The 110,752-nt window shown below is 69.3% G+C and carries 114 protein-coding genes and 4 pseudogenes (1 of these 118 cut by a window edge); 66 read left to right on the top strand and 52 right to left on the bottom strand.

From position 1 onward, the window contains the following. Window positions 1-1,129: the 5' portion of an FAD-dependent oxidoreductase gene (locus ACFPZ3_RS27785; protein ID WP_379517180.1), read on the bottom strand. It extends 230 nt beyond the left edge of the window; the window shows 1,129 of its 1,359 coding nt (coding positions 1-1,129); it begins with the start codon at window positions 1,127-1,129; its stop codon lies off the left edge, out of view. A 16-nt stretch (window positions 1,130-1,145) separates the two neighbouring features. Then, entirely contained in the window at window positions 1,146-2,474 is a 1,329-nt protein-coding gene (locus ACFPZ3_RS27780) for an MFS transporter (RefSeq protein WP_379517179.1), read from the bottom strand. A 236-nt stretch (window positions 2,475-2,710) separates the two neighbouring features. Here ACFPZ3_RS27780 and ACFPZ3_RS27775 point away from each other — a divergent pair, with 236 nt between their 5' ends. Next, entirely contained in the window at window positions 2,711-3,607 is an 897-nt protein-coding gene (locus ACFPZ3_RS27775; RefSeq protein ID WP_379517178.1) for a dihydrodipicolinate synthase family protein, read from the top strand. Between the two features lie 26 nt (window positions 3,608-3,633). Here the strand turns inward: ACFPZ3_RS27775 and ACFPZ3_RS27770 are convergent, their stop codons facing one another. The 3 genes from ACFPZ3_RS27770 to ACFPZ3_RS27760 all read right to left on the bottom strand — a co-directional run bounded on the left by ACFPZ3_RS27770 (window position 3,634) and on the right by ACFPZ3_RS27760 (window position 6,352). After that, entirely contained in the window at window positions 3,634-4,653 is a 1,020-nt protein-coding gene (locus tag ACFPZ3_RS27770) for a LacI family DNA-binding transcriptional regulator (protein WP_379517177.1), read from the bottom strand. A gap of 89 nt (window positions 4,654-4,742) precedes the next feature. Next, window positions 4,743-5,435: a GntR family transcriptional regulator gene (locus tag ACFPZ3_RS27765; RefSeq protein ID WP_379517176.1), complete on the bottom strand. Its 693-nt coding sequence runs from the start codon at window positions 5,433-5,435 to the stop codon at window positions 4,743-4,745. A gap of 29 nt (window positions 5,436-5,464) precedes the next feature. Continuing rightward, window positions 5,465-6,352 (bottom strand): dihydrodipicolinate synthase family protein, encoded by an 888-nt coding sequence (locus ACFPZ3_RS27760; protein WP_379517175.1) that lies wholly within the window; start codon window positions 6,350-6,352, stop codon window positions 5,465-5,467. A gap of 101 nt (window positions 6,353-6,453) precedes the next feature. On the opposite strand from ACFPZ3_RS27760, the gene ACFPZ3_RS27755 reads away from it, so the two are divergent. The 3 genes from ACFPZ3_RS27755 to ACFPZ3_RS27745 are packed head-to-tail and all read left to right on the top strand — an operon-like array spanning window position 6,454 to window position 9,503. Beyond that, on the top strand, window positions 6,454-7,791 hold the full coding sequence (locus ACFPZ3_RS27755; RefSeq protein WP_379517174.1) for an MFS transporter: 1,338 nt from the start codon (window positions 6,454-6,456) through the stop codon (window positions 7,789-7,791). A gap of 57 nt (window positions 7,792-7,848) precedes the next feature. Continuing rightward, window positions 7,849-8,877: a dihydroxyacetone kinase subunit DhaK gene (locus ACFPZ3_RS27750; RefSeq protein ID WP_379517173.1), complete on the top strand. Its 1,029-nt coding sequence runs from the start codon at window positions 7,849-7,851 to the stop codon at window positions 8,875-8,877. Then, a complete protein-coding gene (locus ACFPZ3_RS27745) occupies window positions 8,877-9,503 on the top strand; it encodes a DAK2 domain-containing protein (protein WP_379517172.1) in 627 nt (208 codons plus the stop codon). Before ACFPZ3_RS27750 ends, ACFPZ3_RS27745 begins: the two co-directional genes overlap by 1 nt. Window positions 9,504-9,811: 308 nt before the next feature. On the opposite strand, the gene ACFPZ3_RS27740 is transcribed toward ACFPZ3_RS27745, so the two are convergent. The 10 genes from ACFPZ3_RS27740 to ACFPZ3_RS27695 form a co-directional block, all read right to left on the bottom strand. Further along, complete coding sequence (locus ACFPZ3_RS27740) at window positions 9,812-9,973, bottom strand: mycothiol transferase (RefSeq protein ID WP_379517475.1); 162 nt, start codon at window positions 9,971-9,973, stop codon at window positions 9,812-9,814. Between the two features lie 238 nt (window positions 9,974-10,211). Continuing rightward, complete coding sequence (locus ACFPZ3_RS27735; RefSeq protein ID WP_379517171.1) at window positions 10,212-11,762, bottom strand: AMP-binding protein; 1,551 nt, start codon at window positions 11,760-11,762, stop codon at window positions 10,212-10,214. A 49-nt stretch (window positions 11,763-11,811) separates the two neighbouring features. Then, a complete protein-coding gene (locus ACFPZ3_RS27730; protein ID WP_379517170.1) occupies window positions 11,812-13,719 on the bottom strand; it encodes a flavin-containing monooxygenase in 1,908 nt (635 codons plus the stop codon). After that, on the bottom strand, window positions 13,716-14,696 hold the full coding sequence (locus ACFPZ3_RS27725; RefSeq protein ID WP_379517169.1) for an alpha/beta hydrolase: 981 nt from the start codon (window positions 14,694-14,696) through the stop codon (window positions 13,716-13,718). Before ACFPZ3_RS27725 ends, ACFPZ3_RS27730 begins: the two co-directional genes overlap by 4 nt. 84 nt (window positions 14,697-14,780) lie before the next feature. Continuing rightward, on the bottom strand, window positions 14,781-15,821 hold the full coding sequence (locus tag ACFPZ3_RS27720; protein ID WP_379517168.1) for an NAD(P)-dependent alcohol dehydrogenase: 1,041 nt from the start codon (window positions 15,819-15,821) through the stop codon (window positions 14,781-14,783). A 17-nt stretch (window positions 15,822-15,838) separates the two neighbouring features. After that, entirely contained in the window at window positions 15,839-16,603 is a 765-nt protein-coding gene (locus tag ACFPZ3_RS27715) for an SDR family NAD(P)-dependent oxidoreductase (RefSeq protein WP_379517167.1), read from the bottom strand. A 43-nt stretch (window positions 16,604-16,646) separates the two neighbouring features. Further along, a complete protein-coding gene (locus tag ACFPZ3_RS27710; protein WP_379517166.1) occupies window positions 16,647-17,969 on the bottom strand; it encodes an MFS transporter in 1,323 nt (440 codons plus the stop codon). Window positions 17,970-18,116: 147 nt separating this feature from the next. Further along, the gene (locus ACFPZ3_RS27705; protein ID WP_379517165.1) at window positions 18,117-18,761 is read right to left on the bottom strand and encodes a TetR/AcrR family transcriptional regulator; all 645 of its coding nucleotides are present in this window, start codon (window positions 18,759-18,761) and stop codon (window positions 18,117-18,119) included. A gap of 119 nt (window positions 18,762-18,880) precedes the next feature. Beyond that, window positions 18,881-19,111, bottom strand: a complete 231-nt coding sequence (locus ACFPZ3_RS27700; protein ID WP_379517164.1) for an alpha/beta fold hydrolase — start codon at window positions 19,109-19,111, stop codon at window positions 18,881-18,883. Between the two features lie 234 nt (window positions 19,112-19,345). Further along, window positions 19,346-19,960, bottom strand: a complete 615-nt coding sequence (locus ACFPZ3_RS27695) for a TetR/AcrR family transcriptional regulator (RefSeq protein WP_379517163.1) — start codon at window positions 19,958-19,960, stop codon at window positions 19,346-19,348. A 165-nt stretch (window positions 19,961-20,125) separates the two neighbouring features. Here ACFPZ3_RS27695 and ACFPZ3_RS27690 point away from each other — a divergent pair, with 165 nt between their 5' ends. The 4 genes from ACFPZ3_RS27690 to ACFPZ3_RS27675 all read left to right on the top strand — a co-directional run bounded on the left by ACFPZ3_RS27690 (window position 20,126) and on the right by ACFPZ3_RS27675 (window position 23,301). After that, a complete protein-coding gene (locus ACFPZ3_RS27690; RefSeq protein ID WP_379517162.1) occupies window positions 20,126-20,980 on the top strand; it encodes an SDR family NAD(P)-dependent oxidoreductase in 855 nt (284 codons plus the stop codon). Window positions 20,981-21,100: 120 nt separating this feature from the next. Next, window positions 21,101-21,454 carry a DoxX family protein gene (locus ACFPZ3_RS27685; protein ID WP_379517161.1) on the top strand — a complete coding sequence of 118 codons (354 nt, stop codon included), beginning with the start codon at window positions 21,101-21,103 and terminating at the stop codon, window positions 21,452-21,454. A 285-nt stretch (window positions 21,455-21,739) separates the two neighbouring features. Continuing rightward, complete coding sequence (locus ACFPZ3_RS27680) at window positions 21,740-22,309, top strand: TetR/AcrR family transcriptional regulator (RefSeq protein ID WP_379517160.1); 570 nt, start codon at window positions 21,740-21,742, stop codon at window positions 22,307-22,309. Window positions 22,310-22,380: 71 nt separating this feature from the next. After that, window positions 22,381-23,301: an SDR family NAD(P)-dependent oxidoreductase gene (locus ACFPZ3_RS27675; RefSeq protein WP_379517159.1), complete on the top strand. Its 921-nt coding sequence runs from the start codon at window positions 22,381-22,383 to the stop codon at window positions 23,299-23,301. 160 nt (window positions 23,302-23,461) lie between these two features. On the opposite strand, the gene ACFPZ3_RS27670 is transcribed toward ACFPZ3_RS27675, so the two are convergent. Beyond that, on the bottom strand, window positions 23,462-23,794 hold the full coding sequence (locus ACFPZ3_RS27670) for an ArsR/SmtB family transcription factor (RefSeq protein WP_379517158.1): 333 nt from the start codon (window positions 23,792-23,794) through the stop codon (window positions 23,462-23,464). A 103-nt stretch (window positions 23,795-23,897) separates the two neighbouring features. Here ACFPZ3_RS27670 and ACFPZ3_RS27665 point away from each other — a divergent pair, with 103 nt between their 5' ends. Continuing rightward, complete coding sequence (locus ACFPZ3_RS27665) at window positions 23,898-24,632, top strand: SDR family oxidoreductase (protein ID WP_379517157.1); 735 nt, start codon at window positions 23,898-23,900, stop codon at window positions 24,630-24,632. Window positions 24,633-24,718: 86 nt separating this feature from the next. On the opposite strand, the gene ACFPZ3_RS27660 is transcribed toward ACFPZ3_RS27665, so the two are convergent. Next, the gene (locus ACFPZ3_RS27660; protein ID WP_379517156.1) at window positions 24,719-25,177 is read right to left on the bottom strand and encodes a MarR family winged helix-turn-helix transcriptional regulator; all 459 of its coding nucleotides are present in this window, start codon (window positions 25,175-25,177) and stop codon (window positions 24,719-24,721) included. A 109-nt stretch (window positions 25,178-25,286) separates the two neighbouring features. Between ACFPZ3_RS27660 and ACFPZ3_RS27655 the strand changes: the two genes are divergently transcribed. From ACFPZ3_RS27655 to ACFPZ3_RS27625, 7 genes are all read left to right on the top strand, one after another. Continuing rightward, window positions 25,287-25,739, top strand: a complete 453-nt coding sequence (locus ACFPZ3_RS27655; RefSeq protein ID WP_379517155.1) for a MarR family winged helix-turn-helix transcriptional regulator — start codon at window positions 25,287-25,289, stop codon at window positions 25,737-25,739. A 233-nt stretch (window positions 25,740-25,972) separates the two neighbouring features. Beyond that, entirely contained in the window at window positions 25,973-27,481 is a 1,509-nt protein-coding gene (locus tag ACFPZ3_RS27650) for an MFS transporter (protein ID WP_379517474.1), read from the top strand. 25 nt (window positions 27,482-27,506) lie between these two features. Next, the gene (locus tag ACFPZ3_RS27645) at window positions 27,507-28,943 is read left to right on the top strand and encodes an FAD-binding oxidoreductase (RefSeq protein WP_379517154.1); all 1,437 of its coding nucleotides are present in this window, start codon (window positions 27,507-27,509) and stop codon (window positions 28,941-28,943) included. A 26-nt stretch (window positions 28,944-28,969) separates the two neighbouring features. Continuing rightward, window positions 28,970-29,701 (top strand): maleylpyruvate isomerase family mycothiol-dependent enzyme, encoded by a 732-nt coding sequence (locus ACFPZ3_RS27640; RefSeq protein WP_379517153.1) that lies wholly within the window; start codon window positions 28,970-28,972, stop codon window positions 29,699-29,701. Between the two features lie 239 nt (window positions 29,702-29,940). Then, window positions 29,941-30,801 (top strand): SDR family NAD(P)-dependent oxidoreductase, encoded by an 861-nt coding sequence (locus ACFPZ3_RS27635; protein WP_379517152.1) that lies wholly within the window; start codon window positions 29,941-29,943, stop codon window positions 30,799-30,801. Between the two features lie 10 nt (window positions 30,802-30,811). Next, window positions 30,812-31,357, top strand: coding sequence for a MerR family transcriptional regulator (locus tag ACFPZ3_RS27630; protein ID WP_379517151.1), 546 nt, complete (start codon window positions 30,812-30,814; stop codon window positions 31,355-31,357). Continuing rightward, window positions 31,354-31,509, top strand: coding sequence for an alpha/beta fold hydrolase (locus ACFPZ3_RS27625; RefSeq protein ID WP_379517150.1), 156 nt, complete (start codon window positions 31,354-31,356; stop codon window positions 31,507-31,509). The genes ACFPZ3_RS27630 and ACFPZ3_RS27625 overlap by 4 nt, the downstream gene beginning before the upstream one ends. Window positions 31,510-31,666: 157 nt before the next feature. Here the strand turns inward: ACFPZ3_RS27625 and ACFPZ3_RS27620 are convergent, their stop codons facing one another. After that, window positions 31,667-32,380: a cysteine hydrolase family protein gene (locus ACFPZ3_RS27620; protein ID WP_379517149.1), complete on the bottom strand. Its 714-nt coding sequence runs from the start codon at window positions 32,378-32,380 to the stop codon at window positions 31,667-31,669. A 68-nt stretch (window positions 32,381-32,448) separates the two neighbouring features. Between ACFPZ3_RS27620 and ACFPZ3_RS27615 the strand changes: the two genes are divergently transcribed. After that, window positions 32,449-32,973 (top strand): PadR family transcriptional regulator, encoded by a 525-nt coding sequence (locus ACFPZ3_RS27615; RefSeq protein ID WP_379517148.1) that lies wholly within the window; start codon window positions 32,449-32,451, stop codon window positions 32,971-32,973. A gap of 55 nt (window positions 32,974-33,028) precedes the next feature. Continuing rightward, window positions 33,029-33,664 carry a nucleoside deaminase gene (locus tag ACFPZ3_RS27610; protein WP_379517147.1) on the top strand — a complete coding sequence of 212 codons (636 nt, stop codon included), beginning with the start codon at window positions 33,029-33,031 and terminating at the stop codon, window positions 33,662-33,664. 494 nt (window positions 33,665-34,158) lie between these two features. On the opposite strand, the gene ACFPZ3_RS27605 is transcribed toward ACFPZ3_RS27610, so the two are convergent. From ACFPZ3_RS27605 to ACFPZ3_RS27585, 5 genes are all read right to left on the bottom strand, one after another. Continuing rightward, a complete protein-coding gene (locus ACFPZ3_RS27605) occupies window positions 34,159-34,803 on the bottom strand; it encodes an HAD family hydrolase (protein WP_379517146.1) in 645 nt (214 codons plus the stop codon). Between the two features lie 41 nt (window positions 34,804-34,844). After that, window positions 34,845-35,570, bottom strand: coding sequence for a glycerophosphodiester phosphodiesterase (locus ACFPZ3_RS27600; protein ID WP_379517145.1), 726 nt, complete (start codon window positions 35,568-35,570; stop codon window positions 34,845-34,847). 85 nt (window positions 35,571-35,655) lie between these two features. Continuing rightward, window positions 35,656-36,993, bottom strand: a complete 1,338-nt coding sequence (locus tag ACFPZ3_RS27595; RefSeq protein ID WP_379517144.1) for an ABC transporter substrate-binding protein — start codon at window positions 36,991-36,993, stop codon at window positions 35,656-35,658. 43 nt (window positions 36,994-37,036) lie between these two features. Beyond that, window positions 37,037-37,912, bottom strand: a complete 876-nt coding sequence (locus ACFPZ3_RS27590; RefSeq protein WP_379517143.1) for a carbohydrate ABC transporter permease — start codon at window positions 37,910-37,912, stop codon at window positions 37,037-37,039. Further along, a complete protein-coding gene (locus ACFPZ3_RS27585; protein WP_379517142.1) occupies window positions 37,912-38,892 on the bottom strand; it encodes a carbohydrate ABC transporter permease in 981 nt (326 codons plus the stop codon). Before ACFPZ3_RS27585 ends, ACFPZ3_RS27590 begins: the two co-directional genes overlap by 1 nt. Window positions 38,893-39,029: 137 nt before the next feature. On the opposite strand from ACFPZ3_RS27585, the gene ACFPZ3_RS27580 reads away from it, so the two are divergent. Beyond that, window positions 39,030-39,809, top strand: coding sequence for a DeoR/GlpR family DNA-binding transcription regulator (locus ACFPZ3_RS27580; RefSeq protein WP_379517141.1), 780 nt, complete (start codon window positions 39,030-39,032; stop codon window positions 39,807-39,809). A gap of 31 nt (window positions 39,810-39,840) precedes the next feature. Here the strand turns inward: ACFPZ3_RS27580 and ACFPZ3_RS27575 are convergent, their stop codons facing one another. Further along, window positions 39,841-40,323 (bottom strand): MarR family winged helix-turn-helix transcriptional regulator, encoded by a 483-nt coding sequence (locus ACFPZ3_RS27575; RefSeq protein ID WP_379517140.1) that lies wholly within the window; start codon window positions 40,321-40,323, stop codon window positions 39,841-39,843. 52 nt (window positions 40,324-40,375) lie between these two features. Between ACFPZ3_RS27575 and ACFPZ3_RS27570 the strand changes: the two genes are divergently transcribed. Then, the gene (locus tag ACFPZ3_RS27570) at window positions 40,376-40,966 is read left to right on the top strand and encodes a TIGR03086 family metal-binding protein (RefSeq protein ID WP_379517139.1); all 591 of its coding nucleotides are present in this window, start codon (window positions 40,376-40,378) and stop codon (window positions 40,964-40,966) included. A gap of 157 nt (window positions 40,967-41,123) precedes the next feature. Here ACFPZ3_RS27570 and ACFPZ3_RS27565 read toward each other — a convergent pair whose 3' ends face one another. After that, the gene (locus tag ACFPZ3_RS27565; protein ID WP_379517138.1) at window positions 41,124-42,110 is read right to left on the bottom strand and encodes an aldo/keto reductase; all 987 of its coding nucleotides are present in this window, start codon (window positions 42,108-42,110) and stop codon (window positions 41,124-41,126) included. Between the two features lie 344 nt (window positions 42,111-42,454). Between ACFPZ3_RS27565 and ACFPZ3_RS27560 the strand changes: the two genes are divergently transcribed. Next, window positions 42,455-42,616: a hypothetical protein gene (locus ACFPZ3_RS27560; RefSeq protein ID WP_379517137.1), complete on the top strand. Its 162-nt coding sequence runs from the start codon at window positions 42,455-42,457 to the stop codon at window positions 42,614-42,616. Here ACFPZ3_RS27560 and ACFPZ3_RS27555 read toward each other — a convergent pair. Beyond that, window positions 42,613-44,349 carry a tetratricopeptide repeat protein gene (locus ACFPZ3_RS27555; RefSeq protein WP_379517136.1) on the bottom strand — a complete coding sequence of 579 codons (1,737 nt, stop codon included), beginning with the start codon at window positions 44,347-44,349 and terminating at the stop codon, window positions 42,613-42,615. The genes ACFPZ3_RS27560 and ACFPZ3_RS27555 overlap by 4 nt on opposite strands. Before the next feature lie 73 nt (window positions 44,350-44,422). Here ACFPZ3_RS27555 and ACFPZ3_RS27550 point away from each other — a divergent pair, with 73 nt between their 5' ends. From ACFPZ3_RS27550 to ACFPZ3_RS27540, 3 genes are all read left to right on the top strand, one after another. Next, window positions 44,423-45,616: a serine hydrolase domain-containing protein gene (locus ACFPZ3_RS27550; RefSeq protein ID WP_379517135.1), complete on the top strand. Its 1,194-nt coding sequence runs from the start codon at window positions 44,423-44,425 to the stop codon at window positions 45,614-45,616. Window positions 45,617-45,618: 2 nt separating this feature from the next. Continuing rightward, window positions 45,619-46,761, top strand: a complete 1,143-nt coding sequence (locus ACFPZ3_RS27545) for a serine hydrolase domain-containing protein (RefSeq protein WP_379517134.1) — start codon at window positions 45,619-45,621, stop codon at window positions 46,759-46,761. A 155-nt stretch (window positions 46,762-46,916) separates the two neighbouring features. Then, the gene (locus ACFPZ3_RS27540; protein WP_379517133.1) at window positions 46,917-47,555 is read left to right on the top strand and encodes a TetR/AcrR family transcriptional regulator; all 639 of its coding nucleotides are present in this window, start codon (window positions 46,917-46,919) and stop codon (window positions 47,553-47,555) included. A gap of 22 nt (window positions 47,556-47,577) precedes the next feature. Here ACFPZ3_RS27540 and ACFPZ3_RS27535 read toward each other — a convergent pair whose 3' ends face one another. Continuing rightward, entirely contained in the window at window positions 47,578-48,033 is a 456-nt protein-coding gene (locus tag ACFPZ3_RS27535; RefSeq protein WP_379517132.1) for a MarR family winged helix-turn-helix transcriptional regulator, read from the bottom strand. Window positions 48,034-48,189: 156 nt separating this feature from the next. On the opposite strand from ACFPZ3_RS27535, the gene ACFPZ3_RS27530 reads away from it, so the two are divergent. The 5 genes from ACFPZ3_RS27530 (at window position 48,190) to ACFPZ3_RS27510 (ending at window position 52,504) form a co-directional block, all read left to right on the top strand. Beyond that, complete coding sequence (locus ACFPZ3_RS27530) at window positions 48,190-49,410, top strand: MFS transporter (protein WP_379517131.1); 1,221 nt, start codon at window positions 48,190-48,192, stop codon at window positions 49,408-49,410. 169 nt (window positions 49,411-49,579) lie between these two features. Further along, window positions 49,580-50,404, top strand: a complete 825-nt coding sequence (locus ACFPZ3_RS27525) for an aldo/keto reductase (RefSeq protein ID WP_379517130.1) — start codon at window positions 49,580-49,582, stop codon at window positions 50,402-50,404. A gap of 328 nt (window positions 50,405-50,732) precedes the next feature. After that, window positions 50,733-51,746, top strand: coding sequence for an aldo/keto reductase (locus tag ACFPZ3_RS27520; protein ID WP_379517129.1), 1,014 nt, complete (start codon window positions 50,733-50,735; stop codon window positions 51,744-51,746). 54 nt (window positions 51,747-51,800) lie between these two features. Next, the gene (locus ACFPZ3_RS27515; protein WP_379517128.1) at window positions 51,801-52,226 is read left to right on the top strand and encodes an SRPBCC family protein; all 426 of its coding nucleotides are present in this window, start codon (window positions 51,801-51,803) and stop codon (window positions 52,224-52,226) included. Window positions 52,227-52,339: 113 nt separating this feature from the next. Beyond that, entirely contained in the window at window positions 52,340-52,504 is a 165-nt protein-coding gene (locus tag ACFPZ3_RS27510) for a hypothetical protein (protein ID WP_379517127.1), read from the top strand. A 286-nt stretch (window positions 52,505-52,790) separates the two neighbouring features. Here the strand turns inward: ACFPZ3_RS27510 and ACFPZ3_RS27505 are convergent, their stop codons facing one another. After that, complete coding sequence (locus ACFPZ3_RS27505; RefSeq protein ID WP_379517126.1) at window positions 52,791-53,597, bottom strand: TIGR03619 family F420-dependent LLM class oxidoreductase; 807 nt, start codon at window positions 53,595-53,597, stop codon at window positions 52,791-52,793. 492 nt (window positions 53,598-54,089) lie between these two features. On the opposite strand from ACFPZ3_RS27505, the gene ACFPZ3_RS27500 reads away from it, so the two are divergent. Beyond that, window positions 54,090-54,587, top strand: a complete 498-nt coding sequence (locus tag ACFPZ3_RS27500; protein ID WP_379517125.1) for a tyrosine-type recombinase/integrase — start codon at window positions 54,090-54,092, stop codon at window positions 54,585-54,587. A gap of 291 nt (window positions 54,588-54,878) precedes the next feature. Here ACFPZ3_RS27500 and ACFPZ3_RS27495 read toward each other — a convergent pair whose 3' ends face one another. Both ACFPZ3_RS27495 and ACFPZ3_RS27490 read right to left on the bottom strand, forming a co-directional pair. Beyond that, window positions 54,879-55,148: a hypothetical protein gene (locus tag ACFPZ3_RS27495; RefSeq protein ID WP_379517124.1), complete on the bottom strand. Its 270-nt coding sequence runs from the start codon at window positions 55,146-55,148 to the stop codon at window positions 54,879-54,881. A 249-nt stretch (window positions 55,149-55,397) separates the two neighbouring features. Continuing rightward, window positions 55,398-55,553 (bottom strand): hypothetical protein, encoded by a 156-nt coding sequence (locus tag ACFPZ3_RS27490; RefSeq protein ID WP_379517123.1) that lies wholly within the window; start codon window positions 55,551-55,553, stop codon window positions 55,398-55,400. Between the two features lie 797 nt (window positions 55,554-56,350). Here ACFPZ3_RS27490 and ACFPZ3_RS27485 point away from each other — a divergent pair. Further along, the gene (locus tag ACFPZ3_RS27485) at window positions 56,351-56,494 is read left to right on the top strand and encodes a hypothetical protein (protein WP_379517122.1); all 144 of its coding nucleotides are present in this window, start codon (window positions 56,351-56,353) and stop codon (window positions 56,492-56,494) included. A 29-nt stretch (window positions 56,495-56,523) separates the two neighbouring features. On the opposite strand, the gene ACFPZ3_RS27480 is transcribed toward ACFPZ3_RS27485, so the two are convergent. Then, a complete protein-coding gene (locus tag ACFPZ3_RS27480; RefSeq protein WP_379517121.1) occupies window positions 56,524-56,886 on the bottom strand; it encodes a hypothetical protein in 363 nt (120 codons plus the stop codon). A gap of 72 nt (window positions 56,887-56,958) precedes the next feature. On the opposite strand from ACFPZ3_RS27480, the gene ACFPZ3_RS27475 reads away from it, so the two are divergent. Further along, window positions 56,959-57,177 carry a hypothetical protein gene (locus ACFPZ3_RS27475; RefSeq protein ID WP_379517120.1) on the top strand — a complete coding sequence of 73 codons (219 nt, stop codon included), beginning with the start codon at window positions 56,959-56,961 and terminating at the stop codon, window positions 57,175-57,177. Window positions 57,178-57,557: 380 nt separating this feature from the next. Continuing rightward, window positions 57,558-58,349 carry a maleylpyruvate isomerase N-terminal domain-containing protein gene (locus ACFPZ3_RS27470; protein WP_379517473.1) on the top strand — a complete coding sequence of 264 codons (792 nt, stop codon included), beginning with the start codon at window positions 57,558-57,560 and terminating at the stop codon, window positions 58,347-58,349. A 173-nt stretch (window positions 58,350-58,522) separates the two neighbouring features. Here ACFPZ3_RS27470 and ACFPZ3_RS27465 read toward each other — a convergent pair whose 3' ends face one another. The 4 genes from ACFPZ3_RS27465 to ACFPZ3_RS27450 all read right to left on the bottom strand — a co-directional run bounded on the left by ACFPZ3_RS27465 (window position 58,523) and on the right by ACFPZ3_RS27450 (window position 62,963). Beyond that, complete coding sequence (locus ACFPZ3_RS27465) at window positions 58,523-58,897, bottom strand: Tn3 family transposase (protein ID WP_379517119.1); 375 nt, start codon at window positions 58,895-58,897, stop codon at window positions 58,523-58,525. A gap of 470 nt (window positions 58,898-59,367) precedes the next feature. After that, a complete protein-coding gene (locus ACFPZ3_RS27460; RefSeq protein WP_379517118.1) occupies window positions 59,368-60,621 on the bottom strand; it encodes an MFS transporter in 1,254 nt (417 codons plus the stop codon). A gap of 510 nt (window positions 60,622-61,131) precedes the next feature. Continuing rightward, a complete protein-coding gene (locus tag ACFPZ3_RS27455; RefSeq protein ID WP_379517117.1) occupies window positions 61,132-62,136 on the bottom strand; it encodes a LacI family DNA-binding transcriptional regulator in 1,005 nt (334 codons plus the stop codon). 47 nt (window positions 62,137-62,183) lie between these two features. Next, the gene (locus tag ACFPZ3_RS27450) at window positions 62,184-62,963 is read right to left on the bottom strand and encodes a sugar phosphate isomerase/epimerase family protein (protein ID WP_379517116.1); all 780 of its coding nucleotides are present in this window, start codon (window positions 62,961-62,963) and stop codon (window positions 62,184-62,186) included. Window positions 62,964-63,156: 193 nt separating this feature from the next. Here ACFPZ3_RS27450 and ACFPZ3_RS27445 point away from each other — a divergent pair, with 193 nt between their 5' ends. Genes ACFPZ3_RS27445 through ACFPZ3_RS27405 form a run of 9 tightly spaced genes read left to right on the top strand, consistent with a single transcriptional unit; the run spans window position 63,157 to window position 71,928 of the window. Then, window positions 63,157-64,602: an ABC transporter substrate-binding protein gene (locus tag ACFPZ3_RS27445; protein WP_379517115.1), complete on the top strand. Its 1,446-nt coding sequence runs from the start codon at window positions 63,157-63,159 to the stop codon at window positions 64,600-64,602. Window positions 64,603-64,605: 3 nt separating this feature from the next. Then, entirely contained in the window at window positions 64,606-65,589 is a 984-nt protein-coding gene (locus ACFPZ3_RS27440) for a carbohydrate ABC transporter permease (RefSeq protein ID WP_379517114.1), read from the top strand. Continuing rightward, window positions 65,589-66,410 (top strand): carbohydrate ABC transporter permease, encoded by an 822-nt coding sequence (locus ACFPZ3_RS27435; RefSeq protein ID WP_379517113.1) that lies wholly within the window; start codon window positions 65,589-65,591, stop codon window positions 66,408-66,410. Before ACFPZ3_RS27440 ends, ACFPZ3_RS27435 begins: the two co-directional genes overlap by 1 nt. A gap of 3 nt (window positions 66,411-66,413) precedes the next feature. After that, the gene (locus ACFPZ3_RS27430) at window positions 66,414-66,605 is read left to right on the top strand and encodes a hypothetical protein (RefSeq protein ID WP_379517112.1); all 192 of its coding nucleotides are present in this window, start codon (window positions 66,414-66,416) and stop codon (window positions 66,603-66,605) included. Beyond that, window positions 66,599-67,705 (top strand): hypothetical protein, encoded by a 1,107-nt coding sequence (locus tag ACFPZ3_RS27425; protein ID WP_379517111.1) that lies wholly within the window; start codon window positions 66,599-66,601, stop codon window positions 67,703-67,705. The genes ACFPZ3_RS27430 and ACFPZ3_RS27425 overlap by 7 nt, the downstream gene beginning before the upstream one ends. Next, window positions 67,702-68,673 carry a hydroxyacid dehydrogenase gene (locus tag ACFPZ3_RS27420; RefSeq protein WP_379517110.1) on the top strand — a complete coding sequence of 324 codons (972 nt, stop codon included), beginning with the start codon at window positions 67,702-67,704 and terminating at the stop codon, window positions 68,671-68,673. The genes ACFPZ3_RS27425 and ACFPZ3_RS27420 overlap by 4 nt, the downstream gene beginning before the upstream one ends. Then, complete coding sequence (locus ACFPZ3_RS27415; RefSeq protein ID WP_379517109.1) at window positions 68,670-69,638, top strand: D-2-hydroxyacid dehydrogenase; 969 nt, start codon at window positions 68,670-68,672, stop codon at window positions 69,636-69,638. Before ACFPZ3_RS27420 ends, ACFPZ3_RS27415 begins: the two co-directional genes overlap by 4 nt. An 11-nt stretch (window positions 69,639-69,649) precedes the next feature. Beyond that, window positions 69,650-70,795 (top strand): mandelate racemase/muconate lactonizing enzyme family protein, encoded by a 1,146-nt coding sequence (locus tag ACFPZ3_RS27410; RefSeq protein WP_379517108.1) that lies wholly within the window; start codon window positions 69,650-69,652, stop codon window positions 70,793-70,795. 11 nt (window positions 70,796-70,806) lie between these two features. Beyond that, entirely contained in the window at window positions 70,807-71,928 is a 1,122-nt protein-coding gene (locus tag ACFPZ3_RS27405; RefSeq protein WP_379517107.1) for a polysaccharide lyase family 7 protein, read from the top strand. Between the two features lie 177 nt (window positions 71,929-72,105). Here ACFPZ3_RS27405 and ACFPZ3_RS27400 read toward each other — a convergent pair whose 3' ends face one another. Together ACFPZ3_RS27400 and ACFPZ3_RS27395 are read right to left on the bottom strand one after the other, a co-directional pair. Then, on the bottom strand, window positions 72,106-73,161 hold the full coding sequence (locus tag ACFPZ3_RS27400; protein WP_379517106.1) for a sensor histidine kinase: 1,056 nt from the start codon (window positions 73,159-73,161) through the stop codon (window positions 72,106-72,108). Then, window positions 73,133-73,798: a response regulator transcription factor gene (locus ACFPZ3_RS27395; RefSeq protein WP_379517105.1), complete on the bottom strand. Its 666-nt coding sequence runs from the start codon at window positions 73,796-73,798 to the stop codon at window positions 73,133-73,135. Before ACFPZ3_RS27395 ends, ACFPZ3_RS27400 begins: the two co-directional genes overlap by 29 nt. Window positions 73,799-74,045: 247 nt before the next feature. On the opposite strand from ACFPZ3_RS27395, the gene ACFPZ3_RS27390 reads away from it, so the two are divergent. The 9 genes from ACFPZ3_RS27390 to ACFPZ3_RS27350 all read left to right on the top strand — a co-directional run bounded on the left by ACFPZ3_RS27390 (window position 74,046) and on the right by ACFPZ3_RS27350 (window position 87,143). Then, window positions 74,046-79,187, top strand: coding sequence for an IPT/TIG domain-containing protein (locus tag ACFPZ3_RS27390; RefSeq protein WP_379517104.1), 5,142 nt, complete (start codon window positions 74,046-74,048; stop codon window positions 79,185-79,187). 6 nt (window positions 79,188-79,193) lie between these two features. Further along, window positions 79,194-80,429 (top strand): multicopper oxidase domain-containing protein, encoded by a 1,236-nt coding sequence (locus tag ACFPZ3_RS27385; RefSeq protein WP_379517103.1) that lies wholly within the window; start codon window positions 79,194-79,196, stop codon window positions 80,427-80,429. Window positions 80,430-80,445: 16 nt separating this feature from the next. Next, window positions 80,446-81,687, top strand: a complete 1,242-nt coding sequence (locus tag ACFPZ3_RS27380) for a multicopper oxidase domain-containing protein (protein ID WP_379517102.1) — start codon at window positions 80,446-80,448, stop codon at window positions 81,685-81,687. Further along, window positions 81,687-82,691: a multicopper oxidase domain-containing protein gene (locus ACFPZ3_RS27375; RefSeq protein WP_379517101.1), complete on the top strand. Its 1,005-nt coding sequence runs from the start codon at window positions 81,687-81,689 to the stop codon at window positions 82,689-82,691. The genes ACFPZ3_RS27380 and ACFPZ3_RS27375 overlap by 1 nt, the downstream gene beginning before the upstream one ends. Then, window positions 82,691-83,119, top strand: coding sequence for a hypothetical protein (locus tag ACFPZ3_RS27370; protein WP_379517100.1), 429 nt, complete (start codon window positions 82,691-82,693; stop codon window positions 83,117-83,119). The genes ACFPZ3_RS27375 and ACFPZ3_RS27370 overlap by 1 nt, the downstream gene beginning before the upstream one ends. Continuing rightward, window positions 83,103-84,989 carry a copper resistance CopC family protein gene (locus ACFPZ3_RS27365; RefSeq protein ID WP_379517099.1) on the top strand — a complete coding sequence of 629 codons (1,887 nt, stop codon included), beginning with the start codon at window positions 83,103-83,105 and terminating at the stop codon, window positions 84,987-84,989. Before ACFPZ3_RS27370 ends, ACFPZ3_RS27365 begins: the two co-directional genes overlap by 17 nt. Beyond that, window positions 84,925-86,199 carry a S8 family serine peptidase gene (locus tag ACFPZ3_RS27360; protein WP_379517098.1) on the top strand — a complete coding sequence of 425 codons (1,275 nt, stop codon included), beginning with the start codon at window positions 84,925-84,927 and terminating at the stop codon, window positions 86,197-86,199. Before ACFPZ3_RS27365 ends, ACFPZ3_RS27360 begins: the two co-directional genes overlap by 65 nt. A 204-nt stretch (window positions 86,200-86,403) precedes the next feature. Then, window positions 86,404-86,694 (top strand): enoyl-CoA hydratase-related protein, encoded by a 291-nt coding sequence (locus ACFPZ3_RS27355; protein WP_379517097.1) that lies wholly within the window; start codon window positions 86,404-86,406, stop codon window positions 86,692-86,694. Further along, on the top strand, window positions 86,649-87,143 hold the full coding sequence (locus ACFPZ3_RS27350; protein ID WP_379517096.1) for an enoyl-CoA hydratase/isomerase family protein: 495 nt from the start codon (window positions 86,649-86,651) through the stop codon (window positions 87,141-87,143). The genes ACFPZ3_RS27355 and ACFPZ3_RS27350 overlap by 46 nt, the downstream gene beginning before the upstream one ends. A gap of 196 nt (window positions 87,144-87,339) precedes the next feature. On the opposite strand, the gene ACFPZ3_RS27345 is transcribed toward ACFPZ3_RS27350, so the two are convergent. Next, window positions 87,340-87,954, bottom strand: a complete 615-nt coding sequence (locus tag ACFPZ3_RS27345) for a TetR/AcrR family transcriptional regulator (protein ID WP_379517095.1) — start codon at window positions 87,952-87,954, stop codon at window positions 87,340-87,342. A 243-nt stretch (window positions 87,955-88,197) separates the two neighbouring features. On the opposite strand from ACFPZ3_RS27345, the gene ACFPZ3_RS27340 reads away from it, so the two are divergent. From ACFPZ3_RS27340 to ACFPZ3_RS27310, 7 genes are read left to right on the top strand one after another with little or no spacing between them, the layout of a single operon-like run. Further along, window positions 88,198-89,244 (top strand): extracellular solute-binding protein, encoded by a 1,047-nt coding sequence (locus ACFPZ3_RS27340; RefSeq protein ID WP_379517094.1) that lies wholly within the window; start codon window positions 88,198-88,200, stop codon window positions 89,242-89,244. After that, a complete protein-coding gene (locus tag ACFPZ3_RS27335) occupies window positions 89,241-90,095 on the top strand; it encodes an ABC transporter permease (RefSeq protein ID WP_379517093.1) in 855 nt (284 codons plus the stop codon). The genes ACFPZ3_RS27340 and ACFPZ3_RS27335 overlap by 4 nt, the downstream gene beginning before the upstream one ends. After that, window positions 90,092-90,946, top strand: a complete 855-nt coding sequence (locus ACFPZ3_RS27330) for an ABC transporter permease (protein WP_379517092.1) — start codon at window positions 90,092-90,094, stop codon at window positions 90,944-90,946. Before ACFPZ3_RS27335 ends, ACFPZ3_RS27330 begins: the two co-directional genes overlap by 4 nt. Further along, window positions 90,943-92,100 (top strand): ABC transporter ATP-binding protein, encoded by a 1,158-nt coding sequence (locus ACFPZ3_RS27325; protein ID WP_379517091.1) that lies wholly within the window; start codon window positions 90,943-90,945, stop codon window positions 92,098-92,100. Before ACFPZ3_RS27330 ends, ACFPZ3_RS27325 begins: the two co-directional genes overlap by 4 nt. Next, window positions 92,097-93,356, top strand: coding sequence for a metal-dependent hydrolase family protein (locus tag ACFPZ3_RS27320; protein ID WP_379517090.1), 1,260 nt, complete (start codon window positions 92,097-92,099; stop codon window positions 93,354-93,356). The genes ACFPZ3_RS27325 and ACFPZ3_RS27320 overlap by 4 nt, the downstream gene beginning before the upstream one ends. 8 nt (window positions 93,357-93,364) lie before the next feature. Further along, entirely contained in the window at window positions 93,365-94,582 is a 1,218-nt protein-coding gene (locus ACFPZ3_RS27315) for a metal-dependent hydrolase family protein (protein ID WP_379517089.1), read from the top strand. Next, complete coding sequence (locus ACFPZ3_RS27310) at window positions 94,572-95,954, top strand: NAD(P)/FAD-dependent oxidoreductase (protein WP_379517088.1); 1,383 nt, start codon at window positions 94,572-94,574, stop codon at window positions 95,952-95,954. The genes ACFPZ3_RS27315 and ACFPZ3_RS27310 overlap by 11 nt, the downstream gene beginning before the upstream one ends. Before the next feature lie 142 nt (window positions 95,955-96,096). Here the strand turns inward: ACFPZ3_RS27310 and ACFPZ3_RS27305 are convergent, their stop codons facing one another. Next, window positions 96,097-96,402: a zinc-binding dehydrogenase gene (locus ACFPZ3_RS27305; protein ID WP_379517087.1), complete on the bottom strand. Its 306-nt coding sequence runs from the start codon at window positions 96,400-96,402 to the stop codon at window positions 96,097-96,099. Further along, entirely contained in the window at window positions 96,329-96,991 is a 663-nt protein-coding gene (locus ACFPZ3_RS27300) for an alcohol dehydrogenase catalytic domain-containing protein (protein ID WP_379517086.1), read from the bottom strand. The genes ACFPZ3_RS27305 and ACFPZ3_RS27300 overlap by 74 nt, the downstream gene beginning before the upstream one ends. 19 nt (window positions 96,992-97,010) lie before the next feature. Between ACFPZ3_RS27300 and ACFPZ3_RS27295 the strand changes: the two genes are divergently transcribed. Beyond that, complete coding sequence (locus tag ACFPZ3_RS27295; RefSeq protein WP_379517085.1) at window positions 97,011-97,547, top strand: TetR/AcrR family transcriptional regulator; 537 nt, start codon at window positions 97,011-97,013, stop codon at window positions 97,545-97,547. Window positions 97,548-97,600: 53 nt separating this feature from the next. Here ACFPZ3_RS27295 and ACFPZ3_RS27290 read toward each other — a convergent pair. After that, window positions 97,601-98,035, bottom strand: a pseudogene (locus tag ACFPZ3_RS27290) (RNA-guided endonuclease InsQ/TnpB family protein); the annotation flags it as partial. Window positions 98,036-98,133: 98 nt separating this feature from the next. On the opposite strand from ACFPZ3_RS27290, the gene ACFPZ3_RS27285 reads away from it, so the two are divergent. The 3 genes and pseudogenes from ACFPZ3_RS27285 to ACFPZ3_RS27275 all read left to right on the top strand — a co-directional run bounded on the left by ACFPZ3_RS27285 (window position 98,134) and on the right by ACFPZ3_RS27275 (window position 99,588). Continuing rightward, window positions 98,134-98,991 (top strand): metalloregulator ArsR/SmtB family transcription factor, encoded by an 858-nt coding sequence (locus ACFPZ3_RS27285; protein ID WP_379517084.1) that lies wholly within the window; start codon window positions 98,134-98,136, stop codon window positions 98,989-98,991. Further along, window positions 98,988-99,275: pseudogene (locus ACFPZ3_RS27280) on the top strand (dihydrofolate reductase family protein); the annotation flags it as partial. The gene ACFPZ3_RS27285 and the pseudogene ACFPZ3_RS27280, both read left to right, overlap by 4 nt. Window positions 99,276-99,369: 94 nt before the next feature. Next, entirely contained in the window at window positions 99,370-99,588 is a 219-nt protein-coding gene (locus ACFPZ3_RS27275; RefSeq protein ID WP_379517083.1) for a dihydrofolate reductase family protein, read from the top strand. On the opposite strand, the gene ACFPZ3_RS27270 is transcribed toward ACFPZ3_RS27275, so the two are convergent. The 4 genes from ACFPZ3_RS27270 to ACFPZ3_RS27255 form a co-directional block, all read right to left on the bottom strand. Then, window positions 99,527-100,129 (bottom strand): hypothetical protein, encoded by a 603-nt coding sequence (locus ACFPZ3_RS27270; RefSeq protein ID WP_379517082.1) that lies wholly within the window; start codon window positions 100,127-100,129, stop codon window positions 99,527-99,529. The two genes, ACFPZ3_RS27275 and ACFPZ3_RS27270, sit on opposite strands and share 62 nt — an antisense overlap. A 513-nt stretch (window positions 100,130-100,642) precedes the next feature. Next, the gene (locus ACFPZ3_RS27265) at window positions 100,643-101,080 is read right to left on the bottom strand and encodes a hypothetical protein (protein WP_379517081.1); all 438 of its coding nucleotides are present in this window, start codon (window positions 101,078-101,080) and stop codon (window positions 100,643-100,645) included. A gap of 290 nt (window positions 101,081-101,370) precedes the next feature. Further along, window positions 101,371-102,540, bottom strand: coding sequence for a zinc-dependent alcohol dehydrogenase (locus tag ACFPZ3_RS27260; protein ID WP_379517080.1), 1,170 nt, complete (start codon window positions 102,538-102,540; stop codon window positions 101,371-101,373). Further along, window positions 102,537-103,430 carry an SRPBCC family protein gene (locus tag ACFPZ3_RS27255; protein WP_379517079.1) on the bottom strand — a complete coding sequence of 298 codons (894 nt, stop codon included), beginning with the start codon at window positions 103,428-103,430 and terminating at the stop codon, window positions 102,537-102,539. Before ACFPZ3_RS27255 ends, ACFPZ3_RS27260 begins: the two co-directional genes overlap by 4 nt. Window positions 103,431-103,713: 283 nt before the next feature. Between ACFPZ3_RS27255 and ACFPZ3_RS27250 the strand changes: the two genes are divergently transcribed. After that, window positions 103,714-103,959, top strand: coding sequence for a hypothetical protein (locus ACFPZ3_RS27250; RefSeq protein ID WP_379517480.1), 246 nt, complete (start codon window positions 103,714-103,716; stop codon window positions 103,957-103,959). A gap of 38 nt (window positions 103,960-103,997) precedes the next feature. On the opposite strand, the pseudogene ACFPZ3_RS27245 reads toward ACFPZ3_RS27250, so the two are convergent. Then, window positions 103,998-104,204, bottom strand: a pseudogene (locus ACFPZ3_RS27245) (transposase); the annotation flags it as partial. 190 nt (window positions 104,205-104,394) lie between these two features. On the opposite strand from ACFPZ3_RS27245, the gene ACFPZ3_RS27240 reads away from it, so the two are divergent. Beyond that, window positions 104,395-104,757, top strand: coding sequence for a hypothetical protein (locus ACFPZ3_RS27240; RefSeq protein ID WP_379517078.1), 363 nt, complete (start codon window positions 104,395-104,397; stop codon window positions 104,755-104,757). A gap of 172 nt (window positions 104,758-104,929) precedes the next feature. On the opposite strand, the gene ACFPZ3_RS27235 is transcribed toward ACFPZ3_RS27240, so the two are convergent. Continuing rightward, window positions 104,930-105,838 (bottom strand): SDR family NAD(P)-dependent oxidoreductase, encoded by a 909-nt coding sequence (locus ACFPZ3_RS27235; RefSeq protein WP_379517077.1) that lies wholly within the window; start codon window positions 105,836-105,838, stop codon window positions 104,930-104,932. 33 nt (window positions 105,839-105,871) lie between these two features. Between ACFPZ3_RS27235 and ACFPZ3_RS27230 the strand changes: the two genes are divergently transcribed. Next, window positions 105,872-106,333, top strand: a complete 462-nt coding sequence (locus ACFPZ3_RS27230) for a MarR family winged helix-turn-helix transcriptional regulator (protein ID WP_379517076.1) — start codon at window positions 105,872-105,874, stop codon at window positions 106,331-106,333. A 19-nt stretch (window positions 106,334-106,352) separates the two neighbouring features. On the opposite strand, the gene ACFPZ3_RS27225 is transcribed toward ACFPZ3_RS27230, so the two are convergent. Together ACFPZ3_RS27225 and ACFPZ3_RS27220 are read right to left on the bottom strand one after the other, a co-directional pair. Beyond that, the gene (locus tag ACFPZ3_RS27225; protein ID WP_465263573.1) at window positions 106,353-107,210 is read right to left on the bottom strand and encodes a transposase; all 858 of its coding nucleotides are present in this window, start codon (window positions 107,208-107,210) and stop codon (window positions 106,353-106,355) included. Window positions 107,211-107,548: 338 nt separating this feature from the next. Then, window positions 107,549-108,316: a hypothetical protein gene (locus tag ACFPZ3_RS27220; RefSeq protein WP_379517075.1), complete on the bottom strand. Its 768-nt coding sequence runs from the start codon at window positions 108,314-108,316 to the stop codon at window positions 107,549-107,551. Window positions 108,317-108,627: 311 nt separating this feature from the next. On the opposite strand from ACFPZ3_RS27220, the pseudogene ACFPZ3_RS27215 reads away from it, so the two are divergent. After that, a pseudogene (locus tag ACFPZ3_RS27215) lies at window positions 108,628-108,933 on the top strand (HIT family protein); the annotation flags it as partial. A gap of 408 nt (window positions 108,934-109,341) precedes the next feature. Here the strand turns inward: ACFPZ3_RS27215 and ACFPZ3_RS27210 are convergent. The 3 genes from ACFPZ3_RS27210 to ACFPZ3_RS27200 all read right to left on the bottom strand — a co-directional run. Beyond that, window positions 109,342-109,533, bottom strand: coding sequence for a hypothetical protein (locus ACFPZ3_RS27210; RefSeq protein ID WP_379517074.1), 192 nt, complete (start codon window positions 109,531-109,533; stop codon window positions 109,342-109,344). Window positions 109,534-109,720: 187 nt separating this feature from the next. Continuing rightward, the gene (locus tag ACFPZ3_RS27205; RefSeq protein ID WP_379517073.1) at window positions 109,721-110,323 is read right to left on the bottom strand and encodes a TetR/AcrR family transcriptional regulator; all 603 of its coding nucleotides are present in this window, start codon (window positions 110,321-110,323) and stop codon (window positions 109,721-109,723) included. 140 nt (window positions 110,324-110,463) lie between these two features. Further along, window positions 110,464-110,752 (bottom strand): SDR family NAD(P)-dependent oxidoreductase (locus ACFPZ3_RS27200; RefSeq protein WP_379513608.1); only part of this gene is annotated, 289 nt, incomplete at its 5' end.

Genomic DNA, 110,752 nt, shown 5'->3' with positions numbered 1-110,752 from the left:
TCCGATACGGGATCTCGAAGCCGCTGCCTACCGGATCGGTGTGCGAGAGGCTGGGAGAGTCGTGGGAGTGAATGTCGATCGGGAACGCGCCGCGCCCGATCGTGTCGTCGAAGGCCGATCCGGTACGTACATCCGCCGCATCCATGGTGTAGAGACCGAGGACCCGCCGCGATTCCCGGACACCCACCCGATCTCCGACGGCGCTGAGATGGCAGGAGCCGAAACCGGGCACGCGGTTCCTGAACCAGCGCACGAACTCGAAAACCTGCCTGCCGAGCTCGGCGTGCGCCAGACCCAGCCCTTCCTCCGAGTCCTCCGCCCGCGTCCTGGTGACGTTCACCACCACTTCTCCCCGGCGCGGCCACCCGGCCAGATGCATCTCGGTACGGCGCAGGCGAAGCTCGCCGCGCTCGTGGCCCTCGGCGAGCAGCCCGCCGAGTCCCCAGACGTTGACGTGGTCCGCGTCGTCCTCGCCGATCACGCTGCCCGGCCGTACCTGGTCGGGGTGCTCGCGCAGGTGGCGCAGGAGCAGGGCCAGATCGACGCCGCCCAGCTTGAACAGCAGCGAAGTGGGTTGCCGGGCGGAGGTGTCGGTCTGGAAGGACGCACCGGCGAGTGCGGCCGCCGCCGCGTCGCCGCTCGCGTCGATGACGACGGCGGCCCTGACGACGCGGGAACCGGCGGGGGTGTGCACGCGGACGGCCGTGAGCCGTGCGTCGTCGCCGGTCGTCGCATCGACGATCGGCGACTGCAGCCAGACCCGCACTCCCGCTTCGTCGAGCATGATGGACTGGGTGAGTGCGAGTGCCGCATGGTCGACGGGAGTCCTGCTGGCGGTGTAGCCGACGTCGTCGCGGATGTGGCCGGGCGAGGCGCCGATCTCCATGAGCCGCTCCACCAGCCGCTGACCGAAGCCGCCGGTGACCTGCTCGCCGCGTACGTTGTGGAATCCCGCCGAGTGTTCGAGCAGTTGCCAGGCGAGCGTCCCGCCGACCGAGCCGCTCGCCTCGGCGAGCACCGTCCGGGCTCCTTCTTCCGCGGCCGCCACCGCGGCGGCGACTCCGGCTGATCCGCCGCCGACGACGAGGACATCGGTGTCGTGAACGGGTGGTGCCGAGTTCGTGGTCACGATGGTTCTCCCTGGCTCAGAGCGGCAGCCGGCGACGGACGAGGATGCCGTACATCGCCACGGTGACCAGCAACAGCGCGGCCGAGACGATGAGCGCGACGACGAAGCCGCCGGTGACGTCGACGATGACGCCGGTGGCGATCGGCGCGAAGGCGCCGCCGAGGAAGCCGCCGAAGTTCTGGATGCTGCCGACCGAGCCCACCATCTTGGAGGTGGTGACCACGTCGGCGGCGAGGGCCCAGTACGAGGCGGTGGTCAGGCTGTAGGCGAACATGCCGAGGGTGAGCATGGTGATCGCCACTGCGGGTCCGGTGCTGAATGTGGTCCCGACCAGCGCGAGCGCGGTGAGCAGCGCGCCGCCGGCGATCGTCCGGCGCCGGGCGTCCAGCGGGCGCATTCCGCGTTTGACGAGCGCGTCGGAGAACCGTCCGCCGATGACCACGGCGACGCCCCCGGCGATGTAGGGGATGGCCGAGAGCAACCCGGCCGTGCTCAGCGAGAAGTGCAGCGCGGACTCCAGATAGCTCGGGAGCCAGGTGATGTAGAACCAGAAGACGTACTGCAGGCAGAAAGCGCCGACGATCATCGCCCAGATCGAGCCGTGCCGGAACAGCCGGAGCCAGTCGCCGCCGACGCTCGACGCCTCCTTCTGACTGACCTCGGTACGCTGGTTGCGCTGGATGTAGTCGAGCTCCTCGGCGCTGACCCAGGGGTGGCGCTCCGGCTTGCGATAGACCACGACCCACGCCAGGACGCCGAGTGACCCGAGCACCCCGACGATCACGAACATCAGCTTCCAGCCGAACGCGAGCATGAGCGCGGTGGTGATGGGCGGAGCGATGGCCAGCCCGACCTGGGTCGCCGCGATGTAGACGCTGGTCGCCCGTGCCTTCTCGTGCTCGGGGAACCACTCGTTCGTGGCCTTCAACGCGCCGGGGAAGAGCGGGGCCTCGGCGATCCCCAGCACGACACGCAGCCCGATGAACGTGCCGATGGTGCGCGCCAGCCCGGTCACGGCGCCCGCGATCGACCAGACCACGGCGGCGACCGTCATGATCACCTTGGGGCCGAACCTGTCCACCACCCAGCCCGCCGGCAGGTTCATGATGGCGTACGGCCATATGAACGCCGAAAGGACCAGCCCCATCTCGGTGTTGCTGAATCCGAGCTCCGTGCGGATCGTCGGTGCGGCGACGGAGAGGTTGCCGCGGTCCAGGTAGTTGGTGATCGTCAGCATGGTGATGGCGCAGATGATCGCCCACCGGACGTTCTTGCCGCGCGGCCGTCCACTCTTGGCGGCCGCATCGGATGTTCCCGTGCCCTTGGCCGGGTTCTCCACGGACATGAGCCCCTCGCTATGGTCTGCGGTGTCGGCGGCCCTACGCGATCCGCGTATGTCACCGGTTACATTGGTGGGTCAGTCTGGTGTCGTCTTTCTCACGTGTCAAGGGTTCTGTACTTGACATAGATGGATATCAGGGCACAGCCTTGGGCGATGTCACCGGTGACATTTTTGATGTCCGCCCGATTCCAAGACGGTGGGGGACCGACTGGTCCTTCACGAAAGCAGGTGTCTTTCTCGTGTCCGCTGTAGACCTTCACGGCATCATTCCTCCGCTGGTCAGCCCGTTCACCAGTGACGAGCAGCCGGACGCCGATGCGCTGCGCGCCGAGGTTCGCCATCACCTCGACCTCGGCGTGCACGGTATCTGTGTCACCGGGAGCACCGGGGACGGGCAGATGTTGTCGGTCGACGACTCCGTGGCCTTCGCCGCCGCGGCGGCGGCCGAGGCGGACGGCCGGGTGCCGGTGATCGCCGGGATCATCCAGGACAGCACGCGTGAGGTCATCAGGTACGGCAAGGCGATCGCCGCGACCGGCGTCGACGCGCTGCAGGTGACGCCGGTCCACTACCTGTTCCAGCCGGACGCGGACACCACCGTGGACTACTACCGGCGCATCGCCGAGGCGACCGGCCTGCCGGTGCTCATCTACAACGTCATCCCGTACGCGCTGATCCCCGCCACCACCGTGGCCCGCACGCTCAACGAGATTCCCCAGGTCATCGGGGTCAAGCAGTCGGGAGGCAACATTCACCAGCTTGCCGACCTGTTGTATCTCAACCCGCCCGGCGGCAAGGTCTTCACCGCCGTGGACGACCTGCTGTACCCGAGTTACCTGATCGGCGCCGAGGGTGCGATCAGCGCGACGCTGACCGTCGTGCCCGAGCTGTGCCTGCGGCAGTGGGACGCCGTGCAGCGTGGGGATCACGCGCTGGCCAGGGAGCTGCACAACAAGCTGCTCCCCGTCTGGCGGGCGATCGACGGACCGAACATGACCCTGCGCATCAAGGCGGCGCTCGCCATGCAGGGGCGCGACGGCGGACACGGCCTGTCGCCGCAGACCCCGGTCTCGGACGGCGAGCGCGAAACGATCAGGGCCGCCCTGCTGGAGGCCGGCGTCAAACTCGCCGACTAGGCGGGTTCGGCCCGAGGGCGGCCTGCTCAGGGTCGGGGTGGGGGTGCGGCGCAGGAACTGCGAATCCGGAAGTCGGAGGGCAGGACGATGTCCTTCGGCTGCTCCGCCGCGGGGTTCGCGAGCGCGTCCAGGAGCAGCCGGGCCGCCTCGGTGCCCATTTGGTACGCGGGCTGAGCGATCGCCGTCACCGGCGGGTCCACGAACGGGAACAGGGTCATGTCGTCGAAGGTCAGCAGCGACACCTCGCCCGGCACCTCCACCCCCATCTCCCTCGTGGCGCTCAACGCCCCGACACCGAGCAGGTTGTTGAAGGAGAAGACCGCGGTCGGCGGGGTGTCGAGCTCCAGGACCCGCCGCATGGCCTTGCTGCCGCCTTCGATGCCGAGGTAACCCTCGCGAACGCATTCCGGTCTTATCGACAGTCCAGCCTCCGCGCACGCGGCGCGGAACCCGGCCAGCCGCTGTGCCGCGGTCGCCATCGTGCGCGGACCGCTGATCATCGCCAGGTCCGTGTGTCCAAGGCCGATCAGGTACTGCACGGCACGTCGCGCCGCCGCCTCGTTGTCGCACAGCACCGCGGGCCCGGCGACGTCGGCCGGGCGCCGGTCGATGAAGACCATGGGCATGCCGCTCGCCGTCAGCTTCCTGAGCGTGCTGGAGTCGGCCGTACTCGAGGTCAGGGCCACACCGTCGACGGTGCGGGACTCGAACGCGGCGAGTACGGCCCGCTCCCGCTCGGGGTTGAGGTCCGAGCTGCCGACGAGCACCTGGTAGCCGCCGGCGACCGCCGCGTCCTCCAGCCCGCGCGCCACCTCACCGAAGAACGGGTTGGAGATGTCGGCGACCAGCAGCCCCAGCAGCTGGGTCCGGCCACGGGACAGGCTGCGCGCCACGGCATTGGGCACGTATCCCAGCTTGGCGACGGCGTCCTCCACCCGCTCGCGCAGGGCGTCGCTGACGGGGGTCGTACCGCGCAGGACCCTGGCGACCGTCGCGGTGGACACACCCGCCAGCTTCGCCACGTCCCGGATGCTCGCCTGCCTCACCGCATTCTCCTCGCTCAGCGCCATGTCACCGGTGACAGGAGAGTACTACCCGCGGCGGGTGGCGAAGGCGGGCCGGGTCTTCATGGAGGTCAGGTGGCGATGGCGTTGGACTCCATGTCGGCGACCGTCCACTCCTCGACCTCGTCCAGGTGGACCGCCGCGGCCTGCTGGGCCGCCCCGACGTCGCGGGCGGCCATGGCGTCGAGGATCTCCAGGTGGCGGTGGGAGGACCCCTTGGTCCTGTGTGGCCCGGTGGCGCCGAGCACGCGCAGCCAGGCCACGAACGGCTCGACCGAGCCGCGCGCCTTGATCAGCCGGCTGTTGCCGGTCGCGGCCACGATCTCCCGGTGGATGCGCATGTCGCTGGCGAAGAAGGGGTCATAGTCGCCCTTGTCGATGGCGGCCAGCGCTTCGACCGCCTCGGCGCGCAGGTCGGCGATCTGCGCATCGGACATCAGGGTGGCGGCGATGCCGGTGGCCACCCACTCGATCCCCTTGCGCAGCTGGCAGACCTCGCGCACGTCGGTGACGCCCGGCCGGGCGACGAAGGTGCCCGACCGCGGCCGGGTCTCGATGAGCTGGTCGTGTTCGAGGTGGGCCAGCGCGTCCCGCACCGGGGTACGGGACACGCCGAATTCTTCGGCCACCGCCTGGGGGTCCAGCCGTGAGCCCGGCTCGAACACGCCGGTGGTGATGCGCTCGCTGAGGATCCGGTAGAGCTGGTCGGCGATGGAGTCGACGACCAGGGACGACCTGCCGGACGGACGCGCAGGCACGGTCATGCTGGTTTCTCCCTGCGGATAAGCGACATTTAGTCGATCAGGTTAGCCGCACGCAGCGCGCCGGCGATGCGCTCGCGCTCGGCCTCTGTGGCGGGGCCGAACGGCTTGCGCGGCAGCCCGCCGTCGCGGCCCTGGAGCTGGAGGGCGGCCTTGAGGGTGGCGGGCAGGTTGGGGCCGTCGATGGCGCGCCACACCGTGAGGATGCGCTCGTGCAGTCCGAGGGCGGTCGCGTGGTCGCCCGCCTGCACCGCGTCCCACAGCTCCACCGACAGCTTGGGCGTGACGGTCGGGATGGCCGCGAGCGCGCCGTGCGCGCCGAGGACGAACGCCGGGTAGTGCAGGTCGTCCAGGGCGGCCAGGATGGTGAACCGGTCGCGGACCCGGTGCAGCAGGTCCGCGAGCAGGTGCATGTCGCCGCCGCTCTGCTTGACCGCGATCAGCTGGGGGACGGCGGCGAGCTTCTCGATGGTGTCGACGGGGACCAGCGCCCACGGCACCACGTTGTAGAGCACGATCGGCAGGCCGGTGGCCTCGCCCAGGAGCCGGTAGTGCTCAACGGTCTCCTCCGCCGACGGCGCGAAAACATAGTGCACGGGGGTGACCTGGAGGGCGTCCACACCGGCTTCCTTCAGCGCCAGCGAATACCTGATCGCCTGGGCGGTGGAGTTCTGGATCACGCCGCCGATGACCGGGACCCGGCCGCCGACCTCGTCCACCACGACCTCGCAGATCGCTTTGCTCTCCTCCACCGACAAGGTCTGCCCCTCGCCGGTGCTGCCGCACGCACAGATGGCGGTCACCTCCGCGTTCAGCAGGTACTTGACCTCACCACGCAGCAGTTCGAGGTCGACCTGGTCGTTCTCATCGAACGGGGTGACGACCGTGGAGATCATCCCGTGCAGGTCCAGGTCTTTCATGTCCATCCTCCTCGGGCAGGGAGCCCTTGTCTAAAATCTGGTATCTGATACATTAGCCGACCAGATGCGGGGGTACCACCCCGGCCCTGAGGAGAACCCCGATGAACAACCAATCGAACGCATCCGCGAGCGGCACCTCGTCGGTCCGGAGAGTCACCGTCGCCAGCGCCCTCGGCACCACGGTGGAGTACTACGACTTCACCCTGTACGCCACCACCGCGGCGCTCGTCTTCAACGACGTCTTCTTCCCCACAGACAACGCGATGGTCGGCACGCTCGCCGCGTTCGCCACGTTCTTCGTCGGCTACCTGGCCCGCCCGCTCGGCGGGATCATCTTCGGCCACTACGGTGACCGGCTCGGCCGCAAGACCATCCTGGTCATCACCATGGTGCTGATGGGCGGCGGCACCTTCGCCGTCGGCCTGCTGCCCTCCTATGACAGCATCGGCATCTGGGCGCCCATCCTGCTCACCCTCATCCGGCTGCTGCAGGGTCTGGGCATGGGCGGTGAGTACGGCGGCGGCGTCCTCATGGCCCTGGAATACAGCCCCCGCGAACGCCAGGGCTTCTACACCTCCCTGGTGCACATCGGCACCCCCGCCGGCGTGCTGCTGCCGGTCGGCATCGTCACCCTGCTCGGCGTCTGGCTGCCCGAGGGCGCCTACGAGTCGTGGGCCTGGCGGCTGCCGTTCCTGGCGAGCATCGTGCTCATCGCGCTCGGCGTCTACATCCGCACCCACATCAGCGAGAGCCCGGAATTCGTCAAGGCACGCGAGGAGCGGCAGTCACACCGCCTGCCGGTCAAGGAACTGTTCGCCGGCTACACCGGCCGCGTCGTCACCTCCGTCATCGCGAAGATCGCCGAAAGCGGCCTGTTCAACGTCTACTACGTGGTCGCCATCGCCTACGTCACCACCGAGCTAGGCCAGCCCCGCGAACCCGTGCTCCTCGCCGTCCTGGTGGCCTGCGCGATCGAGTGCCTCACCCTGCCGCTGTTCGGCGCGCTGTCGGACCGTGTCGGCCGCCGGGTCGTCTACATCGGCGGCGCGGTGTTCCAGCTCGTGCTCGCCGTACCGTTCTTCCTGCTGGTCTCCACCGGTAGCCTGCCGTTGATGATCCTGGGCATGACGCTCGGCCTGGCCGTCGGGCACGGCGCCATGTACGGCGCGCAGGCCGCCCTGTTCGGCAACCTCTATCCGGTCGGCGTCCGCTACACCGGCCTGTCGGTCACCCAGCAGGTCGGCGCCACCCTCGGCGGCGGCCTCGCCCCGCTCCTCGGCACCGCACTGATCACCGCCGGCGGTGGCCACTGGACCTGGGTGGCCGTCTACGCCGTCGCCATCGCGGCGCTCTCCAGCCTGGCCGCCACCCGCCTCAAGGCCGGCGAAGCCGTGCGCGAGCCGGTCGACACACCCGTCCTGAAACCGTCGTCGTCCTGAAGCCCCTTCCTGAAGCCCTGTCCTGAAACGTCCGCTGACACCCGGGAGGCCAGCACCGTGACATCCGCGCACATCCCGTTCCTGCCCGCCGACGGCGACCCCGTCCCGCCGGGCCTGCGCGGCTTCGCCCGCGCCCACGCCGGGCTGGTCGAGCTGCACGAGAACCCCACCTACCTCGCCGCCAGGCACCGCCACCCCGGCCGCACGGTCGGCCTGGTCTCCGGCGGCGGCTCCGGGCACGAACCCCTGCACGCGGGATTCCTCGGCCGGGGCATGCTGGACGCGGTCGCGCCAGGCAAGGTGTTCGCCTCGCCGCACAACCGGCAGGTGCTCGAGGCCAGCAGGAATGCCGCCGGCCCCGCCGGTGTGATCCACATCGTCAAGAATTACACCGGCGACCGGATCAACTTCGGCATCGCCGCGGAACGGCTCAGACACGACGGCATCGAGGTCCGCCGCGTGCTGGTCGACGACGACCTGGCCACCGAGTCCGACCAGACCGCCACCGGCCGCCGCGGCACCGGCGCCACCATCGTCGTGGAGAAACTGCTCGGCGCCGCCGCCGACACCGGCCTCGGCCTGGACGAACTCGCCGGCCTCGGCACCCGCTTCGCCGGTGCGTCACGCAGCCTCGCCGTCGCCACCCGCGCGCACACCTCGCTGCACACCGGCAGGCCCTCCTTCGTCCTGGAGCCGGGTCAGATCGAGTACGGCGTCGGCATCCACGGCGAGCGCGCCGCGCAGTCGATCGCCAGGCCGTCCACCGAGAAGCTGGTCGAGACGATGCTCGACCGGCTCATGGAGGGCCTGCCGGACGGCCCTGACGAGGTCGTCGCCGTCGTCAACGGCCTCGGCGGCACCACCCAGCTCGAACTGTACGGCCTGCATGATCTCGTGGCCGCCGGGCTGGAGCTCCGTGGCCTCACCCTCGTCGACGCCCTGGTCGGCACGTTCGTGCCCGCGCTCGACATGGCCGGCTTCTCCCTGACACTTACCCGCCTGCGGCCGGAGTGGAGGGCATGGTGGGCCGCTCCCACGATCACCCCGGCCTTCCCCGCGCGCAGCACAGAGGAGGACGTTCACTGATGGCTCTGAACGAGGAGGTCATCCTGCGCCGCTACGCGGCAGCCGCTGAGGCCGCACACGCCGAGCTCACCGAACTCGATCAGCTCAGCGGCGACGGCGACTTCGGCGACAACCTCAGGAACGGACTCCGCGACGCCGTGCGGGCGTATGAGAAATCGGGCGGCTCCGCGCTGCGCGTGCTCGGCGAGGTCTTCCTCGACGAGGTGGGCGGCACCAGCGGCCCCCTGCTCGGCCTGCTGTTCACCGAGATCGCCCGCGCGCACGAGAAGCAGGGGACCGACCCGGCCGCCGCCTGGGCCGCGGGTACCGCCGCGGGTCTGGCCGCCATCCAGCGGGTCGGCGAAGCCGAGGTCGGCGACCGTACCCTTGTCGACGCCCTGGCTCCCGCGGTCGAGGCGTTGCGGCGAGGGGGGCAGAGCGCGTTCGCCGCGGCCGCGGAAGCGGCGGGCGCCGGCGCCGCGCGGACCGCGGAGATGCGCGCCCGGATGGGCCGGGCCAGCTACGTCGGCGACCGGGCCAAGGGCGCGCCCGACCCCGGCGCCCTGGGCGTGGCGGTGCTGTTCTGGGTGGTCGCCACCGTCGCGGATCCGCAGGCAGACCTCCGGCCCCCGCTCGCCTCCCTGTAACCGCCCAGTGAACCGCCGCGGGCTCGGCCCTGATCGCCATGATGTGTGACCAGCAGAGAGGAGCACACCCGTGACTGAGGCGACGTCCTTTCTGCTTGAACGTCTGCACGCGGCCGGCCTGACCGACGTCGTCGCGGTCGAGCCGGCCACTGGAGGTCTCGCCGCGACCGCGGGTCTGGCGCGCCGCGGTGACAGCACGTCGGTGTTCGTCAAGGCGTTCGGCGAGCCGGTGTCGGACGACGCTTTCGCCGCGGAGGCCGAAGGGCTCACCGTGCTGCGTGAGGCGGGCGGCGTCGCCACGCCCGAGATCATCCTCGCGGACCGCGACCTGCTCGTGCTGTCCGTGCTGGGCGCACGAGGCCCAACAGCGACAGTGCCGAGCGTCCCACAGCCCGACGGGCGAGGTCTGCTGGGCCAAGGCCCCCGCACTTGAGTTCGAGAGTCTCCCGATGCCAGCGCAGGAACGCCATCAACGTGGTCCGCTCATCCGCCTGCGGTGGCCGTGCGAGCCGTGGGTCGCTGTTGGGGCGGGGGGACATGGTGGTCGGCATGCCACCATAATCCACGGCCGCCCCGACATGTCGGCGCGGAACCCGCCGGAAAACCGCAAGGAAGGTCCGGACAACCTGATCCGCTCGCCTTGCGAGTTGCCGGTCAGCGCCTCGATCATCCGCCCTACGCCGGCCGCGGCCGGACCCTCGTCGGAAGTCAGATCTCGCGGGAGGTCTCCTGCCAGTAGGGGGCGCGGAGCAGGCGCTTGTACAGCTTGCCGGTCGGGGTGCGCGGCAGTTCGGGGAGGAAGTCGATCGATCGGGGCACCTTGTAGCCGGCCAGTGACCTGCGGCAGTGCGCCATGAGCTCCCCGGGCAGCTCGACGGTCACCTCGGTGCCCTCCATCAGCTCGACGGCGGCTTTGACCTGTTCGCCGTACTCGTCGTCCGGGATGCCGAAGACCGCGACGTCACGGACTGCCGGGTGGGTGATCAGCACGTGTTCGATCTCGGCCGGATAGATGTTCACGCCGCCACTGATGATCATGTCGATGGCACGGTCGCACAGGAACAGGTAGCCGTCCTCGTCGAAGTAGCCGATGTCACCGGTCGTGAACAGCCCGCCGGCGCGGTGGATCGAGGCGGTCTTGTCCGGGTCGCCCCAATACTCGACGTCGTCACCGTTGGCGTAGCGGAACCAGATCTCGCCCTGCTGCCCCTGGCCGACGGGGACGCCGTCGGAGTTCAGGATGCGGATCTCCGTCGTGGGCTGCGGGCGGCCGACGCTGCCGGGCTTGGCCAGCCACTGCTCCGCGTTGATGATCGTGTTGACGCCCGCCTCGGTGGAGCCGTAGTACTCGTTGACCACCGGCCCCAGCCAGTCGATCATCTGCCGTTTGACCTGCGGCGAGCAGGGGGCGGCGCCGTGCCAGATCGCCGCCAGGCTGTCGCCGGAGAGGGCCTGCCTGGCGGCGGGATCCAGGCGCAGGAGGCGGACGAACTGGGTGGGCACCAGATGCACGTTGGTGATCGCGTACTCGTCGATCAGGCGCAGGGTCTCGGCGGGGTCGAACGCGCGCCGCATGACGACGGAACTGCCGCCCATGAACGCCAGGTAGGAGAACATCCACTGGGCCGAGTGGTAGACCGGTCCGGCCAGGAGTGTGCGGGCGTCCGCGGGAAGCGAGAAGGTCTTGGCGAACCCGTCGGAGACCAGCGCGAGGACGTCGACGGGCAGGCCGACGATGGACCGTTTGCGGCTGACGCCCTTGGGCCGGCCGGTGGTGCCGGAGGTGTAGAACATCGGGTTGCCCATGACCTGGGGCTCCGGCTCGCCGGCCGGGCCGCTGGCGAGGAACTCCTCGTACGGAACGAAGCCCGGGATGCCGTCGCCGAAGGCGATCCGGGTCGGCAGATCGAGCCCCTCGACGGCCTCGCCCGCCTGCGCGGCGAAGGCCGGGTCGGTGAACAGGGCCCGCACGCCCGCGTCCCGCAACACGTAGCCGAGCTCCGGGGCGGCCCAGTGCCAGTTGACCAGCACGTAGCGCAGGCCGATGTGGCCGGCGGCCGCCATGACCTCGAAGTACTCGCGGCGGTTGGCCGAGTGGACGGCGATCGCGTCACCGGCGCTCAGCCCCGAGCCGAGCAGCGCGCCGGCCAGCTGGTCGACTCGCTCGTCGAGCTCGCGCCAGGTGGTGACGCCTTCCTCGTCGGCCAGCGCGGTCTCATCCGGACGAGCCTCGGCGAAGCGCCGCAACAATCGGGCCATCGTTGCTCTCCACTCTCATATCGCTGAACATGATGGTTACTGCCGGACGTCACAGGACGTGATAGTCGTCGATGTCGGGCACGCGGGTCCGCTCCCAGTACTCCATGAGGGTGAAGGGCCAGTTCTGCGCGACGCGGCCGAGGGCGTTCTTGTACCAGCTGTTCACCGTGGACACGCCCCAGGCCCGCCGCCGGTTGGCGGCGTCGATCATCTCGTTGTACGCGTCGTGCACCTCCTCCCGGCACTCCAGCGCCCGATGCCCGTCACGCAGCAGCGAACCCAGACACTCCAGGATGTAGTGGGTCTCGCATTCGGAGAAGAAGATGATGCTGCCGTTGACGACGATGTTCGTGTTCGGCCCGTACATCAGGAACAGGTTCGGGAATTCCGGCACCGTCATGCCGAGGTAGGCGCGGGCGTCGCCGTTCCAGCGTTTGTGCAGGTCCGCCCCGTTGCGGCCGGTCACCGTCATCGGCATGAGGAAGTCGGAGGCGGAGAATCCGGTGGCGTAGATGATGACGTCGGCGTCGTGGTCACCGTCGTCGGTGCTGATCCCGTGGTCGGTGATGCGGCTGATCGGGTCGGTGACCAGCGTGACGTTGTCCCGCTTCAGCGCCGCGGCCCACACGCCGTTGTCGCGCAGCATGCGTTTGGCGCCGGGAGGGTAGTCGGGGATCGCGGCGCGCAGCAGATCCGGGCGGTCCGCGAACAGGTGCTCCAGGTACGCGGTCAGCAGGGCGCGTCGTTCGTCGTTGGGCGCCGACACCGAGCGCTCGCCGTCCCGCCACGCGGGATCGACCTCCACGGCGGGCAGCCCTCCCTCCACCGTGCTGGCGAACAGCCAGAAGCGGTACCACCGCGAGTAGCCAGGGACGTGCCTGAACAACCAGCGCAGGCCGTCGGCGACGGGCGCGTGGTAGTGAGGAGTGGGCCCGAGCCAGGGGGCGGTGCGCTGGAAGATGACCAGGCTGCCGGCCGTCCTGGCGATCTCGGGCACGAACTGGAAGGCGCTCGCGCCCGTACCGATCACCGCGACCCGCTTGCCCGTCAGGTCGAGGCCGTGCTCCCAGCGCGCCGAGTGGAAGCTCGGCCCGTTGAAGTCGCCCATGCCCTCGATGCGCGGGTAGGAGGGGCGGTTGAGCTGGCCGACCGCGGAGATGACCGCCTGGGCGCGGAGGATTTCGGTGCCGCCGTCCGGCGTCCGTACGCGGACCGTCCACGCGCACGTCTCGTCGTCGAACTCGGCGGCCAGCACCTCCGTGCCGAACCGGATGCGCTCGCGGACGCCGGTGCGGTCGGCGAATCGCCGGAAGTAGTCCAGCAGCACGTCCTGGGTGGAGAAGTAGGCGGGCCAGTCGTCATGTTCGAGGAAGGAGTAGCTGTACAGATGGCTGCTGACATCGACGCGGCAGCCCGGATAGGTGTTCTCCAGCCACGTGCCGCCCACGTCGCCGTTCTTCTCGACGATCGTGTACGGGACGCCGGCCTGACCCAGCCGATGCCCGGCCAGCAGTCCCGACATCCCCGCCCCGACGATGACGACGTGGAACCGACGATCGGGAGCGAGCCGCTCCTTGCGCCACCGCGGGGCCGCCGGGTCGTCCCGCGTGGCGACTTCGTCGATCAGCAGCGGCAGGTAGCGCCCGGCGTCGGTCCCGGCCAGAAACCGCCCGGTGGCCGGCATCTCCTCCTCGTCCGCCGGCCCTTGCCGAAAGGAGAGGCGGCCGTCGCGGACCGCGCCGAGCGTGGCGAGCGCGAGCGCGCGCACCTCATCCTGCTGCGCCGGTGAGTAGCCGCCCTGCGGCATCAAAGGGTTGACCGTGGTCGGTCGCAGGTGGTCCGGCAGCAGCGCCGGATCACCGGTGGCGGTGGCCAGGGCCGCAAGCAGCGGTGGCAGCTCGGCGTCGAGGAGCGCTCTCTCGATCGCGTCGTCCGCGTCCATGATCGGTTCGGTCATGCCCGCGCCTCCGTCAGGTCGCCGAGCCGGCTGCCGAGGGCTTCGCGAACGGCGCCGATGAACGCCTCGCGGGCTCGGTCGGCCGCGTGGGAGATCCGCGTCTGGTAGAGGAAGCCATGGACGAGCCCGTCGAGCTCAAGGTGGGTGACGGCGACCCCGGCCCGCGCGAGGCGGTGCGCGTAGCGCTCGCCCTCGGTGCGCAGCGGATCGTACTCGGCGGTGGCCACGATCGCGGGCGGGAGGCCCGACAGGTCGGCGAACAGCGGAGAGGCATCAGAGGCGGTACGGTCGGCAGGGTCAGGCAGGTAAGAGTCGACGAACCACCGCATCATGGACAGGGTGAGCCCGTAGCCCTCGCCACACGTGAGGTACGAACCACCCTCCTGAGCGCCGCAGTCGAGGGTCGCGTCCACGGTCGGGTAGGCCAGCGCCTGGACCGCGATCCGCGGCCCGCCCGCCTCGCGCGCCCGCAGCGCGGCCGCCGCGGCGAGGTTCCCCCCGGCGCTGTCGCCGATCACGGCCAGGCGGCCGGCGTCTCCGCCGAGTTCGGCCGCGTGCCCGGCGAGCCAGCACACCGCCGCCCAGTAGTCGTCGATGGCCGCCGGATACGGGTGCTCGGGCGCGCGGCGGTAGTCCACCGCGACGACCACGGCGGGCAGCGCGTGGCTGAGGTGGCGGCAGACCTCGTCGTGGGTCTCCAGATCGCCGAGCACCCACCCTCCCGCGTGCGCGAACGCCACGACGGGCAGGCTCGGGGTCGTGGCGTCCGGACGGTAGATCCGCACCGGTACGGCTCCGTCGATCGTGTGCTCGCGGACCTCGGCGAGCGGGAGGGGTTCGTAGTCCTCGCCGAGCCAGGCGAGGATGGAGGCCAGGAAGCCGTAACGAACGACAGCGGGCGGAAGCTGGCTCAGGGGAATGGCAGGGACGGTCGCAGCGCGCTCAAGCATGGCGCGGAGCTGCGGGTCAAGAGGCATCGGGGCCCCTCTCAAATAGCTGTTCACGCCTTACTTGAAACGCTATTACAAGTTGGAATCAAGTTTCAAGTAGTGCACCCCGGATCAGCCGTTCGGCAGGATGACGGCGCGGCCGTTCACCTTGCCCTCGTGCAACCGCTCGTAGGCATGCGGGGCCTGGTCGAGGGCGTAGGTCTCGACGTGGACCTCGACGGCGCCCGTACGGGCCAGAGCGAGGACCTCGATGAGTTCGGCGCGCGTGCCCCAGTAGGTGGAGGAGACCGTCGTCCCGTGCGGGAGCGCGCCGAAGCCGACGGGAATCCGGCCACCACCCAGGCCGACGATGACGATGTCGCTCTCGACACCGGCCAGAGCGGCCGCGAGAGCGACGGTCGCCGGGGCGCCCACGAGATCGAAGACCGCCTGGGCTCCTTGGCCGCCGGTCAGGGCACGGAAGGCGGTCGCGGCGTGCTCGTCCGACAGCAGCGTCTCGTGGGCTCCGACCTGACGGGCCAGGTCCAGCTTCGCTTCTGAGACGTCGAGCGCGACCACCGTGGCCGGGCTCAGCGCGCGCAGGAGCTGCACGGCGACGTGGCCGAGCCCGCCGACGCCGATGACGACGGCGATGCTGCCGGGCGTCAGCTTCGGCAGCGAGCGCTTGATCGCGTGATAGGGAGTCAGCCCGGCGTCGGTGAGCGGAACGGCCCGCACCGGGTCGAGCCCGCCGAGCGGGACAAGGTGGCGCGCGTCGTCCACGAGCAGGTATTCGGCGATCGCCCCCGGCGCGCCCAGACCCGGCGAAAAGATCCCGAGCCCTGCGGCGCGCAGGCAGTAGTTCTCCCTGCCCTCGGCGCACTTGGCGCAGACACCGCAGCCCCACGCACCGTAGACGGCTGCGGCGTCGCCCACCTCCCAGCCCGTGACGCCCTCGCCCAGCGCCGCCACCGTGCCCGCGCCCTCATGGCCGAGGACGAGCGGCATCGGGAAGGGCAGCCCCTCACCAGGCAGATTCATCACGGTGATGTCGGAGTGGCAGATCCCAGCGGCGGTGACCTCCAGCAGCACCTGCCCGGGGCCCGGCTCAGGATCGGCGACGGCGCCCACTTCGGGTGCTTCGCCGTCACCGCGGCATCGCAGTGCTCTCATCGTCGGCCCCTCTCGGGTCAGCGGGCCGAGTAGGCGCCGTCGACCAGGTGGTAGCTGCCATGGACGAATGAGGCCCGTGCCGAGAGCAGGAACGCCACCAGTTCGGCCACCTCCTCCGCGCGACCGAGCCTACCGGCGGCGTGCAGGCTGCCCAGCGTCCGGCGAGCCTCGTCGCCCACGCCCTCCAGCAGCGGCGTGTCGATGAAGCCCGGTCCGACCGCGTTGATCCGCACCCCCAGCGGGGCGTACTCCAGGGCGGCGGTCTTCGTCAGCCCGACCACGCCGTGCTTGGCCGCGACGTAGGCCGCCTGCCCGGGAAAGCCGTTGATCCCCAGGGCGGAGGCCATGTTCACGATCGCGCCGCCGCCGCAGGCCAGAATCGCCGGCAACTCGTGGCGCAGGCAGTAGAAGACTCCGTCCAGATTGGTGGAGATCACGCGGCGCCAGTCCGCGAGGTCCTGATCTCCGATGTGCCCGCCGGCACCGGTCACACCGGCGTTGTTGACGGCCAGGTGCAGCCCGCCCAGCCCGGCCACGGTGGCCTCGACCGCGGCGCGGACGGACTCTGGATCGGTCACGTCCACCGGCACCGCGAGCGCCCGCGCCCCCGCGGAGGTCAACTCCTGAGCCGCCTGCTTGGCCCCCGCCTCGTTGTGATCGGCGATCGCGACCGCCGCGCCCCCGGCCGCCAGGCGCTGGGCGACGGCCAGGCCGATCCCTGACGCGCCACCGGTGACGAGGGCGATCTGGCCGCCGAACTCCGTCGCGTAGTCGCCGGTCATGACATGGCACCTGCTTTCTTGGCGATGTCCCGCACCGTTCCCGTCATCCGGCCTTCAGCACGGACGAGTCGAGCTCGACCGCGGCGGGGGTGGACACGCGGCGCCAGGGGCCGTGGAACAGGAAGATGGCGGGGATGTACAGGACGAGACAGCCGAGTGAGATCAACAGCCATGTCTGCCAGCCTGCCACCTCGACCACGTACGGGATGGCCAGCAGGCCGACCATGGCGACGGCCTTGGTGAGGAAGCCGAACAGGCCCCACGCGGTGCCCTGCAACCTGGGATCGACGTCCTCCGCGTCCTCGGAGTAGTTGGCCATCCAGGGGGCGTAAGCCACGGCCAGCGACCCGCCGAGCAGCGCGCCGACGACCATCAGCAGGCCGAGCGACACGTCGTCCTGCCCCAGCAGGAAGGCGAGGTAGAACGTGCAGAGCACGCCTCCCAGCGTCCCTGCCAGCGAGAACGGCTTGCGCAGCCTGATCCGGTCGGAGACGCGGCCGATGACGATCAGCACGGCCAGGTCGAGGGTCCAGAACGCGGCCATGACCGTGGACGCCTGCGCGGTGCTGATGCCCAGGGCGTCGACGAGCATGGTCTGGCCGAACAGCGAGAGCGTGAGGTAGAGGACCAGCCACAGCGCGATGCCGATCAGGTGGGCCCAGATGTTGCGCCGCGCCAGCAGTGTCCTGACCCTGGCCGGCTTGGCCAGGTCGACCACGTGGGCCGCGTCCCTCTCGGTGTGCTGGATGCGGGCCCGCAGTTCGGGCGACAGGTCGGCGATGCTGGCGGCGATGACCAGCGAGATGACCAGGGAGACGCAGCCCATGATGACGAACTGCGAACGCCAGGAGTCGTTGAAGATCGGCAGCGTCCAGCCGGCGATGGCGGCGGCGAGGAAGTTGGCCCCGACCGGGCCCCACGTCCAGAACCCGAACGCCTGCGCCCGGCCCAGGCGCGGGGAGAAATCGCGCACCAGCGGGGCGGTGCCGGCCATCGCCACTCCGTCGACGAACGCCAGCACGATCCGGGCGATCAGCAGGTCGCGGGGGCTGTGCACGAGCGTCATGCCGAAGCAGCACAGGGAGGTCAGCAGCATCAGCGGGACCAGCAGCCGTACCCGGCCGAGCCGGTCGGTGAGCCTGCCGCCCACCACGGAGGCGACGGCGCCGGCCACCAGCGCGACCGCCGACACGGCACCGTAGGTGCCCAGTGTCATGTTCATGTCCTTGAGCAGCAGCGGCACCACTGGTGCGATCTGCGCTTCGTAGGAGCCGATGAGGCTGGCCAGCACGGCCATCGTGAGGATCTTCATGCGGCGGGTGCCCGTGGGGTACTCGTCGAGTTGGCGGACGTAAGACCAGCCCATGGTCGCGCCTTTCTGATGGGCTCCAACCCTCGCCACCAGTTCTAGAGGCTAAATCTAGAATTGGTTTCCACGGATGTTCCGCCCTCTCACTCCACACGTCAAGGGGGTGTGAGAGATGAGGTCGCGCCGGCGGTGGTGCCAGGCGGGCTATTCGGCCGGTTGGGCCAGCCGGCCGACCAGGGTGGCGAAGTAGTCGGTCAGCTCCGTCGCCTCCTCCCGCGTCGCGCACTCCACGATCTGCCGCGCGCCGGCGGCCACCACCCCGGTCACGGCGGCGGCCAGCGCCTCGCCGAACCGCCGACCCTCCAGTTGCAGCACGCCCATGTTCTGGTCGATCCACCGGCGCAGCCCGCCGCGGGCGATCGCGTCGAATCCGGGCGGGTTGTCGCCTGACAGGAACAGCCGGGCCAGGTCGCGTTCGTCCCAGCAGGCCAGGAGGTAGGCGCGCGCGCCGGCCAGATAGATCCGGAACGGGTCGCGCTCCCCGGCCTCCCGCGCCCGTTCGATGGCCTGCTGGGTGGCGGCCCAGAGCCACTCGGAGTGGCGCCTGTGCAACTCCAGGAAGAGATGTTCCTTGCCGCCGAACTGGTTGTACAGGCTGCCCACGCTGGTGCCGGAGCTCGCCACGATCTCCGAGATCGTGGCGCCCTCGAAACCGTTGGCGACGAAGACCCGGCGGGCGCCGTCGAGCAGCGCGTTGCGCGTGGCCAGAGCGCGCTTGGACAGAGGCTGACCGGGCGCGGTATGGGCGCCTTGCGGGGCTTGCGGCCGGGTGTCCGAAGTGCGGGCCATCGCCGCCCTCCTCCCGTCAGCCAGCGGTCATGCCGGGCCCCAGTGTTTCACGACCGGGCTCGGCGGCGCGCTCACGAGCTCCTTCGGTGTAGGGGATGCGGTCGGGCACGGAGAACCGCTCAGGCCGGGCCGAGCCAGTCCAGGATGAGACTGTTGACCTCCTCCGGCCGTTCGAGGTGGAGGAAGTGTCCCGCGCCCGCCACCTGTTCGGCCCGCGAGCCAGGCGGCAGGTGGCTCGACGCGTCCTTGACCAGGTCGGCGCCCAGGCAACGTCCTGGGTGCCGTGCAGGTAGAGGACGGGGCCCGAGACCCCGGCGGGAACGGCCGGACGGCGGCGTGGTGCCGAGCATGGCCCAGTAGTAGCCGATAGAACGAGCGCTTGAGCTGCTCGTAGTCGAGGAATCCGGCACCGATGGTGCCCGGCGGCGGCACGGCCAGGGTCACGGCCCGCCGTCGGGTAGACGGGGAAGGCGCCCCAGTCGTGTCCGATGATGACCTGGACGGCCGTGCTGATCTGGTCGGCGCAGGACCCGGGAGGGATCTTGGATGGCCATCCCGCCGGAATTGGACGCCGGCCAGTCAAGTCATTCTGGGGCGTGTGGTGCCAAGGCGCGTAGGACGTGGTCGACGAGTTCCCGGATTTCAGCGGAGCTGTGCAGGTCGCCCTGATGGAGTAGGAGCCGATAGTAGACGGGCCCGTACAGCAGTTCCAAGGACAGGTCCAGGTCGGCGTCGGCACGGATCCCGCCGTCGGTGCGGGCCTTGGCCAGGCGGGTGCGGGCTTGCTCGGCGCGCGGCTGGATCAGCATCTGGTCCAGGTCGCGGGCGAGGTCCGGGGCGTGCTGGGTGTCGGCGATCAGGCCGGTGAGCGCGCGGCCGACACGGGGGTCGGCGAACAGCCCGCGCAGCAGACCTTCCATCTGCGTCACCAGGTCCGCGCGGATATCACCGGTGTCGGGGAAGTCGGCGGCGGGGGTGGCCGCGTCGTCCAGGGCCTCCAGGACGACCGCGCCCTTGGAGGGCCACCAGCGGTAGATGGTCTTCTTGCTGACGCCGGCGCGAGCGGCGATGGCCTCGACCGTCACCGGGCCGTATCCGTGCTCGGCACACAGGTCCAGGGCGGTGTCGAGGATCGCGCGGCGGCTCTTCTGGTTGCGCCGCTGAGGGTCGGGCGGCCGAGGGGCGGGTTGGTCGGGCATGGAGCCATCCTATCGGAAACGACACGGATCGTGTTGACAAGCTTCTCCCGCTGAGGCAGGCTTTCGACGCGCAGAGAAACGACACGTGTCGTTGCCTGGTGCGCTTGCGGTGGTGACCACCGCGCAGCCATGGAAAACCGCCATACAGAAAGAACGGAAGACATCATGAGCAAGGTCTGGTTCGTCACCGGTTCCTCCCGCGGCTTGGGACGTAACTTCGTCGAGGCCGCCCTGGGCCGAGGCGACAAGGTGGCCGCCACCGCCCGGACCACAGCGAGCCTTGACGAGCTGGTCGCCGCCCATGGTGACGCGGTGCTCCCGCTTGCGATGGACGTGACCGACAAGGCCGCCGTTTTCGCGAGCGTCAAGCGGGCCAAGGAGCACTTCGGCCGGCTGGACGTCATCGTGAACAACGCCGGCTACGCCCAGGTCGGCGCGATCGAGGAGCTGACCGAGCAGCACCTGCGCGACCAACTGGAGACCAACCTGTTCGGCGCGGTGTGGGTGATCCAGGCCGCGCTGCCCTACCTGCGCGAGCAGGGCGCCGGACACCTCATCCAGCTGTCCTCGGCTGCCGGGATCATCGCGATGCCACTCGGCGGCGCATACCATGCCTCCAAGTGGGCGCTGGAAGGTTTGAATGAAGCTCTCGCCGGCGAGGTCGCCGACTTCGGCATCAAGGTGACCGTGGTCGAGCCCGGCGGCTTCGCCACCCGGTCGGGAAAGAACCCCGACCCACTCGCCAACGGCCACGTGGCCCAGGCCGACCCGATCTACGACGGGCTCCGCCGGCGCCTCGCGGGGTTCACGGGCAAGCAGCCTGCCGGCGATCCGGCCGCCGCGGCCCAGGCGCTCCTCAAGATCGTGGACTCCGGCAACCCACCCCTGCGGGTGCTCTTCGGCCAGGGCTTCTACCCGATGATCCAGCAGGTCTACACCGACCGGCTCAAGACCTGGGCCGACTGGCAGGACCTTTCGGCGGAGGCACACGGCAAGCTCGACGAGGACAGCGCGGTCTGAGCTTCGGCAGTCGGTCACGTGAGGCAAGCCTCCAGCCGTACCGGCATCGCCTACCTGTCCTGCAGCTGTTTCGTCGAACTAGCCACACAGATCGCAAGACCCGAAGTACATGGAGGGTTCATGTTCGCCGCCTACGCGACGATCATCATCTTTGCCTCGCTGCTGTTCGGGAGCGCGGCCATCGTCTATCTGATCGGTCACGAATTTCCGAAGGCCCAGCTGGACATGAAGCGCCTGCCGCGATCGTGGGGACCCGTCCTGGGCGCGATGCTGGCGTTGGGCTCATTGGGATTGCTGGGCGGATTCGCCATCCCCATGCTGGGGACTCTGGCTGCCTACAGCCTCGTGCTGTACTTCGCCGGCGCGCTCCTGGCGCACCTGCGAGTGGGGTCCCGCAAGCTTGGAAACTGGGCCTTGTTCTTCGCCACCGCGGTGGCCGCACTGGGCGCGAACCTGCTCTCCCACTGGTGGTGATCCCTGCAGACGGGAGTGAGAAGTCGCAGTCATAGCCTTCGCCCAAGGGGACGCGATCTTCGACCGGGTACTGCCAACTTCGATGACGCGAGCATCCTTATTTCGACACCCATCGAAGTTGCAGTGCCCAGGTCGGGAGCAGGCCCCACTGTCATCTTCGCCGCGTCCAGACAACGGCCGCCAGGCCTGTCCGGCCCTCAGCACACTGAGTCGAACACCCCACCCCATGCTCGTGAAACCGCGGCACAGATTGACTGACTGGCCACTCATTTATATGCTCCAGTCATGGCCCGGCCGAAGAGCAAGGACAAGAGGGACGCGCTGATGGCAGCGGCGACTCGTGTCATCGTCGCGCAGGGCCTCAGTGCGCCGACGGCGGTCATCGCGCGGGAAGCGGGCATCTCGAACGGCTCGCTGTTCACCTACTTCACGACGAAGGCTGAGCTCTTCAACGAGCTCTACCTTGAGCTGAAAAGCAGGATGGCCAACGCCTCGATGGAAGGGTTTTCGGTGGAGGCCCCGCCGCGCGAGCAGTTTTCTCGTATGTGGTCGAACTGGACGCGCTGGGCGACGTCGAACCCCGAGGAGAGGCGGGCTCTCGCCCTGCTGGGCGTCTCCGACGACATCACTCAGGAGACTCGCGCCGCCTCTCATCAGGTGATGGCGGAAGTCGCGGGCATTCTCGAGCGGGTGCGCACCCGGGGCCCGATGCGGGACGCGTCGAGGGATTTCGTCGGCGCGATGATGAACTCGCTGGCCGAAGCGACGATGGACTTCATGGTCGAGGATCCTGACAACGCCGACGAACACCGCAGGGTCGGCTTCGACGGTCTGTGCCGGATGCTGGGCTGCTGAGCAGTCGGATGCTGGGGCTGATTTTTTTGGGCCAATGAATGACTGACTAGACAGACAATTAAGGAGCACGCATGGCGAAGACAGGTTCGGGCGAGCGCAAGGCGTACATCATCACCGGCCCGACGTCGGGCATCGGGTACCACACGGCTCTGGAGTTGGCCGAGCACGGCACGGTCGTCCTGGTGGGCCGCAACCAGGGAAAGCTCGACGAGGTGCGGAAGACGATCGAGCGCACGGGCCGGCGTGCGGTGCCGGTCGTGTGCGACGTGTCAGATCTCGCGAGCGTACGGCGTGCGGCCGCGGAGATCATCGCGCTCGGACTTCCCCTCGCGGGCCTGGTCAACAACGCAGGCATCCACGAAATGCGCGCCACGAAGAACGCTCAGGGCTGGGACACCGCGTTCGCTACGAACCACCTCGGTCCGTTCGTGTTGACCGAGGCACTCATGCCCCATCTCCCCGACGGCGCGAATGTGGTGTTCGTCTGCTCCGCCGTCGAAGACTCCGAGCGCAGGCCCGCCGTGATCGCGGGGTTCCGGGGCGGTCGCTACATCTCTGCCGAGGCGAGCGCCCGCGGCGAGTGGAAGCCCGGTGGTTCCACCCAGCCCGGCTCCGACGCCTACGCCACGTCGAAGCAATGCAACCTCGCGACGGTGCTGGCGTTCGCGCGCGAGACGCCGCGGTTGCGCTTCAACGCCGTCGAACCGGGCTTCAGCCCGGCTACGGGTCTCTCGCGCGACGCGAACGTCTTCCTGCGCCTTCTCGGGAAGTACGTCCTGGGGTTGCTCGCCCCGTTCATCAAGTACTGGAGCACCCCGGCGCGGGCCGCGAAGGTCGTCACGAACGCCCTGCTGAACGAGCCGGGAGGGACCGGCGTCTACTACGACGAGCGGGGCCGGCCGATGCTCGGCTCGACGCAGGTGCGCGACCCGCAGTTCCAGGACCGCGTCGTCGCGGAGACGCGCGCTCTGCTCTCGACGGTGTCGACCTGAAACCGGCCCTCTGGCGGAGCTGTGCGCCTTCCGACAATTACATCTGCCCAGGTCACGACCATATTGGGCTTCGCGTGGCGTGCACCGGTCCCGGCCACCAAGGGAAGGAACGGGCTCGGCCGGTCGGGGCAGTGATGAAGCCACGCATACCGGCGCCTTCTCAGGATTCGATGTGCTCGGGGGCGGTGCCGAGCACGGCGTCCAGCAGGCCGGGGAAACAGGCGTCCAGATCGTCGCGGCGCAGGCTGAGGATGCGCTCGGCACCGCGCACCCTGACCTGGATCACCCCCGCCTCGCGCAGCACCCGCTGGTGATGAGAGAACGTGGACCGGCTGATCGTCAGGCCGGCCGCCTGCTGCAGCCGGGTGCAGGGTGATGTCCCCACCTGGTTCAGGGCGCGTACGGTCAGCAGCCTCGCCGGGTCTGCCAGAGCCGCCAGGACCTTCGGCAGTCGCAGTTCGTCGGTGGCCGGATGGGTCTCCTCGATCACCACGGAGTGCTCCCTTGCATGCGTCGCTTTTGCCGTAATGTCGAAGCCTATCGTACTGTTCGATGTTCATCGACGTGTTCGTTTTCTATCGAATCGAGGCCGGGACATGAATGGCAGCAAGGTGGCGCTGGTTACAGGCGGTTCTCGCGGGATCGGCGCGGCCATCGTGCGCCGGCTGGCCGGTGACGGCATGCGCGTGGCCTTCACCTACGCCAGCAACCGGGACCGCGCCGAGCAGGTCGTCAGCGAGGTCGCCGCCCGCGGGGGCCGGGCACTCTGCTTGCAGGCCGACGCGGCCGATTCCGCCACCGTCGCCGGAGCGATCGAGCGCAGCGTGGAGGCGTGGGGGCGACTCGACGTGGTGGTGGTCAATGCGGGCGTGGCCCGTGCGGGAGCCATCGACGCCCTTGCCCCCGAGGAGATCGACCGGATGATCGACGTGAACGTGCGCGGGACGGTGCACACCATCCGGGCGGCACTGCCCCACCTCCGCGACGGCGGGCGCATCGTGACGATCGGCAGCGTCAACGCCGAGCGGACGCCCTTCGCCGGGGCCGCGACCTATGCCATGACCAAGGCGGCCGTCGCCGGCCTGGTCCGCGGCCTGGCCAGGGATCTGGGGCCGCGTGGCATCACGGTGAACAACGTCCAGCCCGGCCCCACAGCCAACGACAGCATGAACGCCGACAGTCCCGCCGCCCAGGCCATGACCAGATGGCTTGCCCTGCCCAGGATCGGTGCGCCGGAAGAGATCGCCGCGCTGGTCGCTCACCTCGCCGGCCCGGAGGCGGCCTTCATCACCGGCGCCAGCCTCACCATCGATGGCGGCTTCACCGCCTAGGCGAACGAAACGGCCCCAGCTCGGCGCGCGCGGCGGCCATGCAGTGGGTCGGCCTGTGGGCGGTGCCGGGCATGACCGAGGCGCTGCTAGCCGTGCTTGTCGCCGTGGTGATCGGCCAGGCGGGTGAGCAGGTCGATCAGGTTCTGCCGGTCGGCCGCGGACAGCGGGGCGAGGTATTCGTCCTGGGCGGCGGCGAGCAGCCGGTCAAGATCGGCAAGTTGCCTTCGGCCTGCCGGGGTGATGGTGATGATGTTGCGGCGGCGGTCTTCCAGGTCGGGTGCGCGCTCGAGGAGTTGCCGTTCGGCGAGGTCGTTGACGGTCGCCACCATGTCGCTGCGATCGATGCCGGTGCGGCGGCCGAGGGCGGCCTGGCTGGCCGGGCCGTACTCCTCCAGGGTGGCGAGCAAAGAGTAGTGGTAGCGCCGCACGCCGGCCTGCGCGAGCGCCTGATCCACAAGCCGGTTGGCGATCAATGCCGCACCGTTGGTCAACCTGCTCGGCAGCGCGCGCAGCCGCTCCGGCGGCGGCCCCTCGGGAGTGTCCACGAGGCGAATCTAGCAAATTGTTGGCAGAACCCACGACTGGATGTATTGTTGGCCGAGCCAATGTTGGCCTGACCAACATTTTGCCTTCATGACGCTGAGGAGCCTGGACATGACCACCATCGCACAACCGGCCGGGCCTGCCTTCGGCACCCAGATCATCGGCCAGGCGGAGAAGGCTCTCAACGCCCTCCTGGAGCGAGAGCTGACCGGGACCGGCATCACCGAACCTCAATGGGTGACGCTGACGCTGACCGTGGTCAGCGACGGAACTCTGTCCGGTGATGCTCTGGCCGAGCGGGTCTCCCACTCCTTGAAGGTCGCCCAGGCCACGGCGCACCAGCACATCGCCGAACTGACGGCCGCGAACCTGGTCCGCACCTGCCCGGACGGCACCGTCGAAGCGACCGAGCACGGCAAGGCCCAGTGGAGCCAGGTCCGCGCCGCCGTCACCCGGATCACCGAAAAGTTGTGGGGCGACCTGCCGGGGGAGGAACTGGCCACCGCCGGCCGCGTCCTGAACACCGTCCTCTCCCGCGCGAACACGCTGCTGTCCGCCGCCTGAGTCGCCTGGACCGCTTCGAAGCCCGCCGGGCGCTGGATGCGTCCCGAAAATCGCGGCGGGTCCATTCCGGTCTGAGCCGCTCCCGCTGGATGGCGCTCAGCACCGTGGACACCTTCAACAACCTTCAACCACAGGGCAAGGAGATTCCTTTGACTACCGACGAAGGTACGGCGGTCGCACCGCGGGCGACCCGAAGAGAATGGCTGGGGCTGGCGATCCTCGCGCTTCCCATCATGGTCATGGCCATGGACTTGACCGTGCTGCACCTGGCGCTGCCCACCCTCACCGCCGACCTGCGGCCCGGCAACGCCGAGTTGTTGTGGATCGTGGACATCTACGGGTTCCTCACCGCCGGTTTCCTCATCCCCATGGGCGCGATCGGGGACAGGATCGGCCGCCGGCGGTTGCTGCTGATCGGCGCGGTCGCGTTCGGCGTGGCCTCGGTGCTCTCGGCATTCGCGATCAATGCGGCGATGCTCATCGCTGCCCGGGCACTGCTGGGTATCGCGGGTTCCACGCTGAGGCCGTCCACCCTCTCCCTGATCCGGATCATGTTCCGGGACCCCAGGCAGCAGGGTGCGGCGATCGGGGCCTGGACCGGCTTCTTCGGCCTCGGCACGGTGATCGGACCGCTGGTCGGCGGCACGTTCCTGGAGCTGTTCCGGTGGGGCTCGGTCTTCCTGCTCGGCGTCCCGATCATGCTGCTGCTGATCGTGTTCGGTCCTCTCGTGCTGCCGGAGTACCGGGACGAGTCGGTCTCCCGCCCGGACCTCATCAGCGCGATCATGTCCATCGCCGGAGTCCTTGCCCTGATCTTCGGTATCAAGCGGATCGCCGAGGACGGCCTGCGCCCCGAGTCGGGCATCGCCATCGTCGTCGGCCTGGTGCTGGCGGCGCTGTTCCTCTACCGCCAGGGCCGGCTCGAGCAGCCGCTGGTCGACGTCTCGCTGTTCCGCGACGGTCTGTTCGGCACAGCCCTGGGCATGCTCGTGCTGGCGACCCTGCTCTCCTCGGCCTCGCAGTTCTTCGTCATGCAGTATCTGCAGCTGGTACGCGGGCTGCCCCCGCTGCAGGCTGGACTCTGGTCGCTGCCCACCACCATCGCGGTCATGATCGGCGCCATGGCGGCTCCTGGCCTCGCGAGCTGTGTGAAGCTGAGCACCCTGCTCGCCGGCGGCCTGGCGGTCGCTGTGGTCGGCATGGTGGTGCTGACCCGGGTCAGTGGTCCCTCCGACCTGTACGTCGCGGTGGCAGGGGCGGCCGTCATCGGGCTCGGGCTCGGGCCGATGATCTCGCTGGGCACCGGACTGATCGTGGGAGCCGCCCCGCCCGAGCGGGCCGGCGCCACCTCCGCGATGGCCTCGACCGGCACCGACCTCGGCAGCGCGCTCGGCATCGCGGTGATCGGCAGCGTCGGCTTCGCGGTGTACCGGGCGAACCTGACCGACAAGCTCCCCGAGGGGCTGCCCGCCCCATTAGCCGAGACGGCCAAGGACACCCTCGCCGCAGCTGTCAACGTCGCTCGTGAGCTACCCGCCGCCCAGGGCTCAGGGCTGTTGTCGGTGGCCCGAGAGGCCTTTGTGCACGGCCTGCAAACGACCGCGATCGTTGGCGCGGTGCTCGCCGCTCTGCTGGCTGTAGCAGCCGCGACCCTGCTGCGTAACGCCCGGATGCCGAGCCCTCCGCCGCCGCCCACGGAAACCGACGACCAGACGAACTCCTTCGAGAAAGCACATAAGTGACATGCCCGAAAGGCGGATGATCGACATGCTGCATACAAACTCAACGGCCGACTGGCGCGACCTGGTGAGCCTGCGCGAGCTGATCCGGGGGCGCACGCTCCACCCCGGCGACGAGGGCTTCGAGGAGGCCTGCTCCGGCTGGTTGCTGACGGTCGAGCACCGGCCCGCGGTGGTCGTGGTCGCCGCGGACGCCGATGACGTGGCCGCTGCCGTCCGGTTCGCGGCGGAGGCCGGGCGACCGGTCGCGGTGCAGTCGACCGGGCACGGCAAGTCGGTGCCTGCGGACGGAGCCGTGTTCATCGCCACCGAACAGCTGCGTGAGCTGGCGGTGGATCCGCGTGCCCGTACCGCAAGGATCGGAGCCGGGCTGCGGTGGGGCGAGGTGCTCGCCGCGGCGGCCGAGTACGGCCTCGCGCCCCTGTGCGGCTCCTCCGGTCAGGTCGGAGTGATGGGCTACCTGACCGGCGGCGGGCTCCCGCTGGCCGGCCGCACGTACGGCTTCGCCGCCGACCACGTCCGCTCGCTCGACATCGTCACCGCAGACGGCCGGCTCCGCACAGTCTCGCCCACCCAGGAGCCCGACCTGTTCTGGGCGGTGCGGGGTGGCAAGAGCAACTTCGGCGTCGTGGTCGCGGCCGAGATCGAGCTGCTGCCGCTGCGCACCATCTACGGTGGTGAGCTCTGGTACCCGGGCGAGGATCCCACGCACGCCGCCCACGTACTCGGCACCTACCTGGCCTGGGCCAAGGAGCAGCCGGAGGAGATGTCATCCTCGGTGACACTGATGCGCCTGCCTAATGCGCCGCAGCTGCCCGAGGAGTTCCGTGGCCGCTCGTTCGTGCAGATCCGGGTGATATACACCGGGGGCGAGGAGCAGGGCGCGCGGCTGGTGGAGCCGTTGCGCGCACTCGGCCCGGAGAAGAACACCTGCGCCGTCCTGCCGTACACGCAGATCACCGAGGTCCACCAGGACCCCAAGAACCCGGTCTCGGTGCACCTGCGCAGCGCATTGCTGCACGAACTCGACGACGAGGCCGTGGGGGAGCTGGTCTCGTTCATCGACCCGTCGAATCCCGGGGGCCCGTACCCCGGCATCGAGCTGCGTCACCTGGGCGGGGCGCTGAACCGGCCGCCCGGCCGCCCGCACGCGGTCAGCACCCAGGGCGCGGCCTTCCACCTGTGGCTGCGGATGCCGGCGCCCGCCGAGCGGGCCGAGGCGGCGCGCACCGCCGCCGACGAGGTGCTGGAGCGGCTCGGGCGATGGGACACCGGCGCCATGCTTCCGGGGTTTCTGTTCGACCACGACTCGGCTCCCGAGCGGGTCAGGCGGGCCTACACCGAGGACGACTACCAGCGGCTGGCCGCGCTGAAGGCGACATACGACCCGAACCAGCTCTTCCGTATCAACCACAACATCCCGCCGTTGGGTGATCTCTCTGAGATCACCTCAACGGCTCAATGACTTCATCGCCTGGAAGCCGCCGGCCAGTGACCACGATCCCGCCGCTGACCGAAGAGGCCATCGGCGACCTGGTCGAGGAGGTCACCCGATCCAGTGCCCGGCTCGTCGGGGCCGCGGCCGGGTTGAGCGATGACCAGGTGCGCGCTCCTTCGGCGCTCCCTGCCTGGACACGCGGCCTCAGGCACGTCGCCCGCAGCGCCGACGCCTACACCTGGCCGCTGCGCTCGGCCCGCGGGTGCCCCCAGCCCGGCAGCAGGCCGAACACGGTGCCCCCGCCCGGTACCGCAGAAGGTGCGGCCGAACTCGCCGCCGACGTGCGCCTCAGCCTCGAGCGCCTCGCGGAGGAGGCCAGGGCGCTACCCGCCGACGCCTGGGATCGGCTGGTCACGGCGCTGGCGGGCTGGCGGCACCCGGCCTGGTTCACCCTGTGGCGGTGCCTGCGCGAGCTCGAAACCCACCATCTCGACCTACGCCACGGCTACCGTACGGCCGACTGGCCGGCCTCGTACGTCATGTGGGCTCTCGACGGCACACTCGCCACGCTGAAGGCGCAACAGTTCCCCATCGGCTCGGCCGAGGCGGTCGATCTCGGCCACAGATGGGAGCTCACCCCCGGCGGGCCCTCAGTCGCCGCCGACGGGCACGTGCTGCTCGGCTGGCTCGCCGGCCGTACCGCCGGCCCCGGCGAGAACCTACCGATCCCGCCGGCCTGGCCGCAGCCACCCACCCCCGGCTGGGGCCGGGCAGACCAGCCCTGACGAGCTGGCCGGCTCACGGCCGTAGGCACGATCGGGAATCAGCTCACGATCACGACGGACGGACGAGCCCGTCTCCTGCCCGATCCCAGTTGGCCTTCCGCCCCCGTCCACGCACGTCGGCCCGCTACCAATCACACGCCTCGCCAGGCCCACCGCATGATGAAGCTGCATCCGCAGATCGACGGCAGTGTTCGCGCCGGTTTGCGTTTGAGCGCGCTCAAAGCCCTAGCGTTCCCGCCATGACGACGAAGACCTGGATCATCACCGGCGCATCCCGCGGTTTCGGGCGCGCACTGGCGGAATCGGCGCTCGCAGCGGGCGACCACGTGGTGGCGGCCGTGCGGCGGCCGGAGAGCGTGGCCGACCTGGAGGCAACGTACCCGGACGACTGCCTGATCGTGAAGTTCGACGTCCGGGACGTCGCCGCGGCCGCGGACCTCGTGCGCGCCGCCCTCGACCGCTTCGGCCAGCTCGACGTGCTGGTCAACAACGCGGGCCGGGCCGTGGTCGGAGCGGTCGAGGAGGTCGGCGACGCGCAGTTGCGTGAGCTGATGGATCTGCACCTGTTCGGACCCGCCGCGCTCGTCCGTGCGGCGCTCCCCGTCATGCGTGCCCGGGGCACGGGGACGATCGTCCAGATGAGCAGCCAGGGTGGGCGGATGTCGTTCCCCGGCGTATCGACGTATTCGGCGTCGAAATTCGCCCTCGAAGGCTGGTCCGAGGCCCTGGCCGGGGAGGTCGCGCCGTTCGGCATCCGGGTGATGATCGTTGAGCCCAGCCGGTTCCGGACCGACTTCAACGCCTCCGACGTGCTCGAGTTCGCCGAGGTGTCCGAGACCTACCGTGACCTGCTCGCCAATGTCCGCGCGGACATGGCCAGGACCGACGGCCTGCAGGAGGGTGACCCGGCGCGGGCGGCCGAGATCATCCTCTCCCTCGCGCACGGTGAGGAGGTGCCGCTGCGGCTGCCGCTCGGGCGCGAGGCGGTTGAGCGTATCTCGGGTGTCTACCGGCGTGGCCTGGCCGAGGTCGAGCGGTGGGCCGAGACCGCCCGCAGCGCCGACTTCGAGGGGGTCCCGGCATCGGTCCGGCCGATCTAGGCTGGTTGACATGGCCACCGACGATCTGATGACCAGGGCTCTCGAAACCCTCGGGGACGACGGCCCGCCGTCGGTTGAGGCGATCCTTCGCCTCACCGACCTGGCCGGCATGCCCGAGTCGATGATGATCGCCGAGGTCGCCGACTTCCTCGACATCTCGCCCCACACGCTGCGCTACTACGAGCGGGCCGGGCTGGTCGAGGTGGCCCGCGACAACAACGGGCATCGCGTCTACGACGCCAACGCGGTGCGGCGTCTGGTGTTCCTCACCCGGATGCGGCTTTCCGGTATGCCGATGCGCGACCTGCAGCACTACGTCTCGCTCGTCGACGCCGGAGAGCACACAGTGCCCGAGCGGCTCGACGTCCTGCTCGAACATCGCGACACCACTCGCCGCCGGATCCGTGAGCTGACCCTGTCCCTCACTGCGATCGAGTACAAGATCGCCACCTACGGAGGCTCGACCGGGCCGGACGTTCAAGCCCTCGACACCACCATCGGCACCGAACCCACGGCACTGCCGCCCGAGCCGCGACGGGCACTACCGGGGGAGTGAGGGCCGCGGCGTACATCCCGGTGGAGACCTCCCGCGAGATCCAGGCCGCCATCCCCGGCAGCTTCTACGCCGAGCTGGACACCGGCCATGTCTCCCGCGCCGAACGCCCCGACGACTTCGTCAAGCTCGTCCAGGACTTCACCGCCTACTAGGACACGCTGTGGCCGAAGAGCCCTTGAGGGCCGCGCAGAAATGCTCCGGCACCGCCATCGCCGGCTCGGCGGGCGGATGGCTCGGCCCGATCTGCCTCGGCGGCCCAAGATTCCCTTGATCGTGCGATGCGACGGGTCGCCTTTCAGCTGTCTGGGTTCACCCGGTTGGGCCTCGGCCATGCTCGTCAGACATTGCCGAGGCGTTGTCTGCCGGTGCCTGGCCTGGCCCTGCCAGCCGCTCGATGATCTCCGCGGCCCGCAGGACCAGCGCGAAGCCCTTGCGCAGCACGGCGAGCTCCGGTTCTTGGCGGGACTCGTCGTCGGTGGCGGTGACGTCCGCGCCGAACACGACCCGGTACCCGCGTTCGTAGGCTTGCCGGGCCGTGGTGCCGCAGCAGTAGTTGGTGAGGGTTCCGGTGACGATGACCGTGTCCCGGCCGAGATTGCGCAGGATCGTGTCGAGCGGGGTGTCGTAAAAGGCGCCGTAGGACGGTTTGCGGATCAGGACCTCGTCACCGCGGTAGCCCATCTGGTCCCAGACCTCAGCGGGCCCCGGCCTGCGCCAGTCGGTGTCGGCGTGCGGCAGATGGCGCAGTGAGTACGGGCGGTCGATCCCGAAGTGCGTGTCGTCGAATATGGTCCAGATCACCGGAATGTCCATGTCCCGGCAGTGTTCGACGAGCCGACGCAGCTGCGCGGCCATCCGGGTCGCGCCCGGCACCCAGTATGGGCTCCACCCGGGACGGGCGAACTCGTCCTGCATGTCGATGACCAGTAGTGCCGAGCGTTCGGGATGGATCTCGAACGACGCACGCCCCTGTTCGTAGGCGACCCGGGCGCGCGCGGTCACCCACTCCTCGGTGTACGACATCCGCTCCCCTTAGCTCGATTCGACATACATCGTTTCGATGTACCGATTCAATGCGACAGAGTAGCAGCATGCTCGAGCTGGCCATCCTGGGATTCCTGGCCGAAGGTCCGCTGCACGGATACGAGCTGCGACGACGGGTCGCGGCGCTGTCCGGACACAACCGCCCGGTCAGCGACGGCAGCCTCTATCCAGCGATCAACCGCATGGCCAAAGCCGGCCTCCTGGAACAGCGCACCGAGCCGGGCACCTCCGCCGCCCAGCGCAGGGTGCTCAGCCTGACCGACAACGGTCACGCCGACCTGCTGCGCCGGCTCCGCGAACCAGCCGACCACGACATCACCGACAGCACCCGCTACTTCACCATCCTGGCGTTCCTGTCCCTGCTTCCAGACGTCGCCGACCAGCACGCCGTGTTGCGCCGGCGGCTGGAGTTCCTGGAACAGCCGGCCAGCTTCTTCTTCGACGGCGCCCGGCCTCTGCAAGCACGGGATGTGGATGACCCGTACCGCCGCGGCATGCTGGTCATCGCACGCGCCACCAGCCGCGCCGAGCGCGCCTGGCTTCATGAGATCTTGTCCCTGACAACCTGCTGACCGTCGCGTAAATGGTGTGGACAGGCATCGAGGAGTATTTCCAAAGGATCACGGCATGTCGATACGAGGATCAGCTCGCGAGTTCTGGTCACAGCTGGATGAGCCGTGGCGGGCAGCTGTGGAGATGGCCTGGGAGTCCTACCGTCATGGCGGAGTCGCCGTCGGCGCGGTGCTCACCGACGGAACGGGGAACGTGATCGGTCAGGGGCGCAACCAGCGTTTCACGTCGGAGTCGCCACGGGGTCTTCTCGCTCACGCGGAGATGGAGGCGCTGGCGGTGCTTCCGGCGCGGAAGGACCGCTCCCGTGACAGTGTGCTCTACACGACCTTGCATCCGTGTCCGATGTGCTTAGGAGCCATGGTCGTGGCACGGATCGGCCGGTTCCATTTCGGCGCGTTCGATCCGACCTGGCTGGGAATCGAGCAGATGCCGCAGCTCAACGATGAAGTGCGGCGCCGGTGGCCGGAGGTCACAGGACCATTCGCTGGACCGCTCGGCGAGTGGTTCGCAGTGTTGCCGTGTCTGAACACCAGCGGAGCTCTGCTTCGAGCGATGGAAGAGACGGCACCGCGACGTGCGGAGCTCGCCCGAGCCGTCGCACATCGGCTCGGAAGCGCCGCTGATCTTCCCGAGACCCCTGAGCAAGCTCTGGAACAGGTGTGGGATCTTCTGATCGAACGCAGTCAGTAGCACCATGGCTGGCCGCTGCCGGTATGCGCCCGTCCGGCCGGTACGACCAGCATCCCGCCAACAATCTCCGGAGACTCCGCTTCGCCGGCTACTCACCCGGGCGCAGCACCGTTCGTTCGGCTGCGGCGACCATCAGGTCGGCGACCCTGTCGGCCGGCAGAGCCCTTCCCGTGTAGAGCTGGTCGAAGGACTCGAAGCCGGTCAGCGCCCACAGGAGATGGACGGCGTCGGCGGCGGTGACGGCGGATCCGCAGGCCGATCCCGACCAGGGCGCCGGCGTCGTTGAAGCCGGTGAAGGCGGCGAAGAGAGCGGCCAGCGCGAATCCCTCCCAGCTGATGTCTACCATTGGCACCTCCTTAGGGCGTCGAGCGGGAGCTCCGCGTACGGGCCGCAACGCCCGACGTGCCATCGGCCGCACGCGGGCTCGGCTGAGCCTCGCCGCCCCGGGCCGTGTTCCGCCCGCCCGGCCGGTCCGGGGCGGCCGGCAGCGAGATCAGCCGGTACGGGCGGCCAGGAGCGAGATCAGCCGATCAACGGTGACGGTTTCCAGCGGAACCACCACGGCACCGTGACCGTCGGCCAGCGCCTCACCATCCTCAGGCACGGCCACGACCAGGCAGCCCGCGCCCAGCGCCGCCGCGATGCCCGGTGGGGAATCCTCCAGCGCCACACAGTTGTGCGGATCAACGCCCAGCCGCTCGGTCGCCGTCAGGTACGCCTCCGGATGGGGCTTCGGGTGGGTCACCTCGTCCCCGCAGACCACGGTGTCGAACATGCCGGGATCGAGCTGGGCCAGCACCTCGTCAACCAGGGCGCGGTGGCTTGAGGTCACCAGCGCCGTGGGAATCCCCGACCGGCGTACGGATTCCACCACGGCCTGGGCAGCCGGACGCCACGGTACCCCGAGGGCGAACATCTGCCGGGTACGCTCCAGCAGCCAGGCGGCCGACTTCTCGACATCGGCCTCGACGCCCAGGTCACCCTGGACGATCCGCGCGGTGGACCGCAGATTCCCGCCGACCACCCGGCGACGGGTCTCGATCGACAGCGTGCCGCCGAGCATCTCGGCCAGGTCGGCGAGACTGACGTCCCAGAGGGGTTCACTGTCGAACAGCGTGCCGTCCATGTCGAACAGCACCGCTTCCAACGGACCGGCGCCCGGGGCAGCTGTGTTCGCCGTCACTGGAGGGCCTCGGCGAGCCAGCGTCGCACCGTACGGGGATCGTCGCTGGTCGTCCCGTCCACGCCGAGTTCGAGCCAGTGCCGCAGATCGTCCTCGTTGCGGGTGGGCCAGCCATGCACCGGGAAGCCCTCGTCGTGCAGCTGCCGGACGATCTCGGCCGTCAGCCCTTCCCCGCCGCTGTGGATGCGGGAGGACCCGGTTTCCTTGATCAGCTTCCGGTAGCCACCCGGGTGGGCCTCGGCATCGGTCCAGCTGGACACGATGATGCCCCGCGGAATCTCCGGCAGCTTCTCGGCTACGGTGGTGATCGCCTCGACGGAGAAGCCGGTCAGGATCGTCCGCTCCGCGTAGCCGGGATGGTGGGGGAAGAAGTCGGCCAGGCCGTCGATGGCGGCCAGATCCTTGATCTCCAACTGGATCAGCCGCGTCGTCGCCTGATACATCTGCTCCAGCGTGGGCACCCGCTCGCCCTCGCCCACATCGACCGAGCTGATCGTCGACCAGGCCAGCTCCGCGACCGGGCCCAGCTCCTTGCCGGCCGGCTCGGCCGCGACCCGGTCCAGGGTCGCGTCGTGCAGCATGAAGAGTTGCCCGTCGGAGCTGATTCGTACGTCGGTTTCCACCTCATCGACGCCGACCTCTTCTGCCACACGGTAGGACGCAATGGTGTTCTCGGGTGCTTCGGCCATGGCGCCGCGGTGTCCGATGACGGCAAATGCCACGATTATCCTTTCTCGATAAACTTCTACTGGTCAATGAAATTTCGTGCCGGCGGCCGACGGATCGGCGGCACGAGAGGTCCCAGGTTCAGGACGTCACCAGCCGCCGATACTTCGGCAGCACGCGCTGGATGCCCGGGTTGAGATTTTGGGCCGCTTCATGCAGCACCTCGCCCGGGTCGGCGTCGGAGGCGTACACCTTCTGCAGTGCGATCAGCACCTCGGCGATCGCCTCGTTCACGTACCGGCGCATCGCATCCGGCTGACGGGCGCGGCTCAGCTGATCCTGGGCGACCTGGTACGCGGGGGTCTTGGCATTGCGCTCCTTGATCTTCGAGGAGTTGAGTGAGCTGGTGGTCACCGGGAGATAGCCGGTGTTGAGGCTCCACTCGGGCGCGCCCGTCTCGGCGAGGTACTTGACCACTTCCCAGGTCGCCTGTTTGCGGGCCTTGGTCGCGTTGCGCATGATCGCCAGTCCACTGCCTCCGGTCGGTACGCCGGGCCCGTTCTGCTCGGGCAGGAAGGCGGCGCCGAACTCGAACTTCGCCGCCTTGAGCAGCGAGGTCAGCGCACCGGTGGAGTTGCAGATGGTCGCCGTCACGCCTGCCACGAAATCGGCGTTCATGTCGGCGGCCAGGTAGGCCATCTGGTCGTCGTGGATGAACGCCCGATCGAACTCCAGGGCGGCGACGGTCTGCTCGGAGTCCAGCCTCGGCGCCATGCCATCGGAGTAACCGCCGTTGAAGGCCCAGGTCGAGCCCTGGAAGTACCAGTCGTCCGTGCTGCTGTAGCCGCGCATCTTGACCGGTGAGCCGCGGTACCTGAAGCCCTTGAGCTGACGGCCCCATTCCCGCAACTCGGTGAACGTCTTCGGTCCGCGATCGGGCAGCCCGGCGCCGGCGAAGATCTCCTTGTTGTAGTAGAAGAGCGGTGTTGAACGAGCCCAGGGCAGCCAGTAGACCTGGTCTCGAATGGTGCCCTCGGCCAGGAACCTCGGGTGGAAGGCGTCGGGGCCGAAGCCGGCGTCGAAGTAGCCGTTCAGCGGTTCCAGCGTCTCGGCGAGGAAGTAGCGGTTCCAGTTCACATCGCTGAGCGTGACGATGTCGGGAACCTGCGACACGGCGAAGCTGGCGGCCAGCTTGGAATCGAGCGGGGAGTATCCGGGAAACACCTGGATCTCGCAGAAGATGTCCTGCTGCGAACCGTTGAACCCGTCGATGACCGACTGCAGAATCTTGGCGTTGGCGGAGGTGAACGCGCTCCACAGCACGACCCGCTCGCGGCGGGCGAACTGCGGCGGCACCTCCCCGCTCACCTGGGCGTAGACGCCTTCCGAACGGCCGACGCAGCCGGTCAGCGCCAGGCTGGCCGCGGCCGCGGTGGCACCGGTCAGGAGTCGGCGGCGGCTGAGACTGGTCCCGGTCACACTGGTTCCTTTCTGATCGACCCGGATCGCAGGTACGTGGTAATCACCGGCGAACCACGCCGCCGGCCAGACCGGCGACGATGTAGCGCTGTGCCAGCAGGAAGACGATCGCCATCGGCAGGATGACGAACAGGGTTCCGGCCATCAGGGCGCCCCAGTCGTTGATGCCTTCGTTCTCCTTGAGATAGAGCAACCCGATCGGCAGCGTTCGCATGTTGACCGAGTTGGTCGCGATCAGCGGCCAGACGAAGCCGTTCCACTCGTCGATCACGGCGATCAGTCCGACTGTGATGATCGCCGGCCGGGACATCGGCACGATGAACGAGACGATCGTGCGCAGATGCCCGGCGCCGTCCAACTGCGCCGCCTCCAGCACCTCCCGCGGAATCGACCGGAAGAACTGGTAGAGCAGGAAGGTGCCGAACGCCGACGCCACGCCCGGCAGGATCAGGCCCGCATAGGTGTTCACCAGATCCAGATGGCCGATGGTGATGTAGTTCACCAGCAGGGTCACGTGCCCCGGCACCATCAGCGCGCCGATCATGAAGATGAACAGCCAGCGCTTGCCCGGGAACGGCAGGAAGGCGAAGGCGTACGCGGTGGAGATCGCCAGCACCACCTTGAGCACCGTCCCGATCGCGGCCACCACGACCGAGTTGATCAGGAACTGGCCGAACGGCGCCACCGTCCAGGCGTTGACGAAGTTCTCCAGGGTCAGCGATCGCGGGATCAGCCGCAGCGGCCAGCTGTTGATGTCGGCGTCGGTCTTGAACGCCGTGCTGACGAAGAGGTAGAGCGGGATCAGGAAGACCAGGGCCGCGACCACCAGGGCGACCACGCTCCACCAGCGCGTACGCCGAGGGCCGGACGAACTGTGCGGGGTGACCTCGGTTGTCACCGCGTTCGGCATGACCGTCATCAGTAGTGCACCCGCCGCTCGACGAATCGGAACTGCAATACGGTGATCACCATCAGCACCACGAACATGATCATGGAAGCCGCGCTCGAGACGCCGACGTTGCTCCGGTTGAACGCCTCGTCGTAGATGAACCAGCTCAACGTGGTGGTGGCGCCGGCGGGCCCGCCCTTGGTCATCATGGCGATCACGTCGAAGGACTGGAAGGCGGAGATCGTCTGGGTGATCACCAGGAAGAAGGTGGTGGGGGAGAGGAGCGGGAAGATCACCCGCCGGAACTGCGTCCACCGGCCGGCGCCATCGATACTGGCCGCTTCCAGCACCTCGGCCGGAATCTGCTGGATGCCCACCAGGTAGACGATCGCGACGAAGCCGAGACCCTTCCAGATGGAGACGATGATCAACGCCCACAGCGCCCAGGAGCTGTCGGTCGTCCAGGACGGCGAGTCCGCTCCGAACGCGTTGAACAGCAGCCGGCTGAGGCCGTGATGGGGATCGAAGATCAGCAGCCAGATGGTCGCGATCGCCGCCCCGGACAGGACGTGCGGGGAGAAGGCGAGCGTCTGCACCGCGGTGGTGCCCCGGATGCGCCGCGAGAACAGCAGCGCCAGCGCCAGGCCGAGCACCAAGGTCACGACAACGACGACGACCACCCACACCAGCGTGCGGAACAGGACCTCGGGGAAAGTCCAGCTGCTGAACAGAGCCTCGTAGTTGAGCAGGCCGGCCCAGTCGGCGCGCGGCGAGATGAAGTCCCAGCTGGTGAAGCTCAGATAGATGTTCTCGATGATCGGCCAGTAGGAGAACACGGCGATCAACGCCAGGTTGGGTAGCGCGAACGCGGCGAACAGCAGGTACCCGCGCCGTCGCCGGCGTATCGCACCGATTGACCGTTCGGAGGCCGTTCCCCCGGCATTGGCCTGCCGGCGGGCGCCGATCGACAGAGCTGATCTCGAACCGAGATCGCTTGCTCCACTGCTCACGGGCTACCACCCATCCGCATCGACGATGAACGCTGGTGACTTTACTGGTGGTCCCACGCTCAACTCTGGTCAGAAGATGGCAAATCTGTGATTATTGCGCGAACGTTTCAACCATATGTGCGAGGGCGTAAATCAGGATGTCCAGCTCGTTTCAGGGCCGTGCCTTCGACCGTCAGCAGCGGATCCTCGGCTATGTCCGCAACGAAGGTCGTGCGGTCGTCTCCGAGATCGCCGACCTGTTCGCGATTTCGCCCGTGACGCTGCGCCGGGATCTGCGCGCGCTCGAGGCGCAGCGGCTGATCGTCCGGTCGTACGGCGCCTTTTACCCCACTGACATCGGCCGCTACGAGACGCCGGTGGAAAACCGGCACAAAGCCCCCACCGAGGAGCGGCTGGCGATCGCCGAAGCCGCGGTCGCCCTGATGGCCGACGTCGGCACGGTGCTTCTCGACGAGGGTGCGCTGCCGGAGGATCTGGTGGGGCCGATGCGCAGGCTGCAGCGGATGACTGTAGTGACCCGATCTCTGACCGTTGCTGCCGAACTCGGACGTCATACTGATCACGATGTGATCATTGTCGGCGGCCGGCTGCGGCCGGCGACCATGGGCACGGTCGACCGGTGGGCGACGGCGATGCTCGCCGAGCTGAATGTCGACCTGGCGTTCATGGGCGCCAACGGGGTGTCGATCGACCGCGGGCTGACGACTCCTGACCCGTCCGTGGCGCAGGCCAAGACGGCGGCGATGCAGGCGGCCCGCCAGTCCGTGCTGCTGTGCGAGCACACCCGATTCGGGGTGACCAGCTTCGCCAAGTTCGCCGACGTCGGGGAGTTGGCCTGGGTCGTCACCGGCAAACAGCTGTCCCGATCGTCCGCGCAGCGCTACGGCGCAGCCGGCGCCAGAGTGCTCCGCGTCTGATACTGCGGCGATCTTTGTGAACTGCCTGCGACTACCGTGCCGCGTTCTTTCGCTGGACCGGCCATCGATCGCTCGGAGCCTTCGCGCCGCTCTCCTCGCGCAGCATCCGGTACAGGGCGTCCGCGGTGCGCAGGAAACCGTGACGATCGGTCTCGGGCAGCCGGGCGAGCAGTTGCTCCTCGTTGGACTGGATCTCGGCCCGCACCGCTCGGCGCACCGCGCGACCCTCGCCGGTGATGGCGAGGATCCGCGCACGGCGGTCGAGGGGATCGGGGTCGCGGGTGATCAGTCCGGCCGCCTGGAGCTGGTCGAGGGTGCCGATGATGCGGGTCTTGTCGGCGCCGATCGCCTCGGCGAGCGCGACTTGCGTACGGATCGAACCGTCGTCCAGGGCTCCGAGCACCACGTAGCCCCACATGGAGACTCCATGTGCCTCCAGGACGGGCAACTCCGCGGCGATGAGGGACTGCACGAGCGGATTCAGCATCTCGGCGAGGTCGCGGCGGCCCGTCATGAGCTCACGATACCTGTTTGACAGATAATAGGCATCCGCAGACGATAGGCACATGCCTACGAATTGGATCGAACTGGACTCACAGGCCGTACAGGTCAGCGTCGAGCTGGCGGCTCGCGTACGGGCCGCCGACCTGTCGCGACCGACGCCCTGCGCGGGATGGACCGTGGACGACCTGCTCGCGCACATGACCGCCCAGCACTACGGCTTCGCGGCGGCCTCCAGAGGCGACGGTGATCTCGCCCGATGGAAGCCGCGCCCTCTTCGGCAGGACCCCGTCGGCAGCTATCGGGCCTCGGCCGACCATGTGCTGTCGGCTTTCGCCGCCGACGGCGTGCTCGACCAGGTCTTCCCGCTGCCCGAGCTCGGACGTTCCGTGCCCGGGGCGCAGGGGGTCAGCTTCCACTTCATCGACTACGTGGTCCACTCCTGGGATCTCGCCAAGGCTTTGGGCGTCGAGGTCGAGTTCGCGCCGGAACTGCTGGAGGCCGGCCTCGCCGTGGCGACGGCCGTACCCGATGGCAAGGCGCGCCTCGCGCCCGGAGCGTCCTTCGCGCCGGCGCTCGCGTGGACTGGCGGGTCACGCCTGGACGAGATCGTCGCCATCCTGGGCCGCTCTCCACGCTGGCCCGAGATAGATTGATCCGTGAACCACCAGCTCATCCGGCAGGTCGCCTACGCCGAAGCGCCCTCTCCGGATCTCGACGGTGAGACGGTCGACTCGTTCTCGGCCAGGGGTGACGAGTTGCGAGGCTCGGCGTACTCCAGGGCGATCCGCGGAACGGCGGGCAGCCCCGTCGCTACCTCGCCGTGTCCAGCCTGGCACGCTGTTCGGGGGCCAAGTCGAGGTCGACCGCGGCCAGGCTCTCGTCCAGCTGAGCCACCGAGGACGCGCCCACCAGCGGGATCACCTGGACGTCCCCGCCGATCAGCCAGGCCAGCACGACCTGGTTGACGGTGGCTCCCGTCTCTTCTGCCACCTCTCGCAGGGCCGCCAGGCGCGCAGGCGTGCCTGGATGGTCGAATTCGGCGTCCAACGGCCTGTCCTGGCGGGTGTACGCGCCGACCAGCAGCGGGGAGTAGGCCACCAGGGTGAGGCCGGGCTCCTCCCGCACGTAGGTGAGCAGGTCGCCACCGACACCACTCGGCGTTCCGTCCGGGGAGAACACGCTGGGCAGGTCGGTACGCGGTCGCAGGTAACTGTGGCGATACTGCAGAACCTCGTAGCCGGGCAGGCCGGCCGACGCGGCCAGAGCGCGGGCGCGTTCCACCCGCCAGGCCCAGTGGTTGCTGACCCCCAGGAGCCCGACGGCTCCCTCGGCGACCAGGTCGGCGAAGCCCTCCACGGTATCCTGCAACGGCACCCGCGGGTCCTCGATGTGGGCGTACAGCACGCCCAGCTTGTCCATGCCGAGCCGCTCACGGCTGCGTTCCGACTGTTCACGGATCACCTTGGCCGACAGCCCTTCGGGGTTGTCGGTGAAGCTGGTGCCGGGGGCCAGCGGCCGGGCACCCAGCTTGGTGGCGATGACGATCTCGTCCCCGACACCACGGCTGCGCCGCCACCGCCCGAGCAGCGCCTCACTCTCCCCGCCCTGACCGCCGTTGGCCCAGAAGGCGTAGTTGTTGGACGTGTCGATGAAGGTGCCACCGGCCTCGACATAACGATCCAGGATCGCCAGCGACGTCGCCTCATCGGTGGACGTACCGAACCGCATCGCCCCCAGACTCAGCACGCTCACTTCACGACGCGTCGTCGGATCCGTCCCGATCACCCGATACCTCATGCGCTGCTCCTTCCGCTGCCGTGTTCGGCGAGAGTCTGCATCCTGGAGCGCACTCCAGAGCAACCACCGGTTCGCCGACGCCGGCCGTTGCTGTCCGCGCCGGTCACCAATGCCGCCTCGACCAGTCGCATGCACGGCGATGCCGAGCAGGCGGCGGCCGGCTCAGGAATCGCCTGGACGTGCCTGCGCCCGGGCGCCTTCGCCACCGACACGATGCGGCGGGCGGCCGCCGGCCCTGGCGCCGGACGGTGTTCGATACCCAGCCCCCGAATACCGTCCGGAGGTCGCCGCTGCGTCCGTCGAGCAAGGGTTCGCCCGACCTGACCCCACTCGGTGGCTGCCCCGTGGAGTATCTGGAGCTCGATGTGGAGTCGCCCGGCCTGACGGCGCCGGCCCGGAACCGGGAGTTGTGTTCGCTGTCGGTCACCTGCGTGCTGGCTCCGCTCCGTACGGCGCCGAACCTGTGGGCGCTGGACATCGCGGCGGCATCCGTCGCCGACATCTAAACCGATGGTTCTTCCGGATCGGTCAGCCCGTCGATTCGGGCACGGAGTGCGTCGGCGTCCCCGGGGGCGAGTTCGACGACGAGGTCGAGTGCATGGCGGAGGGCGGCGCGGCCCTCGTCCAGCCGGCCCGCCGCCAGCTGCGCCTCGCCCAGCCGCCGCAGGGTCCGCGCGCCGAGTGCGCGCTTGCCGCGCTGGCGCCACGCGAGAGATCGGCGGTAGTAGGAGATCGCCTCCTCGTACTGACCGAGCAGGTGGTGGATGTGGCCCAAGCTGTCGAGGGTGGCGGACTCGCCGGGCAGATCGTTCAGCTCGCGGTGGATGGCCAGGGCCTCTTGGCAGCGGCGCAGTGCCTCCTCGTACGCTCCGCGCTGGGCGTGGAACCAGCCGATGTTGTTCAGGGCCCTGCCCTCGCCCGCGCGGTCGCCGGCCGCCTGGTAGAACTGGAGCGCCAGCACGCTCAGGTCCAGCCCTTCCCCGTACTGGCCGCGACGGTCCTTCAGAACGCTGCGATAGATGAGGCAGAGCGCCTGACCAACGTGATCACGCAGCCCGCCGAACAGGTCGAGCGCCTCGCGCAGGTGGGATTCGCTCGTTTCGTCCTGGCCCAGCCGGATGAGGGCCTGGGCGAGCCCGACGTGGGCATGGGCCTGCGCGGCGGGGTCGTTCAGCCGCGCCGCCGCCTCGAGCGCGATGTGATGCATGGCGACCTGGTCATCGGAGCGCCCCTCTTGGGACAGGAAGCCCCAGCAGGCGCCGGCCAGTTGCCAGGCGTGCCTGTCGAACCCGAGCCGCGCGGCGTGCCGGATGGCTGCCAGGAGCGTCCGGTGCTCGCGGGCGAACCAGGCCTCGCTCTGCGCGCGGTCGGTGATGCGCTCCAGGACCACACCGGGCCGCGGCGGCGCCGGGGTCAGGGGCACGCGGTGGTACAGGTCCAGGAGCCTGTCGCCGAGGTGGGCGCTGTGCAGGTAGTGGTCGAGGAGCCGGTGCAGCGCCTCGTGGCGCTCCGCCTCGGAGTCGTGCTGGCGGGTCAGCTCCTCGGCATAGGCCTGGAGCAGGTCGTGCCAGCCGTAACGCCCCGGGGAGCGCTCCGTCGCCATGTTCGCCCGGGCGAGCTCGGTCAGCAGGCGGCGGGCGTGCCGTACCGGGATCCCGGCCAGGCTGGCCGCCGCGGTGGTGCAGATCTCGGGCGTCGGCAAGAGGCCGCGTAGGCGGAACAGGCGTGCGGCGTCGGGGGACAGCGCGCGGTAGGACCAGGAGAAGACGATACGCATGTTCGTCGAGGCGTCGCCGCCGTCGAAGGCGTCCAGACCGTCGCCCCGTCCGCCGTCAGCGCGATCGTCGTCACCGTCGTCATCGGTGGCCCCGTGGAGGCCCGAGATCAGGGTGCCCAGAGGGAACGCCGGGCGAGTGTGGGCGCGGGCGGCCACGATCGCCAGGGCCAGCGGCAGCCCGGCGCACCGGGAGACGATGTCGTCGACCGCCCGCGGCTCGGCGCCCACCTTCGCCACACCAAGCCGGCGCGTCAGGAGCTCGCGGGAGTGCTCGGGTGAGAACAGCCCGAGCGACAACGTGTTGGCGCCCTCAGCCGCGACCAGGCCGATCAGCTCGACGCGGCTGGTGACCAGTGCCAGGCAGCCGGGCGCGTTCGGCAGCAGCGGCCGGGCCTGGTCGGTATCGAGGGCGTTGTCGAGCAGGATCAGCTGTCCGCTGCTGTCACGCGCTCTCGTGGGCACTTCGGTTGCGACCCCGACCGACCGGTAGGTAGGCTCCCCTCAGAGCCGACCGACCGGTCGGGCGAGAGGGGGCATGGTGAAAGACATCGACATCCAGGGAACCGCTGCCGAAGGCTTCGAGCCGGTGATGCACGCCTTCCAGCGCAATTTCGCCCAAGGCGCCGAGGTGGGCGCAGGGCTGGCCGTCTATCAGAGCGGCGAGCCGGTCGTGGACCTGTGGGGCGGCGACGCCGACTCCGACACCCACCGTCCGTGGAAACACGACACGATCGCGGTCCTGGCCTCGACCACCAAGACCTTCGCGGCGGGGGCGTTGCTGCTGCTGGTCGAGCGTGGTCAGGTGGACCTGGACGCGCCGGTGGCACGTTACTGGCCGGAGTTCGCCCAGAACGGCAAGGGTGAGATCACCGTCCGGGTGCTGCTCAGCCACCGCGCGGGGCTGCCGTCCATGGAGGCCAGGCCGGTCACCTGGGAGGACCTCCGCGACTGGACGCCGATCACCGATACCCTGGCGGCCGCGGCGCCCGAATGGCCGCCCGGCGCGGCGCACGGCTACCACGGCGTGACGTTCGGCCATCTGACCGGAGAGATCGTCAGGCGGGTTTCGGGGACGAGTCTGGGCGAGTTCTTCGCCCGCGAGATCGCCGCGCCACTCGGCGGCCTCGACTGCTACATCCGCGTGCCCGACGCCGAGCTGTCCCGGATGGCCGTCATGGTGGTCCCCGACGCCGAGCAGATCATGCTGGGGATGGAGGTGCCCGAGCTGGCCGATATGGTCGAGGCGTTGAACGATCCGACCTCGCTGACGTACCGGTCGATGTTCGGCAGCGTCGCCATCGGCTGGGACGCCACCAACGACCCGAGCACCTACCAGGTGGAGAGCCCGTCCATGGACGGCGTCGCCTCCGCCGCGTCGCTGGCCCGCTACTACGCCGCGCTGATCGGCGAGGTGGACGGCGTCCGGCTGCTCGGCCCTGGGCTCATGGAGCAGGTGCGGCACTCCTACGGCGACGGCATCGACGAGATCCTGCAGGTGCGCACCTCGTGGGGGCTGGGCTTCGCGCTGCCCGGCGGCCCGATGTGGCCGGCGTCGGAGAAGATCACGGGCCTGTTCGGGCACAGCGGCGCCAGCGGGTCGTTCGCCTTCGCCGACCCCGAGCGTGGCCTGGCCTTCGCCTACGTTCCCAACCGTGGTTCCGAGCTGCTCGAAGGTGGCGACTTCCGGGTCCGCGGCCTGATCGAGGCGCTGTACGAAGGCAGGCTCTGACCATGCTGGAACCGCGGTTCTCCGCCGTCGGCGAGGCGTTCGAACAGATCATCGGCAAGGGCCATGACCGTGGCGCGGCGCTGTGTGTCTACCATCGCGGCGTCCCCGTCGTGGACATCTGGGCGGGCACCGCCGACATCAAGACGCGCCGGCCATGGGACGCCGACACGATTGCCCCGATCACCGGCGCCACCAAGGGACTGCTGGCCATCGCCGTGCTGCTCCTGCTCCAGGACGGCACGCTCAGCCTGGACACGCCCGTGGCGGAGTGCTGGCCCGAGTTCGCCGCTGAAGGCAAGCGGGACATCACCGTGAGATGGCTGCTGTCGCACCGCGCCGGAATCCCGGCACTCGACAAGCCGATCTCCTCGCGCGTCCTGATCGCCGGAGACAGCCCGGCCGACGCGCTCGCCGCACAGCCCCCCGCCTGGCAGCCCGGCACCGCGCACGGCTACCACCCGAGCACCGGCGCCTGGATCCTGCAGGAGCTCGTGCGCCGGGTCAGCGGGCGCACCATCGGCGAAGTCCTGTCAGGAGTGGCGGGCAAAGACGTGTTCGTCGGACTTGGCGAGGGCGAGGCCGGACGCCTGGCGCCGCTGATCTTTCCCATCGTCGAACTGATGCGGGCACGGCCCAAGGAGCCCGAGTTCGCCGAATTCAGCAAGGCGGTGTTCGCCTCCAAAACCCTGCTGGCCCGATCGCTCAACACCCTGTCCATGTCGAGGACCGACCAGTTCAACGACCCCGCCTTCCTGGCCGTCGGAGAGCCGTCGATGAGCGGCGTGGCCGGCGCCTCCGGCCTCGCCAGGCTGTACGCGTCGCTGATCGGCGAAGTCGACGGGCACCGGTTGATCGACCCCGATCTGCTCGACGCCGCCGTACACGAAGAATCCCACGGCCACGACCACGTCCTGCTCGTCAACACCCGGTTCGGCCTGGGTTTCATGCTGCCCGGCGGGCCGCTGTGGCCGGGCGAGACCCGCACCCAGTTCGGGCACGGCGGCACCAGCGGCAGCCTCGCCTTCGCCGACCCCGCACATGATCTGGCGTTCGCGTACGTTCCCAACCGCATGTCCGGCTACATCGAAGGGGCGGACGCCAACGCCAGGCGACTGACGGCGGCGGTGTACGAAGCGCTCCCGTGATCATCCATCGAGGCCGAGCCCGACTCCACCGCCACGTCGGGCTCCGGCCGCCCATGGCGATGACGGGCGCCGCCGCGTCTTGAGCAGCCTGCCAACCGACCGATAGGTAGGCTGGTAGGCTGTGACCGCTGAACATCGAAAGTGGAGGATCACCGTTGTCTCGTCACGAGCCGGGCGACACCCGAAGCCGCATCATCGAGACAGCACGGGAGCTGTTCAGCACGCAAACCTATCGCGCGGCCTCCATGCGCGACATCGCGGAACGGGTCGGCATCACCAAGCCCACGCTCTATCACCATTTCCGCAGCAAGAGCGAGATCTTGGCAAACTTGATCGGCCCGCCGATCGCCCAGCTCGAAGCCGCGGTCGAGGACGCGGCCGTTCGCCCCACCCAGATCGAGATCAGGCATCAGGTGCTGGGCGGTTGCCTGGACGTCATGCTCGCTCACCGCGAGACCATGGCCCTGCTCCTGCGCGACGCCTCGGTCTACAGCGACGAGACGACCGAAGTCATGTCACGCATGGTCACCATCGTGAACCGGGCCATCGAGTTGCTCGCCGGGCCCGATCCCGACTGGCGCCGACGTGTCCGTGCGGCCCAGGCGTTCGCGGCTGCCACCGACCCTGTCAGCCAGTTCGCGGACGTGCCTGTGGACGACCTGCGTACCGAGCTCCTTCGCGGTGCCAGCGCTGTTCTCGACCCCGAACCGATCGGCGAGCCCATCGGCGACCGAGCAGGCCAGGCTGGACTTGCCCGTCCCCGGGCGGCCAATGACCAGCAGCGGACCGCGTAGGCACAACGCCGCGTTGACCTGCTCAACGGCTCTGCAGTTGCTCGACCGCGTGGACGAGGGGGGCGAGTTCGGGTGCGGCGGCTGCAGCTTCGAGGGCCTCGCGCAGGGCCGTGTTGTTGGTGGGACGGGCTTCCTCCAGCAGGCGACTGCCCTTGTCGGTGATGTCGGTGTAGATGCCGCGCCGGTCGGTGGGGCACAGGTAGCGGGAGAGCAGGCCGCGGTTCTCCAGCCGGGCGACCAGGCGGGTGGTCGCGCTCTGGCTGAGGACGACGGAGTCGGCGACCTGGCGCATCTGCAGGTGGCCGCCCTCGCCCTCATGCTGCCGGCTGAGGACGTCGAGCAAGGAGTACTCACGTGCGCTCAGGTCGTGTGCGGCCTGGAGCGCGCGTTCGATGCTGCTCTCGATGCGCCCGTGCAGTAGCGAGAGCGCAGACCAGCTGTGGGCGAGGGCGGTCATCGCAGGGTCTGTGGCGGTCATTTCGGCTTCCTCGGTCCGGGCGGTCGACTTGGGCGCACCCCTTGGTGATGTACGACAGTATACCCGCGTTTGCAATATGAGGCGTATGCAATTATTGTACGTGCCGGTAAGGCGCTTGTGCGCTACCTCATCGTCTGCATCGTAAGGACACATGTCATGCCGCTCGCACTGCTGGCTCTGGCCATCGGGGCCTTCGGGATCGGTACCACCGAATTCGTGATCATGGGGCTGCTGCCTCAGGTCGCAGGCGACCTCGGAGTCTCCGTGCCGACGGCCGGCCTGCTCGTCACCGGCTATGCGCTCGGCGTCATGATCGGGGCGCCGATCATGACAGTTCTCGGTACCAGGATCTCCCGCAAGAACATGCTCATGCTGCTCATGGGCCTGTTCATCGTGGGGAACGTCATCTCCGCCGTGGCTCCGGTCTTCGCCGCCATGCTCGTCGGCCGGGTCGTGGTCTCGCTGGCCCATGGCGCCTTCTTCGGCATCGGCTCCGTGGCCGCCGCCGAGCTGGTGGCGCCGGAGAAGAAGGCCGGGGCGATCTCCCTGATGTTCACCGGGCTGACCGTGGCGAACGTGGTCGGCGTCCCGCTGGGCACGTTCGTCGGCCAGGGCGCGGGCTGGCGCGTCACCTTCCTGATCGTCGCGGGGCTCGGTGTCGTCGGCCTGGCCGGTGTCGCCAAGCTGGTCCCGAACCTCCCCAAGCCCGAGGGCGTACAGCTGCGGCAGGAGGTGGCGGCGCTCATAAACCCCCAGGTGCTGCTGGCCATGGCGATGACTGTGCTCGGCTTCGGAGGTGTCTTCGCCGCGATCACCTATATCGCGCCGATGATGACCGAGGTCAGCGGCTACGCGGACTCCTCCGTCACCTGGTTGATGGTGCTCTTCGGACTGGGCATGGTGGCTGGGAACCTCATCGGAGGACGGTTCGCCGACCGCCGGCTCATGCCGATGCTCTTCACGGCCCTGGGCGGTCTCGCGGTCGTCCTGGCGCTGTTCACCGTCTTCGCGCCGAACAAGGCCGTGGCGGCCGTGGCCGTCTTCCTCATCGGCGCGCTGGGCTTCGCCACCGTCCCCCCGCTCCAGAAGCGGGTCCTGGACTTCGCGCACGACGCCCCCACTCTGGCGTCGGCCGCCAACATCGGCGCCTTCAACCTGGGCAACGCCCTCTCCGCCTGGCTCGGCGGCATCGTGATCTCCGCCGGGTACGGCTACACAGCCCCCAACGCCGTGGGCGCGGTGCTCGCCGCCGCCGCTCTCGTCCTCGCGTTCGCCTCGCAGCGCCTGGAGCACCGCTCTGGGCCCGTCGCTGCCAGGTCGCAGCGGCCTGCCACCGGGCGGGCGGACACGCCGGCCGCTGAAGTCGTCCACCACTGACCCCCGGCGCGCCGCTGCGGCAGAGCGCCCTCCAGCAAGGAAAGTGACTCTTGGCCGCCTGGAAGGCGAGAGATCCGCGTTCACGCGAAACCCGTCGCCTTTCTCTCCGCCCTCCCGCCTCTCTTACGCACCCAGCGCGAGAAAGAACATCCCAGAAAGAACATCCACCATGACGTCGATTCCAAATGTGACGCTGAACAACGATGTCGCGATGCCGCAGCTTGGCTTCGGTGTCTTCCAGGTCCCCGACGACGAGACCACCGCCGCGGTCAGCAGCGCCCTGAAGGCCGGCTACCGCAGCATCGACACCGCCGCCGTCTACGGCAACGAACGCGGAGTCGGCCGCGCGCTGGCCGCCTCCGGCATCCCTCGCGAGGAGCTGTTCGTCACAACCAAGCTGTGGAACGACGACCAAGGCTACGATGCGACCCTCGCGGCCTTCGACACCTCCCTGGAGAAGCTCGGGCTGGACCACGTCGACCTCTACCTGATCCACTGGCCCACTCCGGCCCGTGACCGGTACCTCGACACCTGGCGCGCCTTCGAAAAGCTGCTCGCCGACGGCCGGACCCGCGCGATCGGCGTGTCCAACTTCCAGGTGCCCCACCTCCAGCGCCTGCTGGAGCACACCGGCATCACCCCGGCGGTCAACCAGGTCGAGCTGCACCCGGCCCTCCAGCAGAGCGAGCTGCGTGCCTTCCACGCGGAGCACCGCATCGCCACCGAGGCATGGAGCCCGCTGGCGCAGGGCGCCGTTCTCGGAGCCCAGGCCATCGTGGACATCGCCGGTAAGTACGGCGTCAGCCCCGCCCAGGTGGTGCTGCGCTGGCACCTCCAAACCGGCAATGTGGTCATCCCCAAGTCGGTCACCCCGGAGCGCATCCGACAGAACCTCGACGTCTTCGGCTTTGAGCTGAGCGACGATGCCATCGCCGCGATCACCGGCCTCGACACCGGCACGCGCACGGGCCCGGACCCCGACAGCCTCAACTGATTCGCCGACATCCGCCCCCACTGATCACACAGATTCAGTCACCGGGGTGGCAGCGGATCAAGATCCGCTGCCACCCCGGCAGGCAACGCCGCGCGGGGTCAACGTCCTCGGGCATTTCCGGCGTGACCCCGCCGCCGAAGATCGACGCCGTTACTTTCCGTAGTCGAACGGGCATGGACCGATACAGAGCGTCACGTATAATATTGTTTGCGCGTTCTATCGGCGTTTGCATTTATCGGCGCATGCAAGTAATTTTGGTTGGGCAAGCCCGCTGACGACGCACGAAAGCGCCGTCCGGCCAGGAACCAAGGAAAAGAAGACGCTTCTCATGAGCCTCACCAAGCTGCTGCCCGGTCGTCTCGGATTCGGTACCGCACCGCTGGGCAACATGTTCCGTGCGATCCCGGAGGAGGAGGCCCAGGCGACGCTGTGGGCCGCCTGGGACCAGGGGATCCGCTACTTCGACACCGCTCCGTTCTACGGCGCGGGCCTCGCCGAGATCCGTCTCGGGGAGATGCTCACCCAGCACCCGCGGGACTCCTTCCTCCTGTCGACGAAGGTCGGCCGGATCATTCACGACGAGAGCGAGGCCCCCTCCGGCCGCGACCTCGGCGAGAAGGGCGGCCTGTTCGAACACGGTCGGCCGAACAAGATGACCGACGACTACTCGGCCGACGCCACGAAGCGCTCGATCGAGGACAGCCTCCAGCGCCTGAACACCGACCGGCTGGACATCGTCTGGGTGCACGACATCGCCCAGGACTTCCACGGCGACCGTTGGCTGGCCCAGTTCGAGACCGCCCGCACAGGCGCATTCCGCGTCCTGGACGACCTGCGTGACCAGGGCGTCATCAAGGCGTGGGGGCTCGGCGTCAACCGCGTCGAGCCGATCGAGCTGACCCTCGCCCTGGACGAGCCCCGCCCTGACGGCTTCCTGCTCGCAGGCCGCTACACCCTCCTCGACCACCGCCAGGCACTGCAGCGGCTCCTGCCCGCCGCCCAGGAGCAGGGCGTCGACATGGTCGTCGGCGGCCCCTACAGCTCCGGCGTCCTCGTCGGCGGCACCCACTTCGAGTACCAGCAGGCCCCGGCCGGCATCGTGGAGAAGGTCCGGCACATCACAGGCCTCGCCGAGCGGTACGGCGTGACCATCAAGGCGGCGGCGCTCCAGTTCTCCCTGGCCCACCCTGCCGCCGCGGCGGTCATCCCCGGCGCCACCCGCCCCTCGCGCATCTCCGAGGACCTGGCAGCCCTGCGGGAGGAGATCCCCGCCGGCTTCTGGGACGAACTCCGAGCAGCCGGCCTGCTCGACCCTGCCGCGCCGCTTCCGACCGGCGCCTGAACCACCCGCGCCGCGGCACCATCAACCACCCGGTACACAACAAGGACACAGGTCATGGCAACCACTTCAGTCAACCGGACCGTCCCGGCCGCCCCGGAAGACGTCTGGGAACTCATAGGCGGCTTTCATGCCCTGCCGGACTGGCTCCCCTATATAGCGGAGAGCACCCTCCAGCAGGGCGGCCGCGTCCGCAGTCTCCGCAACAGCGACGGCGACGTGATCGTTGAACGACTGACGGCCTACAGCGAAGCGGAGCGCTCGTACAGCTACACCATCCTCCGGGCGCCCTTCCCCGTCACCGCCTACCTCTCCACTCTGCGGGTCTTCGCCCTGCCTGGCCGCCCGGACGCCGCCGAGGTCCAGTGGAGCGGACGCTTCGTACCCGATGGCGTAAGCGACGCGGAAGCGGAAGCACTGTTCTCCGGCATCTACCGCGAGGGCCTCGATGCCCTGCACGCCACGCTCACAGCGCGACAGTAGTGCGCCCGCCGATAATTACATCCGCCCAGGTCATGACTCTGCGAGGGATTCGCGTGGCGGCGCCAGCTTTGGCCACTCAGGAGACGGAACCAAGTGCGGCAGGATGATCGGCCGTGCTCCTCCGCCTGGCCTGCCTCACCATCACCAACACCTTCGCCGCGCTCCTGACCTCGCTGCCCCGCAAGGTCCAACGCGGGCTGCGGGTTCTCGTCCGGCCGGACACCGTTCTGCGCCGGCACCGGCGCCGTGCTGCTGTGGCCCGCCCGGGCCACAGCTGATCGGCTGGGGCATGGACCCCGGCGACGGCGGCGCCGACCAGGCCGACTGCCACACCTGGAACCTTCGCCGCGGGCAGTTGCGTATCTTGGGTATGAGACGGCGCGACGACGACGCCGTGGTTCGAGTACTGGCTCGCGACGCCGGACGAACTCGCAGCCGCCGTCGCCGAGTCGGCGTGGACCCTGGAGGTTCTGGAGCGCGACCCGGCAGGCCCCGGCTACATCGCCCGCCTGCGCTGCCGAATGCTCCCGGACGCCAAGGTGCCGCGCCCGCACCGCGGGTGCTTCACGCGGGCGGGCCCGCCTTCACGCGCTGCACCAGCCGTTCCACCGACCCCCGGTAGCCGTGGAGGTGCTCCAGCCACCACGTGGCGCCCGCCTCGGCGTAGGCCCGCACCGGCGAGCCCGGCTCGCTCACTCCGATGACCGCCACGTCGAGATCGCCTGCGGTGGCCCGGTGCCGGTGCAGCTCGCTGACCTGAGCGGCCAGAGAGTCGGGGGAGAGCGTCATGCGGCCCTCCTGGTCGTCGCCGGCGACGATCCAGCCATCCCAGCGGGCGGCCCGCCGAAGGGCGCCTGCGGCCGTGCCGCCGACCCACACCGGGACCCGGGGCCGCTGGACCGGCAGCGGCGCGAGCCGCACCCCGTCCACGCTGTAATGAGCGCCCCGGTGATGGACCTCGTCACCGGACCAGAGCGAGGTCATCACGTCGAGTGCCTCATCAAGCACCGCCCCGCCGGGACGCGTTGAGCCGAAGGCGGTGAACTCCTCCCTCACGCCGCCCAGCCCCGCTCCCAAGATCACGCGGCCGCCGCTCAGCCTGTCGAGCGTCGCCACGGTCTGGGCCAGGATCTCCGGGCGATGACGGGCCACGGCCGTCACCGCCGTGCCCAGCCTGATACGCGAGGTCGCCTGGGCCGCAGCGGCCAGCGCCACCCACGGGTCCGCCGACGGTGTGCCCCAGGCGAAGGCCAGATGATCCCACACCAGCACGGCGTCCCATCCGGCCGCCTCGGCCTCCCTGGCGAGAGTGACCAGGCGCGCTGGCTCCGCGAGTTCACCGAGGATCGCGACGTCGATGCCGTAACGCATGCCCACACCCAAGCACCCGGCACCGACACTTCCGTCATCAGACTTGACCTCAGCGATGACACCGCCATCACGCCCGCGGCCACGATGCAGGTGAGCGAGGCGGTAGCCGTCCTCCTGCGGGACCTGTCCAAGCAGGACAGGCAAGCCCTCGGCCGTCATCCCGAAATTGTTGATGGGCGGACCCGAGGTGCCTTGACGTGGGAGCAATGGCCCTGCCCCTGTCTTCGGCTCTTGATTGCACTTGATGTGACCACTCGGCTGGTCTGCGTACCTAATGTTCCTGTTGTCTGGGTCTGTTGTTGCTCGGCTCGTACGTTGCTTTTGAGGCGGGACTGGAGGTAGGCGATGTCGGGCAGCAACGATAGGCGTTGCGTGGTGTACAAGCGGTGCGGATGCAGCGACGAGGTCAGCGGCAGGAGGCTGGGTGGCCGTTGCGGCCGGTTGGCCGAGGTGGGGGCATGGGAGCTGGTATTCGCGGTTCAGGTTGTGGGGGTGTCGGGTCGGCGGGAGCGGGTGCGGCGCGGTGGGTTCGCGAGTGCGGGGGCGGCGCGGTCGGCGGGCCGTGAACTGCTGACGGCGGAGGTGGACGGGCCGCTTTCTGCTGGGCGCACGGTGGGGCAGTGGTTGTGGTACTGGTTGTCGGTGGTGGAGGCGCGGTTGCGGCCGACCACGCACCGGGGCTACCGGGATAACGTGCGGCTGCATCTGATCCCGTTCCTGGGTCGGGTCAGGCTTGCGGAGTTGTCGCGGCGGGACGTGACGCGGATGTTCGTGGCGCTGGGGCGGCGGCGGAATGCAGCGCCGGCTGCCGGGGGAGCGGTGGTCACCGACCAGCCCGATCTTCACCCTGGGGAGCGGAGCGCCGGTGCAGCCGAGCTATCTCACCCAGCGCTTCCACAAGCTGGTGGCGGCTTCGGCGTCATCAACGTCGTCGAGGCGGAACTGGCCAAGCTCGACACCCGCGGCCGGCGGCCGTTCCGGCCCGCGTAGCTCTGCGAGCTGGGGCTGACACCCCTGAGCGGTTGCGGCACGCTGACCGCCGGGCGCGGCCGTGGCGATGATCCGCGAGCCGCTTGCGGGCCATCACGGTGGGGTATGGCGCCGGGGCTTCCGAGGTTGCCATGTTCACGCCGCAGCGCGATCAATGGCCGCTTCTGGCCTTGCCTTGGCCGACCCATATTGGCGTGGTGGACATGCTCCTACAACGCGCTGAACCGGCGTTTCTCCCCGAGACGACCCGGCGGCAAAGAGCAGGGCGAGCCACCGGGCCGAGATTACGCCTTACTCGAAGACCTCAAGGTGATAGTGCGAGGTGGTGTGGGACCAGTGCGCGCCTTGAATGCCGCGGCACCGCCAATCGCCTCCCAAATTCTTGCCGGCGGCACGGCAGGCATTTTGGCCCGCGGTGGTCAGCGGATAAGACGCGACATACTCCCAGGCGGCCGCCGCGCTCGACGTGGCGTTGGCTGGAGACGAGGCGAACGCGCTGATGGCGACCGCTGACGCCATGGCGGCTGCAGCGGCGGCCATACTCATGATCTTGTTCCTCATGCGGCGACTTTACCCTTTCTCGATCATCCGTGGTTCCAGTCGTTACAGGTTTCTGCTGCGGTGATTTCCGGCAGTCGCGGCGATCAGGTGGCGTGGCCGCGGGCGATGTAGAGGTTCATGCCGGTGAAGTCGAGGGTGATGTTGTAGGGCTTGAAGAAGGGGTGGAAGAAAGCGACCGGTACGTCCAACCCGTTGCGGGTGGCGGCGGCACGTGCCTTCCTGCCGTTTCGGGGGTCCGACGGCGCAGGATCAGCTGCATGATCTTGTTCGCGGTGTCCTCGCTCCGTGTTGGTAGACGGTCAGCGCGGCGCCCACCCCGGCGTCCTGGGCGAAATTGCGCTGAAAGGCGTCCATCACCGGCTCGAAGCCGTTGGCGACTGTCCCGTGAACATCGGTGACGTCCATGATGCTCCTCTGCATCTCACTCGACCGACCGGTAGGTCGGCTACTGGGGCAGCCTATCTACCGGTCGGTCGGGTAGCAACCGGAACGTCGAATGCACATGACCGGGCGGATCAATCAGCCTCGATGTCCGCCTGCGAACCGCTTACCAGGCCGGCCAGGTCGTCTGCATCCTGCACGGCCTTAACGCCCGCCTCACCCCCAACGCGGACCACACCCGGGCAAGCCTGTAGCCGACGAGTGGAAGAGCTGAGGCGACCAAGTCGCTGAGTCGCGGTGCTTCATGGGCGTACTTGTGAGGCAGGCGACCGCGTCCAAGGCGCGCACTGTTCCGTAGGTCGGTGCAAACCACTGGCTGCTGAAACGTGAGCACGGCGAGGGCCGCGTCGACGACTGCGCCTGCCGACAATGTCATCCACTCAGGTCATCCAGCTTGTCCGACTCCTGTCGGCGTGTGCCCGCGCTGTGGGCTCTGGCATGGGGACGATCGCGGCAGAATGATCACTTGTGCTCTTTCGCCTGGCGGCCTATCCGACCGTCACGAATGCCTTCGCCGCGCGCCGATGGGAGATCGGGACAAGGATGTCGAAAATCCTTGCCGGTCGACCGCGCCCCGCCCCTTGCCCGGATCAACGAACGCCACGTCAGCCGACGTCGGCGTGAAGTACCGGATCACGGGACCCCCGGCTGGAACGGCCCCGCCATCGCGGCCGGTCACCGCGCCCTCGGCCAGATCCTCATCGTCGATGCCGACCTGGACCAGCGAACGCCCGCGCCCGCCTGTTCGGTGACGCCCAGTCGTGCTGACCTCGCTGGCCGGCCGTGCCGTCGCCATCTCGGCCCAGCCGGCCTTCGTCATCGGCCGGTGGACGATGCTCGTCTGGCCGGTGGGCCACCTGTCGTTGCGTCTGGCGGCGGAGACCCCAGCCGCAGGACCCGGGTGAAGGCCGACTGACCCGCGGGCCCCGCCCATCTAGCAGGTGATCTTCTGGGTGAGGCCGGTCCTGCTGTCGGTCTTCTCCCCGTCCATCCACACCCGCCAGGTGTAAGTACCGCTGCACTTGGCCGGCAGGGAAACCCTGGTGGTGCTGGCGTGAGGGGCGTACCAGCCGTCGTCGTTCACGGTGTCCCAGCCCCACCAGGCCTTGCGCTGAATCTTGATCTTCATGTCGCCGCAGCCGCTGCCGACCCAGGCACCGTATCCGGTGACCCAGGAAACTCCGGTCTTCTTCACATAGCCGGGCGAAAGGCTGCAGGAGGCGGCGCTGGCGGGGCTGGCCACGGTGAGAAGGCCGGCGGTGAGAGCGAGGGCGACGAAGGTGGCCGATCTGCGCATAGTCGAAAACTCCCCGTTCAGTGATTTCGGCTGACGCGAAGTCATGTTAGGGAGGAGCGGTATGTCGAGGGTATGTCGAGGGCGATGGCGCCGCCCGTCCCGGCGTGGATCATGACGGAGTCACCGGAGATCTTCCAGCGGGACGTCCTGCGCCGCCACGCCCTGCCGGACCAGCTCGAGGACCAGAGCCGGCACTGCGGCGACCCGGCGCCGGTCATGGAGCGGGCCTGGCTGGCCTGGGTCGTGGCCGCCCAGCAAGCCGACCGGGCCCGCCGTGGTGACGGGGCTTAGCGCCGGACGACCAAGGACGGCGACCGTTTGTGTACACAAAGGTGATCGCGGACCAGCCCGGCTACCGGCCCGGCCGCCGGGCTGGAACGCCAGCCAGCGCGCCGGTTCCCGCCCGATCGGCGCCAGCTTGCGTACACAATCCGCCCAGCAGCGCCGCGCGCAGGAGAAGGAGCTCGGCGAGCGGCTGCCGCAGGGCAGCCCGGCTTCGGTCTGCCCCACCTGTAAGTCCTCCATTTATGAGAATGACCGTGTGTGACGCACGGTCGGCGGCGGAGAGGTCCTCCATCATTTCTCCGCGGTGGTGAGGGTCCGCCCGTGATGGCGGCTGTGAAAATCGCTGTCCGATTGTGGGAACGCAGTGATAGAGAGTCCGGGTGACAATGACACTCGAGTTCCCCGTTCTGCTGCGACTGATCGACGAACGGTCGACCGCCTTCCGGGCCGCGGTCGCCTCCGCGCCCAGCCTCGACGTACAGGTGCCGACCTGCCCCGAGTGGACGCTGTTCGATCTGGCGCAGCACATCGGCGAGGGGCGCCGCGACTGGGCCGCCACCGTCGCCGCAGGGCCTGCTCCGGCCAAGTCCGCAGCGGAGGGCGCCCCGGCTGCGCCTCGGGAGCGCGAGGCCCTGCTGGCCTGGTTGGCGGAGTCCACGGAGCAACTGCTGGACGCACTGCGGAAGGCCGGTCCGGACCGCGGTTGCTGGACGTGGTGGGAGACGTCGCAGTCGCCGCAGACCTCCGGTGCCGTAGCTCGGCACCAGCTCCAGCAGATGGCGGTGCACACCTACGACGCCCAGATCACCGTGGGTGCCCCGCAGCCGCTGCCGGCCGAGGTGGCACTCGACGGTGTCGATGAGTTCCTGTCCACCTGCGTCGCAACGACGAGCGCCTGGCCGCACAAGCCCGCTGTCGTCGACTTCCACGCCTCCGAGGGCCGCTCCTGGCGCCTCTCGCTCTCCGCCGACGGCGCACGGACCGCCCCTCTCCCCGGGCCCGGCAGCATATCGGCCCCCGCTGCCGGCCAGGACCCGGACGCGGCCCACGCCTCCGCCTCGGGCACGGCCGACGAGCTGGTCCTCATCCTGCACGACCGTATCCCGTTCAACTCTCTGAAGCTCGACGGTGACCGACGTCTCTTCGACCAGCTCAGCGCCTGGGACCCGGATGAGTAGGACGTGACGATGCGCCCCCTCGTACGCCCCGAGGCATGCCTCCGTCAATGGCTACAGCCACGCCGCGGTGGCCTCGGGGCCGCTGGGGGAGCAGATTGCCACGGCTGCGAAGCGGCTGACCAAGGGCGGCGGCCCACAAGCTGATCGGCGCGCCTGGTCGGCACCTGACGCCGTCAGTTCTCCGCGTCGTCGTCATCGAGTCCGGCCGCGTCCGGGTCGCGCAGCGGGCGCAGGGCGCCGCCCGCTGGCTGGCGGTTCATCTGCCAGCGGTAGGTGTCGTCGACCGGGTCGACCATCCGCATCAGGTGCTCGGTCTTGGCGATCCGCCCGTACTCCGCGAACGCCTGCCCCAAGGGCGTGGGGTGGCTCTCGCGGCCGAACATCCGCAGCAGGTCGTAGGCGCGGACCTGGTTCGTGACCAGGGAGCCCGCGACCCGGAGCATGCCCGGCCACCACGTCTCGATCTTCTTCAGGTTCACGCGGTTCCGCGCGAGCGGCTCCAGCACCCCGTCGCCTCTCTGGCAGCCCTGCTTCGACACCGCCGTCATCGGCTGCTGCGGGCTGAGCGCGGCCGACGGCCTGACCGCCTACGACCTCGACGATGCCGCGGTGAAAGGGCGAGCATCGCCGTAGCCCGCCGCACCATCGTCGCCGCGGACGGCGGCAAACTCGGCCGCACCGCCTACGCCTACGTCGGCCCCTCCACGCTCCTGCACACCCTCGCCACGGACGCCACCGCACCCGCCGGCGAGGTGGCCGCGCTAGAAGGCTCCGACACCATCGTCAAAATCGCCTGAACAGTCCGCTGCGAGACGCACTGCACCGGCACGCAACGGCCAGCGCCACGGACGGCCCCCGGCGTGTCCGGGGAAGACAACCGTGCTCCCGGTGTGCACCTCGGCATGTAAGCCCTCGCAGGATGGGGCCGTCGGTGCAGCACATGTTCTGCAGCAGCCACCAGGCCTCATGACTGGCTGTGACTGACGGAACGCGGTGGTACTGAGCGCGCCGGTTGAGTTCAAGGCTTGGTTTCTGCTGAGCGGGTCATGACTGTCAGGCCGATGACGGCGAGGAGCCCGAGTGCGGCCGGGATGAGGAATACCAGGGGTATTCCGATGGCGGCGGCTCCGAGTCCTCCGGCGGCTCCGCCCAGAGCGGAGGCCAGGGCGGTGGAGCTGAGGAAGATGGCGGAGGCGGTGGCGACCGCGGTGGGGAGAAGGCGTTGGGCGAGGATGATGCCCAACGCGGCGAAGACCCCCCATACGCCACCCATGAGGATCTGTCCGGCGAACAGGCCGACGGCGGTGCCGGTCACGGCGAAGCACACGTTGGCGGCGACGCCGAAACCGGCGCCGATCGCCATCAGCTGCATCACTCCGATCCGGCGTGCCACGAGTACTGCCAGGGGCATGAGGAGAATCTCGACGAGCGGCTGGATCCCGATGACCGCGCCGCTGAGCCCGGCGGAGAAGCCGAGTTGGCTGTTCATGTAGATCGGCAGATACGCGTACTTGATCGGTTCTCCGGCGTATACGAGCACATAGAGGGCGGTGAACATGAGCAGCGGTCGCATGTCTCGCAGGCTGGGTCCGCGTGAGCCGGGTTCGGTGGCCTGATGTGCGGGGGCGGCGGACGGTGGCGTTCTGAGCGATCCCAGCGGCAGGATCTGTGCGAGCGTGCAGATGGCCGTGGCCAGGAGCATGGTGTGCAATGAGGTCTGGGCGGCCAGGAATGACCCGGCCACGGGGCCGATCACCCAGCCGGCGGTCAGGGCCATCCGAACGACGGCGACAACCCCGTCGCTGTTCGGGTGCGGGTGGGCTTTCTGCTCGTCGTGGATGGCAGCGAACAGCTGTGAGGTGGCGGCACCGCCGAAAGCGCCGATGACGGCGCTGATCAGGTAGGGCGTCCACAGATTGGTCGAGTAGGCGATACCTAGCCAGCCTGTGAAGCCGAGAACGGCACAGATGCGGAACAGGCCAAGGCGTCGACCGGTGCGGTCTGAGCGCCTGCCAACCAGATAGCCGGCCACGGGTGCGGTCAGGTTCGTGAGGTAGAACAGTCCGGCCGCGGTGAGAGAGGCGCCGAGGTCGTTGACGAGGAACGAAGCGATCTGAGGAGCGGCGGCTGAGAACCCGAGTGCGGACAGGAACACCGAGATGGTGGCTCCCCGGTACAGCGGCGAGGCGAGCGTTAGCCGCAGCGCTGACGTGCGCGTCACAGGTTCGTCCAGCGTCGTTTCTGTGGCCTTGACCGGCTCGTGTAGTGCCATTCCTGCCGCCCTCCGCGGACTGGTTTCGGGTGTTGTCGCGGGTGATGAGGTCGACGGGGAACCGCTGTCGGTGGCCTGGTGCCGGGAGGCGGGCCTTGATCCGGAATCCGCCCTCGGCCGTCCGCCCGGCCTCCAGGGTCCCGCCGCGGACGGCGAGCCGCTCGCGCAACCCGGTGCCCCCTGCCGCCATCGGTCCGCGCCCCGCCGGTCTGGAGCCCTGCCGCCGCGCCCCACGCTGCCGTCAGCCCGACCAGGAGCTCCAGGCTTGGGGGAGCTGTCACGCGCCAATTCTGGCGGCATGCCCAGGGCCGTGCGCAACCGGTTATAGGTCGGCGGAGAGTTCTCATTCTGATCAACTAGCCTGGCTGGCTGTCCAGCGCAGCAGGTGCCACTTGGCACACGGCCGTCTGACCCGCCGTCCGGTCGGCGCGGCGTCTCCGGGGCTCACGGGTGCGCCCCCGGAGGCGTTCGGAAAGTCCGGCCGCGGGCCGGCATGGGTGCGGTGATGGCTCAGCCCTGCGCTCCACGTGCGGATGCTGTCGTCCGGACCGTCCCTGTCGTGTCACGGACGAGCAAAGCCATCGGCAGGTAGCGTGGCTCTGTGTCGTGCCCCTCGGTCATGAGGAGTTCGAGCATCTCTCCCGCCCTGCGCCCGAGCTCGTCACGCGGCGTAGATACCGTCGTCAGCGTCGCGAGCCCGAACCAATCGAGTGACAGGTCGTCGAACCCGACCACCGACACCTCTTTCGGAACATCCACTCCCTGCTGCCGCAATCGAGTCAGTGCACCCTGAGCGACAAGGTCGTTGTAGGTGACGATGGCTGTCGCCCCGCTCTCCAGCGCCCTTGGGGCGGCCTCGTTGCCGTCCCTGGTCGTCGAGCCGCAGGGCAGCACGGTTACCTTCATGCCGAAGGCCTCGGCCGCATTGAGGGCTCTCACCCTCTCGCCATTGGCCCACGATGCCTCGGGGCCGCTGAGGTAGACCACTTCACGGTGTCCGAGCTGTGCGAGGTGGCCGCAGATGAGTGTCATGCCGGCGTAGAAGTCGACGGAGATCGATGGTGCCGCGAGCCCCGGCGCGATCCGATTGACCAGCACCATCGGGTGGCCGTGTCCGACCAGGTCGACGAGTTGGGCCCGGTCCATGCGCGGCGAGCACAGCAGGAGCCCGTCGCAGCAGCGCATGAGCTCGGTGACCAGGTCCTGCTCAACCGTGGGGTCCTCGTCCGACTCCATGACCATGACCCGCCTGCCGTTGGCCCGAGCGACAGCGGTGACCGCCTTGAGGACGTCAGGGAAGTAGGGGTTGGCCAGGTCGGGTAGCATCACGCCGATGGTGCCCCACTCACCTCTGGCCAGCCCCTGGGCGGCGAGGTTGGGCCGGTAGCCGAGTTCGCGCACCGCTTGGTGCACACGGTCGGCGAGCGCGGGGTCGACCTTGGCCGTGCCGTTCAGTACCCGTGACACCGTGGAGGGGGAGACTCTCGCTGCCACACCCACGTCCGTGATCGTCACGCGCGGTGGTCTGCTCCGGGAACCTCGCACCACTGACTCCCTATTGGTCATAGCATTCCGCGCAGGTAACGCAGGTCGCGGCGGAGGGCGGTCAGCGGGTCGGCGGCCGGGTAGTGAACGTGGAGTGACAGCGGTCCCGTGTAGCCGCGTTCGCGGAGGCTTCGAAGGATCTCCGCCCATCGGATGATGCCACCATCGGCGAACGGCTGCCAGTCACATGTCCAGCCGTCGGCTCCCTGCGTCCAGGTGGCGTTCTTCACTCCGACGCAGGCCACTCGTTCGCCGATCAGGTCGAGGTGGAGCCGCCAGTCCTCGCTGCCCTCCTTGGCCTGGTTGCCGGGGTCGGCGTAGAAGCGGACCTCGTCCAGGCCTTCGACCAGGCGCAGCGCGAGCGCACCGGAAGGGTGGATCGTGCCGTGGTGCAGTTGGAGCGCGAGCCGTACGCCGTGGTGCTCGGCCGATCTCGCCAGCGTGGCCAAGCCGCGGCGCGCACGCTCCAGGCGTTGTCCGTAGCCGAGCGCCGGGTCGTAGCGATAGAAGCCCACGCGCATCATCGGGACGCCTGCGTCTCCGCACGCGGCCAGCACGCGCCCGGCCGTCTCGCCGTCGTCCTCGCCGAGAAGGTCAGTGGTGACCACGTCGAGCGACAGGCCGGCTCGCTCCAGTTCCTTGGCGACCGCGGTGATGCCGCCGGGCTTGTCCGGCGAGACGGTCTGGCCTGCGCGGATGACGAGGTCGGCTCCGTCGGCTCCGGCCTCGGCCAGCGAGCCGGCCAGTCGAGCGGGCTCGACGGCGCCGAAGGGTTTGGTCAGGACGATGACACGCACATTTCCCCCAATGTCCTGCTTGAAAGCGCTTGCCTAGCATCTCGTATATACAGCCCCTGGTACAACTCCACATGATGTCCATGTGAAATCGCTTTCACCAATCCCTTGTCGCCCGACGTGAGCTGGGCTACTCTCGACCCACCTTCGGGCAAGCGCTTACCAACCGAGACCACGCCTCACCGAGGAAGGCTCCATGAACCGATCCCGTGCGGTCGCGACGTTCACGCTGACCACACTCCTCGCCGCCGCCTGTGGCACGTCGAGCAGCGAAAATGACAGCCAGACGACCCTGCGGATCTGGGACTACTCCGCCGAGCAGGTCGAGTTCCACAAGAAGGTGGGCGAGCAGTTCACCAAGGAGCATCCGAACATCAAGATCGAGTGGCGCTCTATCAGCCAGGACGAGTACAAGAAAACGCTTCCTCTGGCCTTCCAGAGCCGCCAGGCGCCCGACGTCTTCTACTGGAGCGACAACGCCCCAGCGACCATGGCGCAAATGTTGTCGCAGCAGTGGATCAAGCCACTGCATCCCAGCGGCACCGTGCCGGCCGACTTCACCGGCCGCTGGCCGAGCGGTTCGTTCGTCGACGGCATCAACATCTCCGGCGGCAAGACCTACGGCTTCCCCTTCTCGGAGAACCTGTACTGGGGGCCGGGCTACATGTTCCTCAACAACGACCTGTTCAAGAAGGCGGGACTCGACACCACCAAACCGCCGCGCACCTGGACAGAGCTCAAGGCGGCCTGCGCCAAGATCGTCTCGACGACCGAGGCCGAGTGCATCGCGTCCCCCAGCAAGGGCCGCGAGCTGCAGCGTATCTGGTTCGCCCTGGCCGGTGGCGTCAAGACCGATCTGTTCTTCGACTACAAGCAGGGCAAGTTCTCCCTCGACGACCCCGACCTGCTCAAAACGTTCTCCTACATCCAGGAGCTGGCCAAGGCCGGCTACATCGCCCCCGGCACCAACGACAAGAACTTCTCCCGCCAGCAGTTCGCGGCCGGGCAGGCCGCCGTCTACTTCGACGGCACGTGGGTTCCCAGCGTGTGGACCAGCCAGGGCCTCGCCTCCGACAAGTACACCGTCGCTCCGCACCCGAATCCCGACACCGGCGCGACCGGCGCGTTGGCCAGGCAGTTCGACGGAAACAAGTATTGGGTCGGCTCGCAGACCAAGAACCACGAGGCCGCCTGGACGTTCCTGGAGTGGATGACCCGGCCTGATGGCTTCTTCGTGCAGGAGTACTACAAGGCCGGCTTCGGCACGCTCGCCTTCACCGACAACGAGAAGTACGTCTCCGATCCGGCGATCAAGCAGATCATGGGCATCGCCGAGCAGCCCGGCTTCCGGGCCACCGTTCCCGTCCCGGTGCTGAAGTGCCCCGACATCGCCAAGTCCAAGGCGTACCTGGAGGCCATCTCCAAGCGGCCCGACTGGGAGTACGAGGCCATGGTGGAGGCGCTCGTCGGTGGCAAGCCGCTGGCCCCGCTGGCCACCGAACTGGTGCGGGAGCGTCAGCAGATCCTGGAGACCAAGCTCAAGGAGGAGGCCGCCGGCGGACTCAAGGTCTCGATGGACTGCTACACCTTCCCCGACTGGGACTACACCTCCGATTACGGCCTGGACAGGTACCGGGGCTGACGAGTGACCATCACGCAAACCCCGCCGCGGCCCGCCGTACGCGCCGTCGAGCCGCAGGTGCGGGAAGACACCACGCGTCAGCGGGCCCGCGGCAGGGACCGATTCTGGATCGCCCTGTTCCTGGTCCCCTTCCTCCTGCTGTACCTGGGCTTCACGCTGTGGCCCCTGGCCGCGACCGTCTGGTACTCCTTCTTCGACTGGTCGGGCATCGGCCCCATCGACAACTTCGTCGGCACCGGCAACTACACCTCGATCCTGGCCGACGGCCTGTTCTGGGAGTCGGTGGGCAACACCGTGCTGTTCGCGGTGCTCAACACGGCCATCAAGCTGCCGCTCTCGCTGATCGTGGCGATCCTGCTGACCCGCAAGTGGCTGCGGGGCAAGAAGATCTTCCGCACCATGTTCTTCGCGCCCTTGATCATTCCGGTCGCGATGGCAGGCCTGATCTTCACCTACCTGCTCAACCCGTCCAACGGCGCGCTGAACGCGATCCTGAAGGACCTCGGCCTCATCGACGAGTCGGTCGACGTCTTCGCCGGCCGGTGGAGCGCGATGATCGTGGTCGTGCTGGTGTCGATCTGGCAGGTCTTCGGCCAGTACATGATCTACTGGATGGCCGCGCTGCAGAACGTGCCCGACGACGTGTACGAGGCGGCCGACATCGACGGCGCGAGCGAGTGGCAGAAGCTGACCAGGATCACGCTGCCGATCATCAAGCCCGTCGCGGTCGTGATCCTGCTGCTCGCGCTGGTCAACTCCATGCACGTCTTCGGCCTGGTGGTCACGCTCACCGGCGGCGGCCCGGGCACCAGCACCTACGTCGTCTCCTACTTCATCTACCAGGAGGCCTTCGGCAGCGTGCCCTTCCAGTACGGCTACGCCTCGGCGGCGGCCCTGCTGTTCTCGGTGCTCGCGTTCGTCCTGGTCTCCAGCCAGGGGCTGGTCGTACGCAGGGCACAGCGGCTCAGGAAGGAGTACGGCGTCTGATGAAGCGGCGTGCCAACCTGATCGCCCTCCCCATCCTGCTCATCGTCGGCCTGGTGTGGATCTACCCGTTCCTGTGGACCCTGTCGGCGGCGTTCAAGACGCAAGCGGGCATGTTCACCGGCGGCGCCAGCCTGATGCCGGACCTGTGGAGCTTCGAGAACTTCGAACGCGCCTGGGTGAACGCGGGCTTCTCCCAGTTCTTCGCGAACACCGTGCTGTACTCGGTCGTCTCGACCACGGTCGAACTGGTCAAGTCGGCGCTGTGCGGCTATGTGCTGGCCCGCTACGACTTCCCCGGGCGCACCTTCCTGCACCGGCTGATCGTGGCCACCCTGTTCATCCCGGTCGCCTCGATCATCATCCCGCAGTTCGTGCTGGTGGAGCAGCTCGGCCTGCTCAACACCAGGGCGGGCGTCATCCTGGCGATGTCGGGCTCTGCGGGCGCGCTGTACGTGCTGCTGTTCATCGGCTTCTTCGCCAGCATCCCCGAGGAGCTGTTCGACGCGGCCAAGCTGGACGGCGCCGGCTTCCTGCGTACGTTCCGGCTCATCCTGCCGCTGGCCAAGCCGGTCATCGCGGTGGTGGTGATCTTCCAGTTCGTCAGCAACTGGAATGAGTTCAACATCCCGCTCGTCTTCACACTCGGTCAACCCGAACTGCAGAACCTGTCGGTCGGCATGCTGTCGTTCAAGGGCGAGCATGCCGTGGACTGGACCGGGTTCGCGGCCGGGATGACGCTCTCCTTCGCGCCGATGCTCCTCATCTTCCTGTTCTTCCAGAGTTATTTCGTGCGCGGCCTGGCCGGCGCGACCAAGGGGTGAGCCTTGAAGATCACTGATGTCGTCGTCTCTCCGGTGGCAACCAAGGACCCGCCGTTGCGCAACATCCACGAGGTGCACCAGCCGTACGCGGTGCGCTCAGTGGAAGACATCGTCGAGCCACTGGAGATCACGGATGGCATCACGCCGATGTGCACAGTCGATCCCGCCTGGGACCCGGTGATCCCTCGATGGTGAGACACGGCACGTTCGCCTACACATGGGACATCGTGGGCGATCCGGGGGCTGCCACGCGCATCGCCGGGCTCGGCATCGACACGGTGACACTCCAGGCCGCCTATCACGCGGTCAGGGGAGTCACCCCCTGGCATCCGCGGCATCGCCTCGTCCACGCCGAGCACGCCGCCGCCTACTTCAAGCTGCGGCCGGAACGCTGGGCACGGCTGCGGCCGCCCGCACCCACATGGGGCGTCGAGCACGACGACAGGTTCGGTGCGGCGTCGGCGGCGCTGAGCGCGGAAGGGTTGCGTGTGGAGGCCTGGCTGGTGCTCACTCACTCCTCGGCCGTGGGCACGGCCGCGCCCGAGGTCACCGTGCGGAACGCCTACGGCGAACGCTATCCCTATGCGCTGTGCCCCTCACACGCGTTGGTGCGCGACTACGCGCTGACGCTGGTGAGCGAGGTATGCGAGCAGTACGACGTGGCGGCGCTGATGCTGGAGGCCTGCGGCTGGCTGGGGTTCGAACATGGCAGTCACCACGAGAAGACCGTGGGGGCGGACCTGTCGGCCGGGGCCAGGACGCTGCTGTCGATCTGCTTCTGCGCGGCCTGCCGCACCGCGCTGGGGCCCGATGCCGCCGAGCTGGCGGGCGAGGTGCGCGCGGCGGTCGACGGTGAGCTCCAGTGTGGCGTTCCCGCCACGCTCGCCACTGAACGCGCCGCCGCGCTCCTCGCGCACCGCGCAGCCGTCATCGGTGATCTCGTTCGGCAGGCGGCGGCGCTCGCCGGCGGGCGGGAAGTGCTGCTGATGGCCGCGGACGACCCCTGGCTCACCGGCCCTGACGTGGGTCTCGACCTCAGCGCCTTTCGCGCACCCGCCGACGCGTACGTGCTCAAGTGCTGGGGCGACCCGGAAGCTGCCGTGAGCCAGGTCAAGGCTGCCGCCGGACGGACGGAGCTGGCGCTGGTGGCCAACGTGAGCGTCCTGGAGGAGCCATGGGAGGGCGTCTCCCGGCTCGTCGCCGCGGGCGCCTCCCAGATCCGCTACTACCACGCCGGACTGGCTTCCCGGGCCCGGCTCGACCGCATCCGCGCAGCAGTACAGGAGAACCCGTGAACGGCCTTTACGTCATGAACCTCGACCGCTTTCCCGACGTCTACGGGCCCGACGAACGAGCGGACATCGAGCGGCACCTGCGCGTCGCCGCGCCGCCTGTGACGGCGGGTGACCTCACGCCCGGCCTGCTGGCCGACGTGGACGTGCTGGTGACGGCCTGGGGTGCGCCCAGGCTCGACGCCGCCTTCCTCGACGCGGCCCCGAAGCTGGCGCTGGTCCTGTACGGCGCCGGTTCCGTCCGCTCGACGGTCACACCCGAGTCGTGGGCCCGCGGGGTCCGCGTCACCGCCGCCGGCCACGCCATCGCCACGGCGGTCGCGGAGTTCGCGCTGGCCCAGATCCTCTACGCGCTCAAACACGGCTGGCGCTACGTGCTGACCAGCCGCGCGACCAAGGCGTGGGCGGCGCGCGACGCGGAGAAGGGCGCGTTCGGCTCAGTCGTCGGCCTGCTGTCGCTGGGCGCCACGGGCAGGACCACCGCGGACCTGCTGGCCCGGCACGACGTGACGGTCCAGGCCCACGACCCCTTCGCCACCTTTCCTGACAGCGTGCGCTCCGTCGGCTTGGAGGAGCTGTTCGCCACCTCGGACGTGGTCAGCCTGCACGCCCCGCTACTGCCGCAGACGCGCGGTCTGGTCGGCCATGACCTGCTGCGGTCGATGAAGCGGGACGCCACGCTGATCAACACCGCGCGCGGTGGGTTGATCGACGAGACCGCGCTGGTGGAGGTCCTGGATGAGCGGCCCGACCTGTTCGCGGTGCTCGACGTCACAGACCCGGAGCCGCCCACGCCGGGCTCGCCGTTGTTCTCGCTGCCCAACGTGGTCGTGACACCTCACCTGGCCGGCAGCCTCGGCCCCGAGCGGCGCCGACAGGGCCGGTTGATGGCCGAGGAACTGGCCAGGTACGCCGCCGGCCGGTCCCTGCTGCACGAGGTGACCGAGCAGCGATTGGGGCACTCGGCATGAGCCTCACGCTGGTCATGATTCCACCCCACGACCCCGCCACCCTGGGCTGGCCGGAGCGGCTGGAGGCAGCGGTGCCGCAGGTGAGCGTGCTGCGGCCGGAGAGCCCTGACGAGACGGCGGACGCCCTGCGCCGGGCCGACGCGGCCTATGGCGCGCTGCCCGCCGGCCTGCTCGGTCACTGCGCCAGGCTGCGTTGGCTGCAGGCGCCGCAGGCCGGGCCGCCGCCCGGCTTCTACCACCAGGCGCTGGTCGAACACCCGGTGGTGGCGACCAACATGCGTGACACCTACACCGACCATGTGGCCGCGCACACGCTGGCGCTGGTGCTCGCGATGGCCAGGGGGCTGCCGCAGTATGTGCGCGACCAGGAGGCCGCGCGCTGGGCGCCCGACTGGGCCCCCGCGTCGGTGCTGTCCCTGGCTGAGGCTACGGCGTTGGTGGTCGGTGTCGGTGCGGTGGGAGCGGAGGTGGGCAGGCTCCTGGCGGCGTTCGGCACCCGCGTGATCGGCGTGGACGCGCGGGTGACCGCCGCGCCGCCCGGGTTCGCGCACGTGTGGCCGGCCGGCGCCCTGGACGACCGGCTGCCGGAGGCCGACCTGGTGATCCTCGCGGTGCCGCACACCCCGGCCACCGAGGGCCTGATCGACGCGGCGCGGCTGCGCTCGTTCAGGCCGTCCGCGGTGCTGGTCAACGTCGGCCGCGGTCCCACCGTACGGCTAGGCGACCTCTCCGACGCCCTGGCCGCGGGACGGCTCGGCGGGGCCGCGCTCGACGTCTTCGAAACCGAGCCGCTGCCCGCGGGCCACCCGCTGTGGTCCAGGCCCGACGTGCTCATCACCCCGCACGTCGCGGGCGCCGGGCCGCACGCGGTCGAGCGGCGCTTCGCGGTGCTGCTGGAGAACACGCGGCGCTTCGCCGCCGGGGACGAGCTGATCAATCGCGTCGACAAGACCCAATGGTTCTGAGAGGGGCCGGCGTGAACCTGATCGAGCGGGTGGAGGCGTTCCCCGTCGCGCTGCCCACCGTGCGCGACTTCGCGCTCTCCGGCGGCGCCGTCACGACGGCGGGGCGGCCTGCCGTACGGGTGCTGGTGAAGGTGACCGCCACCGACGGCGCCACCGGCTGGGGGGAGGCCACGCCCATCCCGTCCTGGACCTACGAGACGACCGAGTCGATCCTTTCCACGATCACCCGCTACCTGGCGCCCGTGGCCATCGGCAGGCCGCTGTGGGACCTCGACGGGCTCGTCACGGCGTTCGACCGTACCCTCAGCAGGGGGTTCTCCATCGGCATGCCGCTGGCCCGCGCGGCCGTCGACGTCGCCTGCCACGACGCGCTCGCCCGCTCGCGCGGCCTGTCACTCGCGGAGCTGTGGGGCCGCCGCCGGCGCGACACGATCGAGCTGGCCTGGATCGTGGCCGGGCAGACGCCGGGCGAGGTGGCCGCGTCGGTGGCCGAGGGACGCGCGCACGGCTACCGGCACGTCAAGGTGAAGGTCGGGCTCCACGGCTCTCTCAAGGCCGAGGTGGCGGTCGTCGAAGCGGTACGGCAGGCCGCCCCCGACGCCGTCATCTGGGTCGACGCCAATCAGGCCTTCACAGCCGATGCGGCGCTGCGGCTGGCCAGGGCGCTGGTGCCGTACGACGTGGCCGTGTTCGAGCAGCCGGTGCCCTCTAACGACCTCGCGGGCCTGCGCAGGCTCAGGGAGGCCAGCCCGATCACGATCGCGGTCGACGAGAGCCTGCGCCACCCCAGCGACCTGGCCACCTTCGTCCGGCTCGACGCCATCGACGTCGTCGTCGCCAAGGTGCAGCGATGCGGCGGGCTGACGCTGGCGTTGCGGCAGTGCCAGCTCGCCGAGGACTGCGGCCTGCCGGTGATGGGCTCGGGTCTCACCGAGTCCGACATCGGGCTGGCCGCCTCACTCCACCTGTTCGCCGCCTTCGGGGTCGACACGCCCGTCGATCTCAACGGCCGCCAGTTCCTGACCAGCCCGTATGCCACGGGCCCGGTCATCGAAATCGCCGACGGCATCGCGAAGGTGCCGTCGGGTCCCGGTCTCGGCATCGAGGTCGACGAGGAGGTGATACGCGAGCTCACCCTCGACCACCCCCCAGTCTGAGGAGAAATGCCTTGTTCATCCCCCTGATTCTCAGCGTCGCGCTCATGAGCGGCGCGGCCGTCATCACCCCGCTCCCGGGCTCCGTTACCGCCAGCTCGCACGACGGTAACGTGCCCGCCAACACTGTCGACGACAATCTCTCCACCCGCTGGTCAGCGGCGGGCGACAACCAGTGGATCGCCTACGATCTCGGCTCGCTCCAGACCGTCGGCCACGTCTCCGTTGCCGTCTACCAGGGAAACTCCCGCCGCAACCGCTTTGACCTGCAAGTCTCCGCGGACGGCGGCACCTGGACCACCGTGTGGAGCGGACAGAGCAACGGCACCACCTCGGCCCCCGTCGACTACGACTTCGCCGACGTCCAGGCCCGCCATGTCCGCTACCTCGGCCACGGCAGCACCGCCAAGGGCAATTGGAACAGCGTCAGCGAGATCGACATCCACGGCCCCGGCGGCGGCCCGGCCTGCTCCAAGCCCGGCGACGTGCTGGATCTCGCCGACTGGAAGCTCCAGACGCCCGTCGACGATCCCGCCCAGTCAGGCACCCAGCCCCTGGAGGTCAGACAACCCGCCCTGGACACCTACGAGCTGTCGCCATGGTACGTGACCACGCCCGACTGCAATGGTGTGCGCTTCAGAAACCCGGTCAACGGAACCACCACCCCCAACACCACCTACGCCAGGACCGAGCTGCGCGAGATGAACGGCTCCGAGCACGCCTCCTGGTCCTCCACCTCCGGCGCCCACACGATGATCATCGACCAGGCGATCACCCACCTCCCGAACACCAAACAGCACGTGGTGGCCGGACAGATCCACAACGGCAACGACCAGTCGGTCTTCCGCCTGGAAGGCACGAACCTGTACGTCACCCGGGACAACGACACCCACCACAAGCTCATCACCAGCAACTACACGCTGGGCACCCGCTTCCAGGCCAAGTTCGTGGTCAGTGAGGGCTCGATCAAGGCCTACTACAACAACGTCCTGCAGACGACGATCCCGCTCGACTTCGAGGGCGGGTACTTCAAGGCGGGCGTCTACACGCAGGCCAACTGCGACAACTCCGCGCCCTGCAGTTCAGACAACTACGGCGAGGTGGTGGTCTACAACGTGAGCGTCAGTCACAGCTGACCCAACCCCGGCCGGAGCCCTCTGGGCCCGTGACCATGGCTCCGGCCGGGGGCCGCCGTCCGCTGAGGACGCTCCTGCAGCTCGCTCCCGCAGATCGCGCCTCGGAGCTCGGGCTGACCGCCCTGCCGGCTCACCAGCCGATACCGCCCAACGCAAGCGGTTCGGTCTCGGGCGAGGTCATGAGCCTGCCTGGGTGGTGGCGCTCGTGGTCGCGTAGCGGAGTATGCCGGGAAGAGTGATGACGACCTTGAGCCCTCCCGACGGACTGGGAACCAGGGCGATGCCGCCCCCGTGTGTCTCCACGATGCCCCGGACGATCATCAGGCCCAGGCCCGACCCGGAGGAGGCAGGGGAGACAACCCCGTGGAGGAGTTCCGTGGCGCGGCCGGACGGGATACCGGCGCCGTTGTCCTCCACCTCGATGACCACCGTTGCGGCGTCATGCTCGGCGCGCAGCAGGATCGGGGCGCGACCGTGCAGCACGGCGTTCTCCACGAGGCAGTCGAGGGCCGTCTCCAGCCGTTCCTCGTCACCCGCCACCGTTATCGGGACCGCTTCCACGTGGATGGCCCCGTTCGCCACGGGAGCCCAGCGCCGGGCCACCTGCCGGAGCAGAGCGCCGATGTCCAGGGTGCGGGCGTCGTCGCTCGTGTCCTGGTGCGCCCAGGCCAGGGCGGCGAGGCGTCCGGTGATGCGGGAGAGCTTGCCGAGCTCCTCCACCACGACGCCCACGTCGGCCGCGAGTTCGGGGTCGCTGGTGTCCACCTGGAGCATCTCCGCGTACCCGCGCGCGACGGTGAGGGGGGTGCGGAGTTCGTGGGTGGCGATCCGGACGAACCGTTCGGTCATCTCGTGGGCCACGCGCTCCCGCGAGGCGGCCAGCCGGGCCTCCGCCACCGCGGCCGTGCGCCGCCGTACGTGCCAGACCATCACGAGGAAGAGCGTCGACATCAGCGGGATCTCGGCCGTCTCCTCAAGGGCGATGACCTGGGAGTGGGCGTGCCGGAAGAGGGGGATCCCGGTGACCACGGCCACGCACGCGCAGACGGCGAAGGTGGCGGGCAGGGGCCACGGCCGTACCCCGTAGACCAGCGCGAGCGAGATCCAGATGAGGTGGAACGGGATCGTCTCCGCGCCGGGCAGGACCCACATGAGGACGGTGTTGAGCGCGGCGAAGCCCGCCCAGAGCGGGATCGCCCAGCGGTCAGCCCGCGACGAAACTGTAGCCCACATGCCGCACCGTCTCGATCGACTCGGCCCCCAGCTTGGTCCGCAGGCGGCGCACGTACACATCCACGACGTTGCTCGACGTGTCGAAGGTGAAGCCCCAGACATTGGCGAGCAGCTCGTCGCGGCCACAGACCTCCCCGGCCCGCCTCATGAGCTGGCTGAGCAGGGCGAATTCGCGATGAGGGAGGGGAATGACGCGGCCTTGCACGGTGACCGTCCGCCGGTCGAGGTCGAGCGAGACCGCGCCGGCCCGGAGCCAGCGGCGGGAAGGGGAGAGGCTGGGCTCCGAGGCCCGCAGCCGGACCCGCGCGACGAGTTCGGCCACCGCGAACGGCTTGGCCAGGTAGTCGATGGCCCCGGACGCGAAGCATTCGATCTTGGCAGACACGTCTCCGAACGCGGACAGCACCAGGACCCGCTGGCTGGGCTGGTGAGCCAGCATGTGGCGCAGCACGTCGAAGCCGCTCATGCCCGGCAGCATGAGATCGAGAACGACGAGCGCGAACTCCCCTTCCCGAGCGAGTTGCAGGGCGTCCGCGCCGACGCCCGTCGTAGCGACCGAATGGCCGTCTCTCTCCAGCGCTCGCGAGACGAACCGGCAGATCTTGGGCTCGTCATCGACGACAAGGATCCGGGGCATGAGGGTGCTCCGCACGAGTAAGCGGCGTCCCACCTGCGACGCCCATCGGTTTCTTCGCCTTTGTGTACCTCTGGCGATCAGCACCCGGCAAGGGCCACGGGGTGTCCGAAAGGGGCAGGGGGCCTGACCTGGCAGGAGATGACGCCGACCTGACAGTCGGATGACGGAGTTGTCATCTACGGCACCGAAGGCGGGCGGGGCGCGCACGGTGACGGAGGTGTGGATCTCGGTACGGGAGGGGGCGGCCATGCGTGCTCGACGAACGCTCATCGCGCTGGTGCTGGTGACGGCGGTGGTTCCGGCAGTGGCGGGGCCGGCACAGGCCCAGGTCACGAGCACGGTACGGCTCCGCGTCGAGTCCGCCCGCACCGGGGAGCCGGTCACCTCCTACAAGTTCGTCGTCACCAAGGACGACACGGGTGATCCCACCCAGGCGCGTGCCGCCGGCTGCATGCCCGGAAACGGGAGCGATCCAGCGACGTCCTACCCGAGCACCTGCGACTGGCCCTCCACGCACACGTTCACCGGCGGTTCGGGCGGCGCGGACAACCTGATCACCCAGGGCACCCAGGCCGAGCTGTCCGAGACCGAAGGGCTGCAGTTGCCGGACGGCAAGTACCTGATCTCCGTGGTCGCTGACGGCTTCAAGATCGACGGCGGTTGGGTGAGCGTGCCCGCGCCCGATCCGGGGCTGGTGAAGGTCGGGCTCCAGCCGGATCCGCTGCCGCTGGCCCAGGTCAAGGCCGTGGTGTTCGAGGACAACGCCACCAACGGCCAGTTCGACCCGGGCATCGAGCGCGGGCTGGAGGGCTGGGTCGGGCACATCGCCGACGTCCTTGGCGAGGTCAGCACCGACTGGTACGGCAATCCGCTCTGTACCGAGTACGACGCCGCCCACCATCCGATCGAGGGCACCGGAGGCGAGTGCAAGAGCAACGCCCAGGGCGAGCTCGTCATCCCGAACCTGGGCTCCAACCGGTACAGCCTGAGCGTCGTGCCCCCGGACGGCCAGACCTGGATCCAGACCACGTCCCTGGAGGGCGGCCACGACTGGGACATCTGGGCCGAGGAAGGGCACAAGGGATTCGACCCCGAGCTGATCGTCAACGGCGCTCCGATTCCCGAGTCCCAGTTCGGTTACGTCAAGCCCACCCAGCTGGACGCTGCCCACTCCGGCAACGCGACGATCGCGGGCAGGGTCGTCAGCGTCAAGTCGTACCTGCCGCCGGCGGGTGGCGACACCTTCGAAGGTCCGGTGTCCCGGCCGTGGATCTCCGTCACGGATCTCCTCGACAACGACACCCTCGTGTACGCCGCCCAGGGCAACGCCGACGGCACCTTCACGGTCCCCGGTCTCAAGCCGGGCGACTACCAGGTGGCCTACTGGGACTACGACCAGAACCTGCTGCTCCAGCTGACCAACGTGCAGGTCGCGGACGGGCAGACGGCGAATGTCGGCGACCTGGCGCTGTCGCACTGGTTCAGCGAGGTGCACGGCTCGGTGTTCTTCGACACCAACAAGAACGGCAGGCGCGATGCGGGCGAGAGCGGCCTGCAGGGCCAGCCCGTGGTCCTCAAGTCACGCGACAACGCGGTCGTCGACGCGGGCAGCAAGAGCGCCACGACCAACGCGCAGGGCAACTGGACGCTCAAGCAGGTCTATCCCTACGGCTACTGGACGATCCTGGAGGTCTACAACGACCGCTTCTACACCACGGGCGTCACCTACCAGACGGACAATCAGCCGGCCGCGACGACCGTCCTCGGCTCCGGCGTCGACGTCGCCACCCTCAACCAGGACGGCCTGAACACGCGGATCGACATCGGCGTGCAGCCGTACGCCCGCGGCACCAACGGCGGGATCGTCGGCACGGTCGTCTACAACGAGACCCGCAACGAGCTGGATCCCCGCCTGGCCGCGACCGAGGTCTACGAGCCCGGCATCCCCGACCTCACGGTGAACCTCTATCAGCCCGTGACCGGGCCCGACGGCGAGTACGTCATCGGGGCCGACGGCTCCTACCAGCTCGGTCGGCAGCTCGGCACGTACACCAGCGAGACCTTCGAACGGCCCACCGACTGCCAGGCCCGCGACGCGGGCGGCACGCCCGTGAACCTGCTGTTCGCGGCCCCGGCCACCGGCGGCCACGCGTGCGTCGAGTCGCCCCTGATGGGCAACCAGGTCCAGACCGGCTTCGCCGCGGTCAACGGCAACTACGGCTTCACCACCGTGTGGCAGTACGACGCCGCCGGCAACCTGATCAGGGACGCCGGCGGCGACCCGGTCGAGGCGCCCATGCCCAAGGGCGACTACCTGGTCAAGGTCGAGGTCCCGGACGACGCGTGGGGACGGTCGAAGTACAACCTGACCAGGGAAGAGGACGTCAACGTCTTCGACGGCGACGACTACGAGCCCCAGATCCCGCCGCCGCCGTGCGCGGGCAAGCTGCACACGGTGGACGTGGCCGGCCTCGGCACCGACGGGCCGGACGCGACCCAGAACCCCACCTTCGCCGACGCGGGCGGGAGCCCGTACGAGGGTGAGCAGCGGCCGCTCTGCGACGTCAAGCTCGTCACCGTCAGCGACATGCGCTCCACCGCTCCGGGCTTCCACTTCTTCACCGACGTGCCGCAGCCGGGCCGCCTGTTCGGCGCGGTGGTGGAGGACCTGGCCCTCGGCACCGACCCCAAGGAGTTCTACTACGGCGAGAAGGCCGGCATCCCGAACGCGCCGATCGGCATCTACGACTTCACCGGCCGCCTGGTGCACACGATCAACGCGGACCCGAACGGCTTCTTCGAGGTGCTGCTGCCCTCTACGAGGACGTTCAACTGCCCGCTTCCGGCAGGGCCGTGCCCCAACGTCTTCCGGCTCGTCGGCAACGATCCCGGAGTCCCCGGCCATCCGAACCCGAACTACAACCCGGCCTACCGGACGATGGCGTCCCAGTGGCAGATCTGGCCGGGCGTCACCCTGCTCGCCGACGTGGCCCTGCTGCCGACCGCTCCGGTGGTGGAGTTCCCCGGCACGCAGACCACGCATCCGCCGCGCTGCCTGCTCCCCGACGCGACTCCCGAGCTGTTCGCGGTGTCCACCCCGTACGTCAACGGCTCCGGCTCGTTCACCATCAACGGCCAGGGCTTCGGCGCGACCGCGGGGCAGGTGCTCCTCGACGGCACCCAGATCTCGGTGACGAGCTGGGGTGAGCGCACGATCGCGGCCTCCGTGCCGGCGGGAGCTCCGCCTGGCCCGCACCGGCTGCGGATCGTCCGCTCCGACGGGCGCGAGGCCCGCAACACGCTGACCTTCCACGTGCGGGGCGGGACCTACACGCCGTCCGTGATCGAGGTCGGCCCCGGCAGGGCGCACACGAAGATCCAGCAGGGGCTCGAAGCGGCGGCCGCCGCGACGCAGGCGCTGCTCGTCGTGTACCCGAACACGCCGTCGCAGTTCGCGCCGCTCGGCGACTACTTCGAGGACGTGGTCGTGCACTCGCCGGTGAAGCTCCAGGGCGTCGGACCGGGTGGCGTGCGCCCGGACGGCAGCTCGGTCGCCGGCTCGATCATCAACGGCCTCGGATTCACCAGCACCAACGCCGTCCAGTGGAGCACGCTCGTGGAAGGGATCAAGGCGTCGCCCGGCTGGAGCGGCAACCAGCAGATCTCCGAGGGCCAGGTCGTGTACGTCGTGGCGCGGGACGGCCAGTTCACCAGCGGCTACAAGGCGTCGATCGACGGCTTCACGATCCAGGGCGGCGATGAGTTGGGCTTGGAGGGCACGTGGCAGACGCCCTTCTACCCGGTGCAGGGCGGCGGGATCTACGTCAACGGCTACGCCCGCAACCTGCAGATCACCAACAACGTGATCAGGAGCAACGGCGGCGCGTACGGCGGAGCCGTCCGCCTCGGCACCCCCGGCATCGGCAGCAACCACAACGACGGCGTCCGCATCGGCTACAACCGGATCCTGCACAACGGAGGCTCCAACCTGGCCGGTGGTGTGGCGCTGTTCAACGGCGCCGACGGCTACGAGATCGATCACAACGAGATCTGCGGCAACTTCTCCGCCGAGTACGGCGGCGGCATCAGCCACTACGGCCTGTCCGGGGCGACCGGCCCGGCCAACTCGATCCACCACAACCTGATCTGGGCCAACGCCTCCTACGACGAGGGCGGCGGGATCATGCTGGCCGGTGAGGCGCCGCCCGCCGTCCCCGTTCCGCCGGTCTCACCGGGATCGGGACCGGTCAACGTGTACGCCAACACGATCCAGTCCAACCTGGCGGAAGACGACGGCGGCGGCCTGCGCCTGCTGCAGGCGGGGAACTGGCCGGTCAACGTCTACGACGACGTCATCGCGAACAACGTCTCGGCCCACGAGGGCGGCGGCATCGCGCTCCACGACGCCACCGGCGTGCGCGTCTACAACACGACAGTGACCAAGAACATCAGCACGTCCACCGCGGCGACCAGCGACGGCAACCCCGTCCCCGCGGGCCTGTCCACCGGCGCCAACAGCGTGCAACTGCAGGGCACGCTGCCGCCCGGCGCGCCGGCGTTCAGCGAGCCGCTGCTGTTCAACGACATCGTCCATGACAACAGGTCGGGCACCTGGGACGGCGCCGTGGCCAAGCTCACCGGCCTCGGGTTGCCCGGCGACACCACCCCGGTCAACGTGTGGGACCTCGGGGCGGCGGACCTCAGCGGCAAGCTGTCGCCGACCAACACGCTGCTGACCAAGGACCACGCCGCGTACGTCAACGCCGAGCCGTCCAACGTCGTCGGCCAGGATCCCAAGGTCCGGCAGCCCTACGACACGATCGTCAATCCGCTGGTGTGGCGGGGTGCTCCGCAGTTCGTGCAGAGCGTCATCGTCTCCCTGGACCAGCCCGCCCAGGTCGCCGGCGACTACCACCTGCAGCCGAGGGTGAACGGCTCGCCCGCGCTGGACGCGGGGACCACAGGCAAGGCGGGAGTCGTCGCGCCCGCGTTCGACATCGACGACCAGCCCCGGCCGGTGGGCCTGTACGACCTCGGCGCCGACGAGGACGCGACGGACGCGGTGGCGCCGCTGATGACGAACCTGGCCGCCGTCCCGGCAACTGTGCCGGTCGGCATCACGGTGGTCGTCGGCGCGCTCGTCAGCGACGCGGTCACGGGGAATACGAAGATCGTCGCCGCCGAGTGGTTCACGGGCGCGGATCCCGGCCGCGGACGCGGGACCGCGATGAAGGCGGTCGACGGCTCGTACAACACCGCCACCGAGCTGATCACCGGCACGGTCGCCACCAAGGGCTGGCCGAAGGGAGCGCGGACCCTCTACGCCCGCGCCAAGGACGCGAACGGCAACTGGACCGCGGTCAAGACCACGACGATCACGATCAGGTAGGGCGGGATGAACGGATATCAGATCAGCCGGCGCGGCATGCTCCTCGCCGCCGGGGCGGTGGCGGGGGGATGGCTGCTGCGGGACGCGGCGGCCGGTGCCGCCGTGGCCCCGACCATCCATCTGGCGGCGACGGACGGGTTCATCTCGCTGCCGGGGAACGTGGCGGGCGTGCATCCCGACCCGCTGGCCCCGGGGCCGTTCACCACCTGGGGCATCGGCTTCCGGGACGTGACCGCGCTCACCACCACGCAGGTGAAGGCGCAGAAGGGCAGGTTGGAGGCGCCCGCCCCGATGTGGTGGGTGAACGAGATGCAGGACACCCGGGTACAGCTCACCAACCTGGGCCTGGCCGTCCGGCCGGACCTGCTCGATTCGCACACGGTCCACTGGCACGGTTTCCGCAACGCCATCCCGCTCTTCGACGGGGTGCCGGAGCTGTCCGTCGCGGTGCCGCCCGGCCGGGCGTTCACCTACTTCTACCGGCCACGTGATCCGGGCACGTACATGTACCACTGCCACTTCGAGGACGTCGAGCACGTCTCGATGGGGATGACCGGGATCGTCTTCGTCCGGCCGAAGCAGAACGCCGGGGCGCCTGGGATCCCGGCGGGCAGGTACGTCTACAACGACGGCGACGGGTCCACCGCCTACGCCCGCGAGTGGGGCATGTTCCTGTCCGAGGCCTGGACCAAGGAGCGCTTCGAGGGGGCGCACATCCAGGAACACGACTGGAGCGAATACGACGCCGACGTCTGGCTGCTCAACGGCCGGTCCTATCCGGACACGCTGGCGCCCAACGGGGGCGGCAACGCCGCCAATGGGGACCTGATAGCACCCACCGGACACCCGAAGCTGAAATACCAGCCTTTGTCGTCTCTTGTCCGCTGCATGTCCGGCGAGAAGGTGCTCCTGCGCCTGGTCAACCTGGGATTCCAGCAGCACACCATGACGCTCGCCGGCATCCCGATGCGCGTGGTCGGAAAGGACGCCACCCTCCTGCGCGGCCGCGACGGCACCGACAACACCTACGTCACCAACGCGATCCACATCGGGCCAGGGGAGAGTGTCGATGCGATCTTCACGGCTCCTCCGGTGACCGCCGAGACCGTCTACCTGCTGTACAACCGCGCGTACGCCACGCTCTCCAACCCCGGGCTCACCGGGCTCGGCGGCCAGGTGACCCAGGTGCGCGTGCTCCCCGCGGGCAGCGGCCTGCCGCCCCAGACCAAGCCCAACACCTGAGCGGCGGGAGTCCATCATGCGTGCTCTCAAAGCGGCCGCCGCCGTGGCGCTGCTCGTCGCGTTCACGGCGAGCCCAGCCTACGCCCAGCCGCCGGAATCCGGCCTCGCCTGCACCACGGGCCCGTCCTTCGACCTGGCCACGGCCGACGGCTACGCCGGTTTCCCGGACGGCAACACGGTCTTCATGTGGAGCTACACCGTCGACGGCGGCGCCTTCCAGCTCCCCGGGCCCGTCCTGTGCGTCACCGAGGGGGACACGGTCACCATCTCGCTGCGCAACACGCTCCCGGAGCCGGTGTCGATCCTCATCCCCGGGATCACCGGCCTGACCGCCGACGGCTCGCCCGCCGAACCCCAGCTCAGCGGCGCCACCCTGACCTCGCTGGTGCAGGCCGCACCGACCGGCGGCACCGTGACGTACCAGTTCGCCGCGACCACTCCCGGCACCTACCTCTACGCCAGCGGCACCGACCCCGCCAAGCAGGTCCAGATGGGCCTCTACGGCACGCTGGTGGTGCGGCCCGCAGGCCACCCCGACCGGGCGTACGGCACGGCCGCCAGCCGGTTCAACCCGGCGGCCGAGTACGTCGCCCTGCTCTCCGAGGTCGACCCCGACCTGCACGCCGCCGTCGAGAACGCCAAGCCGTACGACGTCACCAAGCTCCACCCGCGCTACTGGCTGATCAACGGCCGGAGCTTCCCCGACACCATCGCGCCCAACGACGCCGGATGGCTGCCGAACCAGCCGTACGGAGCGCTCGTCCACATCCAGCCCAAGGACCCGGTCACCAACCCCCATCCCGCGCTCGTCCGCTACCTCAACGTCGGTGACCGCACCCACCCGTTCCACCCGCACGGCAACCACGGCCGGGTCATCGGACGCGACGCACACGCCCTGGTGAGCGGCGCCGACCAGTCGTTCGAGAACTTCCTCGCCGACATCGGCCCCGGCCAGAGCTGGGACGTCACCTACGACTGGACCGACGTCGAGCAGTGGAAGCCCGCCACCAACCCGATCCCGGTGCCGCTGCCCCAGCAGCAGAACCTCGTCTACAAGGATGACGCCACCTGGTACGGCGGCAGCCCCTATCTCGGCGTGACCGACAGCCTGCCGGTCGGCGTCACCTCCTACAACCAATGCGGCGAGTACTACCAGATGTGGCACAGCCACGCGCTCAACGAGGCCGCCAACTACGAGGCGGGCTTCGGCGGCATGATGACGCTCGAGCGCATCGACCCACCCGGGGGGTGTTCCTGATGGGACGGCGCAGTTTCGCGACGGCATGCGGAGCCATCATCGCCGCGGCCGCACTCCTCACCCAGCCGGCCGCCGCTGCCCCGCGCGCGCCCACCCGCGCGCACGACTCAGGGGTGGCGGCGGCCCTCCCCTCTTCGCCATGCACGCTGAGCGGCACCGTGCGCAGCTGCGAGTTGTGGGCCAAGACGGGCACGTTCGCGCTGCCCGGCGGGACCACGGTGCCGATCTGGGGCTACGCGCCGGCCGCCGCCGACCCGCCGACGCTACCCGGCCCCCTGCTGCTGGCGACCGTGGGGGAGACGGTGAGCATCACGCTGCACAACACGCTCGGCGACGCCACCAGCATCGGGCTGCCTGACCAGGAGCTGCCTCCCGACACGGCGGGCGCGCCTCCTGGCGGGACCAGGACGTACGAGTTCACCGCGGCCCGGCCTGGCACCTTCCGCTACGAGGCCGGGCTGACCCCCGGTGGTCCGCGCCAGGTCGCCATGGGCCTCGCCGGAGCACTCGTCGTCCGTCCCGTCCCGGGCGGCAGCGCGTACGGCACGGCCGCGACGGCCTTCGACGACGAGGCGCTGATCGTCCTGCAGGGGATCGATCCGGCGTTCAACGCCGCCCCGGTCACGTATCCGACGGCGAAGTACCGTCCCCGCTACTGGCTGATCAACGGCGCCGCCTACCCGGACACGGCGGAGATCCCCTCCGGGGCCGGGCGGCGGTTGCTGCTCCGGTACGTCAACGCCGGGCTGGAGGATCATCCGATGTCCCTGGCCGGGGCGTTCCAGCAGGTCGTGGGGGCCGACGGGCGTGAGCTCGGGCATCCGTACACCGTCCTGTCCGAGACCGTGGTCGCCGGCGGCACGATGGACGCCATCGTCGCCGTGCCGGCGGTCCCGCGGATACCGCTGTTCGAGGCGGCTCGCCGCGTCGACAACGCCGGGCACGTGACCGGCGGGTCGGTCGACTTCGGCGGCATGCTGACGTTCATCGCCGTGGGGCCGTGATGCGCCGGCTGCTGGTGGCGCTGGCGCTGGCGCTCGCGGCCGGGCTGGTGGTCCTGCTGGCCCTGCCCGACCGTGCGGACCGGCCGGCGGGGATGCCGGTCAGTCCCGAGGTCGAGCAGCGGTACGGCGTGCGCTTCACCATGGTGGGCGTCACAGCCGACCACGGGCTCCTCGACGTGCGGTTCATCGTGCTGGACCCGGATCATGCGACGGACATGTTGTCGGATGCCGACCGGCTGCCGGATGTCGTGGTGGAGAGCCGGGGTAAGGCGTTGCCGTCGCCCGCGCTCATGCCGATGATCCACAATCCCGTGGCCGGCCGCACCTACTACGTGCTGTACCGCAACTCGGGAGGCGTCGTGATGGCGGGCGACACGGTGACGCTGGCCTTCGACGAGGCGAGGTTGCGGCATGTCCCGGTTCTGTAGGGTCGCCGCGCTCGCGCTCGCGCTGGTCTTCTTCACAGCGGGTCCGGCCGCGGCCCATCCGCTCCTGACCGGTTCGGAGCCCGCCGACGGCCAGACGCTGGCGGCGTCCCCCGACCGGCTGTTGCTCGAGTTCAGCGAGGCGCTCCTCGCCTCGTCCGTACGAGTGTCGCTGTATCCCTCCGCCGGCGCGGCCAGCGATCTGACCACCTCGGCGCTGACCCCCACCCGGTTCGTGGCTCCCTTGCCCCGCCTCGGCGACGACATCTACGAGGTGCGGTGGGAGGCGACCTCCAGCGAGGACGGCCACACGCTGAGCGGGAGCCTGGTGTTCGGTGTCCAGCGCGCGGTCGCCGCGTCGGCGCCGGGGGAGCGCGGCGGACCGCAAGCGCTGGATTCCGCGCTGGCCCTCGCCCGCGTGGCGGGCGCCTCGCTCGCCGTCGGCGGCTTCCTCGTCGCGGTCCTCCTGGTGCCGCTCGCCCGGCGCCGCCGGCCGTCGGGACCGTGGACCCTCGTCACCCGCCGCGCCCTGCGGGTCGCCTCGGCCGGGGCGGCCACCGGGGTTCTCGCGGTGATCGCCATCGGGGTCGCGAGCTCGGCCTGGCAAGTGGCCGCCGCCGCACATGGACGGCGGCTGATCGAGCAACTGGCCCTGCTCCTCACCGGTCTCATCATCGCCCACCGCACCCACATCGCCCACCGCACCCACACCGCCCACCGCACCCACACCGCCCACCGCCCTCTGACCACCGGTCCGACCGTTACCGCCGGCCGCGCCCTCACCACCGATCAGGCGCCCGCCGATCGCGGTGCCGGCACCGCCCGTGACCCGTTCGGCGCCGGAGGGGCGGGCTTCGCAGGGCTGGTCGCCGTGGCGCTCGCCGTCGGCATCGGAGCCCTCGACGGCCATGCCGCCGTCGCCGGAGAGGCCGTCGCGGCCGCCGTGCACGCCCTCGCGGCCTCGGTATGGATCGGCGGCGTGATCGCTCTCGCGGCCGCCGGCTGGCCGCTGCTCGTCGGCGGCTCACCCGCCCGCCCCGAGCCGTCCCGGAAGGCGCTGGCCCGAGCGCTGCTCGGCGCCTACACGGTGCCCGCCGTGGTGTCGGTCGTGGCGCTCGGCGTGACGGGCCCCGTGCTCGCCGGACGCCAGATCGCCACGCCGTACGCCGCCGTGACGACTCCGTACGGGCTCATCCTGGCGGCGAAGCTCCTGGTCCTGGGAGGTGTGGCGGTCATCGCCGTCCTCTCCGCCCGGGGACGGTCGGGCCGCCGGCCGCTGCTCATGGAGGCGGTGCTTCTGGGCACGGTGGCCTGCTGCGCGGCCCTTCTCACCGTCACCCCACCCGCCAGAGGCCCGGGCCTGGAGCCGGCGCCCGCCGCCGCGCCGCTGCAGCGCAGCGTCAGGCTGGACGACCTGGTGCTGGAGGTGTCCGTACGGCCCGGCACCCCCGGCCGGAACCTGGTCACCGTAGAGGTCCACGACACCCGGCGCCCGGCGCCCGGCACGGTGCGCGCGGTGCGGCTGGGCCTGCCGGGCTCCGCTCTCCTCGGGACGCTGCCCTTGACCGAGCGGCGCTGGCAGGCCACCGCGGACCTGCCGCCGGCTCAGGGCGTGCCGATCCGGGTCGACGTCGTCAGGGAAGGCCTGCCACCCGCCGGGACGACGCTGGAGTGGACCATCCGGGGGGCGGAGCCCCACGGCTTCATGGCGGATCAGCCCCTGGTCCCGATCACGAACGGTTTGGCGTGGGCGATCAGCGCCGTCGCCGCGGCCGTCCTGGCCCTCGTATGGAGGAGAAGGCGCCACCATGAGATCTCTGGCGATCGTCCTGACCATGCTGCTGACCTCGGTCGTGCACGCGCCGGGGCCTGACCGGGTCGCGGTCGTCGTCTATCTCAAGGACAGGGCGGACCTCGGCGCGGTGCCGCCCGGAGATCGCCGGCTGCGTCGGCAGAGGGTGGTGGGAGAGCTGCACCGGGTGGCGGACCGCGCCCAGGCATCGCTGCTGCGCCTCCTCGACGCCGAGCGCCGGCGCGGCGTCGTCACCGGCGTACGCCGCCTGTGGAACGTGAACGCGATCGCGCTGACCACCACGCGGGAGCTCGCCGACGCCATCGCCCGCCGCCCCGAGGTGGCGTCTGTGGCCGCCGACGAGACCGCGTTCGCACCCGTGGGGCAGATCGAGGTCAACCTCACGCAGTCCGGCGCCCCCGGCCTCTGGTCACTTGGCCTGCGCGGCACGGGGGTCGTGGTGGCGAACGTGGACACCGGCGTCGACGTCACCCACCCCGACCTCGCGGCACGCTGGCGCGGCGGCCCGAACTCCTGGTTCGACCCGAACGGCGAGCACGTGACGCCGGCCGACGTCTCGGGGCACGGCACCTGGACCATGGGCGTCATGGCCGGCGGAGACGCGTCCGGTGCGGCGATCGGCGTCGCGCCGGACACCACGTGGATCGCGGCCAAGGCGTTCGACGACGGCGGAGTGGCCACGACCTCGGGCCTGCACGCCATCTTCCAGTGGCTGCTCGATCCCGACGGCGACCCGGCGACCGACGACGCCCCCGACGTGGTGAACAACTCGTGGGCGTTCTCCGCCAAGGGCTGCAATCTGACCTTCGAACCCGACCTCGCCGCGCTGCGCGCGATCGGGATTCTGCCGGTATTCGCGGCCGGCAACGGCGGCCCGTACGCCGCCGGCTCCTACAGCCCGGCGAACAACCCGTCCGCCTTCTCTGTCGGGGTGGTCAACGGCGCCGACACGATCCTGTCCATGTCCAGCCGCGGGCCGTCGACGTGCGGAGGTCGCACCGGCGTGTTCCCCGACCTGGTCGCGTCCGGCAAGGACATCTGGACCAGCGACTTGTACGGCATGTGGACGACCGCGACGGGCACGTCCATGGCCGCGCCACACGTGGGCGGCGTCCTGGCGCTCCTGCTCTCCGGCAAGCCCGGCCGCACGCCCGGCCAGCAGGCCGCCGCCCTCGTGGCCGGCGCCCACGACCTCGGCGTCCCCGGCCCCGACAACACCTATGGCGCAGGCCGCCTCGACGCCGTGGCGACCTGGAACGCCTTACCCTGACCGGCAGCGGTGCGAACCCGCCCTGGCTCCTCCCAGCCGCCGGGCTGAGCCGGCGGACGGTCGCCGACTATGTCCCGCGGCCGCGCTCGCCGTCCGCGATGCGCCAGAATTCGCGCGTGCGTTATTGACGGCTGGTCGCCTGCCGCCGCATCGTAAGTATGCATCAGGAACCTAGATGCTTACCAGATACCTATCGGGACCTCCATGAACGACGCCTACACGACCCTGCGGGTGAGCCGCGAAGCCGGCATCGCCCGCGTCACGCTTGACAACCCACCCGTCAATGTCTTGGCTCTCGCCCTGATGCGCGACCTCCGGCACCTGCTGACCGCGCTTCGGGACGACGACTCGGTAAGCGTCATCGTGTTCGACAGCGCCAATCCTGAGTTCTTCATCGACCACGTCGACATGTCGCTGGGTGACACCCCGGACGCGTTGGACAAGCCGGGATGGCGCGCGGCGGCGGGGCGGAGTTCGTCGCGGCCGCGGACATGACGTTCGCGGCGATCGGCCGCGCCGGGATCGGCCAGATCGAAGCCCTCATGGGCATCGTGCCCGGCGGAGGGGGCACGCAATATCTCGCCGGCAGGGTCGGCCGCAACCGCGCGCTGGAGGCGGTGCTGAGTGCCGGCCTGTACGACGCCGAGACCGCGGAGCGCTACGGCTGGGTCAACCGCGCCGTCCCCGCCGACGAACTCGACGAGGTCGTTGACCGGCTGGCCCGCAACATCGCCGCCTTGCCCGAGGGCGTGATCGCAGCGGCCAAGCACGTCATCCTGCCGGAGGATCTGGCTGAGGGGCTCCTGCGGGAGAACGACGCCTGGATGGGACAGATCATGCGCCCTGCGGCCACAGGGCTGATCCGCGACGGACTGGCCCACGGCGCCCAGACCCCCGACGGCGAACGCGATCTCGAGGGCCTCCTCCGGAGACTGGCCCGTTAGGACCCGGACGAGGGTCCGCACAGAAACGCTTGTGAGCAGGCTCGTCGGTTCGGCGATCAGGCATGGGGGGAGACGGCTTGATCTACGACCCGGTCCGCTCGTGCTCAAGACGAGGTCCCGACACAAGAGGCTGGAGAACGTCCGCCGTCGGCCACCTGCGGATCATCGGCGAGCGGCGCTGACCCGGTTCGCGAGCTCAGTCCGATTCGTCGGCGAACAACGCACGCGTCAGGGTCTCCGTCATCACCTGGACGGCGTGCTCCTGGCTCAGCCCGAACTGCGGGACCAGCGCGGACCATGACGCGAATCCGGTGGCGCAGTAGGTCATCGCCTGCGCGTCGCGCAGCGGCACCCGTAGGAGCCCCTGTTCGGCGGCTCTGGTGAGGATGTCGGTGGCCCGGCCCAGCCGTAACCTGCGGGCCTCGGCCAGGGCCGCCGTGAAGTCCTCGGAGTTGCGGATGGCCAGCATCGCCTCCAGCTTGTCGGACTCCACCGCGAACAGCCCGTACCAGTCGTGGATGAGTGCGCGGAATGCCTCGAGCGGTGGCGTGTCCGAGGTGTCGGCCGTGTCTGGCGCCAGCTGGGCGAATTCCTCGGTGATGGCCCCCATGGCGGCGCCGAGCAGTTCGTCGGAGGAGGTGAAGTGGTTGTAGGCGGTGCGCACGGAGACGTCGGCGCGTTCGGCGATCTCGGCCATCTGCACCGCTATCGACCCGCGCTCGATGATCAGCGCATGGACCGCCGTGATCAGGCGAGCACGGGTCTGCTCACGCTGGACGCTACGACGATCCATCGAGTACGCGCGGGCCACTGTGCTCCTCGTGTCGGCGGACGCTCGTCTCGGAAGGGCCAGGACCCACGAGACGTCGATCACTCTGCCCCGCCGCGGCCTTGCGAAGGAGCTGTTTCCCGAGTGTAACAAATTGCCTTCACACTTGCATGCAATCTATAGGAAGGATTACGTTCAGCCCCTGAACAGGCAACGTGACTGTCCGGAATCCACGTCACATGGCGAAGGGCACCCGACGTTGCGCACGCAGGAGCTGGAGGCAGCATGCGGACCACTCGAACCCTTACCACCCTGGTGGCCGGCGTCCTCGGTCTGACCACGCTAGCGGGGTGCGGGTCCGGCCCTGCCGCCGGCGAGGGGAAATCGCTGACCTTCGTCGCCTATGGCGGAGTCAGCCAGGACGTGCTGATGCGGCAGTGGCTCGAACCCTGGGGCAAGACCAGCGGCGTCAAGCTGACCCAGGACTCTCCGACCGACTACGCCAAGCTCGCCTCGATGGTCGAGGCGGGCAAGGTCACGTGGGACCTGGTCGACACCGAGCCGTTCTATCCCATCCAGGAGTGCGGCAAGTCAGTCGTCAAGCTGGACCCCGCCGGTATCGACACCGCAAAGCTGCCGGAGGGCACCGTCAGCGACTGCGCGGTCCCCCTGTGGGGCTACTCGTTGCTGCTCGTCTACAACAAGGACAAGTACGCCGCCAAGCCTCCGACGTCCTTCGCCGACTTCTTCGACCTGAAGGCATTCCCCGGGACCCGGGCCGCTCCGGCGAACGTGACCGCGGGCCCCCTGGAGGCCGCGCTGCTGGCCGACGGGGTCGCGCCGGAGGAGCTCTACCCGCTGGACATCCCGCGGGCGCTGAGGAAGTGGGACGCGCTCAAGGGCAAGGTGAGCCTCTGGAAGACCTCCTCGGTGAGTCAGCAGCAGCTGGAGGCCAAGCAGGCGGACATGTCGCTGATCTGGTCGGGCCGCGTCGCGGAGGCGGTGAAGAACGGCGCGCCGTACGCGCCGGTGTGGAAGCAGAACCTGTTCGGGTGGGCGTCCGTGGTCATCCCCAAGGGCAGCGCGCACGCCGAGGAGGCACGGTCGGCCATCAAAGACCTGCTCACCGCGCGGACTCAGGCGCGTCTGGCGGAGAACATCGCCTATGCCCCCGTCAATTCCGATGCCAAGCCCAATCTGGACAAGGTCTACGCCGACTACAACGTCACCGCCCCGGCCATCGCCGAGCAGTCCGTCCGGCAGGACGCCCAGTGGTGGGCGCAGAACCAGCAGCAAGCCGTCACGCAGTGGACCGCGTGGACCACGTCATGAGCGTCCCGGCGGGACTCCGCCGCAGGTTCCGGCCCGACCCCGCGTCGGCGCTGCTCCTGCCGGCGCTGCTGGCCCTGGCGGTCTTCTTCCTCTATCCGGCGATCTCGCTGATCTGGCGCAGTCTGAGCGAGCCCGCACCAGGCCTTGAGCAGTACCGGCGGCTCCTGGACGACGGCGTCACGCTCGGCGTCATGGGCCGTACGCTCTGGGTCGCCGCTCTCGTCAGCGTCGTCACCCTGCTCGTGGCCTATCCCTACGCGTACCTGATGACGAAGGTCGGCGACCGGGCCAGGGCCGTGCTGGTGGCGCTCGCCCTGCTGCCCTTCTGGCTCAGCCTCATGGCCAGGACCTTCGCCTGGGTGGTGCTGCTGCAGCGCGGGGGACCGGTCAGCCGGCTGCTCGAACTGCTGGGGATGCACGACGTGACGCTGGTCGGCACGCTGCCCGGCGTCGTGATCGGCATGGTGCAGGTGCTCCTGCCCTTCATGGTGCTGCCGCTCTACAGCACCATGAAGGGCATCGACCGGCGGCTGGTGGTGGCCGCCCGGGGGATGGGCGCCCGGCCGGCGACCGCCTTCAGGACGGTCTTCCTGCCGATGTCGGTGCCCGGCGTCGTCGCCGGGCTGACCCTCGTGTTCGTCGTGGCGCTCGGCTTCTACGTCACGCCGGTCCTGCTCGGCGCCCCGCAGAACGCGCTGGCCGCCCAGATCATCGGCATCAAGGTCGAACAGCTCCGCGACTTCCCCGCCGCCGGGGCGATGGCCGTCCTCATGCTCGTGGCCACCGCCGTGGTGCTGGCGGCGGCGAGCCGGATGATCAGGATCGGCGATCTGTTCGGCAGGGGCCGATGAGCCGCCGGGAGCTGGATCGCGGCGGGCCCTGGCTGTGGACCTGGGCGGCCGCCACCGCGTTGCTGCTGCTCGCGCCCACCCTGGTGGTCATCCCGCTGAGCTTCACCGGCGAGGCGTCGTTCGTGCTCCCGCCGAAGAGCTGGTCGCTGCGCTGGTACGAGGAGTTCTTCACCGACCCGGGCTGGCGCGACGCGCTGATGTCGTCGTTGCGGGTCGCGCTGGCGACCACGCTCGTCGCCACGGTGCTGGGCACGGCCGCCGCGTACGGGCTGAGCCGGATGCGCGGACGTGCCGCGGCCCTGGTCAACGGGCTGCTGCTCAGCCCGCTGATCATGCCGCAGGTCGTCACCGCGGTCGCTGTGCTCGCCGTCTACCTGCGCTGGCAGCTCAACGGCACCCTGATCGGGTTCGTCGCCGCGCACACCATGCTGGCCATGCCGTACGTCGTGGTGACCGTGCAGTCGAGCCTGCGCGGCTACGACCGCAGCCTCGACCTCGCAGCGGCCGGTCTGGGTGCGGGCGCCTGGACCCGGTTCAGGACCGTCACGCTGCCGCTGCTCACGAGCGGCATCCTCAGCGGCGCCGTGTTCGCGTTCGTGGTCTCGCTCGACGACGTCGTGATCGCCGTCTACCTGCAGACGCCCGCGCTGCGGACGCTGCCGGTGGAGATGTACGACAGCGTCACCGTGGACGTCGATCCCACGATCGCGGCGGCGGCCACGCTGATTCTCGCGGTCACCACCGCGTTGCTCCTGCTCCCCTCGTTGATCCGCCACAAGAAGACAGACCGCAAGAAGACAGACCGCAAGAAGACAGATCCCCAGAAGACAGGCAGGGTGAGGCTTCCGTGACCACTCCAGCAGGCCAGGGTGCCTCACTCCAGCTCGACCGGCTCGTCAAACGATTCGGCGGATCCGGTTCCGCCGCCGTGGACGAGGTGAGCCTGACCGTCAAAGCCGGGGAGTTCGTGGCCTTCCTCGGCCCGAGCGGCTCGGGCAAGACGACCACGCTCAACATGATCGCCGGGTTCACCCCGATCACCTCGGGGCGGGTCCTGGTCGACGGCCGCGACGTGGCCGCACGGCCGGCCCACCGGCGCGACCTCGGCTTCGTCTTCCAGCACTACGCGTTGTTCCCGCACCTCACGGCGGCGCAGAACATCGCCTACCCGCTGCGCCGGCGCAAGGTCGGCCGCCAGGGCATCGCCACCCGCGTCCGGGAGGCCATGGAGCTCGTACGCCTGGACGACCTCGGCGGCCGGCTGCCCGCCCAGCTGTCCGGCGGTCAGCAGCAGCGCGTCGCGCTGGCCAGGGCCCTGGTCTACCGGCCCAGGGTGCTGCTCCTGGATGAGCCGCTCGGCGCCCTGGACCGGCAGCTGCGCGAGTGGCTGCAGCGCGAGCTCAAGCGACTGCACCGGGAGCTCGGCATCACCTTCGTCTGCGTCACGCACGACCAGGACGAGGCGCTGTCGATGGCCGATCGCATCGCGATCTTCGACGGCGGCCGGCTGCGGCAGGTCGGCACACCCTCCGGGCTGTACCGCCGCCCGGACTCGCTCTTCGTGGCCCGCTTCCTGGGCGAGTCCACCGTGCTGCGCGGCTGCCGCCCCGGCGGCGACGGCGTGCTCGGCTACGCCGGGACGCGCCTCGGTGTGCCGGAAGGCGTAAGCCGCTCCGCGGACACGGTGGCCCTGGTGCTCAGGCCCGAGTCGCTGTCACTGGCCCCCCGCGGTGGAGACGCGCCTGCCTGCGCCAACGCCGTCGGCGTCGACGTCACCGACGTCGTCTACCTCGGGCACACCCGCCGGGTCACGGTCCGGCTGCCGGACGGCACCGAAGGCTCGGTCACCCAGCCGGCGGACGATCCCGCCGACTGGCGGCCGGGCGAGAGCGCCTGGATGACCTGGAGCCCTCGGCACGGCGCCGTCGTACCGGATGCCGGTCACGCGGCGAGCGCCGCGTCCGCCACGACCCAGATCCCCACAATCGAACGGAGTCAAATGTGACCGCACAGCTCAAACTCGCCAACGCCGTCCTGTGGTCGCCCGATCTGCCGGAACCGGTGGACGGCGCCGACATCCTGGTGGCCGGCGGCCGGGTGGCGGAGATCGTCCCGGCGGGCACCGGAGGCCCGGCGGAGACGGTCGTCGACTGCGCCGGCCGGTGGGTGCTGCCGGGACTGATCGACAGCCACATGCACTCCTGGGGTGCCCGTTCGCCCAATCCCGTGCACTGGGTCGTCGGCCAGTCGCCGCTGTCGTGGTTCCGCGCTGTCGGCGACCTGCGCCGCGTCTTGGACGCGGGGTTCACCACCGTGCGCGAGGCCGGCGGCCCGCTCGGCCCGGGCCTGCGCGACGCGATCGCCGAGGGTGAGGTGGCCGGGCCCCGGGTGATCCCCGCCCACCTGGGCATCTCCCGGACCGGCGGGCACGGCGACTGCCACAGCCTGCCCATCGCATGGGTGGGCCAGCAGCCGTACATGGCCAGGATCGCCGACGGCCCCGACGAGGTCCGTACAGCGGTCCGGATGGCCGCCAGGGACGGCGGCGAGTGGGTGAAGATCTGGGCCAGCGGCGCCATCGCGCTGTCGGATCACGACTCTCCCGAGCACCTGCACTTCAGCGTCGAGGAGCTGGAGGTCATCTGCCGGGAGGCGCACGCCCTGGGCATGACCGTCGGCGCGCACGTGGAGTTCCCGAGCGCGATCAAGGCGTGCGTGCGGGCCGGCGTCGACGTCATCGAGCACGGCTTCATCCTCGACGAGGAGACCTGCCTGCTGATGGCCGAGCGCGGCGTACCGGTGGTGAGCACCATGGCCCTGCTCCACCGCTACCTGCGATGGGATGGCCCAGAGATCACCGAGGCGCAGGTCGAGATGGCCCGCACGTTGCTGCCCTCCGTGCACGCCAGCGCGCTGCTCGCCTACCGGTCGGGCGTCACGGTGGCGATCGGGTCCGACAGCTTCGCCGAGCCGCTCACCCCGTTCGGCGCCAACGCCGAGGAACTCCTCGCCCTGCGCGAGGCCGGGCTGCCCGCCGAGGCGTGCCTGACCGCCGCCACCATCAACGGCGCCCGGGTCGCTGGACGGGAGAAGGACCTGGGCAGCGTCACGGTCGGCAAGATCGCCGACCTGATCGTCACCGGCCGGACCAGCCCTCTGGACGACCTGAACGCCGTCGTCGGCCCCGACAAGATCGCGCTGGTCCTGCGTGACGGCGTGCCCGTGGCCGGCACGGGCCTGCGCCGGTCCATCAGCCTGTGAGGAGCATCATGACCACCACCATCGACGGCATCGCCAACGTCAACGTCTGGACCGGTGACGGCACCGTCGTCCACGACACGGGAGTGAGCGTCTCCGGCGGCCGGATCGCGGCCGTCGCCCCGCTCCCCGCGGACGCGCCCGGCGTACTCGACGGGCAGGGCGGCTGGGTCATCCCCGGCCTGATCGACTGCCACATCCACCTGTGGGGCGCCCGTACCCCGCATCCCGTGCACTGGGTGGTGGATCCGCGGCTGCCCAACGCGCTGCGCTCGGTCGCCGACGTGGGCAAGATCCTGCGCTCCGGCTTCACCACCGTCCGGGAGGCCGGAGGCACGCTGGGCCCGTCGCTGCGTCAGGTCATCGACGCCGGTGACATCGAGGGGCCGCGCGTGGTGCCCGCCTACCTCGGGCTGTCGCGCACCGGCGGGCACGGCGACTGCCACACGCTGCCGATGGCGTGGGTGCGTGAGCAGCCGTTCATGGCGCTGGTCACCGACGGCCCCGCCAACCTGCGGCGAGCCGTGCGCACCGTGGCCCGCGAGGGCGGTCGCTGGGTCAAGGTGTGGGCCAGCGGCGGCGTGCTGTCCGAGCGAGACGACCCCGAGCACGTGCACTACGGGCCCGACGAACTCGCCGCGATCGTCGAGGAGGCGCACGCCATCGACCTGCCCGTCGGCGCGCACTGCGAGTCCCTGGCCGCGACCTACGCCGCCGTCGAGGCCGGCGTGGACGCGATCGAGCACGGCTTCCAGCTCGACGAGGGCGTCTGCCAGGCGATGCGGGAGCGCGGCGTCACTCTGGTCAGCACCCTGTCGGTGCTGCAGCGGTACGTACGCTGGGAAGGCCCCGAGATCTCACCCGAGCAGCGTGAGACGTCCAAGCGGCTGCTGGTGATCGCGGAGGAGAGCCTCAACCTCGCGGTCGCGACCGGCGTACGGGTGGCCATGGGCTCCGACTGCTTCTCCGAGCCGATGACACCGTTCGGGCACAGTGCCGACGAGCTGGGGTACATGCGCGACGCCGGCGTGGACGCCGAGACCTGCCTGCGCAGCGCCACCAGCGTGGCGGCACGATTGGTCGGTATGGAGTCCAGGATCGGCATGGTCACCGAGGGCAGGCTCGCCGACTTCCTGCTCCTGCCCGCCGACCCGCGCCAGGACCTGGACGTCGTGATCCGCCCCGAACGGATCACCGCCGTGATCAAGGACGGCCGCCGTGTCCGCTGACACCGGCTTCGTCAACGGGGAGGTCTCCTACTGGTATCGCGAGGAGGGGCTCCCCGGCCCCGGGCCCCGCCTGGACGGCAACCTGCCGGCCGACGTGGTGATCGTGGGCGCCGGTTACACGGGCCTGTGGACCGCCTACTACCTCAAGCAGGCCGACCCGTCGCTGGACGTGGTGCTCCTGGAGAAGGAGTTCGCCGGGTTCGGCGCATCCGGCCGCAACGGCGGCTGGCTCACCGCGGCCCTGGCCGGTTCACCCGAACGCTACGCCCGCAGCCACGGTCACGACGCGGCCGTGCGGCTGCAGCGGGAGATGATCACCTCCGTGGACGAGGTGATCGCGGCCTGTGAGAAGGAGGGCATCGACGCCGACATCGTCAAGGGCGGCGTTCTGACCGTCGCACGCGGTTCCGCCCAGACCGCCCGGCTGCGCGCGTCGGTGACGCGCATGCGCTCCTGGGGTTTCGAGGAGGAGGACCTGCGCCTGGTCGAGCCGGGCGAGCGGCTGCGGGTGGCCGGGGCGGTGGCCGGGTCGTGGAGCCCGCACTGCGCCCGCGTCCAACCGGCCAAGCTCGTCCAAGGGCTGGCGCGGGTCGTCCGGGGTCTCGGCGTGCGGATCTTCGAGGGCACGCCGGTGACCGAACTGGCCCCCCATCGTGCGATCACGCCGTACGGAACGGTCAGCGCGCCGTACGTGATCCGGGCGACAGAGGGCTTCACCGCGGGCATCTCCGGCCTACGCCGGCAGTGGCTGCCCATGAACAGCTCCATGATCGTCACCGCGCCTCTGCCCGAGGCGTTCTGGGACGAGGTCGGCTGGCAAGGCCGCGACCTGCTCGGAGACGAGGCGCACTACTACATGTACGCCCAGCGCACCGCCGACGACCGCATCGCCTTCGGCGGCCGGGGCAAGCCCTACCTGTACGGCTCCCGGATCGACGCGCGCGGGCACACACCCGCCCAGACCGTCGACGCACTGTGGTCCCTGCTCCTGGACTTCTTCCCCGGCGCCGCCACGTCCCGGGTCGAGCACGCCTGGTCAGGTGTGCTCGGCGTGCCCCGAGACTGGTGCTCGACCGTGCACGTGGACCACGCCACCGGGCTCGGCTGGGCGGGCGGCTACACCGGCCACGGCGTCACCACCGCCAATCTGGCCGGGCGAACGCTCCGCGACCTGATCCTGCGAGAGAAGAGTGAGCTCACCTCCCTGCCGTGGGTGGGCAGGACCGTGCGGCGATGGGAGCCCGAGCCGCTGCGCTGGCTCGGAGTGCACGCGATGTACGGCCTCTACCGGGCGGCCGACGCCAGGGAGCGGACCCGCCCGCGTACGTCGTTCCTCGCCCGGCTCGCGGACCTCATCACCGGGCACGCCTGACAGGCGGGCCGCGGGTGGATCGCCCGAGGCCTACATCACGGTGGTGACAGGACTCGCCTCAGGACTGGAGAACGTGCCTGGAGCATCGGCCCGACGTGGCCGTGATCGACACCGTACCTGTCGTATTCCACCGCGCGCATGCTCATCGGGCGGTCTCCGTGTCTACGATGACGACGATCTTGCCGCGGGTGTGCTCGTGCGCCAGGTCCAGGTAGGCGCGCGCCGCATCCCTCAGGACATAGGTCCTGGTCGCGGGCTCGGGCAGCGTGCCGTCGAGCACGTGGGCGGCCAGGGTATCCAGGGTGCAGGGACGGAGGTCGGTGGTGCCCATCACCGTGGTGACCGCCGGGTGGGCGGGCGTACCGGGAGTGGTGCTAAGCAGTCGTCCGCCGGGGCGCAGCATCTGGGTTGCCGCGATGACCGCCTCGCCCGTCAGCGCGAGGTTCACCACCGCGTCCACGCCTTCGGGGTGACGCCGGCCGCACCTCCTGGGTCAGGTCGCTGTCGCGGTAGCCGATCACCTCGGCGGCGCCCAGGCCCCGCAGGTAGTCCCGGTCGGGCTCGGCGCCGCTGGCGATGACGGTGCACTGCCTGGCCAGCAGCGGCACGACGACGCTGCCGATGCCGCCGGGCGCGCCGATCACCAGGACGGTCTCGCGCGGCTGGAACCGTCCGCGATCGAGGACGGCGAGCCCGGTCATACCGGTGCTGGGCAGCGCGGCCGCGATGACCGCGCTCAGCTTCGACGGCCGCTTGGCCAGGTACGGCCCGGCTTGAAAGGTCGCGTACTCGGCCAGCGCGCCGGAGGTGACGGCGGGGATGCCGACGCCGGCGGCGAACGACGGCGGCGCGCCGAAGCCGAACACCTCCTCGCCCACCTCGAACCCGTGTGTGCCGGGGCCGATCTTGGTCACCGTGCCGGCCAGGTCGTCGGTGCCGGGGACGAACGGGAAGTCCAGCGGGACCATCTCGCGTACCGTTCCTGCGGTCATCAGCAGGTCGGCCGGGTTGAGCGAGGCGGCGGTGTTCCGTCTCAACCTGGACAGGAGGCTCGAGATGTCTCGGGAGAACGTCCGGGTCCGGCGTACCCGTACGCTGCTCAGGCAGGCCCTGGTCGAGCTCATCGAGGAGCACGGCTTCGAGCGGCTCACGGTCGGGCAGATCACCGAGCGGGCGATGGTGAGCAGGGCCGCCTTCTATCGCAACTATCGCGACAAGTACCAGCTCGTGGAGCAGATCTTCGAGGAGGCCATGGGCGAGCTGCTCGGCACCATGACCGACCAGCCCGGCACGCCGGTGCTGGAGCGATGGACCGGCTTCTTCGAGCACATCGACCATTACCACCGCCTCTACGGCGCGCTTGCGGGCTCGCACGAGCGCACGGTCGGGTGTCAGCGCCGACGGGCGTCCAGGTCGCATCAGCAGGCCCATGTAAAAGACCAGCAGGCGGAGGTGGGGTGGGAGTTCCTGGCCCATGCGCGCGCTCAGGACACCCTCGGTGCGGCCCATCTTCACCATCGCCGACGAACTCATCGTCGAGGCCACCCCGCGCGCAGCGCACGTGACCTACATGCGTCAGCTTCTCGGTCGTGAACGACCGAGCTTGCAGCTCCTCGCCGTCGATGGCGTCGACGGTCTGGTCCGCGTCAGGCAGCGTGACTCACTGCCCAGCCCGTCACACCGCGTGCGGCGATGTTGCGGGCTGCGTTGACGTCGGCGTGCTCAGCGAAGCCGCACGACGTACACGAGAAAGAGGCTTGATCGAGCCGGTTGCCGCGGTCCACATGCCCGCACGAGGAGCATTGCTGGGAGGTGAAGGCAGGATCGATGTGGATGACGGCAATCCCGGCGCGGGCCGCCTTGTAGCCGATGAAGCCGCCCAGTTGGTGGAAGCTCCAGGAATGCAGCGTGACCCGCTGGGGCTTGCGAAGCCGTACCCGCTCGCGGATGTCCCGCAGGTCTTCCAGGGCGATCCCACGTCCGGTGCGTTCTGCCTCGGTCACGATCTGCTTGGCGATGACATGGTTGGTGTTGGCGGCGAACCGCGCCTCGGCCCGGCGCCGCTTTTTCAGAAGGTGTCTTCGATCCTCTAGTAGCGGGCTTGCCCGATCCCGATGCTGCCCGACCATTCCGAGATATTCCTTGACACGAATATTCGTTGTGGAGAATACTTCTCGACATGGACGCACTTCTCACCACACTGGCCGACCCGGCCCGCTGGCGGCTCGTGGGCCTGCTGGCCGAGCGGCCCCGGCCGGTCGGTGTTCTCGCTCAGCTCGCCCAGGCGCGCCAGCCGCAGACGACCAAACATCTGCAGGCCCTTGAGCGTGCCGGCGTCGTCACCTCCCAGCGCTCCGGCCAGCGCCGCGTCTACGCGCTGCGGCCCGCACCCCTGCGGGAACTGGCGGCTGCGCTCACTCGGCTGGCCGACACCGCGGACCAAGCCGGCGGCTCGCGCGAGACCTACGACCGCTACCAGCTCAGCCTCCACGCAGAGCGGCTCGCCGCCAAGGAGCCGGGGTGGGCCGATGGCCGCTCGTTCACGTTCCACCGGTCGCTGCCAGCGGGCCCGGAAGAGGTCTGGCACCACCTGACCGAGGCCTCTCTACTCGCCCGCTGGTGGACGCCGGCCGACCTGCGCGTCTCCGAGCTCGTCTTCGAGGCGCGACCGGGTGGGCGGATCGTTCATGAGTACCGCGACGCCGAGGACGTCGACGGCTCCGACCTGGTCGCCGGGCGCGCGCTGGGAGTCGTTGAGGACGTACGCCCCGGTGAGCGCCTCGCCTATCGGCTCTCCCCCCAGCTTCCCGACGGCAGCCTCGCCTTCACCGCCCACCTTGACCTCGGCCTCCGGCCCACCGACACGGGCACAGAACTCGACGTCCACTTCCAAGTCACCGACAGCACGGTCGACTCAGCGGACTTCATCGCAGGCATCGAGATCGGCTTCGGCCAGAGCCTCGACAAGCTCGCGGCGACCCTCGCTGCGGACACGCACAACACCGAGCACGACACCCATACAAGGAGCACCAAATGACGAACTCGACCGGCCGCAGGGTGACCGCGAACCTGAGCCTCACCCTCGACGGGCGTTACAACGGTCCCGGCGGGCCCAGCGATTTCGCCGCGTTCGCCCCCTATGTGACCAGCGAGGTCGCGCGAAACCACATGAACCGCATCTGGGAGAGTGCGACGACGGCGCTGCTCGGCCGACTCAACGCTGAGGGATTCATGGGCTACTGGCCAGCGGTCGCCAAAGACGAGAACGCCGACCCACGTGATCGCGGATACGCCAAGTGGCTGGTCGACACGGAAAAGGTGGTCTTCTCCGCCACCTTGACCGAGGCCCCGTGGGAACGCACCCGCGTGGTAAACGCCCCCGCCGCCGACGTCGTTACCGACCTCAAGGCCACTGGTGAGGGCGACATCCTCGTTCAACAGCAGCGCGAGCATCATCAAACCACTCCTGGCGGCCGACTTGCTCGACCGGCTGCACCTCATGATCTTCCCCGAGATCGCCGGGGGTGGGCAGCGACTGTTCGACGATGGCCTGCCGGCTTCGAAGTGGATGCTCATCCACCAGCAAAGCGGCGAACTGGGCGAGATCGCCATGGTCTACGACCGAGCCCGCTAAGAAGGCACCTTCGATCCAGCAGCAGCAGCCGTCCCTGCCCACCGGCGACGGCGTTGCGGATCAGTGCGCGCACGCCGGCCGGGTCGGTGTCGGTGTCCCGCTCCACATAGACCGGCAGGTCCCCGGCGGCGCCGGGCACGTCGATGGCGGCGTGCACCCCCAAATCGGCCACCGGGTCGGCATCACCGGCCGGCAACAGGTCGACCAGCCGCGCAAGATCCGGCTCGCCGTCCTCGCCCACAGCACGTCTGCGGGCCGCCTGCCACGCCTCATGCCGATCCCTGGACACCCCGCAGACGCGCAGGAACACCGCCAGAGTCCGCTCGCTGGGCCGCCCCCTGATGAACATGTCACTGACGGTCGACTTGGCCAGGCTCTCTGGCGGCTTCAGCTTGCCTGCGGCGGTCTCGATGCCTTGAGGGCCGCGCGTCCCGGCCAGAGCCTTCAGGGCCTGCGCCAACTGCTCGCACGTGCGTACCGCGGCCGGGTTCGGTGGCGTAGCCGACGAGCCGGACGCTGCCGTTGCTTCGTTGGGACCCATCAAGGCTCCTTCACCTGCCGGCTCACCGGACAAGGAGGCCCGGCCGGCTCGCGCCTCCTGCCGGTGTCTCCAGTTTCCGCCTCATCGAGGCCGGTGCGCTCGTTTTCGTCCGAAGCGTCCGTCCGGTCCGAGACAACTGCCGGACACCACGCCCACGCCGCCAATGGGAAACACCGGGCCGGAACCGCTCCAGCCCATGTAGCCATCGACGGAGCACACGACCATGCAGCACCTGTCCGAGTTCATCCCGCTAGCAGTGGCAACCCTCAACCTCATCACCGCACTCATCGCCCAGCGCGCCGCCCGCCGTAGGCGCGAACGGCAGGGCCGCGGCGACTCAACCGCTCGCGATTCCTCCGCCCAGGACGAGAGTCACGGTCGGTAGAGGCATGGCTATCTGGGTTGTCTGTTCGCGAGGTCGACAAGGCCCTGACGCCCTGGCGGTGGCCGGGCACCCGTACGGACTTGCTGTACTCGCGATCGCCGCAGTGCGACAGGGCGCCGGGCGACAGCCTAAAGGATGGGTCCCCAGGTGACCGACGTGCCTGACAACCCCAGATAACCTGTCGGACACGTTCCACGGAAGCCACTTGCCTCACATGCCTGACGCCCTCTCGGCACCCTAGATAACGACAGGAACCGGCCGATCCGGGTTAGTTCGGTGCGCAGGTGCGAGCGCTCGTAGACGATCCAGTCATCCGGCATGGACGCAAACGCGTATCCGCTGGCGTAGGTCCAGATCAGCGGCGTCAGGTTGGCCATTGCCGAGACCTCCCGGATGTAGAGGATGCCCTTGCGAACCTGAAAGAGGCTCAACCCGGTGGCGGCCACGAGTTGCCGGGCGGTCAGCCCGGCCGGGCGGGCCTCCAGCAGCGCCAAGCGCACCTGCCCGCATACGTTGGCCGACAAACCCCTGGCGGGCACGGGCCTGACCTGCACCAACTGCGCCACGGCGCCGCCACCCACCTCGCCGACGCCGAGATCCCGCTGCAGCTCATCATGGGTAAGACCTCCGCACCGCCATGCGCTACGTCAAACCCGGCCCCGAAGCCATGGCTAAGGTCACCGAACACCTCGCCCCCCGCCGCCGAACACTGACCCCCGTCGCGTGGCCGGGCATCTGGACGCCATCCCACGCAGCTCAAACAAAGCAGCCAGTCATATCGCGCCAGTACTTGGCGATTACTACCTCAGCCACTGACCCTCGAAGGAATTACAGGCTGGAACCGCCAAGGCCGGCGCTACGGAGTGAGCACCACCTTGTTGCACTCGTCCTGCTTGTGCTTGAACAGCTCGAACGCGCGCGGCGCCTCGCTGAGCGGCATCCGGTGCGAGATGACGAAGCTCGGGTCGATCTCGCCCGCGCGGATCCGGTCCAGCAGCGGCCCCGTGTAGCGCTGCACGTGGCACTGGCCGGTACGGATGGTCAGGGACCGGTTCATGACGGAGCCCATCGGGAACTTGTCCACGATTCCGCCGTAGACGCCGATGACGGACACCACGCCGCCGTTGCGGCAGGCCATGATGGCCTCGCGCAGCGCGTAGGGGCGCTCGGTCTCCAGCCGGGCGGCCTGTTTGCCGCGGTCGTAGGCGTACATGGCCGGGGTCGGGTGGTGGGCCTCCATGCCGACGGCGTCGATGCAGGCGTCGGGGCCGCGCCCGCCCGTCATGTCGCGCAGCGCGTCCAGCACGTTCACCTCCTCGTAGTTGAGGACCTCGGCGCCGGTCTGCTGTGCCCGCCTGAGCCGGTACGGGAACCGGTCGATGACGATGACCCGGTCGGCGCCGAGCAGGAACGCGCTGGCCGCGGCGAATTGCCCGACCAGTCCCGCGCCCCAGATGGCGATCGTCTGGCCCGGCTTGATGTCGCACATCTCCGCGCCCATGAAGCCGGTGGGGAAGATGTCCGACAGGAACAGCACCTTCTCGTCCGGCAGGCCGTCCTCGATCTTGACGGGACCGACGTCGGCGAACGGGACGCGGGCGTACTCGGCCTGGCCGCCGGGGAAGCCGCCCAGCATGTGGGAGTAGCCGAAGATGCCGGCGGGCGCGTGACCCATCAGCTTCTCGGCCATGCCGGCGTTGGGGTTGGAGTTCTCGCACAGGGAGTAGAGGCCGTCCTCGCAGGCGAAGCAGGCGCCGCAGGCGATCGGGAACGGCACGACGACGCGGTCGCCGGGGCGCAGGTTGCGCACGCCGGGGCCGACCTCGACGACCTCGCCCATGAACTCGTGGCCGAGCACGTCGCCCTTTTTGACGGTCGGGATGTAGCCGTCCACGAGGTGCAGATCGGAGCCGCAGATCGCGGTGGAGGTGACGCGGACGATCGCGTCGCGCGCGTTGAGGATCTGCGGGTCGGGGACGTCTTGGATCTCCAAGTGGTTGCGGCCCGTCCACACGTTGGCCTTCATGCCCGTCCTCCGATCGGCTGTGCGGGGTGCTGGTGGAGCTGGCGCAGGGCGCGGTGGCCCTCGGGGCTGCCCTCGGAGCGGACCACCTCGCCGGTCTCCATGACCTGCTTGAAGCGGCGCAGGTCGTCGCGGACCTGCTGCTCGGGGTGCTCGCCGAACATCCGGGCGACGGTGGCGGCGAGCTTGCGCCCGTGCATGCCGTACTCCAGCGAGAGGTCCACGACGGTGCCGCGCCCGCCGGGGCCGTCGGTGAAGCCGACCAGGCCGGCGGTGGCGACGCCGGTGCCGGGCACGGACCGCCAGGCGATCAGGTCGCCGGCCTGCTCGTCGATGATCTCGGCCTCCCACTCCAGGCCGACCACTGGGCCATTGGCCTTCCAGCGGGAGCGGCGCTGGTCGAGGGAGCGCACCGAGTCCAGGTGGACCATGAAGGAGGGCAGGTTCTCCAGCTCCCGCCAGAAGCGGTAGACCTCTTCGCGCGGCTTGTTGATGGTGATGGAGGCGCGCACCTGCAGCGGGCCTTTGGCCTTGGCGGTGCCGCGCCGGGCGCAGACGGCGTCGAGGGCGGCGATCCCGGCGACCGCGCCGAGCGCGCACAGCGCGCGGGTGCGGCGAGTGCCCGTGCGGTTGGCGGCGGCCCTGCCGAGGACGCCGAGGTCCATCGTGTCGCCGGCGACCCTGGTCCACGCCCACTGGGCGGGGTTCTTGGCGCCGAGCAGCAGCGCGGCATGCAGGAGCTCGCGCCCGCCGACGAGCCTGGCCATGGTCGTGGCGCCGGGCGCGTCGTCGACGCCGCACAGACGGGTCACGGTCCTGGGCGCCGCCAGTTGCGCCGTGCCCAGCGCGAGGCTGGTCCACCCCAGCGCACGGGCGAATCTGTCAGTCATCATGCGTCCTAACACAGGTCCCGGTGGTATGTGCATACGCCGCGGACGGCCCCCGGCCTGCTAACGCCCCCGCGTTCCCCGTCCCGTACCCCTGACAAATCCGATGACACCAGCGGATCCAGGTACGAACTCGGAGCTCTGATACTGGCAGAGACCGTTGATCCCGAATCGTCCTCATATGGCGGGGCGGGGAGAAGTCTGTAACCAGGGCATTGTCGCCGATTGTGCGCGGGTGGAGACTTCGCGCTAGCACTCGTGAGAGGTGCTGGACGTGAGGAGGGGCGCGATGGCCACCATGATCGGGAAGGTGACGCGGGAGCGCTACGAGCAACTGGTCGCCGACGGGCTGGAACAGCTCGCCGTCCAAGGACGCACGCAGATGATGCTCGGCGATCACGCCCTGGAGATCGAGCCGATGAACCCGCGGGGCGGCTGGCACGCCGGCCCCGGGGGAGGAGCCGTTCGGTGTCCGGCAGTCGCTGGCCCAGTACGCCGAGGACCTGGACATGCCGCTGACCACCCTGCTGGATAACCGGTGGGTGGCCTCCCGCTGGCCCAAGGGACGTCGTTCCCGGCGCGGGTGTCCCACCCTCGTCGCCGATAGCCGTTACGCGAGTTCGTCCGTGCCTCCGACACCGCGCCGTAGCCCGGCACCGCAGCGCTGCTCGACCTCGGCTTCCATCATCATCTGCGCCATCCGCACGACCATCTCGCGCAGCACATCGGGCGAGGCCAGCGCCGATGCTCGTCGAACCACTCACCCTGAGCAGGCAGAATGTCTTTAGCGGCCACTTCTCGTGCTCCTTCGTATGCCTTCGACAGCTGTGAAGGATCGCGGAGTGGCCGCCCTCATGTCACATCGATCTTCCCGCACGGGTATCAAGGTGACGAACTGGTTCAAACTCGTACGCCACTCCCGTGGACGCTAACATCTCGAACCGAGCAATGCCTGAACTGCGAGGCACCATTGCCCCCGCCCATCGCCCGCGGCGGCCGGCCTCGCAAGTACTGCTCCGACAGCTGCCGGTGGGTCTTCGGCCGGACCCGCGCCAGACGCCGGCGCTCGCTCGCCCAGCGGCACCAACGTCAGGACGGCACTCGCAAGCAGCGCCGCCATCTCCGCGACCAGGCTGAACACTTCGCTCAGGCCGCCGGGAAACTGGCCCACGACCTGCACCCGGAAGACCTCGCTCCGTCCACCCAGCAGACCGGCTGGAAACCCGGCCCCACCGCCGGCTACACCAACACCGCGCTGCCCCCTGCTCGCCCAGGCCCGCGCCGTCCTGGCCGCGGCTCTCACCGCCGACCGAGCGGCTGGGGCCACCTGTGACGAGATCGCCGCCGTGCTGGATGTCAGCCCTGACACCGCCGCGCGCAGGTACCACACCTGACCAGTCGCTGCCAGAGGCCGACCAGAAGCAGTGAACAGCTTGCGCAGAGGCTTACGGTGCGATGTGAACGGGCGGGACGATTCCCCATGACACGATGCGGGCCATGGGCAGTCAGATGAGCTCGTCGCCGGACGCAAGGTTGCCCTGCCCCAGGAGGGCAACGCTGAAGTCCCAAAGCTTCCGCGCAATGGCCGGGTCCTGGGAGAGCGGACTCGGCGGCGCAGGGCGGCTGTTGGCGAAATATCCGCCGCTGGTGGCAGCGACCTCGGGCGCGGTGGCGAGGTGGACCGGTGTGCGGGCGGCCTTCTCCGGGGACGTCTGAAAGGGACGCATGACCTTGAGGAAAAGGCCGAATGGTCCCGTGGCATGGCGGCCGAGGTTGGTGCGCACGAATCCTGGATCCGCGGCGTTGGCCGTCACGCTGGTGCCGTGAAGGCGCCGCGCGAGTTCGGAGACGAAGATCACATTGAGCAGTTTCGTTGTCGAATACGTCTGGGTGTGTGAGAAGTCGCTGCCGGTGGGCAAGGCGTCGAGATCAAGGCTCTTGACATGGGTGTGATTCGACGACGACAGGGCGACGATTCGCGCGGGCGCTGAGTTGGTGAGCAGCGGCAACAGCAGCTGTGTCAGAAGGAATCCGGAGAGGTAGTTCGTGGCGAAGTTGACCTCGAACCCGTCGGGGGTGAGTTCGCGGCGAGTGCGGACCTCGGCGGCGTTGAGGATGAGGCCATCGAGACGGGTGGCGTGTCGCCGCACCTGCTCGGCGAGCGATCGCACCTGCTTCATGTCCGACAGATCGGCGGCCATGACCTTGAGGTCAGCCCTTGGTATCTGTGCCTTGATTGCGGCTGCGGCGGTATGGCCGCTGTGGGCCGAGCGGGCGCCGAGCAGGACGCGAGCGTCACGGGCGGCCAGTTGTGCGGCGATGGCATGACCTACGCCGCTGGTGGCTCCGGTCACCAGATAGGTAGGTCTCACAGGTATGCCCTCACTCAATTCATCATGATTCATGTCTTTCATGAATCATGTATACCATGGCTTATGATGAGCTGCATGAAGGGTCAGCACGACAATCAGCTCTCCTTCGAGGCCGGGACCGGGTACCTGCTCGCCAGACTCGGCTCGCTGGCCGAACGAAGCTGGACCGGCATGCTGCGCCGGCACAACCTGACACCGACCCAGCACGCGGTCCTGCTGGCACTGCGCGAACATGGGCCGCTGGGACAGCAGGCTCTCAGTCGCTTCATCGCCGTCGATCCCAGAAATGTGGTCCCCATCCTCGACGGCCTGGCGGACCAGCAGCTGATCGACCGCCACGTCGACCCATCGGACCGGCGGCGACGCGTCATCAACCTCACCCCGGCCGGCCGATCAACGGCCGACGATCTGGCGGGGTCGGCAACGGAGATCGAAGCCGCGTTCCTCCACGGCCTCGACCACGCCGATCAGGCCGAACTCAACCGGCTGCTCCAGGCGCTGCACACTTCCCTTGCCCCACGGAACCCGTCAATTTGATCAAGGCAGTTGAGCTGGGCTAATTCTGTGTCGTCTTCTCTGTGGCGTCCTTCGGTTCGTCGGTCTTGGGCTTGTTGATCCAGGCCGGGCCGGGCAGATCGGGCGGTGTGGGCACGCCGCCGCTGGTGAACCGTTCGGGGTGTGCGGCGTGGGCGGCGGCCAGGGCGACCGCGCGCCGGTCGCGGACGGCGGCGGCGCGACCGTAGTGCACGTCGATGGGGTGGTGGTAGCCAATCCCGGAGTGGAAGTGATCCCGGTTGTACCAGGTGTAGAACTCCTGACAGAAGACGAACTTGGCCACGCCCAGGTCGATGAGGAGTTCGGCCAGAGTCTTGGAGATCATCGAGCTGCCGCGGCCGGCGTGCAGGGTGAGGCTGCCTTCGTCGATGCCGTGCTTGCGGGCGGCCGCTTCGATGAGGTGTCTGGCCAGGTCAGGCGATTCGCGGGAGGCGACCATCCAGCCGACGACGTACCGGCTGAACAGGTCGATGATCGTGTAGAGGCAGTACCACACTCCCTTGTCCGGGCCGCGGAGCTTGGTGATGTCCCAGGCCCAGACCCGGTTGGGGGCGTCGGCGACCAGCTCGGGCACGGCCCGGGGTGGATGGGTGGCCTGCCGGCGCCGGTCCCGGCCCACCTCGCCGTGCTCACGCAGGATGCGATACATGGTCGCCTGCGACGCCAGGTACACGCCCTCGTCGAGCAGGCTGTAGTAGGCCGTGGCAGGGGAGGCGTCGGCGAAGCGCTCGTTCAGTACCGCGCGGACCTGATCGCGTTCGGCCGCCGACAGTGCGGCCGGGTGCGGCTTGCGTGACCGGGCCGGCCGGACCGGGGCCGGGCTCTGGCGGTGATGCCGATACCAGCTCGCCTGCGCCACCCGGCGGCGGCACACGCACGACGGCGGCCGAGCAGCGGGACCAGTTCCTCGATCGCCACGGCCTGGGCGGCCTGGAAGGTCTCGATCACTGCTCGCCCCGGCTCGGTGGCGTCTCGCTGCTGGTGGCGAGCTGATCCAGCAGCGCGAAGAGCTTTCCCTGCACCTCGATGACCTGGCGGGTCTGGCCGAGTTCGGCGCGCAGTCGCTCGACCTCCGCCTGCAGTGCCTCGATCCGCTTGTCGCGCGGGTCGGCCTTCGGCCGGCCGACCGGGCGGGCCAGCGCCTGCTCGACGCCGTGATCCCGGGCGGTGCGCCGGCTCGAGATCAGCGACGCCGGTTTACTGCGTCAGGACCCGGACTTGATCGGCTGGAGGAGCGATCACCGTCGTATCGCCCCAATCGGAGAAGGTGATCTCCACTGGCGTCTTCGCGGTCAGTCGTTGCCGCACCGGGCGCCCTTGGGCATCGAGCCAGAGCTCGTACGTGGCCTGCGTGCCGAACTCCTTGAGCAACTCGCCGCGCAGCCGCGCCTGCGCCGCCCGGTCGCCGGCCCGTACCTTAACGTATTCGTCCTCGGTGTCCTGCATGAGTGGCAGCGGGTCGTACACCTCCAGGAACGCATCGAGGTCCAATCCGTCGAGTGCCGCCCGCACATCGATGGCGACCGTGTAACGGTCGAGCCCACCGTCGGACGCGGGGCCGCTCACCCGTCCCCGAGCGGCCAGCATCTCATGCACCCGATGACTGTTCACCAGCGTCATGGCCTGGCCCGTCACCACACCGATGCCGAGCAAGTTGTACGGCTCGTGCTCTTCGGTGATCTTGTCCCAGACCTTGCCCGGCGCCACCTCCTCCCCCAGCATCTGCATGTACGCCGCATCGCCCGTCCGAATGAGTCGCCCGCGCAAGCCCTCGCCCAGATCGGCGGAGACGTCCTGGTCCCGCCCCTTGATGACCACAGTGGCGCTCTGAACCCCCTTCGTCGCCACCCGCTTGACGTCCGAGTGCGCCTGCAGATAAGTCCTGACGTATCCAGCCACCTCGGGAGCGCTCTTCGCTGCCGAGCCGCAACCCGCCATCAGCAGCGCCAACACGGCGATCATCACGTATCTGGACATGCCCGGGATGCTCGCACGACGGTGTGCAGAACCCTTGGGGCAGGACGTGCAGATTGTGCGCAGAAAGGGCCGTCCGCACCTTCCGACGATCAAAGGCTCTTCGTTCACGTCGCCCGCATGCTAGAGATCAACATGCTGCGGACCAATCATCCGAAAGTCGTCGAGACGCCCGCCGAGCCTCCTCGAAGAACCAGAGCGCGCTCGCGAGGCAACATGCCTTCAGCGCCGGTCAACATGCCTCACGCGCCTGAACAGATCGTCTCGCTCCGACCTGCGGCAAGTGGCCAGAAACCCACACGCTCGTCATTCCCACCCAGCACTACACAGACCTCTTCGACACGCCCCCGGACGTCCTCGCTGAAACCATGTCGCTCGTCCAGGAACTCGCCAGCGCCATGCGAGCAGCACTCGGCGCCGGAGGAGCGAACATCCTGCACGCCAGCGGCCCCGGATCACAGCAGTCAGTGCCTCATCTGCACGTCCACGTCGTCCCACGCTGGCCCGACGACGGTTTCTCAACCTGGCCCGCCGAACGCTCCAAGCACCAATTGAACGACGATCCCACCCTCAGGCTCCTCGAGGCCATGGCCACCGACGGGGCCTGACAGGCACAGCCATACGGAGATCACTGGTCGTCGAAGACCAGACGGCCTACTTGCCTAACATGCCTTACACAGCATCAAACCGCTGACCAGTACAAACGCTCAAAAGCCCAAGATGACCATAGGAACACATCAATTTCCACGGGACGTACCCGTTCAACCGGCCGGAACTGCCCGGCCGGTTGCGGGAGCTGCGCGACTCCGCCGCCGACGACGACCCCGAGTTGTGACGATCAGCGCGCCGTGGGGGTCTGGCGATCTTTGTGTGGTGTCGTGGCGGGCGGTGATGGCGACCCGCCGCGCAAGGGGAAGATCTTGCGGAGTCGTTCCCCGCGGCAGGACCGCGTGAGGCGACTCCCCCTCCGGTAGTCGGCGCGTAGTCGGAACGGTCTCGGCCAGGCCTGATTCGGATCAGCGGGTGAGGATGCCGCGAATCGTCTGTTCGGTGAGCTGGTGGCGGAAGGTGGCGTCGGCTCCGGCCATTGACCGGCCGAGGACCGCCAGGAGAAAACCGCCGAGCACGGTGTTGGCCGCGTCGGTGATGTCGTCGACGGCGAAGGCGCCGGTTTTGCGGTCCCCGGCGAGCAGATCACGCGATCTCACGCTCGACTGCGACACCTGGAGCAGCCCCGACGGCTCGGGACAGTGCCTGATGGTCCTCACCGCCGAACCGGGTTCCCCATCCCCCGACGACCTGCGCATCCGCATCTCGTGGACCGCCGAGGAAAGCCTGGGGCGGGCATAAGGCAGGCCTATGGCCGCTCGGCGGCCTTCGGGTCTGACCGGATTACTACCTGGAGCCGACCCCACTCCCATCCTTGACCGCAGCATCGAACAGTGCGGCGGCCGCCGCGCGGGCGGTCGTCGCGGCTGAGGGATCGCGGTCCATGCGTGCCGAGACTCCTGCGCCGTCGTACAGCAGGTGGAGCTGCCTCGCGAGGCCGTCGCTGTCGGCGACGCCGGCTTCTCGTGCCAGGTCCGTGAACAGCGTTCTCACCCACAGCCGGTATCGGTCCGCGGCGCCCTCGACGACGCTGCCGTGTGCTGCCTCTGCGCTGGCCGTCATGTGGGCGCAGCCGTTGAAGTCGGGTTCGGTGAACAGCTGGCCTTGCGCGTCGAAAACCCCCAGCAGACGCTCACGTGGTGTCCGGAACCGGGTCAGGGAGCGCTCAACCAGCTCACGGGTGTCGGCGTGGCGCGCGTCCAGGTAGGCCTGCACCAGCTCGTCTTTGCTGCCGAACACGTTGTAGAGCGACGCCTTGGCGACGCCGGCCTGCTTCACGATGCGGTCGATGCCGACGGTCTGGACGCCTTCGCGGTAGAACAGGTCGTCGGCGGCGGCCAGCAGACGTTCGCGCACGGATGGATTCGAGGCGTTGACCTTGCCGGGCATGGGGGTTCCTTCTTTCAGACTGGCGGTACAGTCTACTGCTCCTGTCGGCGGATTATGCGACTTCTACCGGGTACAACAAGGCTAGACAGACCGGTCTTCCAGGTCAACGCGTGAAGGCGGTCACCGCGTTCCGGTGACCGCTAGTTGGTCGTCATGCCGCCGTCGACGTTGAGGATGTGGCCGGTGATGAACGAGGCCTCATCCGATGCGATGAACACGATCGCGTCGGCCAGCTCCTCTGACAGGCCGAGGCGGCCCAGCGGGACCTGCGTCACGAGGGCCGCCTTGTTCTCCGACGTGCCGGTGAAACGAGTCAGCATGCCGGTATCTGTGGGGCCGGGGGCTACACCGTTCACCCGGATTCCCGATTTGGCGACCTCCAGCGCCACCGACTTGGTGATGCCTTCGACGGCGTGCTTGCTGCCGACG

The sequence above is a fragment of the Nonomuraea insulae genome, from assembly GCF_042656245.1.
This window is presented reverse-complemented; position numbering and strand designations above follow the sequence as displayed.

Coding starts and splice junctions, on each gene's coding strand:
- ACFPZ3_RS27480 (WP_379517121.1), bottom strand. CDS start 56,886: ATGCGCAGATCGGCCACCTTCGTCGCCCTCGCTCTCACCGCCGGCCTT.
- ACFPZ3_RS27520 (WP_379517129.1), top strand. CDS start 50,733: ATGAGCCTCACCAAGCTGCTGCCCGGTCGTCTCGGATTCGGTACCGCA.
- ACFPZ3_RS27365 (WP_379517099.1), top strand. CDS start 83,103: ATGTCCCGGTTCTGTAGGGTCGCCGCGCTCGCGCTCGCGCTGGTCTTC.
- ACFPZ3_RS27725 (WP_379517169.1), bottom strand. CDS start 14,696: ATGCCTCTTGACCCGCAGCTCCGCGCCATGCTTGAGCGCGCTGCGACC.
- ACFPZ3_RS27565 (WP_379517138.1), bottom strand. CDS start 42,110: ATGAGGTATCGGGTGATCGGGACGGATCCGACGACGCGTCGTGAAGTG.
- ACFPZ3_RS27470 (WP_379517473.1), top strand. CDS start 57,558: ATGACACTCGAGTTCCCCGTTCTGCTGCGACTGATCGACGAACGGTCG.
- ACFPZ3_RS27685 (WP_379517161.1), top strand. CDS start 21,101: ATGTTCGCCGCCTACGCGACGATCATCATCTTTGCCTCGCTGCTGTTC.
- ACFPZ3_RS27250 (WP_379517480.1), top strand. CDS start 103,714: ATGGCCACCATGATCGGGAAGGTGACGCGGGAGCGCTACGAGCAACTG.
- ACFPZ3_RS27515 (WP_379517128.1), top strand. CDS start 51,801: ATGGCAACCACTTCAGTCAACCGGACCGTCCCGGCCGCCCCGGAAGAC.
- ACFPZ3_RS27415 (WP_379517109.1), top strand. CDS start 68,670: ATGAGCCTCACGCTGGTCATGATTCCACCCCACGACCCCGCCACCCTG.
- ACFPZ3_RS27395 (WP_379517105.1), bottom strand. CDS start 73,798: ATGCCCCGGATCCTTGTCGTCGATGACGAGCCCAAGATCTGCCGGTTC.
- ACFPZ3_RS27505 (WP_379517126.1), bottom strand. CDS start 53,597: ATGCGTTACGGCATCGACGTCGCGATCCTCGGTGAACTCGCGGAGCCA.
- ACFPZ3_RS27765 (WP_379517176.1), bottom strand. CDS start 5,435: ATGACCGTGCCTGCGCGTCCGTCCGGCAGGTCGTCCCTGGTCGTCGAC.
- ACFPZ3_RS27710 (WP_379517166.1), bottom strand. CDS start 17,969: ATGGGCTGGTCTTACGTCCGCCAACTCGACGAGTACCCCACGGGCACC.
- ACFPZ3_RS27715 (WP_379517167.1), bottom strand. CDS start 16,603: ATGACCGGCGACTACGCGACGGAGTTCGGCGGCCAGATCGCCCTCGTC.
- ACFPZ3_RS27425 (WP_379517111.1), top strand. CDS start 66,599: ATGGTGAGACACGGCACGTTCGCCTACACATGGGACATCGTGGGCGAT.
- ACFPZ3_RS27460 (WP_379517118.1), bottom strand. CDS start 60,621: ATGGCACTACACGAGCCGGTCAAGGCCACAGAAACGACGCTGGACGAA.
- ACFPZ3_RS27295 (WP_379517085.1), top strand. CDS start 97,011: ATGTCTCGGGAGAACGTCCGGGTCCGGCGTACCCGTACGCTGCTCAGG.
- ACFPZ3_RS27355 (WP_379517097.1), top strand. CDS start 86,404: ATGAACGACGCCTACACGACCCTGCGGGTGAGCCGCGAAGCCGGCATC.
- ACFPZ3_RS27745 (WP_379517172.1), top strand. CDS start 8,877: ATGGCTCTGAACGAGGAGGTCATCCTGCGCCGCTACGCGGCAGCCGCT.
- ACFPZ3_RS27205 (WP_379517073.1), bottom strand. CDS start 110,323: ATGCCCGGCAAGGTCAACGCCTCGAATCCATCCGTGCGCGAACGTCTG.
- ACFPZ3_RS27330 (WP_379517092.1), top strand. CDS start 90,092: ATGAGCCGCCGGGAGCTGGATCGCGGCGGGCCCTGGCTGTGGACCTGG.
- ACFPZ3_RS27755 (WP_379517174.1), top strand. CDS start 6,454: ATGAACAACCAATCGAACGCATCCGCGAGCGGCACCTCGTCGGTCCGG.
- ACFPZ3_RS27475 (WP_379517120.1), top strand. CDS start 56,959: ATGTCGAGGGCGATGGCGCCGCCCGTCCCGGCGTGGATCATGACGGAG.
- ACFPZ3_RS27495 (WP_379517124.1), bottom strand. CDS start 55,148: ATGAGGAACAAGATCATGAGTATGGCCGCCGCTGCAGCCGCCATGGCG.
- ACFPZ3_RS27630 (WP_379517151.1), top strand. CDS start 30,812: ATGGCCACCGACGATCTGATGACCAGGGCTCTCGAAACCCTCGGGGAC.
- ACFPZ3_RS27270 (WP_379517082.1), bottom strand. CDS start 100,129: ATGGGTCCCAACGAAGCAACGGCAGCGTCCGGCTCGTCGGCTACGCCA.
- ACFPZ3_RS27380 (WP_379517102.1), top strand. CDS start 80,446: ATGCGTGCTCTCAAAGCGGCCGCCGCCGTGGCGCTGCTCGTCGCGTTC.
- ACFPZ3_RS27390 (WP_379517104.1), top strand. CDS start 74,046: ATGCGTGCTCGACGAACGCTCATCGCGCTGGTGCTGGTGACGGCGGTG.
- ACFPZ3_RS27445 (WP_379517115.1), top strand. CDS start 63,157: ATGAACCGATCCCGTGCGGTCGCGACGTTCACGCTGACCACACTCCTC.
- ACFPZ3_RS27400 (WP_379517106.1), bottom strand. CDS start 73,161: ATGTGGGCTACAGTTTCGTCGCGGGCTGACCGCTGGGCGATCCCGCTC.
- ACFPZ3_RS27350 (WP_379517096.1), top strand. CDS start 86,649: ATGGCGCGCGGCGGCGGGGCGGAGTTCGTCGCGGCCGCGGACATGACG.
- ACFPZ3_RS27620 (WP_379517149.1), bottom strand. CDS start 32,380: ATGTCGTACACCGAGGAGTGGGTGACCGCGCGCGCCCGGGTCGCCTAC.
- ACFPZ3_RS27590 (WP_379517143.1), bottom strand. CDS start 37,912: ATGACGGTCATGCCGAACGCGGTGACAACCGAGGTCACCCCGCACAGT.
- ACFPZ3_RS27570 (WP_379517139.1), top strand. CDS start 40,376: ATGCCTACGAATTGGATCGAACTGGACTCACAGGCCGTACAGGTCAGC.
- ACFPZ3_RS27580 (WP_379517141.1), top strand. CDS start 39,030: ATGTCCAGCTCGTTTCAGGGCCGTGCCTTCGACCGTCAGCAGCGGATC.
- ACFPZ3_RS27700 (WP_379517164.1), bottom strand. CDS start 19,111: ATGCTCGGCACCACGCCGCCGTCCGGCCGTTCCCGCCGGGGTCTCGGG.
- ACFPZ3_RS27530 (WP_379517131.1), top strand. CDS start 48,190: ATGCCGCTCGCACTGCTGGCTCTGGCCATCGGGGCCTTCGGGATCGGT.
- ACFPZ3_RS27780 (WP_379517179.1), bottom strand. CDS start 2,474: ATGTCCGTGGAGAACCCGGCCAAGGGCACGGGAACATCCGATGCGGCC.
- ACFPZ3_RS27360 (WP_379517098.1), top strand. CDS start 84,925: ATGAGATCTCTGGCGATCGTCCTGACCATGCTGCTGACCTCGGTCGTG.
- ACFPZ3_RS27230 (WP_379517076.1), top strand. CDS start 105,872: ATGAAGGGTCAGCACGACAATCAGCTCTCCTTCGAGGCCGGGACCGGG.
- ACFPZ3_RS27525 (WP_379517130.1), top strand. CDS start 49,580: ATGACGTCGATTCCAAATGTGACGCTGAACAACGATGTCGCGATGCCG.
- ACFPZ3_RS27550 (WP_379517135.1), top strand. CDS start 44,423: ATGGTGAAAGACATCGACATCCAGGGAACCGCTGCCGAAGGCTTCGAG.
- ACFPZ3_RS27385 (WP_379517103.1), top strand. CDS start 79,194: ATGAACGGATATCAGATCAGCCGGCGCGGCATGCTCCTCGCCGCCGGG.
- ACFPZ3_RS27535 (WP_379517132.1), bottom strand. CDS start 48,033: ATGACCGCCACAGACCCTGCGATGACCGCCCTCGCCCACAGCTGGTCT.
- ACFPZ3_RS27260 (WP_379517080.1), bottom strand. CDS start 102,540: ATGAAGGCCAACGTGTGGACGGGCCGCAACCACTTGGAGATCCAAGAC.
- ACFPZ3_RS27665 (WP_379517157.1), top strand. CDS start 23,898: ATGAATGGCAGCAAGGTGGCGCTGGTTACAGGCGGTTCTCGCGGGATC.
- ACFPZ3_RS27760 (WP_379517175.1), bottom strand. CDS start 6,352: ATGAAAGACCTGGACCTGCACGGGATGATCTCCACGGTCGTCACCCCG.
- ACFPZ3_RS27645 (WP_379517154.1), top strand. CDS start 27,507: ATGCTGCATACAAACTCAACGGCCGACTGGCGCGACCTGGTGAGCCTG.
- ACFPZ3_RS27615 (WP_379517148.1), top strand. CDS start 32,449: ATGCTCGAGCTGGCCATCCTGGGATTCCTGGCCGAAGGTCCGCTGCAC.
- ACFPZ3_RS27465 (WP_379517119.1), bottom strand. CDS start 58,897: ATGACGGCGGTGTCGAAGCAGGGCTGCCAGAGAGGCGACGGGGTGCTG.
- ACFPZ3_RS27730 (WP_379517170.1), bottom strand. CDS start 13,719: ATGACCGAACCGATCATGGACGCGGACGACGCGATCGAGAGAGCGCTC.
- ACFPZ3_RS27235 (WP_379517077.1), bottom strand. CDS start 105,838: ATGAAAGACATGAATCATGATGAATTGAGTGAGGGCATACCTGTGAGA.
- ACFPZ3_RS27490 (WP_379517123.1), bottom strand. CDS start 55,553: ATGGACGTCACCGATGTTCACGGGACAGTCGCCAACGGCTTCGAGCCG.
- ACFPZ3_RS27335 (WP_379517093.1), top strand. CDS start 89,241: ATGAGCGTCCCGGCGGGACTCCGCCGCAGGTTCCGGCCCGACCCCGCG.
- ACFPZ3_RS27650 (WP_379517474.1), top strand. CDS start 25,973: ATGGTCATGGCCATGGACTTGACCGTGCTGCACCTGGCGCTGCCCACC.
- ACFPZ3_RS27375 (WP_379517101.1), top strand. CDS start 81,687: ATGGGACGGCGCAGTTTCGCGACGGCATGCGGAGCCATCATCGCCGCG.
- ACFPZ3_RS27610 (WP_379517147.1), top strand. CDS start 33,029: ATGTCGATACGAGGATCAGCTCGCGAGTTCTGGTCACAGCTGGATGAG.
- ACFPZ3_RS27575 (WP_379517140.1), bottom strand. CDS start 40,323: ATGACGGGCCGCCGCGACCTCGCCGAGATGCTGAATCCGCTCGTGCAG.
- ACFPZ3_RS27255 (WP_379517079.1), bottom strand. CDS start 103,430: ATGATGACTGACAGATTCGCCCGTGCGCTGGGGTGGACCAGCCTCGCG.
- ACFPZ3_RS27720 (WP_379517168.1), bottom strand. CDS start 15,821: ATGAGAGCACTGCGATGCCGCGGTGACGGCGAAGCACCCGAAGTGGGC.
- ACFPZ3_RS27545 (WP_379517134.1), top strand. CDS start 45,619: ATGCTGGAACCGCGGTTCTCCGCCGTCGGCGAGGCGTTCGAACAGATC.
- ACFPZ3_RS27705 (WP_379517165.1), bottom strand. CDS start 18,761: ATGGCCCGCACTTCGGACACCCGGCCGCAAGCCCCGCAAGGCGCCCAT.
- ACFPZ3_RS27370 (WP_379517100.1), top strand. CDS start 82,691: ATGCGCCGGCTGCTGGTGGCGCTGGCGCTGGCGCTCGCGGCCGGGCTG.
- ACFPZ3_RS27695 (WP_379517163.1), bottom strand. CDS start 19,960: ATGCCCGACCAACCCGCCCCTCGGCCGCCCGACCCTCAGCGGCGCAAC.
- ACFPZ3_RS27690 (WP_379517162.1), top strand. CDS start 20,126: ATGAGCAAGGTCTGGTTCGTCACCGGTTCCTCCCGCGGCTTGGGACGT.
- ACFPZ3_RS27735 (WP_379517171.1), bottom strand. CDS start 11,762: ATGGCCCGATTGTTGCGGCGCTTCGCCGAGGCTCGTCCGGATGAGACC.
- ACFPZ3_RS27635 (WP_379517152.1), top strand. CDS start 29,941: ATGACGACGAAGACCTGGATCATCACCGGCGCATCCCGCGGTTTCGGG.
- ACFPZ3_RS27740 (WP_379517475.1), bottom strand. CDS start 9,973: ATGGCGTTCCTGCGCTGGCATCGGGAGACTCTCGAACTCAAGTGCGGG.
- ACFPZ3_RS27675 (WP_379517159.1), top strand. CDS start 22,381: ATGGCGAAGACAGGTTCGGGCGAGCGCAAGGCGTACATCATCACCGGC.
- ACFPZ3_RS27435 (WP_379517113.1), top strand. CDS start 65,589: ATGAAGCGGCGTGCCAACCTGATCGCCCTCCCCATCCTGCTCATCGTC.
- ACFPZ3_RS27315 (WP_379517089.1), top strand. CDS start 93,365: ATGACCACCACCATCGACGGCATCGCCAACGTCAACGTCTGGACCGGT.
- ACFPZ3_RS27655 (WP_379517155.1), top strand. CDS start 25,287: ATGACCACCATCGCACAACCGGCCGGGCCTGCCTTCGGCACCCAGATC.
- ACFPZ3_RS27285 (WP_379517084.1), top strand. CDS start 98,134: ATGGACGCACTTCTCACCACACTGGCCGACCCGGCCCGCTGGCGGCTC.
- ACFPZ3_RS27680 (WP_379517160.1), top strand. CDS start 21,740: ATGGCCCGGCCGAAGAGCAAGGACAAGAGGGACGCGCTGATGGCAGCG.
- ACFPZ3_RS27340 (WP_379517094.1), top strand. CDS start 88,198: ATGCGGACCACTCGAACCCTTACCACCCTGGTGGCCGGCGTCCTCGGT.